Raw genomic sequence first — 115,343 nt, 5'->3', positions numbered from 1 at the left:
GTCCACTCAGTTTACTAGAGTCTACATCAGCACCTTTGATGCGGTAAAAAGATTGTCCGCCAATATATTTACTCACATAATAAATTTGTTGAAAATAATTGCCCAACACTGTACTAAAGCGTTCGCTGACATCGCTGTAGCTTTCCCCAGCCGTCGGATAACCCCGGTTGAGACGTTCCCACATCACCCGCGAATTGTCTAACTGCCATTGGGCATAAACCATCACATTGTTACTATTGTCCCAAGCATCGGCTGTGGGGTCGAGGTCATAAACATCTTCGTCTGTGGAATAACTCAACTCTGGTTGAGAGGATTGGTTGGCAATTTCCTGCAACAATGGTTTTTCGGCAATGGGATTACTCGCCCTAGTGGAGATATAACCATATTTAATTGCCCATTCATCATAAACCCCCACCGCACTGGGAAAATAATCGCCCTGCTTTGTGCCTTGGGGTGCAATATTCGGGGGAATGTAATCCATTACCGAAGATGTTAAACCTTTACGGTGGGTGACATCTTTATTGTTCATCTCCTGGGGTGGTAGCAGGGTACTACCGCGAAAGTTATGGCGCAAACCCAGTGTATGACCAACTTCGTGGGCAATAATTAACCGTAAATATTGATTGATATATTCTTTTTGTTGCTCTTGGCTGGGTGTACCATCTTTTAACAGTGTCATTGCCAAAGAACCAAAGGCAAATTGATTCGCAGCTTCCATGCCATAACACAAATCATATTCCCCAGCGAGTTTTGATAAATTGCGAAGTAAGCCATTTCCTGTGGGCTGGGAATTGTCGCCACCGCAAAGAAAGCGATTTTGCATCCAAGCTGATAAAGATGTGCGATTTTGATTTTGGTTCGGTTGGACAATTTTGCGATATTCACTTTTTAATGCCCGCACAAAACTCGCATCAACTAAAATATCTGCATCTAAAATTTCTCCGGTGAGGGGGTTAACGCGGGATGGCCCCATTGCAAAATAACCATCGACGGTGTTTATCCAGCGAATAGTGTTGTAGCGAATATCTGCCGGGTCCCAATTGGCGTTATCTGGCATTTGTTTGGCTTCAATGGCATCTTTAAATCCGGCTTTGAGGAAGGCTTTATTCCACATTAAGATGCCTTCTTTAATGGCCTCACGGTATTCTAAAGGAACTGCATTATCAATCCAGAAAACAATCGGTTTTTTGGGACGGGAAATCGCGGCTGTGGGGTCGGCTTTTTCTAAATTCCAGCGATTAATATAACGTACAAAGGGATCACCACTATCTTTAGTTAAATCTTGGTAAGCGGTGATGAAATAACCAACTCGTTCATCTGCTAGACGGGGGCGGTAATTATTATTAGGTAATTGTGAGAGGCTGTAGTGGACACGCAAGGTAAAGCCACGGTCATCAGCCAGGGAAGCGAAATTCAGCTTTTGATTATCTCGGCTGCTAGTCGCACCACTAGAAAAATTTAATACCGACTCAATTTCGATGTTGTTGGGAAAGGCTTTGGCATTACCGAAGTAAGATTGGTCTGTGGTGACGGTTATACCCAAACTGGCAGATAATCCCGCTAAGTCGGAAAGTAGCAAATCACTGAGGTCAACAAGGATAGTTTTGCGTTGGGGATGAATGCTTTTGATGGGTAGCATGTAAAGAGTCGAATCGCTAAACGAACGGGCAAGCGATCGCGCTTGGGGATCTCCTTCCCGCGTGCGAAAATTAACATTACGCACCACAAAGTGTAATTTTTCATCCACCCTCTGCCAATAAAACAAAAAATCTTGCAAAGGTATACCACTGTAAATACCACGTTCCCCAATTCCCGACTCAAGTGTGGCTGTGGCTAAGAAATTATTATTTAACTGTTCTGGTTTAATTTCCAGATAGATTTTATTCTTTTTGGCACTACGATAGATGGTGAAAAGTCCCTCTTTTTTTTCTGCATCTTTAACTACTTCGTCAAAGGCTTCTAAATCATCCTTTGTTGCTGGTTTTGCTGGAGCAGTCGGCTTTTTTTCTGGCTGACTGCTGGGTTTCCCAACTTCTAAAAATGGCTGTTTGTCTGCTTGTTTAAGATTGTTAACTACCCAAGTAAATGGCTGACTTTCGACTTTTTTATCTTGATTAATCACCCAAACTTGTGGTGACGGTAGTTTTTTCCAGGTAGGATTTGTACTATTTTTGGTAGGCGTAACTTCTGCAATCTGGTTAACAGGTACGGCTTTTGTGTCTTTGTGACTACGGGTCGATTCGGCATTGGCAGTTGCTATCCCGAACAAGAATCCGTGCAGCAAAATTACATAAAAAGTTACTTTATTCATTTAGCTCCGCCCTGATAAGATTTACGAGTTAATTTTTAATTTTTACAAATGAAATTTTTGGCTGCCATCAGTAAAAGCAACCTAAAAAGACCTACAGTTGTCTGAAATTTACAAACAGACTTTTGGCTTCAGTTTTTTTGGGATTATTATCTAGTTGTAGAGTATTGTTCCTAACAATTCCTTAGCAAATCAATAGTAAGTATGATTGTGTCATCAGCAAATTCAAGATACTGGTAGAAATTACACAATTTTGGCGAATAATTTTCAAAAATATAAATTTCCTGATAAATAATAATTGTTAAACCTAAAAATAAATTCTTACTGCCTGAAATTTAGCTTTAACTCAGTACTTTCGTCAATAAGCTATACACACTACTTTATACTTGTATCTTGAGACTCTGGAAATTAAACTCAATAATCAAAAATTAATCAATTTTTAAGATGTAGGTTGGTAAATATAGCAGGGTACAGGTGACAGAGTTAAAAGCTTTAGTTTGATTATTTATCTATGTCCTAACCAATTTGGCTACTGTTATATTTAGGACTTACGCAAGAACCCTCTCGAATCCTCTTAACTTCGTGTCCTTTGCGCCCTTTGCGGTTCGTTTTTTCATGATTCTGCGTAAGTCCTGATATTAAAAATGAATGTAAATTGTTGTGCTTTATCAAAAAACCCCTGTAAAAAAAACAGGGGGAACAGAAAGATAAACTGTTAACGTTACTTAGCTAATCTACTGATTTGCTAAGAAGTTAGGTGTACCATTGCCACCAAATTTACCAACAGCCGGAATTTCTAGGAAGCTATCTGTAGCTTTACCTGTACCATCGTTGGTGACAGCGATTGAATCACCCGGATGACCATTAGGAACGAACAATTGTGGGTGGTCGAAGGGAGCTTGATCATAGCGAACTCGCTCATCAGTCAGGGCTTGGAGAAATGCCACTAAATCGGCTTTTTCTGCGTCTGTGAGATTTAACTGAGCGAGGGCGCTTTGCCGACGAAAGTCTCCGCCACGATTGTAAAATTCCACAAGTTGTTGCAGAGTCAAGTAACCACCATTGTGGAAGTAAGGCGCGGTAAGTTCAATGTTGCGGAGTCCTGGTGTCTTAAAACTACCATCTGCAAGTATTAAATCACTGCTAGTCACAGTAATATTCGCTTCCGAACCCAACAATTGTGTAAAAGTCCCTAACAAAGATAATCGTGATTCTGAGAGTGGATTACCAAAGGGATCTTTACTACCAACACCAACATCTTCGAGTGTTGGTCTTACACCAATGTTGAAGAAACCATTGTCAAAGATAATTCGGGGAAAGTTGGGAATGGTTAGTATCCCAATACGTTGTTGCTCTACAGCACTAACGGAAGCCCTGGTAAGTTCTGCCCCATTATGACAAATAGTGCATTGAGCTTTACCTTCAAACAGGAGTTTTCCGCTTTGCTGCTGGGCGCTTAACGCACTGGTATTTCCTTCTAAAAAGCGGTCAAGTGGTGTATCGTCAGCAATGAGTGTAGATTCGTACAGTTGGATCGCCAGTCCAAAAAACAATGGGAAGTTGTACTCCATGAGTGTGTACTCATTAGTTTGTAAGGAACGGTCTGGCTTATTGACAAAAGTTCGGCTACCGTCAGAATTGACTTGGATCATCCGATTAGATGCCCACCATTCAGGTTTAAATGCTTGAGCAATTAGTTGTTGATAGCTAAAAGCTTGCAGTCCAGTTCGGGGTGAGCGACTATCTTGGCCTAAGACACTATCTTGGGGATGGACTATCTGTTTACCTAACGGTCTTAAGGGAAGCAACTTTTTCCCTAATTTTCTGGGTAGTTTCTTACCTCTACGAAAACGGTGAGTTTTTTGATTAACTGACCCAAACTTATCACCAATTTCTTCAAAGGTGCGGCCATTAGCTGACATTTCAAAAGAACTGATTGGTGGGCCGACGGCTTGGGAAGCTAAAGAGGCATGGTTAAGGCTAACTTTCACAAATTCTAGATGACTGGGAGTAGTGGCTTTCACTACATAAGCGTTGGGGTCTCTCAAGCCAAATTGGTTAACTCCGTTGAAAATTTCCTGCGCTCTACCGTCCCAGAAGTTGCGGAAGTTAAATACGGAATCAATTACAGTGGGTGTGTTACGCGGTTCAACGCGGCGCACATTTGTACCTCCGACGTTAAATATGGGATCTGGTACGAGGTTTACTTGATCTTGGGCATTACCAGGTATCACATCAACAAACTCGCTATTGAAGACACCTTGAGAAGAAACGATATCATTCGTCTGGAACGGAAAATCTTCTGGCTGGAGTTGATAGTTGGGTGCGCCACCAACATCAAATACTGGATCTGGATTTTCTGTTTGATCGATGTTAAGTCGTAATAGTCCAGGCGCAATCTGATTTTTGGATCTATTGTCAGCACCTGCATGGAAGTGACAACTTGCACATGCAGTCACGCCGTCACTACCTACTTGCATATCCCAAAACAGTGCTTTACCTAACTTGATGGCGGCGACTTTATTTTTCACAAAGTCTTTGAGGTTGTCAGGTTCTGGAACTTGGACTGTTTTGAGGGAAGCTAGGGGTCGTGCAACTTGTGCTGAGACGGTGTTTCCGGCGATAATGGCGAACATAGCGATCGCCGCAATGATCATCCCTTTATAAAATCTCGATCTCACTCGTGGAGATGGCAAAAGTTCAATTTTCTTTTTATTTTGCCATCTACTCTGAAAAGTAAGTAAGAAGTACAGAATTAAGCTGGTAATGAATATTACCGAAATGAGCAAAGGAATAATTTCCATGTTTTTTGTTGCCACAAAATATCCATATTTTCCACAAAAGCTACTAGCTTGATTTTAAATGTATAGGATTTTACCAACTTTTCCAAGCTAAAAATATTACAGAAAATTAATAGGATTTACTATACTGATGTATAAAAATACTTCTGCTGGTATGTCACCACTTAATCTGCATGAACAGGTGAAGATTTGATACCATAACTGCATGTCATTACATCAAAACTCTGGTCGCTGGCGTTTAGGGCTGGCATTATCTCTACTTACTGTTTTTCTCTGGGGAATTTTACCAATTGCCCTGGCGGTGACACTGCAAGCACTGGATGTCTATACGGTGATTTGGTTCCGGTTTTTAGTGTCGTTTATACTACTCAGTGCATATTTGGGAATGCGTGGCGAGTTACCAAAATTACGTCAATGGCGTTCTCAGACTTGGAAGTTATTAGCGATCGCTACAATTATGTTAGGGGCTAATTACTTCTTTTTTATGCAGGGTTTGGCACTGACATCCCCAGCCAACGCCGAAGTATTAATTCAATTAGCGACTTTGTTATTAGGCTTTGGTGGGTTAGTGATTTTTCACGAACGTTATACACTCAGCCAATGGCTTGGAGTTGGGGTATTAATTTGTGGTTATCTAATATTTTTCCGCGACCAAATCACGAATTTAATTACTGCACACAGTACATATATTTTTGGTAGTGGTTTGGTAATTGTAGGTGCAGCAGTTTGGGCTATTTATGCCTTAGCACAAAAGCAGTTATTACAATCATTATCTTCACCCAATATCATGATGATGATTTATGGCGGTGCGGCTTTATTATTTACACCTTTGGCAAAACAAGAAACTATTTTAAAATTAAATAATTTACAGTTGGGAATGTTAATTTTTTGTGCTTTAAATACTTTAATTGCTTATGGTGCCTTTGCCGAATCATTAGAACATTGGGAAGCATCCCGCGTTAGTGCTGTCTTGACTTTAGCGCCAATAGTGACTTTAATTGCTGTTGAGTTAGTAGTAATATTCACACCTGGTTTAATTCCCGCAGAAAATATCACCATGACAGGTATGATTGGTGCAGTGTTGGTAGTCGCTGGTTCAATGGCGATCGCTTTAGGGAAAAAAGCTCAGTAGGTCATACAAATTCTATAAAAATCTGCATATAAACCCCTCAGCTTTCCAGTCTATAACTATAAAAATAAAGCCTGCTTGTGCAGGCTAAATATATGCTTCTTTATTAATTTTTCCTCCGGCTTTCTTCAATCACGAGTCAATAGTTCTAGGTTATGTCCATTTGGGTCGTAGAAATAAAAACCGCGTCCACCTTGGCGATGATTAATTTCGCCTTTGTGTTGGTGCATAGGGTCACTACTATACTCCAAATTAGCTTGTTGGACTCTAGCAAAGATAGTGTCAAATTCCTCATCACTAACGTGAAAAGCATAATGATGAGATTCAAAAGAGTTTCTGTCATCAAAATCGAGTGTTAGTGTGTCATTAACTCGCACCGCCGCAAAATGACCAGTAGGTTCAACTTTTAAACCAAAAATATCAGCAAAGAACTGGGCAGATGCTTGTTTATCATGAGCAGGAACTATAGTGTGATTCAAAGAGATAGTCATAATCTTTTACCTCTGGTGTTGTTTCTAGGTTTATTTCTAGAATGACTGATGAAACTTGATTCTGACTACCTTCTTTCGGTAGTATTTATGTAGTTTAATGACTTTTCAAGAAACACAGGGATGCCAGGGTTTTGATCCATATCAACTTAACCCATAACTCAAGTTTCTTGCTCATAGCAATCTGAGAATGACTAAATATACCCAAAGTGTTTAAGTTCACTTGAGTTAATCAGTTGTAGTAAGTACTGTGCTTAAAACGCATTTTTACATTTTTATATAATTATAGATATCTGTTATGTGGTATAAAGTGTAACAGCATTATAATTAACCAGACGATGATGAACCAAAAAAGCTTTGTTAAGAAGGATAAATTAAAGATTTCCGGACTTACGCAAAATCATGAAAAACGAACCGCAAAGTTAAGAAGATTAGAGAGGGTTCTTGCGTAAGTCCTATATTTACTAAATAGTTTCCAGAAATTATGCAGAAATTAAATTTACCAAATAATTTAGAAATTTACTATCTTGGTAAGGAGGAAACAGAATATATATATCAAGAAATATTTATTCAACAGCAATATTTACAGCATGGAATTACTATTAATGATGGTGACTGCATTTTTGATATTGGTGCCAATATAGGATTATTTTCTATATTTTTGAGTAAATTGCATAAATCATTAAAGATATTCGCCTTTGAACCTATTCGTCCAATATTTGAAGTTTTACGGGCAAATGTCAATTTACATTCTCTGGAAAATATATCTCTACAAAATTATGGATTAGGTTCAGAAAATATTTCAGAAACAGCTTTTACTTTTTATCCCAATATGTCTAGTAATTCGACAACTAGACCTTGGGAAAAATTAGAGCAAAGAGAATTCATGAATCTGGCTTTGAATCAAGATATAGTAGAATATCTTTTTACAAGCCAAGAAGTTACAGGTGAGATCAAAACATTATCTTCTGTAATCAATTCATTAGCCATTGAATCTATAGATTTATTAAAAATTGATGTGGAAGGTGACGAATATGAGGTTTTGCAAGGCATCAATCAAGATGATTGGACTAAAATTAAACAAATAGTGCTGGAGGTTCATGACGTAGAAGACAGAATATCTCAAATTAAAACTCTTCTAGAAAGTCAAAATTTTCAGATTATTGTTGAACATAATAATTTAATTCCGTCTACACTCAAGATATTTAATTTATATGCTGTCAAAAAATAAGTTAGAGCATTTCTTACTCTAGTGAGTACCATAAAGCAGGGAATCTCCGCAACGTACTGCTTTCCTTACTCCCTCAACGTTGATTTTTCGGATCACTGCGCCAGTACTATTGAAGTGAACCAAGGGTTATGCAAAAATTGGGGTCTTTCGCATCTGAGGAATTGAGACATGGCGCGTCTAGCACTGCTGAGTGTATCTAACAAAACTGGTTTGATTGACCTAGCCCGTAGTTTGGTAGAAGAATTTGCATTTGATATTATCAGCAGTGGGGGAACAGCTAAAGCCCTCAAGGATGCGGGAATACCAGTAACTAAGGTTTCTGATTACACTGGTTCGCCGGAAATTTTGGGTGGACGGGTAAAGACGTTACATCCGCGCATTCATGGCGGAATTTTGGCAAGGCGGGATGAACCCCAAGATATTACAGATTTAGAAAATAACCAAATTCGCCCAATTGATTTGGTGGTGGTAAATCTTTATCCCTTTGAGGAGACTATTGCTAAACCAGGGGTGACATTAGCGGAAGCTGTGGAACAAATTGATATTGGTGGCCCGGCGATGTTGCGGGCTTCATCTAAGAATTTTGCTCATTTGACGGTATTATGTGATCCGGCGCAGTATGATGAATATCTGCAAGAGTTACGGCAAAATAACGGGGAAGCTTCCTTAGAATTTCGCCAAAAAGCAGCCTTAAAAGGATTTTTACATACAGCGAGTTATGATCAGGCGATCGCATCTTATCTTGCAGGTACACCACAGCACACCCTCAGTGGTACAGAATTACAATCTCTGCGTTACGGCGAGAACCCCCATCAAAGTGCGGCTTGGTATCAAACTGGAACTATACCCACAGGATGGGCAGCAGCCAAAAAACTCCAAGGTAAGGAACTCAGCTACAATAACTTAGTTGATTTAGAAGCAGCGCGGCGAATTATTGCTGAGTTTACCGACACACCAGCCGCAACCATTATTAAACATACCAATCCTTGCGGTACGGCTTTGGGCGATACCATTGTTGAAGCTTATCAAAAAGCTTTTAATGCTGATTCGACTTCCGCCTTTGGGGGAATTGTGGCTTTAAACCGTCCCATTGATGCAGCAACAGCCAGCGAATTAACTAAAACATTTTTAGAATGTGTGGTTGCGCCTGACTGTGACGCAGAAGCACAAAAAATTCTCTCCAAAAAAACCAATGTGCGGGTTTTGACATTAGCAGATTTGAGTAGTGGCCCGAAAACTTTAGTTAAACAAATTGCTGGCGGTTTCTTAGTACAAGCAGCCGATGATATTGTGGCTGACACAAGTAAATGGCAAGTGGTGACGGAACTGCAACCCACCGCCGACCAGTTAGGCGAATTGCTGTTTGCATGGAAAGTCTGCAAGCATGTTAAATCTAATGCCATTGTACTCACAAGCGATCGCACTACTCTTGGTGTTGGTGCAGGGCAAATGAACCGCGTTGGTTCTGCTAAAATCGCCCTCGAACAAGCCGGTGATAAAGCTAAAGGCGCAATTCTCGCCAGTGACGGATTTTTCCCCTTTGATGATACTATCAGAGCCGCCGCCGCAGCAGGCATTACTGCCATTGTTCAACCAGGAGGTAGTCTGCGCGACCAAGATTCCATCAAAGCCGCTAATGAACTGGGTTTAGTAATGGTTTTGACAGGAGTACGGCACTTTTTACATTAATTGGGACTGACGCAAAAAAACGAAAAAATAAGGTTTTAGAACAGGGTACAGGGGTATGAGGGTGTAAGGGTGTAAGTATTCAAAACCATTACACCCCATACCCTTTCACCCCTACACCCAATCCCCACAGACAATCTTGGTGCGTAAGTCCTAATTAATTGGGACTGACGCATAAAAACAAAAAATCAAGGGTTGGGGAGAAGGTGAAGGGGTGTATGTATCTAAAAACCTTACACCCCCACACCCAAACACAACTAAAAATCTTGGGTGCTAACTCAATCCAGATAGTGCAGTTATAAAAGTGTCACTCATAACACTTGCCCTTATTTAACGGTAGTGTTATTCTCTAGTTGTGTGAGGAGCAAGTTGAAATTAAAGAGCGTCTGGGGTGGAAACACGGCAACACTCCCAGACGCTTTTTAGTTAGTATTTATATCTCAGCAGATGTTAAGACTATATAGCAGGGGGCAGAAGGCAGAAGGAAAAGTCTTATGATTCCTGGCATTCAAGCTTTCAAGTTATCCTAATATATCTGACTGCCGCTATATTGATGCTTGAAACATCTGAGAATACTGGATTCCTACTCAGCACTCAGCACTCAGCACTCAGCACTTTACTAGAACTTGCTTGTGGAAATGCAGAAAGTCGTAGCTGTAAATAGTCCGGCTTGCTACTTCCCCCTGATGAATGGACGCTATGAAGTCAAGCCAGGAATGATGTTGCTTGGTTCCTGTTTTGGTAATGGTCAAGCTGATAAGCAAGTATTTCAAATTGATAAGAATTTTACTGATTACCGTCAGGCTAAACTGTTAGCCCGTGGAGAACGGTTGAGTAAATATTACCAGACTCATAATTATTCTAAGGCTGTGGCAGGTGCGATCGCTCGTTTAATCATTGACCGCCTCACCCAAGAACATCCCCAATACTTTAGCTACGAACAATTAACCGCCAATACCTGGAAATTTTATAGCCAACTCACCCAAGAAATACTTTATTTAGATGCAGACTGGCAGTTACAAAAAGTTGAAGGTAGTTCACAGGTTCCAGCTTACGCTTCTAGCCTGGATGCTTTAGCCGCCCAAGTACAAGAAGATTTTACAGTTATTTGCTGTGGTCATGATGGTGGTAATTGGCTGAGTGCAGTTCACTTGTGTTACCCCAACCATTGGTCAGCAGAAGAAAAAATTGGTCAAGATTTTGCCACCATACATTTACCTGTGGCGGGGATGGAAAAAATTAATCGCCGTGCAGATGCGATCGTGCATACTATGATTAACCGTCAACCAATGGTGCGCTTTGCTTGGGGTTTGAGTACCGATATGCGCCTAAATCATCATCCTGAACCACCACCTAGTGTATTAGTTAATCAGTGGCAAGGTAGAAACTTTGATCCTCAGCATCCCAGGCTGTATTTGCGAATTGAACGACAAGTTATTTGGGGACTACCACAGTATCAAACAGCATTATTTACTATTCGTACTTATTTTAGAGATTGCACTGTGCTGAAACAAGATTTGCCGTTACGGGGTAAGTTATGTGCTGCAATTGAATCTATGTCATCAGACTCACTTGTTTACAAAGATTTAGTAGATAGTAAGGCTAGTATTTTACGTTGGCTCAATCAAGATTGAATCAAGTAGTGATATCAATTAGAACTCGTGCATAAATATTTTTTGATAGAATACAGGGTTGTATATTTCTCTCCCAGAGTAAAAACAATTGAGATAGTTAATTGATTCAGCAATTAGGTGTAGGTTGGGTGGAGGAACGGAAACCAACATTCACGCATACTTTGTTGGGTGACGCTATCGTTACACCCAACCTACTATTCTCTTAACTAGACAGAATTAATTACACAGTGTCGTTTTTCTGTTCCCTGTTACCTATCTCCACCGTTGAATTTAATTTTGTCCAACTATTTACAACGTCTCGAAAACAACCGATTAATTGCATCATTTTTTAACTAAAAAATAGGCTGTAACATACTCAGGTAATTGCCGAATATACTGGTTAAATTCTTGGCGATTTTGAAAAATTCCTGCTAAAAAATCGAGTTGGTAAAGATTAGGTAAAAAGGCTCCACCTGTATCAGCAATTACTCCCATTCTCAGATTTTTACGCCCACCTTGGTTATGTTCTATGACTACTATTTTACCTAAGCCGACATTGAGGACATCACCAGCAAAAGTCACGCCTGGTTTAATTGAAATTTTGGCATCTATTTTGTGACCATAACCTTTAATGGCATCGACTTTTTTAAAATACCAATAACGCTTTTGGGCTGTTCCTTTTAAACCCCGGACGTAAGACATCCCATTATTTCTATCGACATTAAAAAATGCTTGGGAACCATCGGTGAATTTAATCAAGATAGTACCTTGCAACAAAGCTTCTTCTAAGCCGTCACGGGTGAGATAAGCTAATGGTTGAACTTTGCCAAATTCTTTACCACCAGGTTCATAAATTCCGGATAGAACATCTTGTTTGGTGTAGCGTGTATAGAATTTATCTGTAATTGCGTTATCTTTTAAACTATAAATTGCTGTATTAAATTTCGGTGTTTTAGTCCGCGAACCTGTATGGGTAAATACTGCATACTTAGTGATGCGTAGCTGTTTTTGACGAGTATTTTGCTTGTTATAAGCATTCCACCTAATCACCCGAAAATTTTGATTGATGAAATTCGGGTCTTGGAGACGTGTCGGGCGATTATTAGCAATGTCTTCTTTTAAGACAACAATCATGAAATCTAATGTCTTGAGGACATCTTCGACACTGACTCCTTGAGTTCCTAATACACCCTTACGTTGAATATCTGGGTCATCTTTGGCGTGGTCTTTGAAATATTGTCGGGTATTAACCAGGGTACTTAATAAATCTGTTTGGTTAAAATTAACTTTGCTGGTTGGTAATTTAGTTGTCGATAAAATTTGATTACCATTAATACTAAATTTATAATTCTTCCACTCGTCAATTACAGGATAGCCTATAGATACACCAGCCGCGTATTTTTCAGGCGCATTCAGACTCAGTGTTTGCATTGCAGCCAAGGAAATTTGTGGTTGAGATGAGTCAGAATTATCTTGACTGTTTTCTGATGATGGGAGTTGTAGGTTTTTTAACTGAGCAGGAAAATAGCTATGAGCAAAGGTAGCAGTTAATAAGGAAGCAATACCCAAAGATAGGCTGATTGTGTGACGCAAAAAGTTACTCATAGGCTCGAAAAAATTGCTATTAATCAATAATAATTACACTTGCTTAATATCTGGGCGATATTAATTTGACAATCCAGTAACCGTGATTACAATAGTGGCATTATAACTAAGTTCATCTTGCTAGAATCAAGCTCATAAAATTCAGTACTTCCCATCATCAGCTAATAATAGATACTCAGTAAGAGAAGAGCCATGAAACTCTGGCGCTAAATTGTGCGGAGGATTCATGAAAAATTTACGTTATTTATCCAGAAGAAAATAACTCATATTACCGTTTCTCTGTCAATACGTAACATTTGTACAAATAGCAGCAAATGATACTGTCAAAAATCTTACATGACAGTTTAATCATCAATAATCTAAAAAAAATCTAAAAAATGTTAAGTATCTCTATTAATCAACCTTTACCCACTGTGCCGCGTTTGGTGACAGCTTTACCAGGAACTCGTGCTAAAGCAATTGTAGAACGCGATCGCGCCGTAACTTCCCCATCTTATACCCGCGACTATCCCTTAGTGGTGGCTCGCGGTCAAGGCTGTATGGTAGAAGACGTGGACGGCAATGTATTTTTAGATATGACGGCTGGTATTGCTGTTACTGCTACCGGACACGCCCACCCAGAAGTTGTGCAAGCTATTCAAGAACAGTCGGCTTGTTTGCTGCACATGTCAGGGACGGATTTTTATTACGAACCAATGGTGGAATTGGCGGAAAAATTAGCTTTTCGCGCCCCCTTTCCAGAAGGTGCAAAGGTATTTTTTACCAATTCTGGGGCGGAGTCAAATGAAGGCGCAATTAAACTAGCTCGATATTACACCAAGCGATCGCTCATCGTTGCCTTTTTGGGTGCATTTCATGGACGTACCTACGGCGCAATGTCCCTGACTGGTTCTAAAACAGTGCAACGGGCTAACTTTGGGGCGTTAGTTCCGGGGGTAACTCACATTCCTTACGGCACACACGCCAGTTTAGATTATTTAGAAACCCAGTTATTTAATACCATGTTGCCGCCCCAGGAAGTCGCAGCGATTTTTGTTGAGCCAATTCAAGGCGAAGGCGGTTATATTGTCCCTGAAGATGGATTTTTGCAAAGAATCCGAGATATCTGCGATCGCTACGGCATATTAATGGTAGTAGATGAAGTGCAATCAGGGATGGGGCGTACAGGCCGCTTGTTTGCTATTGAACATTGGGGTGTAATGCCCGATATTATCACCACCGCTAAAGGTCTTGCCAGTGGTTTACCCCTCGGCGCAATTCTCGCTAGACCAGAATTAATGACATGGCCGCCTGGTTCCCACGCTACCACATTCGGCGGCAACCCTGTAGCTTGTGCGGCGGCTTTAGCAACATTGCGACTGTTAGAAAGTGGCTTAATCAGCAACGCTACCCAAATGGGAGAACTATTACAAGCTGGCTTAACCCAGTTACATCAAAGATTTTCCAAAATGTCCTTACCCAGAGGCAAAGGTTTGATGGTAGCAGTGGATTTAGTTGATGAAGCTGGTAACTATGATAGTAAACTACGCGATCGCATCATCCAAGAAGCCTTTTTACGCGGTTTATTATTACTTGGTTGTGGTAAAGCCGCCATTCGTTTTTGTCCACCCTTAATTATTGACAGCCACCAAATCCAAACAGCCCTCGATATTCTCTCAGATATTCTTAAGAGTGCTGAGTGCTGAGTGCTGAGTGCTGAGTGCTGAGTAGACAAGGTAGAGGGGGTAGACAAGGTAGAAAGATCGCTCCCGTGTCCCCCGTGTCCCCTGTGTCTCCCTTGTCTCCCGTGTCCCCCGTGTCCCCCTTGTCTCCCTACCCCTCTGCGTGAGAAATTATGAACCCCGAACTCGCATCTTACCTCTGGGAAGCACTTTGGCAAGAATACAAAGCCAGAGTCAATTATGCCCAAATCTACCAAAATATGATTACAAACGCGGGGGGAACCGTCGCTAACGACCATATTGCTTTTCGGTCTTTGCGGTTGCTAGTCGATACTCCCCAAGGAAAGATTAACTTAGGTATCAACCACTTAGGACAAATAGCCACAGCATTGGGTTACGAAGTTGCAGGTGAATATACATTTACCGCCACCCATCTTTATGCGCGTCACTATCAGCATCCCCAAGCAGCAGAATTTGACTTACCCAAACTTTTTATTAGTGAATTAATTGTTGATGAATTACCAGAAAATATTGCCCAACTGATTTATCAAACAGTCTCAAAAATTCCTCATCCAACACTTTCTTCCTTGACACCAAGTTTCTCAGATGAAAAACAATTAAAACAAATCTTTTCTCGTCCTTGGCAAATTCCCCGACGTTCTGTTGTGGAGGAAGTGAATAAAATCACTCAATATGGCGCTTGGGTATTGTTGCATGGTTACGCCGTTAACCACTTTACAGGATATATTAACCGCCAAAATACCCCTGCATATCCTGATATAGATACTACTGCTGACGCTTTGGTGAAATTAGGTGTCCCGATGAAAGCCGAAATTGAAGGTGATGTAACTTGTGGTTTGCGCCAAACTGCAACTCACGCCGTCTCAGAAATGGTGACAGTCTTAGATGACAACAGTCAAGCAGAAATCCAAATACCTTGGACTTACGCTTATTATGAACTTGCCCAGCGTTACATAGTAGAGTCAGAACCGGGAAAGCCAAAACTGTTTCAGGCTTTTTTAGGCAAAAACGCTCAACATTTGTTTGAAATGACTAGTACAACAAGGCAAAAGTAAGCTGAATTGTGGGTGGTCTTTTAACTCAGCACTCTTTATTCAGTCGTTGGAGTTGGTCTTCTATAGCTGCTAAAAGTTGAGATTGTTGCCAATTTTGGTAGAGATAAGCTGCTATGCAGGCTGCTCCAGCGCCTACGCCTTCTTTAACAAAACCCTGCTCATAAGCTTGGAGTTGTGGATAACGAGAATTGGCAAAACTTAGCTGTGTTGATATTAGTGGCGGGACTATACCTGGGTGTTTGCGGCTTTTATCCAAGCTGAGGGCTAAATCCACAGTTTTGCCGGTGGGGTCTTCGGCTACCCAGCGAGTTGTACCGACAATTACTTGTGCAGGTTGCCAAAATAAGTTATGTGCTTGGGAAATTGCTGTAGTTAAAGCGTAAACTGCCAACATTTGTGTCCCGCCTGCTAGGATAACTCCACAACGACGACTAGCGGCGATCGCCATTCCTGCCAACACCACTTGCATTGGATCACCCACGGCTGCGACAATTTGTAGCGGATTAGCATCATCAGGAATGTGTTGTAAGCCAGATTGAACAACTTGCCATTTTTGTTGATGGTTACAAATGGGGTGACTACTGTTAACTTTACCCGTTGCATCTATACCTAAAGCCGTGAGTACAGCTAAAGCAGTTGTCGTTCCGCCAACCACACATTCACTCAAAATGACGTAACTTTGCGGAGCTTCAGCCGCCAAGCGATCGCCCCAAATCAGCCCTTGTTCTAGCAAGTGTTTGACTGTGGCTAATTCCATCGCCTTACCTGTACTTAAACACCTCGCAGGCGCACCACCCAAATCAATTGCTGGTACAGCCGGAAACAAAGGTAATCCCCCATTAAATAAACGCACAGGTATTTTGAGTCCTTCCACCACAGCACGCGAAATTAACACAGGCGATGCGCCCGCCGTCAGTGGTGGTAAAGGATACTGCGGTTGATATTCAGCACCATAATATAAAAATTCCGCATCTGCACAAGCCGTATACTTGCGGTCTGCTGGTGTGCGTCCAGCCGCCGAAATTCCCGGAATTAAAGCAGTTTCTGTAAAACCTAAAACACAGGCAAACACAGGTAAACAACCACCATATTTAGCAATCCAGGCTTTACCTTGTTCTATTTGAGTATAAATACGAATCATAAATAGGACTTACGCACAAAGATTGTCTGTGGAAACTGGGTGAAAGGGTGAAAGGGTGTGGGGTGTAAGGGTTTTGGATACATACACACCTATATCCCTATACCACTTCACCCTTCCCAAACCCTTGATTTTTTGTCTCATTGCGTAATTCCTAATCAATTGAAGAGTCAAGTGTCAAAAGTCAAGAGTTAATAGTGAAAAAACTCCTGCCTCCTGCCTCCGGTTGGTGAGCGAAGCCGAACCACTGCCTTCTCTACCCTTCATAATCCATCATGACTTGTACCCAGCGTGGCGGACGGGGAATAGGATTGCCTAAACGATCTAGTAGTAGCCATGCCGCTAGATGTACAACAAATAAATAAATAAAGTTATTAATAACCACCAAAGCCAAAGCCCCGACTTGAATCAAAAATACGCTGGGAGTGTTTAACAATCCGAGTTTGAGAAATATCCACTCAGAGATTTCTGTAACTTGATTAATTAAATAAATCCATAAATCTTCCCCGGACAAGATAGACAGCAACCACATCCGAAAAAAGAAGCCCAAAGTACCTAATAACGTAGCTAAAGTAATCGATACAATCCAAGGAACTCGACGATGCCAAGTTGCGCCTAAGAGTACACCCATAAGAGCAAAAGGCATCACAAATAATAGACTGCGAACAGGCCCCATCAGTACCGATAACAACAAGCCAGAGGTAACAGCAGCCATCCATGCTGCTCTGTGTCCCCAACGTAGGTAAACTAGAGCGATCGGCACAGGAAAGAAAATCCGTAATACTGGCCCCAAAGGAAAATAAAAATTAATAAACCAAATTAAACTGGCAGTACTGGCTAAAAATGCCGTTTCTACCATCCGTAAAGGTGCTGCGGCTTTGAGTTGGGGAGGTTGTAACTGACTTTGGTTTTGGGGTAACTCCTCTTGAGTAGGTGGTAAAGACGCAGAAGATAGGCTTTCCTCTGGCTCATCGGGCAGAGAATCTACAATACTCATTTTGAAATTTTTTTATACAATCAATCTTTCCAGGGCTGACACATCAGGAATACAAATAGTTTCTTGATCCCGTTGAATTAGCCCTTTCTTTTCTAACCTAGTTAAGACTCTTGTCACTGTTTCTCTTGCCAACCCACTTAAACTACTTAATTCTCGATGAGGCAGATTTGGAATTTCTGTTCCTGTTTGCGCTCGTTTTCCCTGACCTTCAGCTAAGAATAACAAAGTATCAGCCACCCGCGATTGACTGTCAGATTCTCTCAGCCGCAAACGACGGTTGACTTGGCGTAAACGCCTAGCCATCAACTTGGATAATCTTACACCTGCCAAGGGTTCAATTTGGAGTAACTTGACAAAATCTTGAGCAGGCAAACTACCAATGACTGTGGCGGTGAGGGTAATGACATCGGTCGAACGAGGTACTTCATCTAAAGCCGCCATTTCACCAAATAATTCGCCCTTACCTAAAATATTGAGGGTTACTTCTTTACCTTCCAAATTATAGGTACGAATTTTTACCCAACCTTCAAAGATAAAATATACAGAACCACCCCAGTCATTTTCCAACAAAATCACTTGATTTGCTGGGTGTGTCCGCGTCACAAGATGGATAAGGGCTGGTTCGACAACAGATTCGGGCAACCCTTGAAAAAAGGGAGCCGTTCTGATCCACGGGTGAAAAGGTTCTTCTTGCAAGCTATATCTGTCTCCCATTACGGCATCTTCATTAAAAGGTGTTACACACAAAAAGAAAAAAAAAGTTAATTGCAGCCTAAGCTATAAATGCCAATACTTTTTAAAATACAGAGTTCAGCTAGGTAAACAAAATCACAATAAAAGCATTTTCAGAACAGTCTTACTGACGCAGTTTAAATAAAGCAAAACTTTTGCAAGTAATGTCTAAGTGCCTCTGGGACAATTTTGAAAACTCTAGCTGCATTGCAAAAATATTTACTTAAAAATATAGGCAAACCACATTCATGATACTCAAACTAGTTAATTTTTGCTAACGCCAAATTTGCGGATAAGGGTTTAAGGGTTTGAGGGTTTAAGGGTGTACTTCGACAGGCTCAGGGCGGAGCTGCGCTCAGTAACCAGGGTTTAAAGACTTCACCGTGAGCGTCAGCTGAACGGTGTATTATCCAAAACCCTAACACCCTCATCCCCTTTCACCCCTACACCCAGTTTTCACAGACTCTCTTGGGGAATAAGTTTATTTGTGTTCTAGTTAACTTGCCATTCCTAGACTCCTTAGCTAGATTAATGGCGCGTGTGGATGTAAAGTGGAGGCAATTTGCTAATTGGGTTCGGACTTCTGGCTGATTTGTTGCATTTTTTTATGTTTTTAATTGTGAAGTCCCAGAGGCTGTAACATCGCCTGTATGGTAAAAGGTCAAACAAAGTACTTAATCAACTTATTTGGCTGACAATTGGTAAATATTTTTGTATCCTGGTACTTCAATTAGCATTCCAGCTAATTACCGTGATGCCTGATGAAAATGAGGCTAGGGTTAGGGGCTAGAGGCTAGGGGCTAGAAATGCTTTTTGGATGAGTAAAAATTACTCAGCACTCAGCACTCAGTACTCAGCACTCTCAAAGCAGTTGCTACCGTTATTAACTTTGATAAGCGTCAATTTCTCACCCAAGTTAAAAATCCAGTTCTAGCTAAGGTAATTCTAAAGTGACTTCCCGCGCTGATGAAATTCAAAAACTGATCGCAGATATTGATAACTTACTCACTAACAATGGTAAGCGACTGCCGAAGTTGCTGTCTGGTCAAGCGCCAGAAGCCAGAGAGGTTTTAGAGAGGGTTCGTAATTTTCTGGTGAATTTGCCAGCAACGGAGGCTTTGTATGGTAATATACCTCAGCCTACGGGACAGCTACAACAGTCACCTTTGTTGACGAGATTTGCTGAACAAGTTAATTACCAGTCATCTGGAGAGTTATATCCATCTGAGTCAGCAGAAAATAGTGGACTGAGTAGCCAGCTAAAAAGTGACTTGGCGACATTAATTCAACCACTACAAGCAGAATTAACGGCGCTGTTGCAAGAACGCTCGACTTTGATGCAGGAAATTCGGCAATTAGAGCAGAAACGACTGCAAAATTATTCTTTAAGTCAGCAGTTAGCCAATCAAGAGCAAATTATTGGGGAATTTTTACAGGTGTTGATGAGTCGCCTTGTCCCCACGATCGCACCACATATTAACTCAACACCAGCCCATGATTTTCGTGCTGCTAGTCCTAGTCAGTACAACAGTATAGAACTATCCCCGGCTGCAAGTACGCCTACATTAGATTCATCGGCGCAGTTAGAACAGTTAAATCAGTTTGCCACGAAATTAGACCAACGTTTATTGTCGCTGGATGGTACGGTAAATGTCGTATTTGATGCACTCCAGCGCAATATTACTACTTACCAAGAGTCTTTATCGCAAGCACTGGCGAGAATGCACAGTACAGGCTTGCAAAGTGAACAATTGCTAGTGAGTTTCCTGAATAATTGGACTCAGCAATTGCAGCAACAGATTAATAATCTACCAGCAACGACAGTAGTTAAAGAAACATCAGCAGCAGCGCGATCGCCATTTCCCACTGCCATAGAAACTGCTAGTGTAGAAAATGCTCAATCAGTGGTAATTACTAATACAGAAGCATCTAGTCCATCACTCGAATTACCCCAGCCAGAAGTAGAGTTTACAGACGATGTGGCGGCTAATGATTTGGATGCAATGCTACTGGAATTGACTGGTAGCATTGCGTCAGCGAACGATGCGGCTGTTCCCCTAGAACTGGAGGGGTTGGAAGATTTAGAAACATTGGCGGATGATTCCCCACCACCACTAACTGCGCCGACACTTTTACCCACACCAGAAGCCACCACACCACCACCAGAAATCTCTGGAATGTTTAGTGATTTATCGCCACCAACTTTAGAGTTGAATGATGAGGTAGATCAACTTTACGCCAGTTTATTTCACGTCAGTCAATCACCAGAAAATTCCACAACCCAATATGAAATAGCGACTGGAACTTCCACTCAGCAATTTCAAGCTAGTTCTGTAACTTTACCGACTTCTACAGAACCAACACCAGATACTTCTGCCAACATTCCGCCCGCAGAACCAGAAACATCGTTTACGACTGTCACAGAAGATGCTGTTAACTCAACAACCGCACCGTTATTTGAGGAAAATGTCGCCTTACCAGAGTCGATATTCACTCAGTCCGATGCAGGCTTGTTAGAAGCAAATCATTTACCACCGCAAAACACAGCCACTAATTCGCCGCCATTTATTGATTTATCTTCAGATTTTCAACAAAAGTTATTTTTTGAAGAACCTGAGTTTTCCCATACAACACTCAGCTATTCGCCGGCGATGCGGGAAAATATTCCTGTGCAGCCAGAACATACTGATACAATTACTTCTTTAACTGAACTGTTTGCCGATGCTAGTAGTGCGGAGAATTTATGGCCGGGTTTGTCGCCGGCGGAAATTGCATCAACTTTAGATGAACCTGAAACTACTCCTGATGTGGGAGTGACATCTGAGGCGGAAGTGCTGGAGAATACTTCCGATAGATATATTGCGGCTTCTCCCCAAGAGAATTTGCTTGCGCCAGAGGTGATGCAGTCGGGAAGCATACCGGATATTTCTTTAAATGAAGAACAGTTACGGCAATTAAATCAAGATTTAGCCAATTTTGACGAGATACTCAACTATCAGTTAACAGATGTCTACACTTTGGCAGATATAGAAGAACCGCCAAATGTCGCCTTACCCAATGCACAAACCCTAGACCATACGCCAAATGTGGCTTTTTCTCGTCCGGCTGTAGCGCCAGTTGCACCCATATCGTCGCCACAAACCGAAGTTGATTTAAACTTCTCTCCCGCCAACGAAAAAAAAAAGCAAGAGAAATCGGGTTCCGGTTCCCCAACTCAGGTAGAAATTCCGGTCGATGTGCATAATTCGGTTTGGTATTTAGGTATTGATTTAGGCACAACTGGGATTTCGGCGGCGTTGTTAAATCGCACTCAGTCGGTGGTATACCCAATATATTGGTCAGCAGAGAATATTCCTGGTGCGACGGCTTTTCAACATTCGTTTCGTTTACCTGCGGAAGTGTATCTGCCGAATGCTTCCGTGGCGCAAGGTGACAGTAATGTTAAGAGTAGCCAGTGTTCTGCACAGTTAAAGCCTTATTTACAAATAGCTGTACCTTACAAAAGTGAACAGCAAAAATGGGAACCTGTGCTGCAATTCAATGAATTTTCCGCAGGGCCGTTGATTTGGGTGGTACGATCGCTTTCTAAATTACTATTAACCCTCAAATCCGATCGCCAGAGTACCACACAAGGTCTAATTGCTATGGCGGTGGGAATTAATCAGCCGACTTTCCACACCATTATGAGTAAAATCGCTGGGGTGATTTGTACTTGTCCCGCGAGTTGGTCAGAACAATATAGATTTAATGTGCGGGAAGCTTTATTAACTAGCAAAATTATCCAACATCCCCAGCAAGTCTTTTTTGTGGAAGAAGCGATCGCTAGTTTAATTAGTGTATTTGATAAAAGTGACAGCCAACTCATTCAAGTGAGCGATCGCACTGGTTTACGTCCCGTCGAAACCACAGAACCGTTAATCGGCAATACTTTGGTAATTAATATTGGCGCAACCGCCAGCGAAATGGCTTTGGTTGATATCCCCGGAAATCTGCTGCAACTAGCGCACACAGATTTTATGCTGCACAGTTTTCCCTACGCCAGCAAGGGGATAGAACAGGATATTATTTGTCAGCTACTCATCCCACCGAAATACCGAGAACCACGGAAGAATAACCAAAGCAATGGTCAAAAAAATACTAGTAGTTCTGGGTATTGGCAACCAGCCTTTGCCAATGTTGACAGAATGCAGTGGCAAAGTTTGGGGTTAGATAAATTTGATTTACCAAGGGCTGGAGAACCTGATATTGGTGTGCGGATTCGGTTACAGCAACGGTTGGAAAGTTCAGTTTTAGGACAAGCCGCCCTGGAAGCTGCCTTGGCTTTGAAGTTAATTTTGCAACATCAAGAAAACTTCATCCTAGAATTGGCAGATCAACAGTGGACATTGCAACGGCGAGACTTAGAAAGTCAAGTGTTTGTCCCCTTTGTGCGCCGCCTGAACCGGGAATTGAATAAATTACTCGTGGCGCGGGGTATTCCCACAGAAGACATTAATCAAGCCGTGTTGACTGGTGGAGTCGCATCTTTAGGAGTTGTTTATCATTGGTTACGACAAAAACTCCCCAACGCCAAAATTATTCAGGACTCATATTTAGGGGAGAATGGCGCACCAAATTGCAGCCGAGTTGCATTGGGTTTGGCAATGTTACCCTTGCATTCCCAGATTTTAGAAGAACCAAGACAACAATACACCGACTATTTTCTGTTTACCGAATTGCTACGCCTACTACCAGAGCGGAGTTTATCATTTAACGAAGTGCTTCAGTTGTTTGAGGGCAGAGGAATTAATACAAGTATTTGTCAGCAGAGATTATTGGCATTTTTAGAAGGAGAATTACCAGCCGGGTTGATTCCTACACCACCGGAGTCAGCATGGCTAACCCAGCATTCATCTCAGAATTTAGATTATCAGGCGATCGCAACTGCACCTTTATTTGAAAAACAAGGTAATCTCAGCTATCGTCCCAACTCCCAGCAATTGTCCGCCTTGCGTCGCTATTTAGCCGCCGTCAAAGCCAGCACCCAGCAATCTTTGGAGGAACCATACACGGTTAACTTTGTTCAGGGAGTGGTGAGTAGATGACAGGTGTAGGTTTCAAAAACATTGATTTAGGGTGTAGGGGTGTAAGGGGGATGGAACTCTGATTAAATCGTCAGTAAGGAGTTTTTTTGCTATAAATTAACCAAAACTTGCCCGATCGCACCTATTAATTGTTTTTGTTCGACAGGTTTAACTAAATGGATGTGAAAACCTGCGGCTAGTGCTTGTTTTTGGTTGATTTCTCCAGCATAAGCTGTCAGAGCGATCGCCGGTATTTTCCCGCCTTGTTCTGGTGGTAAGGCGCGAATCAAACGGATGAGGGTATAACCGTCAATTCCCGGCATTCCGATATCACTTAACAGTAAGTCTGCCGTGTTATTGGCTAAAAATTCTAAGGCTTGGCTACCAGATGCGATCGCTGTGACTTTAGCACCAAATTGTTCTAATATCACAGTCAAAAACTTGCCTGTATCTAAATCATCGTCGACTACCAAAATATGTAAACCGGCTAAATTTACTGCCTCATCTATTGTTGAAACAGGTTTATTTTTTGGCATAAAATCCAGCATTAATGGCAATCTCACCGTGAATGTTGCCCCCATTCCTTCCCCTGGACTTTCTACTTTTACCGTACCCCCATGCAGTTCTGTGAGATGGCGCACAATTGCCAATCCTAATCCTAAGCCACCAAATTGACGAGTAATTGTGCCATCAGCTTGCCGAAAATAATCAAATACGAATGGCAGAAACTCTGGACTAATACCTTTACCATTATCTTGAATTTGAATTTGGGCAAAGGTATCAACTCTTTCTAAAATAATTTCCACTTTAGCCCCAGTCATGGGAGTAAATTTAATCGCATTGGAAAGCAAATTACAAACTATTTGTTGCAGGCGTTCAGCATCTCCTTTTACCCATGCTGTATCCACACAAATCATTTTCTGAATTTGCATCCCTTTAGCTTCCACAGCCAGATATACAGTATCGATAGATGCGTGCAGAATATCAATTAAATTGATAGGCTGAAGATTTAAAATTATTTTTCTCTGTTGAATCCGTGAAACATCTAATAAATCTTCAATGAGTTGGATTTGTAATTTAGCATTTCGCTCAATGGTTTCTAAGCCATGTGTGAGTTTCTCATCATCATATTTGCGTCTTCTGAGCAGTGTTACCCAACCCAAAATCGGATTCAAGGGAGTTCTTAATTCATGGGAAAGTACAGCAATAAACTCATCCTTAATTTTATTCGCCTTTTCCGCTTCACTCCGCGCCGATTGTTCACTATATAAGAGATTTTCTCGCTCAACTTCTGCCTGTTTCCGCGCAGTAATATCCCGAAAAAATATCCCTAAGCCGTCTTCAAAAGGATAAGCATGAATTTCTAGCCACATATTTTGCGGCGGATATAATGCTTCAAAATGTACAGGAATTAATTGTGCGATCGCCCGCAAATATTTTTGCTCAAATTCTGTACCTTGCATTCCTGGCCATTGCTGCCAATAATTTTGTGCCAGCATGGTTTCTGGGGTTGTACCTTTGATTTTAGCTGCTTGTTGGTTAGCATAAGTTATTTGCCAATCTTGATTAACGGCAATAAAAGCATCTGTCATGCTTTCTAAAATATTACTCAAGCGATTTCGCAAATCTTTTTCGGCTTTTAACAATTTATCTTTCTCTCGGTTTGAATCTTCTAAACAAATATTTGTTTCTCTTAATGAATCATTTAATTTAATTAATTTATCCGACAGTTCAGCCCGTTCTTGATATTCGCCAATTCTAAATTTTTCAATAGCTAGTTCTACTTGTATTTTAGCTCTTTCGGTAATTGCCACCCCAACCAATAAAGTCACAATTGACTGCACTAATAAACTTAATTTATGCACATGCAAAACTTCTGGCTGTACAGGAAAACTCGGCAATAAAATAGCGTTAGGATAGATTACCAAATAAGAGAAAAGTGTGATTAAAATAGAAAATGTTGAAACCAGCATCCCTGTAGAAACTCCAAAGCGTGTAGCCGCCCACATTACAGGAATAAAGCTCAAAAAAGATAACTGTTGAAATCTAAACTCGGTGTTAGTATTTGTAGAAACTTCTGATACAGTTACCGAAGCAATACTAATACACAAAAATAAAATAGTAGTAACTTCTAATAATAAAGGGCGACAAGTTCGCATTCTAAAAGTTGGGCAGATAGCATTTGATTGCGGATCATGAGATAACCAACCCTTAGATTGCAGATAAGGCGTTAATACTAACAAGATTGTAGGGGTAAAACACATAATACCGATCGCATTGCCTAACCACCAGTGAGTAATACTGTTAGTGAGTTGAGCAGCCGACATTTTGCCTATAGCCACCCAACCTAAACTACCAAACACAGCTAAACTACTGCTGGCAAACAAAGGTACAGTTAAGGTAAAAATAGCAGCATCTTTGAGGTTATGAAACGTCAGAGAACCCTGCCAAAAACGACGGTAGAGTAACCAAGCAACCAGGGGTTCAACAATATCGATAACGCCAATAAATCGCTCCCAACCATACAATCCCCAAACAGGAGCCATGAGAAAAGATGCAATACCTGTGAGGATAATACCATCAAGACCAAACCAAAAACTTAGTGCGATCGCTACCCCAGATGGCGGAAACCACAAAGAAACCCCTGGCTGAATACGGTAAATCTGCGCCATGCCATGAGCCGCAACCAAAGCTAATAATCCCAGTGATAAAATCAAAAGCCGTCGATGTTTGGCACTCACCCTAACAAATTGCGACAAACGCTGCATAATTGCCCAGAGAAATTTAGATTGTCCGCCTACCTATATTAGTGCCAATTAACAGTCATAGCACCAGACGCTACTTTTTGCGGCGATGATTGCAAAGGTAAATATTTCTGGTGTATCAAAATATTGTTTGAATAATGTGATACCAATTCTCTGTAAGCTTGCACGAAATAATTATTTTTGTCTTCCTTGGCGCTCTTGGCGTTCTTGGCGGTTCGTAAAAAAATTAACTGCATCTTCATAGAGAATTGGTATGAGTTGAAGAGCAGTTCATCAAGGTCGGTTAATAACTATATCTCAGCGTGATACCATTTCACTTTAAAAATGATACGGATATGCAAGTAGCGCCTCGACTTCTCCTGACGGAGACGCTGCGCGAACGCTCGGCGACCAGAAGCAGAGTTGCAGAGGAAGCGATTTCTATCAGTAATTTCGTGAAATGGTATGAGTTAGATGAAGCGATCACTGGTTGTAAATATAAATAAATTTAACTTAATGTTTTGTGAATTAAGCAAAAGAATCATATCATTTACGACAACAAAAAATAGAGCCTGCCAAAACAGACTCTACCAATTAATTAGAAAAACTAGTTTTTCTATAGCAATCCTATCTGAGGGGTTTTATATGCTCTCTCCCTTGTCTCCCCCATCTCCCTTGTCTATTTGATATAGAGATCCTATTACTACCGTCCACTACCAAAGCGACGAGTCCAATCACCCCAAATTGCAAATGTCAAACCAGGAGTTTGAATATTTACAAACAAAGTTCTTCCCGCAGGATCAAAGCAAGCACCAGCAAATTCATTATCGGCGAAGCGATCTCTAATTGCAGAATCAGGGTTATTGGCAAACAGAATATTTTTCGCAAATTGATACAGTTCACCTTTTTGGCTCACACCGACAACATATTGTTCTCCGCCACCATCTTCGCAAAGGAAGAGGTCTCCAAAAGGCGCAACAGTAATGTTATCTGGCTCATCAAGAAGTTCACCAGTAGGAGCTGCTTCAACTAAGAGAGTGATTTCTTGTCGAGCAATGTCATATACCCAAACTTGGCCGTTACCTCTGGTGGAGTCAAAAGCGGGAGGGCCGCCTTGAGTAGCAGTAAAGTAAATTAATCCCTTAGCATACCAAGCACCTTCACCCCGGAAGAAAATAGCTGCTCCCTTGTCTTGTGCTTGAAAGCGGACTCCACGACGATTACTTTCTGAACTGGGGTTAGGATTATCCACCTTCACCCATTCCACTGGAAAGGCTTGACCAACGGGAATGCGACCTATTTGACCACCCAAATTCGGATTATTGCTGGTATTCACCGCAAAGTTATTCACACCTGGTTGGTTTTTGATTTTCAAAGCGTAAAGAGTACCACCTTTAGCTAAGTCACCAGGTCTTCTGGGTCTGACATTCGGTACAAACCGATAAAAGCAGCTATCACCTTGGTCTTCTGTTTCGTAAACATCACCAGTTCTGGGGTCTACAGCTATAGCTTCATGGCTAAAGCGTCCCATTTCGATTAAGGGAACAGGATTGACCAAACCGCTATTTTCGTCAGCTACAACTTCAAAGTTGTAACCGTGGTTTCTGACTTCTACCGCACCGGAACTGGTGATGTTAGTACTGGTAGAGAAGGTTTCTTCACAACTAATCCAACTACGCCAAGGTGTGGGGCCACCAGCACAGTTACGAATAGTTCCAGCCAGAGAAGCAAAATCTTTGATCAGTTCACGGTTAGGGCCAACTATTAATGTAGTGGTTCCACCTTGTGCGCCTGTGGAATATCTGGTTCCACCAACAACCGGATTTGGGGAAGAAGTACCTAATTCATGGTTCCGCACCAGAATTGTGGTGTTGCGAGGCCCAGGAAATGCAGCCATACCATCATGACCAGCAGGTACTATGGAGCGATCGCTCATTGTCTGACCAGTAACTGATAGAACACGATAGTTGAATCCTGGGGGAAGTGCAAGGATCGTCTCTCCTCTTAAATCACCCGCAACTGTATTGGCCAAATCTGATGAGTTCAGGGGTAATCTCGGTTCTAACGGGCCATAGCCGATTCCCCTGACCATTTGCCCCATAGCAGCCTTAGCATAAAACGCTTCTAAAGGAGAAAGCACAGTAGCACCTGCGGCGCTTGCACCAGCTAAAGTTAAAAACTTACGTCTTGAAAATGCCATTATATTTAATTTCTTTTTCCTGATAGCAGAGCAATCAGGAGAAAAGTTATTTGGCTGAGATTAAGACGAGATGATGAAGAGTTTAACTATTACTTAGTTAAATTTACTTATCTGTTTTGGAAATCATGAATGAGGAGTCAGAAACCACAATTTAGGATGACCGTTGATTTTCCAGCCATTGCAAAATTCGATTCCAAGCCCACCAAGGATCAGGGTCTTGCGCTTGGAACTGACACTCTTTGCTACTTAAATAGCCGACATGACCCCCATAACGGGTGAGTAGCAAATCTAGGGCGGAATTTTGGCCACAGGCGGCTGCTAATTCAGGGACGATATCTGGATGAAATAAAGGATCATCCGCAGCGTAGATGATTAAAGTTGGTTTCTGGAGTTCTGGTAACAATTGGAGGGCGCTGCTGGCTTTGTAGTATGCCTCTACACTGGGAAAGCCCAGCCTTTCAATTACTAGTTCGTGGTCAAAATCCCAAATGGTGTTTGTTCTTTCTATGGCTTGAGGGTCAATAGTTCCAGGATGAGCATCATGAATTCGCCAAGCGAGTTTTTTTAATTCACGCACAATACTAGCTTCTATGAGTCTACCAAAGCGGTCTTTGGTGAGGTAGGTGAGCGATCGCAACGAATCCAAACTCGGACAAATTACTGCGCCACCACCAATATCGCTATATTCGATACCCAAATTTTCATTACCCTGGGTTAATTCCCCAGCTGCTTTAATTCCCCACAGGGCTAATTGTCCCCCCAAAGAAAACCCCATAAACCAAAATTTGCTGGGACATCCCATCGCCGCCGCCGCCGCCGCCAAGCGCACAAAATCTTCACCCTCATACAATCCGTCAGATGTTAAAGTCGGTGACAAATCTGCCGTTCTACCGTGCGCTCGCCAATCAAATAACACCACAGCATAGCCTTGAGAGTATGCTTTGCGTCCTAACAACCGCAAAGACCATTCTTGGTCTAACTCGCCCGTAATTCCATAGGTGGCAATGATTGTACTATGGGCATTGTCGGGAATTGCTACCCAAGTAAAAATCGGCACACCTTGTCCACCCATCAATATTGTTTTATGATAGGGCGGCTCTGGTTGAGCAACTGTACTTTCCCAGTAACGTTTTCCCCAAAAAGCGGTGTAAACAGTCATTGCTAGACCATTTTGTAAAAATTTAGCTGGATTGTAGGGCGGGTAACACATCATTTTGCAAATTTCGTGTATCTTAAGTTTTGTTTTTCATGAATTAGTTTTAATATTTATGTTAGATTTAAAATCTTTTTTATAATCAAGACAGAAATCTTTGTATTCACCAAAGATTCTTATTTTTCCTTAAAAAGTAGCAATAATTTTTTTAATAATGCCGAGGATTCTAGTCATAGACGATGACCCAGCAATTTCCGAGCTTGTTGCCGTCAATTTAGAAATGGCTGGCTATGATGTCAGTCAAGCTGAAGACGGTATCAAAGGTCAAGCTTTAGCTCTCCAGCTACAACCAGACTTGATTATGCTCGATCTCATGCTGCCCAGAGTAGATGGATTTACAGTTTGTCAACGCCTCCGTCGAGATGAACGGACTGCGGAAATTCCCGTGTTGATGCTGACCGCCTTAAGTCAGACTCAAGACAAAGTAGAAGGTTTCAACGCCGGCGCAGACGACTATCTCACCAAACCATTTGAAGTTGAAGAAATGCTGGCGCGGGTAAGAGCTTTATTGCGCCGTACTGACCGCATTCCCCAAGCCGCCAAGCACAGCGAAATTCTCAACTACGGCCCCTTAACCTTGGTTCCTGAAAGGTTTGAGGCGATATGGTTCACTGAGACAGTGAAACTGACCCATTTGGAATTTGAGTTACTCCACTGTTTACTGCAACGCCACGGACAGACAGTTTCTCCTAGCGAAATTCTGCGCGAAGTTTGGGGTTACGATCCTGATGATGACATTGAGACGATTCGAGTTCATATTCGTCATTTAAGAACTAAACTCGAACCCGATCCCCGCCATCCTCGCTACATCAAAACCGTATATGGTGCAGGATATTGTCTAGAATTGCCCAGTCTGCCTGCATCAGCTGAAGGCGCTTCTGCATAAGTGGTTGACTAACGCAATCTATTCCTTGACCTCAGCCCTAAATTTGCCGAATTCATCATGTTGTGTGTCATGCTGTGGGGAATGAGGTTTAGTGGTTTTACCAAGGAAAACTCTAATTTCGCCTGCTTGACTCTACAGAAAGCTACCTTCCAATAGACATCCTTTTGTGGGGGTTGGTGCTTAGTAGGCGAATGCTACTCTATTAGTACTACAGTGCTAATTAATCGCCACGAGTCCAATAGCACTGCAATCAGTCAAAAATTGGCATTCTCTTGAAACAATTTTGAGGGAATGCCAATCAATTTAATGTAGCAAAATATATGCTTCACGCCGTGTGCAACTTTCCCTCAAACCTAACCCCCAACCCCTTCCCTACAAGGGAAGGGGAGCAAGATTCAAAGCCTCTACGCCACTTGCTTCAAGTCGGGAAACCCGCCCAACGCAGTGGCTCCTCCTTTCAGGGGAGAGGTTTGGAGAGGGGTTTCAAAAATAAGTCGCATATCGCGTTACGTTACTATTCACAATTCACATTGACTTCTGACTTCTGACTTCTAGCTTCTGCGTTTTTAATAACCAAAAATTACAGAGGAGCCGAGGTACAAATTAATTCACAATGGACTAATTGCCATTGGAATTATTTGCACTTCTTCTCCTCTGTTATGTTTTTCACCTTGTTCCGATTGTGATACCAAATGGTTAATTTAAAATCCAAAATGGTATTAGGGAGCAAGGGCGTTACCGCGAATTAAGCTACCAAGGGTTTTGGCAGTAATTTTCAGTTGGGTAATGGGGTTAGCGGGGACAACTGTTTTGTATAGATAGCTGTCGAAGGTGAGGCGCTGTACATCCATGTCAGCACACATTTCGACGAATGCTTCACGGGTTGCATCAGAACGATAGAACACGCTCTGCAAAATGTCTAACACTTTGTAGGTGAGTCCGTATTTCTTATCCCAACGCTTGATATAGATTTTGAGGTCGTTTTCTGTGGGGATGCGGCTACCGTTGTTGGAAGTTTCCACAATGGTTTCAGCACACATTCTTCCAGATTTAGCGGCAAAGTAAATTCCTTCCCCAGAAGACTTAGTAACGTAGCCAGCAGCATCTCCAACTAAGGCGATGCGACCAACGACGCGACGAGGACGGGGATGTTCAGGAATGGGATGCGCTTCGACTTTGATGATTTTACCGCCTTCGAGTTTTTTGGCAGCACGAGCGCGGATACCTGCTTGCAATTGTTTAATACTGGCTTTATTGACGTGCATTGTGCCAGTACCAACAGCTACGTGATCATATTTGGGGAATACCCAAGCGTAGAAGTCGGTGGAAACGTCATCGCCGACATACATTTCGGCTAAGTCGTTGTAGTACACCATTTTGTCTTGGGGTAAGCGAATTCGCTCTTGGAAGGCGATCGCATAATTATAATCCCCAGCATCCATTTCTTTGGCAATGCGGGAATTTGCCCCATCCGCCCCAATGATTAAATCTACTTTCAGGGTTTTTGTAATACCCTGCACGCCGCCTTCAGTATGGTCGACGTAATGAATTGTATAGGGGTCGGTATTATTTGTGGGTATATCGACTTTATGAACAGTGGCGTTAATTAAAGTTGCACCTAATTTTGCCGCGCGATTCCGCAAAAAGCCATCGAGGACTTCGCGGCGACACATTCCTATATATTCTTCTTGATTTACCAGGTTAATATCAACCTCACGATTGGAAGGCGAAATCATTTTCATCTTCCGCACCCGGCGATCGATAATCTCTGGTGGTAGGTCAAATTCACCCACCATACAAAGGGGAATAGCGCCCCCGCAGGGCTTGGCATTGTCCAGCTTGCGCTCAAACAGGTAGGTTTCAATCCCAGCTTTTGCCAATGTTTCGGCGGCAGATGAACCAGCAGGGCCTGACCCCACAACAGCAACCCGTAGTGTCAAAGGTCTTCTCCCAATCTTGACATTTACCGAAAGCATCCTACCACGGTCTTTTGGCTGATTTGGCGCTCACCCTCTCAGTTTTGACAGAAATGCAATATTCCTTAATGTTTCGATACAAAACTAGGGAGTAGGGAGTGGTGAGTGGTGAGTAGGAAGTCTATGGTAACGATTGTATGGAATTTAGGAATAGTGATTCACTGTGAAGAATTGGGAATACTCTTTTTTACTCCCTATTCCCTACTCCCTATTCTCTACTCCCTATTCCCTACTCCCTACTCCCTATTCCCTACTCCCTATTCCCTACTCCCTATTCCCTACTCCCTATTCCCTACTCCCTACTCCCTACTCCCTACTCCCTACTCCCTACCTATGCAGATTTCTTTACTAGACTCTTTCACCCGCCGAGTTAGCGTTAGTGTGATTACTGGATACCAAAAGCATATTTCTCCCCACAAAGGCTTTGCTTGCGCCCATAGGATTTTATATGGGGGCGAATCTTGTTCCCAGTACATCAAGCGCGTAATTGCCCAAGACGGTTTGAGGGTGGCGTTAATCAAGTCCCGTACCAGATTTCAAGCTTGCAAACAAGCTAATTTAATTTTGCGTTCCCAATTGGATGATTCTGAAGATGCAGAATTAAAAGATGAAGCAAATACACAGCCAGCAAAAAAAGACAATGGCAGTAATAATTCTCAATCTTCCAATACAAGCTGTAGCAGTAATGATAGTGCTTACTGTGTAGATTGTGCTGATTTAAGTTGCAATTGTGCTGATATGGCTAATATCTTGAGTGATTGTGATTTCTTTCATTGTCACGCTGTAGATTGTAGTGGCGCTGATTGTGGCTTTCTTGATTGTGGTAGTTGTGGTAATTAAATAATCTTCAGAATTCAGAAGCCAGAAGTCACAATACTATGAGACACTTTCTGAAGAAATTAATGGTTTGTAGTCGGGAATATCTAGTTGATAAGAATTTTGACATATATGGAAAGCTTGACCTGCTAAATAAGGATAAATTAAAGGAATCTGTTGATGATGAATCCGAATTTTTAGGCGAGATTGAGCAGTGAGTTCAAGCAAATTGTTCCTGTCCGAAATTCCTGCGATCGGATGAATCCCAATGTTGTCTAGTTCGTGAAGGATAGGACAAATCCTGGACAATGCGCTATATCCTTCCATTTTGGACTAGCGGCAAAGTTATGGTTCCAGGCTGTCAATTTCATCCAGTATTAGCTGACGCAGGAATGAGGTTTATAGTGTTGTTGACGGCAAAGTTATGCTTCCAGTTGCGGCAAAGTTATGGGTAAAGTCACACTTCACTCTTCACCAAACCTTTGATTTTTCGTCTTATTGCATAAGTCCTAAAATAAAAAAAATCTTGAGCGATCGCAAATCAACACCACATCACGCTATCATCGAGTATTGTGGCTTTTGCGTGTGTGAATCCTGGCATCTATCTATGACCGCTTCTGACTCTGATAACCAGTCAAAGGAATCTCTTCAACCCCCTGCGCCTCACGCGGACACGCGACTGGTAGACCGCAGTAAGCTGAGTAAAATGTATCAGCATTATGTGGAAATCAAAGATAAACATCCCCATGCTTTGTTGTTATATCGGGTAGGCGATTTCTTTGAAACTTTTTTCCAAGATGCTGTTACTGTGTCGCGGGAACTGGAATTAGTTCTCACCAGCAAGCATGGCGGCGAAGTAGGACGGGTGGCGATGACTGGTGTACCGCACCACGCTTGGGAACGCTACAGCACCCAATTGGTCGAAAAAGGCTATGCAGTGGTGATTTGTGACCAAGTAGAAGATGCTTCCGAAGCTGTGGGTTTGGTAAGGCGGGAAGTCACACGCATCCTCACCCCTGGCACTTTGTTAGAAGAGGGAATGTTAAAATCTAGCCGCAATAATTATTTAGCGGCGGTGGTAATTGCGGGGAATCATTGGGGTTTAGCTTACGCAGATATCTCCACGGGGGAATTTCTCACAACCCAAGGTAGCGATTTAGAACACTTGACGCAAGAATTAATGCGCTTGCAACCTTCCGAGGTGTTAGTTCCCACCAATGCACCTGATTTGGGTGTGTTGCTGCGTCCGGGGGAAACCTCGCCCCATCTTCCCCAATGTTTACCGCCATCATTTTGTTATAGTTTGCGATCGCAAGTACCCTTTTCTCAAGGGGAAGCTAGAAGTAAATTATTGCAGAAATTTAAGGTGCGATCGCTCGAAGGTTTAGGTTGTGATCATCTTCCCTTGGCTGTGCGGGCGGCTGGCGGTCTTTTAGAATATGTGGAAGATACCCAAAAGGAAAATAGAATTTCCCTGCAAAGACTCCGCACCTATACACTCACAGACTACTTAATTATTGACCATCAAACCCGCCGGAATTTAGAAATTACCCAAACCGTTCGGGATGGTACTTTTCACGGTTCTCTACTGTGGGCGTTAGATAGAACTAGCACCGCAATGGGAAGTCGGGCTTTACGACGTTGGTTATTACAACCCCTACTGGATATTAAAGGTATTTGGGCGCGGCAAGAAACAATTCAAGAATTAAAAGAAAATACACCACTGCGTCAAGATTTGCGCTATTTATTACGGCAAATCTACGATTTAGAACGGCTGACAGGTAGGGCGAGTTCGGGAACTGCTAACGCGCGAGATTTAATCGCTTTAGCGGATTCTCTCTCGCGTTTGCCAGAATTAGCCTGTTTAGTTGCTGATGCTAGTTCTCCCTTCTTGAAAGCTTTGCAAAAAGTCCCGCCAGTCTTGGAAGAATTAGCCCGAAAAATTCAAGCCCACCTCGTCGAAGCACCGCCCATTCATTTAAAAGAAGGGGGCTTAATTCGTCCTGGTATCAATGTATTATTAGATGAAAGAAAAGCGACTGTTGAAGCAGATCATCAATGGATTGCCAATTTAGAAGTTGATGAAAGGTCAAGAACAGGTATTCCGACGCTGAAGGTGGGATTTAACGAAACCTTTGGTTACTACATTAGTATTTCTCGCACCAAAGCCGACCAAGTACCCGCCAACTATATCCGCAAGCAAACCCTCAAGAACGAAGAACGCTACATCACCCCAGAACTCAAAGAAAGGGAAGCGCGGATTCTCAGTGCGCGGGATGATTTATATAAGTTGGAATATGAGATTTTTGTGGCGTTGCGGGAAGAAGTCGGCGAACAAGCCGAGGCTATTCGTCAACTGTCTCGCGCAGTGGCGGCGGCGGATGTATTATGTGGTTTAGCCGAGTTAGCTGTGCAGCAAGGTTACTGTCGTCCCGAAATGATATCAGGGCGAGGACTAGAAATTGTAGATGGTCGTCACCCAGTGGTAGAACAGTCCTTACCTGCGGGTTTCTTCGTCCCTAATTCCACATATTTAGGGAGTGGGGAGTCGGGAATTGGGAGTAGTGAAAAAGCCCCACTCCCCACTCCCCACTCCCCACTTCCTGACTTAATTATTCTGACTGGGCCGAATGCTAGTGGTAAAAGTTGTTACTTGCGTCAGGTAGGGTTAATTCAATTGATGGCGCAAATTGGGAGTTTCGTCCCGGCTAAATCTGCCAAACTGGGAGTATGCGATCGCATTTTTACCCGTGTTGGTGCTGTAGATGATTTGGCAACTGGTCAATCTACCTTTATGGTGGAAATGAATGAAACCGCCAATATTCTCAACCACGCCACATCAAAATCTTTAGTATTATTAGATGAAATTGGACGCGGAACAGCCACCTTTGATGGTCTTTCCATTGCTTGGGCGGTTGCAGAATATATCGCTACCGATATTCGTTCCCGGACAATTTTTGCTACTCACTATCATGAATTAAATGAGTTAGCAGCGATGTTACCTAATGTGGCTAATTATCAAGTCACCGTCAAAGAATTACCAGACCAAATTATCTTTTTACATCAAGTCCAACCAGGAGGGGCTGATAAATCTTACGGTATCGAAGCGGGAAGGTTAGCTGGTTTGCCTGCGGTGGTAATACAAAGAGCAAAACAAGTTATGGGCGAAATTGAGAAACACAGTAAGATTGCGATCGGGCTGAAAAATTTAACTTGAGTGTGGCGAGTAATGAGTAAGAGGAACGGAACCCAACATTCATGCCTACTTTGTTGGGTTACGCTATCGCTCCACCCAACCTTGTATATTGAGGGAAGTAGTAGACCGTCCCAACCTTTGTCACAATAGACCGCTATGTAGCACGGGTCACTACAAAAATCTAATACCAAATTAAAAAATGATTGCGACAAATGGATGGCTCAAAAGCTTACCAATTAACCCTTACCCAATCCAAAATCTAAAATCTAAAATCCAAAATGGTATAAGTTGTTGCCTTAACTGAACTGTATTGACCTATAGGACTCATATTTGATTTATGAAAAAAATCAGTACACCCAGATCAGCCGTCTTTCCTACTCCCTATTCCCTACTCCCCATTCCCTATTCTCTGCTTACACAACTAGATTCAGGAATCAAACCGTATTCCTATATAACCCATAACCTATTTCAAGCCGCCAGCAAGCTTTCCTGACTAATTGGAAGTATAATTACAAATTCTGTACCTTTACCGACAGTAGAATGACATTCCAATTTCCCCTGATGTTTTTCAGTCACAATCTGATAACTAATAGATAAAGCCAAACCTGTACCTTTGCCAACAGGTTTAGTAGTAAAAAAGGGATTAAATAGTTGCTTTTGTGAACTTTCAGAAATCCCAATTCCATTATCAATAATGCGAATAATGACTTGTTGATTAGCAGTAAGTTCAGTTTTAATGTAAATTTTGCCTGTACGTCTGTCTTGAGTTGGCGACAAATTAACAAAAGACTCTTGTATAGCATCAATCGCATTTGTCAGCAAACTAATAAACACCTGATTCAGTTCTCCTGCATAGCATTCTACCAGTGGTAAATCAGTATATTCCTTGATAACTACAATTTCTGGATGGTTTGGTGTCGCTTTGAGTTGGCTTTGTAAAAACATGAGTGTACTATCAATACCTTCATGGATATTAACCAGTTTCATTTCTGCCTCATCTAAGCGAGAAAAATTCCGCAGAGACAGCACAATTTGTTTAATTCTTTCAGCCCCAACTTTCATCGAATTGAGTAAATTTGGCAAGTCTTCTTTCAAGAAATCCAATTCAATGGTTTCTGCTTCATCTTGAATTTCTGCTACTGGTTCGGGATAGTGATGTTGATAAAGTTCTAAAAATCTGAGTAAGTCTGCAATATATTCTTGGGCGGGTTCAATATTACTATAAATAAAACTGATTGGGTTGTTAATTTCGTGGGCTACTCCGGCAACTAATTGACTTAAACTAGACATTTTTTCAGCTTGAATCAACTGAGCTTGAGTTTGTTTTAATTCTTGTAAGGCTTGCTCTAAATCTTGTGCTTGTTGTTGTAATGTTTTTTGTTGTTGACTGAGCATCACAACTTGAATTTTCGCTTTTTGAGATAGTTGTATTTGTCGCCAAGCGATAATTGTTCCTATCGCCAGCAGTCCACCTAATATTGAAGTTAGTAAATTTAGTGCTTGGAGTTGAGATTCGATATTTTCTCGCGGGATAACTAAAGCAATTGACCAATTGGCTTGTTTGAGATGAACATAAGCAACATATTGGTAAGTCCCGTCAATAGACATCAATTCAATTCTTTCCTCTTTGTTTACCATCCGCCGAGCTAGTTCCGCCAAGCTAGAGTCGGTTGATTTGAGAAAACTGGGAGCAGGTTTTTCTTTGGTTGACATCACTTGCGGATGAATAATTGGTTCTCCCTGAGAGTTAAGTGCAAAGGCATAACTCAAATTACCGTAACGCAGTTTGTTGACTACTTGAGTAATTCTGTGTACTTTTAAGCTACCGTTAATCACGGCAATGGGAGGACTTTTAAAATCGTAACTTTGACGGATAGGCGCAGCAATTGCAACAGAAGGAATACCTGTAGTCCTACTGACAAAGGGATCTGATATATTTGTTTCTCCTGCTAATGCTTTTTGAATAAAATCGCGATCGCTATTTGTGGTGTTGCTTTTACCTACCTCAGTGTTGTAATAATAACCGTCAGGTAGTGAGAGTGAAATTTTAAAGAAATCATCAGTGCGCTTCACTTCTGACTCTAACAATGGTTCAATCAATTTCCAATTTAAGGAACGGGCGGCATCTGTATTCGCAATAGTTTGAATTGTGGTAGAGCAAATCGCTAACCACTGATCAATTTCATCAGTTCCTTGGCGGACTTGTAATAATGCTTTTTCTTGAAGTTGTTGAATAATTAGCTTTCTAACCACCAAGTAGCTAGTCAGACCGACAATACCTATTGCTAATGTACAAGCAATCAAAATTAGTGGGGTTCTAATATTAGGTAGTTGTGTGCTGGGTGTGGGTTTGGATTGGCTAATTTTGAGGGCTTTGGGGAATAAAGAGGACATATAGGTATGACTGTAAAGCTTTAGTGAGACTCATTACCTATAGTTCCCAGAGCATTCAGCTGATAAACATCAATTGATGAACTTAGAATTATTCCATATCTCGTCCTTGCAACATTCCCATCAGTTTGCGCTTGCGTCCGTGGATTTCCATTAACTTGGCGCGATAATTTGACCAGTCGGTTTGTTTGTTTGACGCAATGTAAGCAGCACGAGCTTTTTTGAGCCATTCAACTGCGGCATCATAATATTCAGCTTTCCCGGCATTCATAATTGCTTCCGCAAGGCGACAAGCATGAGTAATTACCCATTCAGGACGATGGGGAATGGCAGCATCCATCACCCGATGAATAATGTCAGCATAATAGACATTGAGATCATTAGCGATCGCGATCGCATCATCAATCAGTCCTTCATGTAAGAAAATATCGACTTTGATGGGGGCAGTTTCCCAACCACTATAAAGCCGGAGAATTTTCAACAAATCAGGTTTAACTCTCAGCCATTCTTCCCCAGCCAAATCTTGAATATCTTGGTATTCTTCTAAAGAAGGATGTGCCTGAAAAGCTAGTTTTTTGGCTTGCAAAGCTGTGGTTTGATCACCTAACTTCTGGGCTAAATCACTTGTCCATAAACCCAAGTCATATTGACAATTTCCCTTTAATTGCAAACCAATTTGAGCAATATGCAAAGCTTGTTGTAATGCCCCTTGTTCTTGCAGAGTTTTACCCAAAGCAAAGGCTTCTTCCATTGAATTCATCTCTGTTTGGGCAGCTTCTAAGGCTTCTTCTACCCTGCCAAGTCTCCCCAACATGGTTAAATATTGCCGTGTTTGTCCTTCTGCTTCCGCTAAATATAAATATTCTTGATAACGTTCTTGGCGTTCCAGGATTTTCAACCGAATTAAAGCTAAATCATCGGCATAATCGGGAATGGTTGTTTCCCAAACTCCCCGTTCACTAATTTTGCCTTGCAGAACTTCTGTGAGTTGTGGGTAATCCCAACCTTGGCGCAAAGCTTCTAAACTTAAGCCAAAATCCACATCCCATTCATCTTGCCAAACTTCCAAATTGACTTGGATATCTACTTTTTCTTCGGGAGTCAAGTCAGCAGTCAGAATAGCTTCACACCAAGCATTATTTAATTCCCAGGCGATTTCATCATAGTCTGCACCATACTCGGCGACTTCATACCAATTTTCGATACAGGTAGAAGTAATCGCCTCTAAAATTGCGATCGCTTTATTTCCTTCTCCCCGTTCAATCAAGTCTACCGCCGACTGTACTAAACCCAGCAATTCCTCGGCGATGGGATCTTCTTCACAGCCATCCTCCAGATAGCGCACACCATCGTGAATAATCTGCCGTACTTGTCGCCGAAAAGCACTGGTGTCAATCGCATTTTGCCGCAAAGCTTTGAGCTTTTTTGTCTGGGGTAATGGATTTGTCATCCAAGTAACATGACGATCAATCGTCTCGATCAATTGGGGATGTTCGGCGACCAATTCTTGCACTAGTCTTTGCGTCTGCACATGATCCAATCGATCAAGCAATTGCTCTAAGGTCGGACGATGTTCAATAATCTCAGGTTGGCGCACACAGACAAGCAACGTTGCCACAATGTGTTTACACCATCCGTCAAAATTGTAGGCACAAGTGCAATTAGCTGAGGTTAAACTATGGCCATCAAAACTGAGGCTGACACGATAAGGTCTAGCTTCACTGCCATCAACTTCTGCGTGTAATAGATTACCACGGCGAGTGATGGTATCTACAGCACCAGATTCAAAATAAGCCTCACCCCGTTGGTAAGACTTGGCGTTGGCATAACGACGGATGGTAAATTCACTGATTTTGGGAATAGACATCGGGCAGACGAAGTGCGAAAATCCTATGGGTAAATGAATTTTAGATCCAGGTTGGCTTTTCGGCTCATACTGATTTTGAATTTCCAGCCATAACCATTAGGCTCTTACTGAAATTTCAAACATTAGGATACTAGTACAATAAAGCTGCTGATAAAATCTTTACCTCAAAAGTAGTTTATTTACACAATTGAGTACTAGTATTTTCTAATACTTATTATCTAAGTTTAATTGTCCAAGTTATTGCTAAATCAAAGCACAAGCAGCTTACCAAGGTAAAAATAATCAGTTTTGATCAACCTGAATCGGCTATTATAGCTTTCCAAAAAAATTAGCCATATCAGTATAAAATTCAATAAGTGAATAATGTTTACTAAAATTGTCAATAAAGTTATCTCTTCGCTTGCTAGGGTGAACGATAATAGTTGATTTAGCCATTCCCAACTCTTTGGGGTTGTCAGAATAGCTAGTCGAATTGAGAATAAATAGGCGAAGCACACGGGGAAACTAACGTGAGTCAAGGATTTGATTACGATTTAGTAATTATTGGCGCTGGTGTAGGCGGACATGGCGCAGCCCTACACGCGGTAAGCTGCGGTCTGAAAACAGCAATTATTGAAGCAGCTGACATGGGCGGAACCTGTGTTAACAGGGGCTGTATTCCCTCTAAAGCATTGCTGGCAGCAGCAGGACGTGTGCGGGAGTTACGTAATGCCCACCACCTCAAGTCACTGGGCATTCAAATTGGTCATGTGGAGTTCGATCGCCAAGCGATCGCGGATCATGCAGGCAATTTAGTCTCGAAAATTCAAGGCGATTTAACCAACAGCCTCAAGCGTCTAGGCGTAGATATCATCCGGGGTTGGGGAAAAATTGCGGGTACTCAAAAAATCACTGTCAGTGGCGATGGCAGTGAAAAAACAATCACCGCTAAAGATATTATTCTTTCTCCTGGTTCAGTTCCTTTTGTTCCCCCAGGCATTGAAGTTGATGGCAAAACTGTATTTACCAGCGACCAAGGCGTAAAATTAGAATCTCTCCCGCCTTGGGTAGCAATTATTGGTAGCGGTTACATCGGCTTGGAATTTTCTGATGTCTACTCGGCTTTGGGCAGTGAAATCACTATGATTGAAGCCCTAGATCAGTTAATGCCAGGATTTGACCGCGATATCGCCAAACTCGCAGAACGGGTATTAATTACGCCGCGTGATATTGAAACCAAAGTCGGTATCTACGCCAAAAGAGTCATCCCTGGTTCACCAGTGGTAATTGAGTTAGCTGATTTTAAAACAAAAGAAGATTTAGAGGTGATTGAGGTTGATGCTTGCCTAGTAGCGACAGGACGCATCCCCGCCACCCAAAACCTTGGTTTAGAATCTGTGGGTGTGGAATTAGACAGGCGGAATTTTATCCCCGTCGATGATCGCATGGCAGTATTGAGTGCGGGTGAAGTTGTACCCCATCTGTGGGCAATTGGTGATGCCAATGGCAAAATGATGCTGGCTCACGCTGCCTCGGCTCAAGGTATTGTAGCGGTAGAAAATATCGTCGGGCGATCGCGCACTGTAGACTATCGCAGCATCCCCGCCGCCGCCTTCACTCACCCAGAAGTTAGCTATGTCGGTTTAACCGAAACTGCTGCTAAGGAATTAGGACAAGCAGAAGGTTTTGAAGTCGGCACAAGTAAGAGTTACTTTAAAGGCAACTCCAAAGCTTTGGCAGAAAACGAAGCCGATGGTATCGCTAAGGTAATTTATCGCAAAGACACAGGCGAAGTTTTAGGTGTTCACATCTTTGGAATGCACGCCTCTGACTTAATTCACGAAGCCTCAGCCGCCGTGGCGAAGCGTGAATCTGTCCACACCCTCGCCCATCTAGTCCACGCCCACCCCACCCTCTCGGAAGTTCTAGATGAAGCCTATAAACGGGCTGTAGCCTAATAAAGGCAAAAGTAAAAAGTGAGCCAGCGAGGTCTTGGGGGTTTCCCCCATGAGCGACTGGCGAACTCCGAAGGAGGCAAAAGGTAAAAAGTAACAATCTTTACTTTTTTACTTTTTACTTTTTACTTTTTACTTACTACTCAGCACTCAGCACTCAGCACTCAGCACTCAAATATGCAAATCCGTCGTCGTCAACCAAGTCCAGCTATTGATGTATCTATATTGCGCTATCAAGTTGCTTTACCAGATGCCAAACCTAACAACATTTTGGAAGAAATTGTCTGGCAAAAAGAAACTGAAGTTGACCAACTGCGGGAAAAAAAGCCTTTAATAGAACTGCAAAAGCAAGCACTTTCCGCACCGCCAACTCTGGATTTTGTCGCCGCCCTCAAACAAGGTAAGACAAAACCAGCGTTGATTGCAGAAGTGAAAAAGGCTTCACCGAGTAAAGGTGTATTACGCGAAGATTTCGACCCGGTGGCGATCGCTTTATCCTACCAACAAGGTGGCGCTAGTTGTATTTCTGTGTTGACAGATGTGAAATTTTTTCAAGGCAGTTTTGACAACTTAGCGAAAGTCCGAGCCGCAGTTGATTTACCATTATTGTGTAAGGATTTTATTATCTATCCTTACCAGATGTACTTAGCTCGTCTCCAGGGTGCCGATGCCGTTTTATTAATTGCGGCAATTTTAACTGACCAAGATTTACAGTACTTTATCAAAATTGCCAAAGCCTTAAACATGGCAGCATTGATTGAAGTCCACAGTCTAGAAGAACTCGACCGGGTATTGGCTTTAGATGGTGTCTCTTTAGTGGGCATTAACAATCGCAATCTGGAAGATTTCACCGTAGATTTACAGACAACTTGTCAACTTTTACAAGCTAGGGTTGAACAATTACGCGATCGCAATATCGTGGTTGTTAGTGAATCTGGTTTACACACACCTGATGATTTGACTGTAGTTGAACAAGCAGGTGCAACGGCTGTGTTAATTGGCGAATCTCTAGTCAAACAACCAGACCCAGAATTAGCGATCGCGCAAATTCTACCCAATCATTAATCTAGGTGAAGCTATCGTTGCTCTATTGAAACAGAGCAACGATAGCATGTTATATAAACAACATACTATTTACCGTACTTTCCCCAGGGTTTGCAAAAAATTTATCGTTAAAAACACCCATGCCTTAACCAAAGGTTCATTTTTTATGTAACAATTCATGGCAAGAGACAAACTCTAACTAACACAAATTATACATTTATAATATTAAAACCACATGGAGCAAATTCCTCTACCGTCACCCATCCACTACGAATTAATACTCCAACTTTTAGAAAGACAAACCTTGTTAGCCGTTAATCAAAATCCCGATTTGCGACATCAGGTAAATCAACTCATCATCACCCTTCGCAAAGCAGCAGTCCAGCAAAAACGGCTAGAAGAAATTTGTGAGGTGACATCTGTACCTGTTGATCACCGTTGGTCACTCAACCATCATATTGCGGAGAAAGTGGTTGTACCTGACTGACGCGGATTTTCAGCGATTATTATTTGATTCATAAAATATGAGGTTCATATCCCCGACTTCTTGCAGCAGTCGGGGATATTGTTTTTAAATTGAAAAACTAGATTTTATCCAATACGGTTCGGTTAAGATCCCCCCGCCTACGGCGACCCCCTTAAAAAGGGGGTAAAAGATAATTTTCAGCCCCCCTTTTTAAGGGGGGTTGGGGGGATCTCAAAATACTAAAACGTTAACCGAACCGTATTGAGATTTTATCAATAAAAAATATAGTTTTTGTCAATAAAAATACAGGTTTAAAAATCTTTTTTTTGCTGTAGATAATATAACAAAATAGCTCAAAATTAGGTTAACAAATTCCCGGAAATAGTCAAATATTATTAATTTTTTTATTCTTAAATTGCCTATCATGGAGATCAGTAAATCAGGCTGTGGAAAAAATTATGCCAAAGCGTGTAATTAAAGAAGTGAATAGCTGGTTTGAGCGAGAGCGAATTGTCAGTAACCTAGAAAGATTTCAAGACTTTATTATTGTTTCACTCTGCCTTGGCTTGTTCTGCGTGATGCTGATCCGGCTAGGAGATATGTTCTTTTCCTTTTTACACCCCTTAGATTTACGAGAAATCACATCTGATATTCTGTTTATTTTGATTCTAGTTGAGTTATTTCGTCTACTGATTGATTACTTACAAAATCAACAAATATCAGTAGGTGCAGCCGTTGAAATTACCATAGTTTCGGCATTACGAGAAGTAATTTTACGTGGAGTATTAGAAATACCACAGAATCAGCTTTTTGGTATTTCGACATTTTTATTAGTTTTAGCTGTAATTTTCATTACCATACCTTTAATTTCTCGCTTGTTTGGCCATGTTACCAACCACAACCATGAAACCTTATCAGATACAGAAATAGTTGCAAATAGAACTGTAGCTGCTGATGAAATATGATGAGCATTGCAGTCTATAAATACCCCTTACCCGGATTTCTCACTACACCTTTCAAAGCCTGTGCAGGGGAGCAGGGGAGCAGGGGAGAATGAAGGTACTCTCTCCCCTGCCCCTCCGCACCTCTGCCCCTCTGCCCCATCAAACGCCTGAAGCTTGTGAGAAATGCGGGCTTAGTCAGTAGGAATTAGAGGATATCTGCTGTTATTTCAGCAAAATAAGTATTTAATTTATACTTATTTTGCAGTTATTTTTATCGAATTTTGATTATATTTAGGACTTACGCACCAAGATTGTCTGTGGAGGTGGGGTTTAGGGGTGAAAGGGTATGGGGTGTAAGGGTTTGGAATACTTACACCCTTAAACCCTCATACCCCTGCACCCTGTTCTAAAACCTTATTTTTTCGTTTTTTTGCGTAAGCCCTAATATTGACTCAAGCTGGGGCTAAAAAGATAAATCTCTTTTTTTGGAGAAATTTCACAAATGAATCAGGTTGTCATCAATGACACAACATTACGTGATGGCGAACAAGCAGCAGGTGTCGCTTTTAACTTAGAAGAAAAAATTGCGATCGCCAAATTTCTCGATGCAATTGGTGTACCAGAAATTGAAATTGGGATTGCGGCGATGGGTGAAGCCGAACAACAAGCGATCGCCACAATTGTTGATTTAAATTTACAAGCTCATCTGTTAGGCTGGAACCGCGCCGTGATTTCTGATATACAAGCTTCCATCGCTTGTGGTTTAAAGCGTGTACATATATCTATTCCCGTCTCTGCAATTCAAATTGGTGCAAAATTTCAGGGAAACTGGCAATTAGTCTTACAAAAACTCCAAGATAGTCTGAACTTTGCTTTAGACCAAGGACTGTTTGTTTCCGTAGGTGGAGAAGATTCCTCCAGAGCCGATGAGCAATTTTTGTTAGATACAGTACTTGCAGCGCAAGAATGGGGTGCATCACGGTTTCGCTTTTGTGACACCGTAGGTATTCTCGACCCATTCACCACTTATGACAAGGTAAAAAAATTAGTCACATCCTTGTCTATACCCGTGGAAATGCACACTCACAATGATTTTGGGTTAGCTACAGCCAACGCCTTAGCTGGTATCAAAGCTGGTGCATTATCTATCAATACTACAGTTAATGGTTTAGGAGAAAGAGCCGGAAACGCAGCTTTAGAAGAAGTTGTTATGGCGCTCAAACATCTATCTAAGATTGATTTAGGCATAGACACCCGACGTTTATTAGAAATATCGCAACTAGTAGCTACAGCCTCCGGTTATGGTTTACCCCCGTGGAAAGCAATAGTCGGCGAAAACACCTTTGCTCATGAGTCAGGTATTCATGCTCATGGAGTCATACAAAATCCCCATACCTACGAGCCATTCGCACCCGAAGAAATTGGACAAGAACGGCGTTTAGTTGTAGGTAAGCATTCTGGCCGCCATTTATTATCAAATGTGCTGCAACAACATGGGATTATTCTCAATAGTGAAGAAACACAATCTGTTTTAAATGCAGTGCGACAAGAATCAACCCAGAAAAAGCGCAGCCTGACAACACAAGAGTTGTTATCTTTAGTCGGAGTGAAACAGTAATCAGCTTTTGTTGGGTTTCGCTATTGCTCCACCCAACTTACTATTGTCTTATCCAAAATATCTTGGGTTAGTGTTAACTATCGCTATAGGTGTTGAGTCAATTTGACCAACAGGCGCAGGCTTCATGTCTCGATAATCAAGAAATTGGACAAGAATTAGATAAGCAATAGCCAGCAATACAGAAATTGCACCTGTAATAATGGCAACTATTTTAGAACGATTCATCAGTAATCCTATGATGTAGACTTTTTGCTGTTCTCAATATCCACATTGCCACAAGATACGCAAATATTGGTACAAGTTGATAGGGGCTAGAGGCTAGAGGTTAGTACAAAAAGGCAAAAGTAAAAAGGCAAAAGTAAAAAGGCAAAAGTAAAAAGTAAGAATATTCATAACACAAGCTTTTTAGCAATCTCTTATGGTCTGTTTATCTACGCCAACCTGTACTAGATAAATGTAACTTATTGGGATGAAAAACGCTGTAGGTGTAATTTAACCCTTCTATTTATATGCAAATACGGTTCAGATAAGAAAACGAAATTACAACAAAACCAGCCAACGATAACTCAACAAAAAACGACAAAATGATTTTGGAGGGGGTTTGGGGGACGCAACCGTCCCCCAATCGGGGGCTTGGGGGAGAATCCCCCAAATCTTGCTCATTGTCTCATAAAACATTAGAGACGCGGAAGTTCGCGTCTCTAAGAATGTAGTATTAACATAGGATATAAATTAAATAAGTAAAATAACTAAAAGAAAAGTTAAATGGTGCGTTTGTAACTTCTCCGCCACTTTTCTAGCTGATCAATTGCAATAGCCTTAGTAACTACATTCATCCCGTTGCCGCGCCATTCTACTTCGGAATCTGTTGTAAAAACACCACATTCTAACTGATTCAGTTGAATATCCCAATATTCACTAAATCTATTTTTTAAAGTAATGACTTGTTCAAATACTTTGTTTCTGTGTTTGTTGCGTCTTTTTCTTTCGGTTGCGCCTGTTGCTTCTGTATCAATAAATTTCGTTTCGATGAGAAAGAGATTACCTTGTAACGTCAGATAAACAAAATCACATTTTCCTAAATCAGTGTAATCTGCTATTGGTGATTTTTCAAATAACAACAATTCACAGCATTCAGGAAACAAATTTTTGATATTTAAAAATAAATAAGCTTGCAAAAGTAGTTCCTTATCATAAGGAAAAACGATTACCCCTTCAAAAAACTGTTTTATATCTTCTTGGGTTTGTGGTTGAATTTTTTTACAATAAGAAACAAATCGATGTAAATCATTGGCAATCATCAAGCTCTAACTCCTTCACTTAGCAAATCTCCAACTCTCCCTAGCATCAAAAAATACCACTACAACCAAGAAATCATCATCCGCGTAAGTCACTAAAAAAACTAACTTATTACAGTATTACTACGGTGTTTTACTGTTGACGAAGGCATATTTAACATATCAAGTAGTTTCAGTTTTAAAAAACAAGTAATTTTTCTTACCCAAGTTTCATATATTTCTGATCAACTACTAGTTAATTGTTTTACATGAGCGAGAAATCTGGCATTTTGTAGTGCGAGAACAGTCGAGCGAGAATCTTGCACCCAAAATTGTCTGCCAAACCGGACAAGTTGCCGAGAACTACCAGCTTGTACAATGCCAATGACAGGGACTTTGGCTTTTTCTCTGTCACCTGATATTTCTTTTAAAATTGTACGTAGGCGATCGCGTTCTTCAATTGTGATCGCTTGTTGGGGAGTAAGTTCTACCATCACCAGTTGCACTGTTTCCACTGGTTCGACATCTTCCACAATTAATTGTACTTGTTCATCACGTCTATCGACTTTACCCCAAATAATTAATCGGGCATCAACTTCTAGGGCAAGGCTCACCCGTTCATAAGTTTTAGGAAAGACAACAGCTTCTAATTGAGCAGTTAAATCTTCTATCTGCAAAATTGCCATCGGGTCGCCTTTTTTGGTCATGACTTTTTTGACATTATTTAACATCACAACTGCACAAAGTAATGTGTCTTCTTTCTGCTCACCGAGTTGTGATAAATTAATTGGCGCTAAAATCGATGATGAATGTTTAATTGATTTGAGTGGATGATCTGAGACATAAAATCCCAACAATTCTTTTTCCATCTGCAACTTTTTCTGCGGCGGAAAATCTGGGACAGGTTGGGCTTTGGGTACAGAATCAAAGACATTATTGGTAGTTTTGGTAGTAGATGCAGAAGCAAATCCACCGCCTAATAAGTCAAATAAGTTACCTTGACCAGTTGCTCTATCTTTAGCGCGAGATTGCGCCCAATCATAAACAAGTTCGAGGTCTTTGATTAATTGGTGGCGATTTGGTTCAATTTTGTCAAAAGCACCGCAATAAATCAGTGATTCTAAAGTACGGCGGTTAACTGCACGCAAGTCAACGCGATCGCAAAAGTCAGATAATGATTTAAACGCCCCTTGGTCTTCCCGCGCTTCTAAAATACAAGCGATCGCATTCTGTCCCACATTCCGAACAGCAGAAAAACCAAATAAAATCTTGTCGCCCACTGGTGTAAAATCTATACCAGAACGGTTAATATCCGGCGGTTCGATTTGAATATTCATACTCAAACAAGTCGAAATATATTTCTGTACCTTGTCTGTGTCACCACTGTTAGCCGTTAACAGTGCTGCCATATATTCTAATGGATAATTCGCTTTTAAATATGCTGTTTGATAAGTGACATATCCATAAGCAGTAGAGTGGGATTTATTAAAGCAATTAGAAGCGATGAAATTATTTTTAATGACAAAATTATGGTCTTGTTCTACCCCAATGTCATAGACATTTGACAGACCAACCGATTTACGAGTAATTATTTTAACCATCTTTCTTTTCCCCGCCGCCAACTTAATAAAAGCGAATATTATTACTTTAATGAGTCATCAACAGACTTAAAAGTTTACTTCCCTAACTGCTACTCATCTCCTCTTACACGACAATAACTGAAATTTATAGCTAAGTTAATAGTCTAAGTTTTATAATTTGCAAACATCCAGTTATCAAGTATATAGTTGCTGTTTTGGGGAAGGATGACATACTTACCCGCAATATGTACTAAAATCAATGATTTGAGTTACCAAGAGAGCAGTCATGGCATCCATACGCGAGTTGCACGAACAGCTAGTTAAAAAAGAACGTTCCGCCGTTGAAATTACCCAAGAAGCTTTGGACAAAATTCAAGCTTTAGAGCCGAAATTACACAGTTTCTTGCATGTAACAGCACAACAGGCGTTAGAGCAAGCTCGTGCTGTAGATGCCAAAATTGCTGCGGGTGAAGAAATTGGCTTGTTAGCAGGGATTCCCATTGGCATCAAAGATAATATGTGTACCAAAGGAATCCCCACTACCTGCGGTTCCCGGATATTGGAAAATTTTGTGCCACCCTATGAGTCTACAGTGACACAAAAATTGCTAGATGCTGGGGCTGTCACGGTGGGCAAAACCAATTTAGATGAATTTGCAATGGGTAGTTCGACAGAAAATTCTGCCTACCAAGTTACAGCTAACCCGTGGGATGTAACGCGGGTTCCTGGTGGTTCATCTGGGGGTTCAGCCGCCGCCGTTGCTGGGGATGAATGTGTGGTTTCCCTGGGTTCTGATACTGGTGGTTCAATTCGCCAACCCGCTTCTTTTTGTGGTGTCGTCGGTTTGAAACCAACCTACGGACTTGTTTCACGCTACGGTTTGGTGGCTTACGCTTCATCTTTGGATCAAATAGGCCCTTTTGGACGCTCTGTAGAAGATACCGCAATTTTGCTGCGAGCGATCGCAGGCTACGACCCCAAAGATTCCACCAGCCTGAAAGTAGACATTCCCGACTACGCAGCTTCCCTCAAACCAGACCTCAGAGCTAGAAAAAAGCTGCGAATTGGGATAATTACAGAAACCTTTGGTGAAGGCTTAGACTCGGTGGTGGAGACGGCTGTTACCAAAGCCATCGACCAATTACAAATGTTAGGCGCTGAAATTCATACAATTTCTTGTCCTCGTTTCCGCTACGGTTTACCGAGTTATTACATCATCGCCCCATCGGAAGCATCAGCCAACCTCGCCCGTTACGACGGCGTGAAATACGGCTTACGCACACCCGATGCAGATAATTTACTGTCAATGTACAAGAGTACCCGTGCTAGTGGCTTTGGCACCGAAGTTAAACGCCGAATTATGATTGGCACTTACGCCCTATCGGCTGGGTATTATGATGCTTACTATCTCAAAGCCCAAAAAGTCCGCACCCTGATTAAACAAGACTTTGAAAACGCCTTTAAGCAAGTTGATGTGTTAGTTACTCCCACTGCTCCCACCACAGCATTTAAAGCCGGCGAAAAAACCACAGATCCTTTGAGTATGTACTTAAATGACCTGATGACCATTCCCGTCAATCTCGCTGGCTTACCAGGGATTAGCGTACCTTGTGGTTTTGATGACCAAGGTTTACCCATCGGCTTGCAAATCATTGGCAATGTCTTAAGAGAAGACCAAATTCTGCAAATAGCTTACGCTTATGAGCAAGCAACTAATTGGCATCTACGCAAGCCAGTATTGTAGTGCTAACTAAGGCTGTATGTGAAGAAGGGGTGTGAGGGTTTTGAACACCTAAAACTCTAGGGGAAATTCAAAAGTCATAGGACTTACGCAGTAAGACGAAATGTCAAGGGTGTATGGGTATAGGGGTGTATGTATCTAAAACTCTTACACCCCATACCCTTTCACCCCTAAACCCAACCTCCACAGACAATCTTGGTGCGTAAGTCCTGAGTAAAATAATTTTTGACTTTTAACTTTTGACTTTTGACTTAATTTTGCCCTTACACCCTCTCCCAAACCCTTAAAACTATTGAGCGTTGACTTTGGGCTGTTGACTGTTGACTTGGGGAGTGAATGTGACTTCCTTGATTTTCCCGGAAGTTCCCAAGGGTTTTGCTGGTTGATTGTTGACAGAAACCAAGACAACACCTGCATTTCCAGAACGTACAGTCAACTGTTTTTTAGCTGTCCAGGTTTTGCGTTGTCCTTTGTTTAAGTTACCGACAAATTCAGTTTTACCGTCTACGTTCACTTGTAACCAAGATTTACCTTGAAGTTCTAAGGTAACGGCGACAGCCTGACTCAAATTATCTTTGGAGGGTGCAATCACCGCTAGGGGAGTTGGGGGATTTTCGGCTGGTGCTTGATTAGTTGACGGTAAAGATTCTGTTTTAGGTAAGGGTGCAGATTGAGATAAGGCTGCTGTTGTTTTTTTAGATGTTCCTAAGTTAAGTTTTTTAACGAAAGATTCGGCAGAAAATTGGGGATTAAGTACATACATAAGCCCACCAGCCGCCACTAATAATAAAACGGTGTAAGGAATGAATAGTGGTAAAGAAAATTTACGTTTCGAGGCTGCTTTGTGACCAGAGTTTTTCTCAACTACGGAAGGATGAACTTCAGTGGAAAAAGTTTTAGCTAAGGAAGCACCATCTAAGCCGATCACATCTGCATAACGACGGATAAAGCCTTGAATATATACAGGTTCGGGTAGTTCATCGAATTTGCCTGTATCTAAAGCCTTTAAGCAAGCAAGGCGAATATTGGTTTTAATTGCTACCTGCTCTAGTTGAATAGATTTTTCCTGTCTGACTTGTTTTAAAGTTTTACTTATTTCTTGCAACTGTTCTTTTTGAACGTCTTCTAAGAGGCTCACGACCTTCTCCTACAATTAACTTATGTTTACTATTTAACGGAAGAATTACTAAATTTCCGGCTCCTGAATTCTGACTGCTGAATTCTTCTTCAAGAATCCCAAATTGTTTTTGACTCTATACTCTATACGAAAACAACGAAAACTGCTATACAAGTAATTTTTAAAGCATAAAATTACCCGTATGAAAATACGCAAGCAGCAATTGTTATTTTTATTTAAGTTTAAGTCGTTACTTGCTTTTGGAATCGTGACTGCGATCGCCTACTGTAGCATCAGTCTATTTCTGTTTTTCCAGCAACCCAGGTTCATCTTTTTTCCCTCCACTGTGATTGAAAAGACACCAGACTTGTTCAATTTGCCTTATCAAGAAGTCTGGATACCTGTAAAAACTAGCTTGGGAAAGGTCGAAAAAATCCATGCTTGGTGGATTCCAGCCAAGCAGCCCAATGCCAAGGTGTTGTTATATCTGCACGGGAATGGCCTGAATATTGGCGCAAATATAGCGCATAGCCAGCGATTTCATCAACTGGGATTTTCCGTGTTGCTGATTGATTATCGGGGATATGGTCGCAGTCAAGGCGAGTTTCCCAATGAAATGAGAGTCTATCAAGATGCTGCTACCGCGTGGCAATATCTGACGCAGCAACAGCAAATTCCCCCCCAGCAAATTTTTATTTATGGTCATTCTTTGGGTGGTGCGATCGCTATTGATTTGGCAGTGAAACACCCCGAAGCGGCTGGATTAATTGTAGAAAGCTCTTTTTCATCCATGCGCGAAATCATCTCTACTCGCAAATGGTTTTCCGTCTTTCCCATCGATTTAATTTTGACACAGCGTTTTGACTCAATCAAAAAAGTGCCACAGTTGCAAATGCCAGTTTTATTTATTCACGGCACTGCTGATTCCACTGTACCTGCTTACATGAGCCAAAAACTTTATGATGCTGCCCCTGAACCCAAACAGCTAATTTTGGTTCCCAATGCTGACCATAACAATACAGCTGTAGTTTCTGGTGGTAAATATCTGCAATGGGTAGAGTCATTTGTTCAAAAGGTGCGGAATTAGTCAAGACTTACGTACAAAGATTGTCTGTGGAGATTGGGTGTATGGGTGAAAGGGTTTTGAGTACTTACACCCTAATCTAAAACCTTAATTTTTCGTTTTTTACGTAAGTTCTATTAACTTGATAAATATCTCTCACCGTAATATTACTTGGTTCTTAATCTTGCCTTTAGCCCCTTTGCTTAACATACCTAAAATAACCAAAAATATACGGTTTTATAGATAAATATCCTGATGTCATATTTAAACCGCCGGAGAATTTATACAAATAGACTTCTTGCGGTATGGGGAGTAATTTGTATTATGACTATGGCACCTGCATATTTATTTAAAATTCTGGGAAATCCTACCATTGAGATTTCGCAAGCAGAACTGCGATCGCTACTAGGTGAAATTGAGACTCAACTTCATCGCAGTCAAGTTTATCGTCAAGCCTTGGCTAAACTACAAACATTACTTGGTTCTTCCGAAGAAGCCAAAAATTTATTTAAAGCTATCGGTAGGGAAGCTATCGGTTTGGCATTCCAGAACTTTGCCCATCACGCAAAAGTCGCAGATAGCAATCAACAAACAAACACAGAACCAGAAAAATCTAGTAATGTTGCTAATAGTATTCCTAGCAATCATCTAAATCAGCAACCAACAAATACAGATGTATTATCAACATCTTTAGTAACAGAAGATACCAGTAAAGCCGTTACCCAAAATCCTGAAAATTCAGCTAAAAAACATCCCATACCAAAACTCATGAACTGGCTGCAACCGAATCAAAAAAAAGCAAATGTTGAACTAGCCCAGCAACAATTAGCCGCCCAACGTTTAGCAATCATGAGTCAAATTGGTCAACAATTACGCCAAGCCCGTGAAGCTAGAGGTTTTTGTTTGAGAGATTTGAGTATCTTCACTCACTTACCAACTCATCAAATGGAAGCAGTCGAAAACGGCGACTTAGAATCATTACCAGAGGATATTTTAGTTAGAGGATTTATCCGGGTGATGGGTAATGCTTTGGGACTCAACGGTACAAGTTTGGCTAACTCTTTACCAATGGTTAATACTGTTCCATCCGTTCTACCTTCTTGGTCTCAGTCTAAACATAATTCCCCTAGTATGGGGTTAGAACTAAGACCGATACATTTATATTTAGGCTATACAGCCCTGGTAGCTGGGACAGTGGGAGGTTTATCTGTCATGTCTCAACCGGGAAAAATTGACACCACTGTTAATCCTGATGCTAGTTCGTCTTCGCCTGTTTCTCAGACAAATAAAAATCCTGAACCCAATGCGAAACCAGGTATTAAGTCAAGTGCTGCGGGAATTAGTGTCGGTTCAGATATTGCCCCACCGGAAGCATTGTAATTAAGCGTGCTGAGTGCTGAGAGGGGGGAGACAAGGTAGAGGGGGTAGACAAGGTAGAAAGATTGCTTCCTTGTCTCCCGTGTCCCCCGTGTCTCTCTTGTCCCCTCGCCCCCCACCTACACAGTGATAATATATCTTTGTAATTAAAATTCCCTTATGACACCAGACCCTTATGCTTGGATAGAAGAATCGTTAGCAACAATCCATCGGGCGGACTGGTATCGTGCAGTACAAGCTTTAAGCGATCGCCCTGGTGCAACGGTGGTGTTGGCGGGGCGAGAGGTAATTAATTTTGCCAGTAATGATTATTTGGGTTTGGCTGGGGATGAAAGGTTAATTGCTGCTGCTACAGCCGCCACCAGAGAATTTGGGACTGGTAGTACAGGTTCTCGATTACTCAGTGGGCATCGGCAATTACACCGAGATTTAGAAAAAGCGATCGCATCTCTCAAACAAACTGAAGATGCAATTGTCTTTAGTTCAGGATATCTGGCAAACTTGGGAGCGATCGCAGCTGTTGTTGGGAAACGCGATTTAATTCTTTCTGACCAGTACAATCATTCCAGCCTGAAAAATGGTGCCATTCTCAGTGGGGCAACCATCACAGAATATCCCCATTGTGATGTTGTGGCTTTAAAAACTCAACTCAGCCAACAACGGCAAAACTACCGTCGTTGTTTAATTATTACCGATAGCGTCTTTAGTATGGATGGGGATTTATGTCCCTTGCCAACATTGTTAGCGATCGCGGAAGAATTTAACTGTATGCTGCTAGTTGATGAAGCCCACGCGACTGGGGTAATAGGTCAAACTGGCGCGGGGTGTGTGGAATTTTTTGGCTGTACTGGTAAGCAGTTAATTCAAATTGGCACTTTAAGCAAAGCTTTAGGTAGTTTAGGTGGTTATGTTGCTGGCAATGCTCACTTAATTGATTTTTTACGCAATCGCGCCCCGACTTGGATTTACACCACAGGACTTTCCCCCGCCGATACCGCCGCAGCCTTAGCCGCAATTCATATTATCCAACAAGAACCCCAACCGCGAATGCAATTGTGGCGTAATGTCGATTACCTCAAAAATCTAATGCAGCAGCAATTACCCCAACTGAAGTTATTACCAACAGAATCACCTATACTTTGTTTTCAATTACCCAGCCCCACTGATGCACTCCGGGTTGGTAAGCACCTCAAAGATGCAGGTATTTTTGCCCCCGCAATTCGTCCACCCACAGTCCCAACCAGTCGCATTAGAATTTCTGTTATGGCTACCCATCAAACACAGCATATAGAAGCATTAGTCGCAGGCTTGAAAAATAGGGATTTGGTTTGATGTTTGAATGGGTGCATCCCAGTTTTTATTTAGCAACTAAAGAATAAAAGTCATTGCGAGGAGGGACGACGAAGCAATCGCATGGTTTTGTTCTTAGTGCGAGACTTTGCGATTGCTTCACTTCACTTCGTTACGTTCGCAATGACATACAAAAAAGTGGGATGCTCCCTGTTTAAATTTAGTCATCAGCAATGGGAACAAATATCTCACAATAGGAATCATCTGGAATTAGCTAATCAAAAATTAGTGACAATTTGACTTTTGCTCAAGCAAGATTTTACATTTTATAGCAAGCCTACTGTTTATCAATAATTTAAGACCGCTATCCTTTAAGATAAATTGAGAATAATGAATTTGTTTAAATTTACTAAATCAATGTAAAGAAAGTATTATCCTATTAAATTTTATTGAAAAATACATACAATATTTTGGGAAAATTGACTACTATCGAAAGACATTTTTTTGCTAAAAAAATGATCTATCTCCAGATAAATGTCGAAAAATTGCAAACTAGCTTAGGGTATGTATAGCCCCCCGCCACAAGTTTTGGTTGTTTGCAATTGTTTTCATGCCCTACATTCATTATTCGCATTTACTACGTTATGGCTTTGTGGTGGTAGTTGTCGCCACAGCACTAGTAATTATGCTCTTGCTTGACCCCATATTAGACATGAAGGGAACACCATTCCTACTATTTTTTAGTGCTGTAATGGTGAGTGCTTGGTATGGTGGTTTGAAATCAGGACTGTTAGCAACCTTCTTGTCAGCAATATTAAGCGATTACTTTTTTCTTTCCCAACATTACACAGTCGGGTTAAGTTTACCTAATGGTGTAAAAATACTGTTATTTGCGTTACAAGGATTACTATTTAGTTTTCTGTCTGAAGAATTAAGGCACGCGAAACGTAAAGCAGAAATTAATCTCCAGAAACTAAAAATTAGTGAAGAACGATTTCGCGTCGCCTTGAGTAATTCAGATATTGTCGTGTTTCAGCAAGACCGCGATTTTCGTTATCAATGGGTTCATAATCTACAGGGTATAGATACAGTTGCAGCCGTGTTAGGCAGAACTGATTATGAACTTTTCCCCACGGCAATAGCACAACAATTGATGAAAATTAAACGTCAGGCGGTAGAACAAGGTATTTCCACCCGTGAGGAAGTTTGTCTGAGTCTTGGGGAAGAAGTGATTTATTATGACTTGCTAGTGGAACCCCTCACCGGTGGCGAAGGTGGTGTGACTTGTGTGGGCGTAAATATTACAGAACGCAAGCAAACAGAACTAGAAAAAGCCAAGTTACAAAGCACACTCCAGCAAGCCCTCCAACAAAAAGAAGAATCTTTAGCTTTACTGAATACTTGGTTAACTAGTTCCCCCGTAGCATTGGCATTTCTTGATACTGAATTACGCTATGTGTATGCTAATGAAGCTTTAGCAGCTATCAACGGTATACCTCTAAGTCAACATATTGGTCGTACTCTACAAGAAATCTTACCGGAATGGGCGGGGCGATTAGAACCAGTGTTTCAGCAAGTAATTCAAACGCGCCAACCATTACTGAACCAAGAAGTTAGCGGCGAAACTCATCCGCCTGGGGTATATCGCCAAAGTTTAGTTAGCTACTATCCTGTTAGCTTACCCGATGGAAAGTTGCTGGGTGTGGGAGTTACTGGTGTTGAAATTACACCAATCAAACAAGCTGAACAAGCATTGCGAGACAGCGAAGCTAAGTTTCGCAGTGTGGTTGAGTCTAATATGATTGGAATTGGCTTTTGGGAACAAGATGGCAAAATTACAGATGCTAATGATGCCTTGCTGAAGATGTTGGGTTACAGCCGCGAAGATTTATTTAGTGGAGAATTGGACTGGCGAAATTTGACACCTGCTGAGTATCTTTATCTTGATGAACAAGCACTCATACAACTTCAAAACAGTTCCTTTTCCACTCCTTATGAAAAAGAATATATCCGCAAAGATGGGACTCGCTTACCAGTGTTAATTGGTAGCAGTCATTTTGAGGGAACTTCAGACAGAGGCGCTTTTTTTGTTATTGATATTACAGAACGTAAGCAGGCGGAAGAGCAACTACGCTACATTGCGGAAATCAGTAGTTTACTGTCTACTTCTTTAGATTATGAGGAAACTTTACAGCAAATTGCCAAAATCTCTGTGCCACAATTAGCTGACTGGTGTAGTGTAGAGATTTTGACGGATGATGGTTCACTGCGGCGTTTACCTGTGGCTTATGCCGATCCTGCTCAGGCGGAGTTAGCGCAACAACTCCAAGAATATGTGCCGAATTTGTCAGGTATACATCCGATCGCTAGAGTACTGCAAACAGGCAAACCAGAATTAATCGCTCAAGTCACTGATGCAATGTTAGTTGCCTCAACGCAAAACGCCGAACATTTAGAAATTATCCGTCAGCTAGGGGCGAAGTCGGCAATGGTGGTGCCATTAATCGCCCACAAGCGAGTTTTGGGTTGTATTACCTTTGCGATCGCGCAATCAAATCGTTGTTACGATGAAACTGATTTAAATTTAGCCACAGATGTAGCTTATCGCGCTGCCTTAGCAGTGGAAAATGCCCAACTTTATCGAGATAATCATCAAGCGTTAATTAATTATGCCGAATCTCTAGCACTGTTAGATGCACTGTTAGCAGGCGCACCTGTGGCAGTTTGCTTTTTAGATCAAGAACTACGCTATATCAGAATTAATCAAGTTTTAGCTGACATTAACGGTTTCCCTGTAGAAGCCCATCTGGGGCGGAAATTTAGCGAGATGTTCCCCAGGATGGCAACGCAATTTGAAGCGCAATTACAACAGGTGTTAGAAACTGGCGAACCCCTGCTGAATGTGGAAATTAGCGGGGAAGTACCAGGCAAACCAGGAATATACAGCTATTGGTTGGGTAATTATTATCCAGTCCGCAATGCTTTAAATGAAACTGTGGGGATTGGAATTATTTTCTCGGATGTCACAGCCACCAAAGTTGCGGAAATTGCTTTGCGTGAAAGTGAATCGAGATTCCGCGCTATGTTCAACCAAGCCGCAGTCGGTATTGCTTTGGTAGGGTTGAATGGTCAATTTTTGCAAGTAAATCCGGCATTGTGTGAGATTACTGGCTATAGCCAAGCCGAATTAATGCAGATGAACTTTCAAAATATCACCCACCCTGACGACTTAGCCGATGATTTAGCCCAGGCTGGGAGAGTTTTAGCAAAGGAAATTAATGGTTACTCTTTAGAAAAACGCTACATTCGCAAAGATGGTTCCCCGGTTTGGGTAAATCTGACTTCTTCGGCTGTTTGGGATATTCATGGACAAGCCAAGTATGCAGTCGGCATTATCGAAGATATCAGCGAACGCAAACAAGCCGAACTCGCGCAAAACTTTTTAGTCGAAGCCAGTAGCTTACTAGCCGCCTCCCTAGATTATCAAGTCACTCTCCATAATGTGGCTAATTTGGTAGTGCCTACCTTAGCTGATTGGTGTGTTGTCCATGTGCTGGGGGAAGATTATACGATTCAACAAATCGCAATGGTGGCGACGCTTCCGGCTAAACAAGAAATCCTCTCAGAACTGCGCCGACGTTATCCCCCCAAATACGAAGACAACAGTCCGTTTCGAGAAACCTTATTACGCGGCGCATCAGTCTTTTATCCCGAATTTCCATCCCAAATTCTTCCCCAACTTGCTGAAGACGCAGAACATCTACAGTTACTCCAAAGCCTGGGTACAAGTTCTTTAATCATTATTCCCCTACATTTGCGCGGGGAAATATTGGGCATAATTTCTTTAGCAAGAGGTAAATCTAGTTGTGCTTATAATTCCGCAGATTTGGCATTAGCAGAAGATTTAGCCCATCGTGCGGCGACGGCGATTGATAACGCCAGACTTTACCAAAAAACCCAGCAGGCAAAACAAGCAGCCGAATTAGCCGTTAGTCGCACTGTGCGTTTACAAAGAATTACCGCCGCCCTTTCCGAAGCTATCACCCCGCAACAAGTGGCTGATGTGCTGGTGAATCAGGGAATTGCGGCGTTAGGTGCGAGTGCGGGTTCTGTGAGTTTGTTAGTAGAACATGGCAGTTATTTGAAAGTTGTGCAAGCCACTGGCTATCCAGAATCAGTACTGGATGCTTGGAAAACTTTTCCGGTAACAGCAGCTGTCCCTTTAGCGGAAACCGTGCGAACAGGCAAAGCAATTTTTCTCGAAAGTCCAGCCGCCTTAGCCGCTAATTATCCCCACTTAGCCGATTTACCATCGGTGACAGGAAATTCTGCCTTTGCTTGTGTTCCCTTAATTGTAGAAAAACAAGTAATTGGGGCATTAGGATGGAGTTTTGCCACTACCCAAATTTTTTCCGAAGCTGATCAAGGATTTATGTTGACATTGGGGCAGCAATGTGGTCAAGCGATCGCCCGCGCCCAACTCTACGAAGCCGAACGCCTTGCCCGTTCCGAAGCCGAAACCGCCAACCGCATCAAAGATGAATTTCTGGCGGTGCTTTCCCATGAACTGCGAACTCCCCTCAACCCGATTTTAGGCTGGGCAAAATTACTCCGCACCCGCAAAAACGACGAAACCACAATATTGAGGGCTTTGGAAACCATTGAACGCAACGCCAAGTTACAAGCCCAACTGATTGAAGATTTATTAGATGTGTCGCGGATTTTGCGCGGTAAGTTAAGTCTGCATATCCGCACTGTAGATTTAAACAGCACCATTACCGCCGCCCTAGAAACAGTGCGTTTAGCCGCCGAAGCCAAATCAATTCAACTGCAAACCTCTCTGCCCCAGCAGAACGTTGAAGTGATGGGTGATGGCGATCGCTTGCAACAAATTGTCTGGAATTTGGTATCCAATGCCGTAAAATTTACACCATCAGCCGGACAGGTAGAAGTGCGCTTAGAACAAGTCGGGATGGAGGCGCAAATTCAAGTCGTTGATAACGGTAAGGGCATCACTCCAGAATTTTTACCCTACGTCTTTGAATACTTCCGCCAAGCCGATGGCAAAACCACCAGAGTCTTTGGTGGATTGGGATTAGGACTGGCAATTGTCCGCCATTTAGTAGAACTCCACGGTGGTATAGTCTGGGCAGAAAGTCCCGGTGAAGGACAAGGGGCAACTTTTACCGTGCGACTACCTCTGCATAAAAGTGCTGATGCCACCGAATTGAATCCTGAAACTGCACAGATGGACTTGGCAACCCAAGATTCATTATTGGCGGGAGTGCGAATTTTGTTTGTTGATGATCAATCTGATGTCTTGGAGTTTTTCAGCTTTGCCTTAGAACAGTATGGGGCAGAAGTGACAGCAGTTGCATCCGCCGCCGCCGCATTAGAAGCCCTAGTGCAGTTAGAGCCAGATATTTTACTTAGCGATATTGGAATGCCGATTATGGACGGGTATATGTTGCTACGGCAAGTTAGGCAATTACCCCAAGATAAATGCGGGCAAATTCCCGCGATCGCCCTCACAGCCTATGCTGGTGAAATCGACTATAAACAAGCAATAGCCGCAGGTTTTCAACGACATATCCCCAAACCCGTTGATCCCCTTGACTTAGCAATTGCGATCGCTAAACTGATTCGGCGGAAGTAAGGAGGGTAGTGGTTCGACTTCGCTCACCAACCGGGGCAGGGGGACAAGGGGGACAAGGGTGACAAGGGTGACAAGGGGGACAAGGAAGCAATATTTCTACCCCCTCTCCCTTGTCTACCCCCTCTCTCTTGTCTACTCCCTCACCCTTGTCTCCCCCCTCTCCCCTGTCTCCCCCCTCTCCCTTGTCTACTCCCTCTCAGCACGGGCTGAACGCCCCGCTACCGCTACAGCACTTCCTAAGCACTCCGCAATGCCACAATCGGGTCGAGTTTAGCTGCACGGCGGGCGGGAACGACACCAAAGAATAAACCGATCGCACCAGAAACACCGACGGCGGTAGCAATAGCTACAGGAGAAATCCCCGCTTCTAGGGGTGTCAGGCTGGCAACAATCATAATTCCACTGACACCAACGCCAGTTCCCAATAAACCACCAATTGCTGACACAATCACAGCTTCAATCATGAACTGGAGTAATATATCTTGTTCGGTTGCGCCAATGGCTTTTCTGAGTCCGATTTCTTGGGTGCGTTCGGTGACGGAAACCAGCATGATATTCATGATACCGATACCGCCGACGAATAGGGAGATACCCGCGATCGCCGCCAGCATAATTGTTAATGCACCTGTGATTTGTCCGACAGTTTGCAAAGCATCTTTTTGGGTACGGATAGTAAAGTCATCTTCACCGATGATTTTGTGGCGTTGGCGCAGCAAATTGGTAATTTGAAAAACGGCTGCATCTACGCTATCGGCGTTCTTAGCTGAGGCGACAATGTAACTTAACTCTAATCCATAGGGAGAAGTACGCCCGACAATGCGGTTTGCCATTGTAATTACCGGGATTAACGCCGCATCATCATAATCCACACCCAAATTTGAACCTTTGGCAACTAATACCCCAATCACCCGAAAACTCGTATTGTTGATGCGTAACTGCTGTCCCACAGGATTACTAGTGGCGAAAAGTCTTTGGGCTAATTTTGCCCCCAGCACCGCCACTTGGTTACTGCGTTTCATATCCACTTCTGAAAAGAACCGCCCTTTGTCGGTGGTAAAGTCGCGCACCGTCAAAAAGCTGGGAGTTGTACCAATAATATTGACATCGGTGTTTTTATTCCCTACCGTCACCACCTGCCGACTATTTAACTCCGCCGTCACATCTGCTATGGTTGGCACTTGAGTAGCGATCGCTCTGGCATCTTCTAAAACTAAAGTTTTTGGGGTATCACGGGAAATCCGCTCGGTTTCTTGATTACCAGGAATGACAAATAACACATTCGGCCCCAAAGATTCTAATTGTTTGGCAATGTATCTCTGTCCGCCTTCCCCAATACCAATCATGGCAATTACCGAAGCGTTACCAATCACTATCCCCAACATGGTGAGGGCGCTACGCAACTTATTCGACAGCAGGGTTTTGCCTGCCATTTGTACGCTTTCTAAGAAGTTCATAAGTAAGTAGAAAGTGCTTAGTTATATTAAAGTGCTGTTAGCGGTAGCGGGGCGTTCAGCCCGTGCTGAGTGTGGGGAGACAAGGTAGAGGGGGGAGACAAGGTAGAAAGATTGCTTCCTTGTCCCCCTTGTCCCCCTTGTCCCCCTTGTCCCCCATCTCAATTCTGCTGCTCTTGCGCCTTCTTGATTTTATAGTCCTGGGGTAAATCCACAAACACGCGATCGCCTGCTTCTACTCCTGATAAAACTTGAGTTTGGTCTTGAATTTGCGCTCCTGTTGTTACTTCCCGAAACTGGGGTTGATTTTTGGCATCGGGAATCAAGACACCAGTTTTACCTTTTTCGGTGACAATGGCTACTGTGGGTAATACTAAGGTGTTGCTGACGCGATCGCCTAAAAAAGTCAAATCGACATTTAAGCCAGAACGCAGTTTATCTATGCCTGTCTCTAAAGCTACGCGCACCTGAAACGATGTTACACCTTGTTCTACAACTGCTTCTGGTGCAATCAAGCGGACACGACCTTTAAAAACTTGATCAGGATAAGCATCAGCCACAATTTCGACTTCTTGTCCTACTTTCACTCGCCCAATATCAGCTTCGGGGATTTGGGCTAAAACTTCCAAGCCTTTAGCAACCGCCACAATCGAACTAGAAGTTGCTGATGCGCTGCTAGAAGCAGAGGTGGTTGGTGTCACAAATGCACCGATATTCGCATACTTTTGCGTCACAATCCCTGCAAAGGGGGCGCGAATCACAGTTTCTTCAATTTTGACATTAGCTGCTGCTAACTGTGCTTGGGCAGCTTTAACGGCGGCTTGGCGTTGGGCAATTTCTTCTTTACGTGTACCATTTTCTAATAAAACTAAAGCGGCTCTGGCTTCGGTGACGGCAGCTTCTTTCATGTCAATTTCTTCGCTGCGGGAGCCACTTTCCATCAATGATAACCGCCGACGCGCTTCTTCTAAATTAGCTTTAGCAGATTTATCATCACTCACTGCTTGGTCTAGTGACTGCTTTTTTTCTGCGCCTTGTTGGTAAAGATATTGGTAACGTTTAACTTGTTCGGAGGTGTAATTTACCCTGGCTTGGGCTGCATCTACTTGGGCTTGCACTTGAGAAATTTCTTGGGGACGATTCCCGGCACGCGCTTGGGCTAACTGGGCTTCGGCTTGTCGCAACCGCGCCCTCGCTTGAGTGATTTCTTGGGGACGGTTCCCGGCTAAGGCTTGATCTAACTGCGCTTGGGCTTGGGCTAAGTTGGCGCGATATTGCAGAATTTGGGCTTGTAAATCGCCTACATCCATTCTGGCGATCACTTGATTTTGTTCTACGCGATCGCCTTGTTCCACATATAATTCTGCCAGCACCCCAGGATTTTTCGGACTAATATTTACACTCTGCACAGGTACAACCTTACCACTGGCAGTAATTTTTAAAGTTACATTTTTTGCTTCTACAGGTACAGTTAGTTGTGTAATATCTTGCTCACTTGTTCCACGATTCACCACATTGACTGTACTCGTAACACCCGCCACAACAGCACCCGTGGCTATCAACCCAATTAGCCAGCGATATGGGTGATAAACTTTGCCAATCACGGGAACTTCTATGTAAGTGTTCATAATTACGGTCTAATCTATACTTTGAGGCTAGGTGAATCGCTATTGAGAACGCTGTCAGAAATTAATTAACGTTCCTTAATACTAGTCTCTAGTAATTTTAACCGCCTTCACCTAAATGGGTGAAATGGGAGGCTGTTAAGCATTTACTTTACCTCACTGGAATGAGAACCCGCTATATTCCAATACGGTTCAGTTAGTGAAATTTAAAAATTACAGATCCCCCTAAATCCCCCTTTTTAAGGGGGACTTTTATTCTTGTTCCCCCCTTTTTCAAGGCAGGACTGTTTCATTTTCGAGAGTAAAATCTCCAACCCTATTTTTTCGTTCGTTGATAACGAATATCGAAGCAAAAGAGAACGAGATTACAAAGCTTACACTTTTTTCCTTTTTAGAATGAAACAGTCCTGCCTTTTTCAAGGGGGGTTAGGGGGGATCAAAACCTTAACTGAACCGTATTGCGCTATATTCACAAAAAAAGCCGCTTGTAATGCGGCTAAATGACCAAAAATATTATTGTATAGATGATTCCTCTACTAAAAGATAGAAATGGTTTTTCAATCTTTTAGTAGTGGAAAAACTATACTTTTACCAAAGCTTTTTGTTTACGCTTCATCCACAATCCGAAACCAGAACCAATAACCACACCACCAAGGGTCAACGGTTCAGGTACAGGTGTAGCGTTGTTAGCCTGTAGACTGGTAGCTGTAATACCAGCAAAGGACGGGGCACGGCTACGACTATACTGTATGAAATTTGTGCTACCTATTCCAGTAAATCCACGCCCAAATCCTAACACCAACTGGCTAACGGTGGTAGAACTCTGTACAAACGCTAATGCCTCTGCAATTTGAGGCTGCACGCCAACCTGGAATTCTATAATCCCAGCTATGTTTGTGCTGTTGTTCAGTGGGCTAGAAGGATTGCCCAAGTTATTGAACAATCTGTCAATAACTGTTCCTGAAGTGTTTGTGAGCGTTATATCCCATTCAGATAAAATAACTTGACGTACGGATGAGTTTAATGGTAATTGATTCTGATCTACTATGTAGTAACCACTAGCACTACCGTTACTACCAAAATCTACGCTAAGTTCATATCTTTGCAAATTTATCGCACTAGCAGGAGAAATCCCCACAGTTGCCAGTATACCAACACCAATCGATGCTATCGCTGCCGATTGGAATATATTCTTGAGAGATTTGATCATCGTTATTCAATCCTGAAAACAAGATTTCAAGTAATGAGAATAAAATGTAAAAATGGCGTTTTTACCTGCATAAATTCCTAATTAGACAATTAACATAAAATCGCATTCATAATTTTTGTTTACGATAATTTGTTTATTGTTATTTTAATTATTTATGACAAGATAAATAATAGATAATGCCTTTTTTACATCTAAGAGGAATGGTGTCATTTCAGCCGATAAAAAGCAATAGGAAAAGTATATCTTTAATTAAAAATTAAAAATCCATAACAAGGTGATATGTGTGAAATTACTTTGTACAAGAGTATTGCAGTATTTTGAGTAATTATACTAGTAGTATTTTCTTCCAGGTTTTACTGCGATTACTTTATAAAAACTTTACATTTTTACTAAATGTAACCTCGATATATAAAAATTTGTGAAAAAATATAGGATTTACGCATAAAAACGAAAAATCAAGGGTTTGGGTAAGGGTGTAGGGGTACAGGGGAGGTGTATGTATCTAAAACCCTTATGCCACTACAGATAATTTCAAAAATCAAACCCGATGCCTGTAGTGAATGGCAAAATTGAGTAATTGCCCAGATAAGCAAATTAATAAAAAAACAACAGTCTTTTATGATACTATTAAGAATTATCAAAATGATTTAAGATCAAATCTAGAGTTCTGTAGGTACAGCATGGTCTTTTGGCGCTGCATAGCTGCCTCTGGCTTAATTGTTTGCTTGATATCTGGTTGCAATAGCAAAGCCCAGTCATCAATCAAAAATACTCAGCAAGTGGTACAAGAAATTAATGTTTCCCAGTTGCTGACAGAAGCAAAGACGAATCAAAAGGCAGAAGATTTATTTCATCAGGGCAATAAATTATTAGATGCACAAAAATACCAAGATGCCATAGCAGTTTATGATAAAGCGATCGCCCTCAATCCAGAAAGTGCAGATGCTTGGATTAACAGAGGTATAGCTTTAACAAAGTTGCAAAAACATACAGACGCACTAGCATCTTACGATCAGGCGATCGCCATCAAGTCTGATAAAGATGAAGCTTGGTACAATCGAGGCAATGCTTTAGCCTCCTTGCAAAGTTACCCAGCCGCAGTTGCAGCTTATGATCAAGCGATCGCCATTAAACCAGATAAACAAGAAGCCTGGATTAACCGAGGCATAGCCTTGACAAAATTACAGCGTTATCCAGAAGCACTAGCATCTTATGACAAGGCGATCGCCATTAACCCAAACAAGCCAGAAGCCTATTACAATCGAGCTTGTACTTATGCCTTACAAAATAAAGTAGACTTAGCCGTTGCAAACTTAAAAGTCGCCACTCGCCTCGTTCCCGAAAAATACCAACAATTAGCAAAAACCGACCCAGATTTTAAGAAAGTACGTAATGATCAAAGATTTCAAAAGTTAATTCAATAGCAGATTTTGTTAACCATTTTGTATAAGTTTTTATCTGTTTGCTGTTGCAAGTTACAGGGTATGATTTGGATTAACTAAATCTAATCTCTGCGTTGCTTTGCTGCTTGCAATCAAAAATCATATATGAAAAAACTATTGATTACCGGAGCCAGTGGCTTTTTAGGATGGCATCTTTGCCAACTAGCAAAACCAGAATGGGAAGTTTATGGGATTTATAACTCTCATTTGCTAGAGATTCCGGGAATCAAAATGGTGAAAGTTGATTTAACAGACTTTGAGGAATTAAAACAACTATTTATCACAATTCATCCAGACGCAGTTATTCACACAGCAGCCCACTCACAACCCAATTTTTGCCAAATTCATCCGCAAGAATCACACCTCATCAATGTCACCGCATCTTGCAACATTGCTGGACTTTGTGCAGATGACTCCATTGCTTGTGCATTTACATCTACAGATCAAGTCTTTAACGGCTTAAATGCTCCTTATCATGAAGCTTCACCCGTATGCCCCATCAATATTTATGGTGAGCAGAAAGTCATGGCTGAAATGGGTATGTTAGAGCGATATCCTATAACTGCAATTTGCCGAATGCCTTTACTGTTTGGCGGTGCGACACCCACAGCCCAGAGTTTTATTCAACCATTTATTAAAACTTTAAAGGAAGAAAAAGAATTAAATTTATTTATTGATGAATTTCGCACACCAGCCAGTGCAATAACAGCCGCTAAAGGACTATTGTTAGCTTTACAAAAAGTTAATGGCATCATTCATTTAGGAGGGAAAGAGCGAATTTCACGTTATGACTTTGGACAGTTATTAGTAGAAGTCTTTCAACTACCATCTACAAGTATAAAAGGCTGCCGACAACAAGATGTCAAAATGTCCGCACCCAGGCCAGCCGATGTTTCTTTAGATAGTTCTCAAGCCTTCAGTTTAGGATATCAACCTTTATCTATCAAAGAAGAATTACAGATCATTGCTCAGTATCAGAATTATCTTTGATATCTGATAAGTTGTTACAACTCCCTACTTCCAGGGTGAACAAATATAGCAGTCTTATTTGAGATAGAAACCGACAAGGAGGACAAGGCAGACAAGGGAGACAGATGTTTATAAATCATTGAGAATTGCTATGTTTGTGAGTTTATGTTGATTTATTAATCTGCCATCCCAGCAAAATCTTGATAAGCTGATGTCTAATGTCTACAACTCTAGGATTAAAAGCAGTACTTCAACAGATCCAGCAACGAGACAGATATTAATCAATCCAGTCAACAAGAAGGATTTATTGAATGTCGGTGGGAATACGCTACGATTGGCAGGAAGCAGAAATTCAGCAGATTTATGATATGCCATTGCTAGAGCTTGTTTATCAAGCTGCTAGTGTACATCGTCAATATCATGACCCGAAAAAAATACAGGTCTGTAAACTGATCTCCATTAAAACAGGAGGTTGCCCTGAAGATTGTGGCTACTGCGCTCAATCTTCTCGTTATCAAACAGAAGTAAAACCACAACCACTTCTGGATAAAGATACTGTAGTCAATATAGCCCAAACAGCCAAGCAAAAAGGTGTCAGTCGTGTTTGTATGGGTGCGGCTTGGCGAGAAGTGCGGGATAATTCTCAGTTTGAAAAAGTGCTGGAAATGGTCAAAGAAGTGACCGATATGGGCTTAGAAGTATGCTGCACCCTGGGAATGTTAACAGCAGACCAAGCCAAGCGATTAGAAACAGCCGGGTTGTATGCTTATAACCATAATTTAGATACTTCTGAGGACTATTACAGCACAATTATTACCACAAGGACTTATAGCGATCGCCTGAACACTATTGAGAATGTCCGGCAAACTAATGTCACTGTCTGCTCTGGTGGGATTTTGGGCTTGGGTGAAACTGCTAAAGACCGTGTATCAATGTTGCATACTCTGGCAAATCTCAACCCACATCCAGAGTCAGTCCCAATTAACATTCTTTCCCAAGTAGAAGGTACACCCTTAGAAAATCAACCAGATGTCCCAATTTGGGATGTAGTGCGGATGATTGCGACAGCACGTATTGTTATGCCAACTTCCGATGTGCGTTTGAGTGCAGGCCGCGCCCGACTTTCCCAAGTTGAGCAAGCTTTCTGTTTCATGGCTGGAGCTAATTCTATCTTTTCCAGCGACGATAACAAAATGCTAACTGTCACCACACCTTGTCCAGATTATGATGCTGACCAAGAAATGTTGAACTTGCTGGGCTTAGAAATGCGTCCACCTGTCCAAAGACCAGCACTAACTTTGGCTTAGGGGCTAGGGGCTAGGGAAGAGAGTTTTACTTGTTTGGTTGTTATGGCCAAATCCTGAGTCGAAAATACTAACCTCTAGCCTCTAACCTCTAACCTCTGAAATTAGAGGATTTTAGCAGCACGTAGACCGAACAACAAACCTGCTGCGATCGCAGTAAATAAACCTAAAAAACCGATGTAAGCAACTACGGCAAACATTTTGATGCTTCTCCACAATACTTTACTAAATCTATTGAACCATTAGTCAAGGGTCAATGGTCAAGGGTCATTTGTTCTTGGTTATTAGTTCACATCCCTGTACCCTTCCCCTCTTCTGCTTTCCTTGCTTCGGGTGAACGAAATTTTGTGTGGGATTTCTAGCTAAGTATCCAAAAAATTACCCTCCATACTCCCCACACTCCCCACACTCCCCACACTCCCCACACCTTTTTTCTCTCACCCCCCTGCCTCTCTTTTGTCCCCAGATTGCGCTAAAATACAAGCCCACGGCGCTTTTTAGGGTTGGGCAATGACTTCTACCATTAACGTTAATTTACCGCAGCAGTCTTATGAAATTGCGATCGCACCTGCAAGTTTAGATCAACTTGGTCAAAGTCTGGCCAATCTCAAGCTAGGGCAGAAAGTACTTGTGGTATCTAATCCCACTATTTTTAAACATTATGGCGAAAGAGCGATCGCATCACTCAAGTCCGCAGGATTTAACGTAGCGAGTTATTGTTTACCCGCCGGTGAACGCTACAAAACCCTCAATTCTATTCAAAAACTCTACGATGTCGCCTTAGAAAATCGCCTGGAACGTTCCTCGACAATGGTAGCCTTGGGGGGAGGCGTAATCGGTGACATGACTGGTTTTGCGGCTGCAACTTGGCTACGGGGAATTAACGTTGTCCAAGTGCCTACCACTTTGTTAGCAATGGTAGACTCTGCTATTGGCGGCAAAACAGGCGTAAATCATCCCAATGGCAAAAACTTAATTGGCGCATTTCATCAGCCGCGTTTAGTTTTAATTGACCCAGAAGTGTTAAAAACTTTACCTGTGCGTGAGTTTCGTGCAGGGATGGCAGAAGTGATTAAGTATGGTGTGATTTGGGATGGGGAATTGTTTACCCAAATGGAAGCCAGTAAACATCTCAACCAACTCCGCTACATGAAGCCGGAACTGTTGAATGAAATCTTAACTCGTTCTTGCCAAGCCAAAGCCGATGTTGTCGGCAAAGATGAGAAAGAAGGCGGGCTCAGGGCAATTCTCAATTATGGACACACCATTGGTCATGCTATTGAAAGCTTGACTGGTTATCGATTAGTTAATCATGGCGAAGCAGTTGCGATCGGTATGGTAGCGGCTGGACAAATTGCTGTCAATTTGGGTATGTGGCAACAAGCCGAAACTGACCGACAAAACGCCATCATTCAAAAAGCAGGTTTACCCACAAAATTACCTGCGGGTGTAGATATTGCCGCAATTATCGACGCACTGCAACTAGATAAAAAAGTCAAAGCAGGTAAAGTGCGGTTTGTGTTACCAACCCAAATTGGTGTAGTCACAGTTACCGACCAAGTACCAGCAGATGTCATCCAGCAGGTACTACAAGGAATGCAATAGATTAGCTAATTAACCTATACAAGATTTAGGTGCTTTACGCTATAGCAATAGTGAGGAACAACAAAAAGCTTACCGCGATCGCATACCACAGATACCCTTTGACTACCCTCCTCACCAATGACAACCCCACAAGTTTTTTAAGATCCCCGACTTCTTTGAGAAGTCGGGGATCTAATCATCTCGATTTTCACCAATCAAATACGATTGCTATAGCTGTAATTTAACAAGTTAATTATTTAGCAGAATCTTGCTTATACCAATTCTATGTGAGGGTGCATTTAATCTTTTATCTTTTCTTTCTTTGTGTCCTACCCTTCGGGAAGCCGCTATCGCGTCTATGCGCCCTTTGTGGTTCGTTTTTTAATTTAGTGCATCTTCATACAGAATTGGTATTAAATGCTATTTTTAGACGTTAATTTTGTATATCTTCATCCTTTGATGAATAAAGGTTAGACATGTTTGATTTTAAATATAGTACATTCATCCCTTGGATATTTCCTGGTTTGTTTTCAGATTTATCCAGAGGATTTGATTGATTTAAATTATGCGTTTTTCTTGGGATGTCAGTATTGTTACTTGAAGCACTAACATGATTATCTGAATTTAATTTTGCCGCCATATATTGATTCTGTTCTTTTATCAGACGGCTGTAAGTTCTTTGAGGCATAAAATGGAGTGGATTATAGCCGATAAAACGCAAAATCAATACACAACCCCAGGAATATCTACCATCACTAATAGCTTCAATTACTTGCTCTAACTGTTCAGGAGTAATCAAACTATGACAGTTGTTTTGAGAAGAAGGTACTTGGTAGTTCATGGCTAACTCTGTAGTGGTAATTAACGTATGAAAAATCTAGATTCAATATCAGATTTTTGCCTAATGAATAGTTACCTGCTACACAGAATACTATTTAAGTAACTGTAAATTTAGCCAAATTGGCACTTTTTTAGTGACGGCCCTCAATATTTAGGTTAACAGTACAGAGACTATTAGCTATAGCAGTCCTATTTGATATTTCAACAATAGAGACAAGGAAGTACTGATTTGAGAAACTTGCTTAATTAATTTCTCAATTGATTACATATATCTTTTGGATGAATTTTTGGAGATGTTAGGAGCGATCGCCAGCTTTTCTCCTAAGTTAATGGCTTAGAATTTTGGTTTGTATAATTCATACCAGGGCTAGAAGGCAGAAGTAAAGTGCTGATTTAGCATAAAAGAGAAAGAACGGTAATCTACCTCTAACGGCCTACGGAGAAAATTACTATTGTCGAGGAGAAAAAATGAGGTTGTGACCTATTAAAGTGGCGGAATTAGTTATGAATGAACTGCTACAAGCTGTGCTGAACAGCGATGAAAAATCTGTCTTACAAGAATTGATATTTTCATTAACTGCTTCAGGTAAACAATACTTCCTAAGAAATGAAATTCTGCAAGTATTTGCAGATTATTGCCATAACTCCCAAAAGCCTGCTTATTTTTACTACTCTTCTTCGATTGGGAAACTGATTCACTATACCCATGAAATAATTTTGTCAGAGGAAAATACTTGGGTTGTGATTCGTCCCAAAATTGCTAGTCAAGAAGTTTGGCGGTTGAATGCTGACTTGAGTGAGTGTGAATTGATGTCACCGCAGGCTTATTTAGATGTGTGCGATCGCTTAGTTAATCGCTATCAACCCCATATCCTGGAAATCGACCTCGGCCCATTTTACGAAGATTCTCCCTCCGTTGATGATCCCAGAAATATTGGTCAAGGTCTAGCCTTTCTCAACCATTACCTGTGCGATCAATTGGTAAATGATCCGCAACATTGGTTAGAGGTATTGTTTCAAGCATTGCGGCGAGTGCAATATGATGGGAGACGCTTGTTAATTGGCGATCGCATTTCTTCAGGTGTGCAATTCGCGCAACAAATCAAGGAAGCGATCAAGTTTCTCAGCGAAAGACCAGCTGATGAACCCTACGAAAAATTTCATTTTCACCTGCAAAACCTGGGTTTCGCACCTGGATGGGGAAATACAGCAGCGCGAATTAGTGAAACGTTATCATTACTTGATCGGCTAATTGATACCCCCCAACCTGCCATTTTAGAAGCATTTGTAGCGCGTGTTCCTGTGGTTTTTCGCGTCGTCTTGATTTCTATTCATGGTTGGGTAGGACAACAAGATGTCATGGGACGCGATGAAACATTAGGTCAAGTCGTCTATGTGCTGGAACAAGCACGCAGCTTAGAAAACAAACTCCGCCAAGAAATCACCCTTGCGGGACTTGATGTATTTGGTATTCAACCTCATGTGATCATTCTGACTCGACTGATTCCCAACTGTGAAGGTACATCCTGCGGACTCAGGCTAGAAAAAGTCGAAGATACAGAAAATGCGTGGATTCTACGGGTTCCTTTTGAGGAATTTAATCCAGAGATTACGAACAATTGGATTTCTAAATTTGAGATTTGGCCTTATTTAGAAAGTTTTACCAATGATGTAGAAAAAGAACTCTTCGCTGTATTTAAAGGTCGTCCCAATTTAATAATTGGCAATTATAGTGATGGGAATTTAGTCGCATCACTTTTATCTCACCGTCTCAAAGTTACTCAATGTAATATTGCTCATTCCTTAGAAAAGCCCAAATATCTCTTTAGTAACTTATATTGGCACAACCTAGAAGACCAATATCATTTTTCCGCACAATTCACGGCTGATTTAATTAGTATGAATGCTGCCGATTTTATTATTACTTCTTCTTATCAAGAAATTGTCGGTACACCCGACGGTATGGGGCAGTATGAATCTTATAAATGTTTTACGATGCCTGAGCTATATCATGTAGTCAATGGCATTGATTTATTCAGCCCTAAATTTAACTTAGTACCGCCTGGTGTCAATCAAAAAATCTTCTTTCCCTATACCCAAAAAGAAGATAGGGATTTTAATCAAAGCCAACAAATTGAAGACTTAATATTTAACCGCCAAGACCCGCAAATTTTCGGTAATTTGGCAGAACCCAACAAGCGGCCTATCTTTGCTGTCGCCACCCTATCATCGATTAAAAATCTGACTGGATTAGTTGACTGTTTCGCTCAAAGTGAAGAGTTACAAAAGCGATGTAATTTAATTATCTTAACCAGTAAACTGCATCCAGCAGAAGCAGCTAATCCAGAAGAAGCGGCAGAAATTCAACGGCTGCATGACATTATTAATCAGCATCATCTCCACAATCATCTTCGCTGGTTGGGAATGCGTCTGACTGGTGGGAATATTGGCGAAGCCTATCGGATAATAGCCGATCGCCAAGGAATTTATGTGCATTTTGCGCGGTTTGAGTCTTTTGGTAGAAGCATTTTAGAAGCGATGATTTCTGGTTTACCAACTTTTGCGACTCAGTTTGGTGGTGCGTTAGAAATTATTGAAAATCGAGAAGATGGATTTATTATTAACCCTACCGACTTAGAAGGAGCAGCCCAGAAAATTATCGCGTTCCTGGATGAATGTGAACATCATCCGCAACATTGGCAGGAAGTATCTGAGTGGATGATCCAGCGAATTACTAATAAATATAATTGGTCATCACACACCAGTCAATTATTATTACTGGCGAAAATGTTTAGCTTTTGGAACTTTGTCGCTCCTGAAAACAATGAAGCACGCGATCGCTACATGGAAAGCTTATTTCATCTCATCTTTAAACCGAGAGCCGAAAAAATATTAGAACAACATAGACACAAGCAAAAATAATAGTAATTCCCAATCACACGAGGTATACACTTCCTAGCCTCTAGTGTCTAGCTTCTAGCCTCTAACCTCGCATTTGGAATTGAATCTAAACAATGGATACCAAAACTATTACTGATAATTTTATCTATACAGACTGGACGTTAACTGAAACCCAGTTTGACCCCGAACAAATACATTCTAGAGAAACTATTTTTACCATTGGCAACGGCTATTTAGGCACACGCGGCAGTTTTGAAAGAGACTATCCGCGTGAATTGCCGGCTACTTTTATCCACGGTGTCTATGATGATGTCCCTGTAGTATATACAGAACTTGCCAACTGTCCTGATTGGCTACCAATGGTAGTAATTATTGATGGTAATCGCTTCCGCCTCAACGAAGGAGAAATTACTCATTACGAGCGAGTGCTGGATGTGCGTCACGGACTCCTCAGCCGTTCTTTACGTTGGCGCACTCCCACTGGCAAAACTATAAATATGGACTTTCAACGTTTCGCTAGTTTTGCAGATCAGCATATTTTGTGTCAACGCTGTCAGTTAACGCCGTTAGATTTTGACGGATTGATTGAAGTGCAAGGTAGCATCAATGGTTATCCTGAAAATCAAGGATTCAATCATTGGGTAGATTTAGACCAAGGTAAAACTGAACATGGTATTTGGTTGCATAGCCGGACTCGTGGCTCACGAATTACGATTGGTATGGCAGCCAAGATGACCGTATCAGGAACGGAAGCATCTATCCAAGTTAATACTGCGCCTGGTTATCCTTCCTTAAATGCGACCTTTCTCACCAAATCACAGCAAACTGTGACAGTGGAAAAAATCGTCACAGTCTTTACCTCACGGGAAATTGAGACACCAGTCAAAGCAGCGCAAGAAAAACTAGCTCAAATTTCCAACTACGAAACCCTCCGCAATGCACATACTCAAGCCTGGGATGCAGTTTGGCAGCAGAGTGATATTTTGCTAGAAGGTGATAATACTGCGGCTTTTGCAATTCGTTACAATATTTTTCAACTGTTAATTGCTGCGCCTCGCCATGACGATAAAGTGAGTATTCCCGCCAAAACTCTTTCTGGGTTTGGCTATCGGGGTCATGTTTTTTGGGATACAGAAATTTTTATCCTGCCATTTTTTACATTTACCCAGCCTGCGATCGCACGTAACTTACTAACTTACCGCTACCACACTTTAGCAGGTGCTAGACGTAAAGCCTTGCATTCTGGCTACAAAGGCGCGATGTACGCTTGGGAAAGTGCCGACACTGGCGATGAAGTTACACCTAGATGGTCACTTCCCAACGATTTTTATGGTGAAGATATCAGAATTTGGTGCCGCGATCGCGAAATTCATATTAGTGCAGATATTACCTATGCTGTTTGGTATTATTGGTTAGCCACGGGTGATGATGAGTGGCTGCGTGATTGCGGTGCAGAAATTGTTTTAGATACAGCTATCTTTTGGGCGAGTCGAGTTGAGTATAATTCAGAACAAGATTATTACGAAATTCGCGCAGTCATTGGAGCCGATGAGTATCACGAATTGGTTCACAACAACACCTTTACTAACCGGATGGTGCAATGGCATTTAGAAAAAGCACTATTTATTGATGATTGGCTACGGCAAAACTTCCCCGAACGAGCGACGGAATTAGCCAAGCAACTGCAAATTACATCCGAAGTGCGATCGCATTGGCAAGATATAATTGCTAAAATCTGGATTCCCTACGACCCAGAAACTGGACTAATTGAGCAGTTTGAGGGATTTTTTCAACTCCAAGATATTAACTTAGACGAATACGAACCCCGTCAGCGTTCCATCCAAGCAATTTTAGGCATTGAAGAAGGCAACAAGCGGCAAGTCCTGAAACAGCCAGATGTGTTGATGCTGCTGTATTTAATGCGGGAATCAGCAGATTTTCCCTACAACCCCCAATCCTTACAAGCAAATTGGGACTACTACGCACCCCGCACCGATATTACCTACGGTTCATCCCTCGGCCCGGCAATTCACGCCATCATCGCCTCTGATGTCGGTGAATCGACAACAGCTTACAAACAATTTATGCAAGCCGCAATGGTGGATTTAGAAGACAGTCGCGGGAACACCAACGACGGTATTCACGGTGCAAGTGCTGGCGGTGTATGGCAAGCCGTAGTTTTTGGCTTTGGTGGCATTCAGTTAACAGAAAATAGCCCCGTAGCCAACCCCCATTTACCTTCTCACTGGACGCGACTGAAATTTAAACTTCATTGGCGTGGGGAGTGGCATGAGTTTGATTTGCATCAGGGAGAAGGGGGACAAGGAAGAATGGTGGATATTCGGGGTGTAATTTTTGACCTGGATGGTGTGTTAACTGATACGGCGGAGTATCACTATCAAGCTTGGCAAAGGTTAGCTGATGAAGAGGGTATTCCCTTTAATCGCCAAGCAAATGAAGCTTTGCGGGGTGTGTCACGGCGTGAATCTTTGATGTTGATTATTGGCGATCGCAAGTATTCCGAAGCACAAATTCAAGAAATGATGGAGCGTAAAAATAACTACTATGTAGAACTGATTCACCATGTCACATCTAAAGATTTATTGCCAGGTGCGATCGCACTTTTGGACGAGTTACGGCAAGCTGGAATTAAAACCGCCATTGGTTCAGCCAGTAAAAATGCCCGTACTGTAGTTGAGTTATTGGGCATTGCTGATAAAGTAGATGCGATCGCAGATGGTTACAGTGTCGAAAAACCCAAACCCGCACCGGATTTATTTCTATACGCCGCCAAAGAACTCGGACTACAACCACAACAATGTGTAGTCGTCGAAGATGCTGCCGCCGGCATAGAAGCCGCCTTAGCCGGGGGTATGTGGACAGTAGGACTAGGCCCTGTTGAACGTGTCGGTGCAGCTCATCTAGTATTACCAAGCCTCGCAGGTGTGAAGTGGGCGGATATTCAAATGAGTAGTGAGTTGTGAGTATTTACTGGTACTTATGCAAGAACTCTCTCAAACTCTTATATAGGAATCCGGTTTGATTTCTGAATTTATTTGTGTAGGTAGGGAATAGGGAATGGGGAGTCGGGATTAGGAAAGAAGCCTGATCTGAGTTTACTGATTTTTTTCCCAAATCAAATATGATACCAAATTAAAAAATGATTGCGACAGATGGATGACTCAAAAGCTTACCAATCAACCCTTACCCAATCCAAAATCTGTCTTGAAAAGTTTGCTCAAGTCGGGGAACCCGCCCACGCAACTTTTCGCAAAATCTAAAATCCAAAATGGTATGAGTTTTATAGCAATCCTAAATGATATATCGCTCTTTAAGCACTCTAAGCAGAGGAAAATAAGAAATCCTCAGAAATGGATGTGTATGGAATAGCACGCATTCAATTCATCAATGCAACTAAGGAGAGAAATCCAATAGATAAATGTAACATTTGCCATAACTATACTTTTGGATGAGTCAAGTCATCATAATGTGATGACTTTTTTGATTTTTTGAGACCCTTACTCCCCAATGTTGGCAAGGTTTATTTATAATGTCAGACGTTTGGCTATTCAAAAAACTGTTAAAGCTATCTTTTGTTAGTTTGTCGATCGCGGCGAAGTTTGGTAAATAAAAGAAATAGACTGCGTTGTTTGCTATTTTATCTAAAGCATTGTGAGTGCAAAACGTTTGCCAGAAACTACTGCCCATGTTAAAATCACACGCCAATCCTGGCAACATGGGTTTCTTGAGGGCGAAGTCAGCGCCGGAGATTTTGAATGGCATTTCCAATGGCATTTCCGCCGTGGAGAACTGTCGGTGAAACCCTCCCAAGGTCGCGCTTTAATTAAAGAACCTCTTGGTCGCTTTTTAGAAAAACAAGATTATCAGCTAGAACCAGGAGGAGATTATGCTTTTACTATCCGAGCAGAACTGTAAAGAAATCAGGGATAAGGGAGAGATTCACTATTGCCTATTAACAGTTGATTCTGTCAGACGATTTAAATATCTTTCAATTAATAAGATAGCCACAATGTCATCTATCGGTCTTGGTGGTTGGCGCATTCCTTTTGGCAATAGTTTTGTTAGTCCTTGGGGTGGATACATCTGCCAATAGCGATCGCGTGCTTCTAAAGTAGAATATCGCTCATCTACTAACATGATATTTAATGTTTGTAATAATTCTTGTTGTAATTTTTGTTTCCACTGCTTGGCTGTGGTTTGATTACCCATGACAAGTAAAGAAACAGGGTATTGTTGTCTGAGTGTTTCTATACTAGCGATTGCTGCTGATGCAGGTACAACTTGATGATAATGTAGCTGTCTGTCTAATCCCATCACAGCTAAACCACACTTATCTTTACCAGGGTCGAAGCCAAGAATTACTGGTTGATTGGGTGAGAATTCATTTAAATCCATAAGTAGTTGCACAAAATTAAATTCATTCGTGGAGGTAGGGAACAGGGAACAGGAAAATATGGAAATATACGTCTTATAGCGTTTCTTGGTTGAGTACAGTACAAGTAGATAAAGAAAAGAGACTAGAGGCTAGGAAAATGTACCTCACTGGAATGAGAACCGCTATAATAAAAAACCAAAGTCATGAGGAATGGAAAGTCAAAAATCAAGCTGAAGTTGGGAAAAACCTCCTGCCTTATGCCTTCTGCTATAAATTAAATTACTTCAGTAGGAAAGCAAACCTCAATTGCTTTTTCGATTAAATCAATACCTCTGCAAACTACAGTATTCCGCCAATTTATATCTGCGGGTGCAAACATTTCTTCTAGTCGTTGGCGTGTCCATATTCTGGATGAGTGTTCTGGCGGCGAATAAAAATAAGCCCGATTTTCTGCCCGTAATGCTTCAACAACTTGGATAACTGGGTAAGTGCCGAATTCCGCCGTGAGAAACTTGTAATTACACTGAGGAAACATCGCCTGACACCAAGTTCCTAAACCCCCACGAATTTTATAAATCTTCCCGTCTGGTTGATAGGGTTCAACGACATCAGCACCAAACTTTTCAATTAACCACTCGGCTGATGTGGAATTAGGAGGGTCATCAATAAACAGTTTATAAGTCCCTTTTTTCCCAAAACCAGTGTGTAAATCAATATGCAGAACATTTTTTGCATCACCAATCCATCGGGGAAGATTGTCCGCTAAGATTTGATATGTTTTAGCTGGCCTTTGTCCACCAAAAAATAGCCCTTGGGGAAAATCGTATTGTCCTACAGGTAAGGTATTGATCAAAGAATTAATGCCGTGATGGAAAATAGTAGCGATCGCTTTGATCAAAAACGGTTCAAAGGGCGATGGTGGTGAAGTTGGGTTAAAGAAGCTATTCAATTCCCCGTACTTTTCTGGACTACCTGTATATTCCTCATTTGGTAGCAGGAAATTACGGTTAAGGTCGATATTTTCCTCATTCCCACGCCTTCCCCAAGCAAAACCATAGGGATTTAAAGCATGTAACAGCACCAAAGCAGTTTTTGGACTGGGACACCAACCAATCAGACGTTCTTCTAACAAAGCACATTGAACAGCCGAACCAAAAAAACCCTCAACCCCATGCAAGCCACTAGAAACAACCAAAATTTGCTCAGGTTGAACGTCTCCTAAGATTGCCACATCAATAGTTAAGTCCTCCTCATCGGGGCCTATTTGGTCAATGGAATATGTTTCTAATTGACAACCCAAAGCCTGCGCCGCCGCACAAAATCGATATCGTGCAGCAGCGTAGTTGGGACTAAAGGCGGAAGCGTAGGACATGGGAAGTGGGGAAGGGGGACAAGGGAGACAAGGGAGACAAGGGAGATAAACAAATGATTACTAGTACAGGTCGGCGTAAATAAACAGACTACACTTCGGCTACTTCGGCTGCGCTCAGTACAAGTAGGCTCAGTGACCATAAGAAATTGCTAAAAGGCTTGTGGTATCACTTTTCTTTCTTTTTCCTTTTGAATTTTTACTTTTGCCTTGTTGTACTAGTTAAAACTGATCTTTCATTCCGCGAATACGGGCGAATGTTTGCACTGCATCGTTACTTTTGGCGGCTGTTTGTAGGGATGGTTGTTCCCAACGCAAAAAAGGATTGGTACGCTTTTCTACTCCCAGCAGGGAGGGGACGGTGGCTTTACCTTGATTGCGAAAGGTTTTAACTTCTGCGTAGCGTTGTTGTAAGTCAGTGTTATCACTATCTACAGTCAGGGCAAATTGTAAATTTTTTAAGGTATACTCATGGGCGCACCAAACATGGGTATTATCTGGGAGGGAACGGAGTTTTTCTAAGGATGCGACCATTTGTGTGGGTGTGCCTTCAAATAAGCGACCACAACCACCAGCAAATAAAGTATCCCCACAAAATAATTCTCCCGGTTCGTCTGCTGTTTGAGGTGGAAAATAATAAGCAATATGGGCGCGGGTGTGGCCGGGAACAAAGATGACTTCTGCGGTGCGATCGCCAAACAAAACGCGATCGCCTTGTTGCAGAAATATCTGCTGTCCGGGAATCCTGCCTTTATCCTCAGCCCCACCATACACGGTGAGTTTCGGGAAGCGTTGCATTAACTGTTGATTGCCACCAACATGATCATGATGATGGTGAGTATTAAAAATAGCAACTAACTCAGCATTTAGTTCTGCCAGTTTGTGTAGCACTGGTTCAGCCTCGGCTGGATCAACAACTGCGGCAATATTTTCTTGACTATTGTGCAGTAAGAATATGTAGTTATCTGAGAGTGCCTCCAGACGGAATACCCGCATTTCCTCTTAACTCCCTGAAATAATTAATTCCTAGTACTTTTTGAGATACTGTAAACTTTTGGTTTTATTTATTCTAGCGGGTAAACTGCACGAGCTATATTCAGCTACAACCGTGTTTATACTGATAACATCGTAAAAACTCCTAAAAAACTGTGATTTTTATCAGTAAAAATCCTCTGGGAGTATCAGTAAGTCCGAAGTTAGATTGATTGTATTCTTTTTAGTTCTAGAAATCGCTAAAAAGACTGTTATCAACGGGTGTACATATTTGCTATTGACTACCGAAATTAATCTTGATCTGGGGTGCATTTACCTATACTTCAGTGAACAAAGATACCCGTGATTTTTTGGATTTTTGAGGAGAAATAATGAGCGATCGCCCGTCTATCTACATTAGTGTTGATAGTCAATCAGAAATTGCTATTAAAAAAATCGTAGATAAAATCATTTCATCCGGAAAGCTGAGTCGTCAAGACCATACCTTGCTGCTTTCTCAAGTATTTGCTAATGGTCAAATTAACGATAGAGTCCGCCGCCAGATTAACCGCATCTTAGATCAGATTCAAACAGGACAGTTAAAACTGATCGATTGGTAGCCTATAATTTTAGTAGTAAACTTATCATTAAATAATTTTTTGCCAAGATTATAAATATAAAATATTGTGCATCAAAAACAAAGCAAACATCAATTAAAAGTCTCAATTCTGGTTAGCGACCTCTCAAGTGCTGGAGCAGGAAGATGGGGAGGCGGAGGTGTTCGCTCTTTTTTAATAGCGCAAGCCCTCCAAAAACTTGATTATCAAGTAGAAATCCTTGGCTTTAATTTTGGTGATGAGCCAGCAGTAATCCCTCAATCTGAAGTTTTAGTTAGCCATATTACAGGCTATAACTATCCCCAATTTCTTCAATCAGCATCTCAACTTCTGAAAAAGTTAGATGGTGATATCATTTATGCTATGCGACCGAAGCCCACCACTTTCGGTTTAGCTTTGCTGCAAAAATTAAAAACTCATCGACCAGTAATTTTAGATATAGATGATTGGGAATTAAGTTGGTATGGCGGTGAAAAATGGCAATATCGCCCTTCAGCCAAGCAATTTTTGCGAGACATTTTCAAAAAAGATGGAGCTTTAAGATATCCAGATCATCCACTCTATTTAAAAACAGTGGAAGGTATGGCAAATAAAGCTAATGTGATTACAGTTCACACTCAATTTTTAAAAGAGCGGTTTGGTGGGGTTTACTTGCCCAATGGAAAAGATACCAATCTGTTTAATCCCAGTCTTTATAATCCTGAAGAAAGTAGGGCGCGTTATGGACTCTCTGAGTATCGAGTGTTAATGTTTCCTGGTGCGCCAAGACCATACAAAGGTGTGGAAGATGTATTGATAGCATTAGACAAACTTAATGAGCCGGATTTAAAGCTAGTAATTGTGGGTGGCAGTCCCTATGACGATTATGATGCCCAACTTATGGAAAAATGGGGACGTTGGATTATTAAGTTACCAAAGTATCCCTCCCAAGAAATGCCCCAAATTGTCGCCGCAGCCCACGTCATTGTCGTCCCGCAGAGAAATACACCAGCTGCTTTAGCTCAATTCCCTCTGAAACTCACAGATGGAATGGCAATGGCAAAACCTATATTGGCTACTAAAGTCGGAGATATTCCTGAAATTTTAGGAGGAAATGGTTATTTAGTTGAATCTAGTTGTCCTGAACAAATAGCTGAAAAAATTCAAGAAATATTTCAGAATTTGGATAATGCTTATGAAAAAGGAAAAATGGCTAGAGAAAGATGTATTGAGTACTATAGCATTGATACTATGAAATCAATTTTATCGCAACTTTTTTCTAGTTTACAGGCATAGGTTTTCACATGAAAATTCATGTATATATATTAATAAAAAGCTTGTCAAAAATAAATAATTTATGTCTACTATCAAACAATTAATAAAATTTATTAAGCCTTACCCCTACAGAATTATTATTACAGTAATTTTGGGATTTTCAGGAGCATTATTTAATGGGATTGGCACAGCCATGATCGTACCTATAGTTCTAAGAATTGTAGGTCAAGATATAGATTTAACTAATGCGCCGCCTATTATTAAAAGTATAATGTTGCCTTTTAGTAATGTCCCAGCTAATTATCGTACTTTCGTAATGGCAGGAGCAATTATATTTACAATTTTTTTAAAAAATGCGGCCGTATATGCTAGTAGTTTATCTTCTAGTTCTGTAGCTCGCACATTGACATCAGATATGCGAAAAGCAGCAATAAAAATATTATTGGATGTTGATATTAATTATTATGCCAAGACAAAAATTGGCGATTTAATGAATAGTATTAATGCCGAAATTCCCCGTGCGGCTGCCTCTATTAATAATTTGATTAAATTATTAATTTTGGCAATAACAATTTTAGTATTTATATTTTTCCTGTTATCTATTTCTTGGCAACTAACTATTTGTACAACAATTCTACTATCTTTTATTACTTTATTAAACCAATATGCTGTTTCGAGATCAAAACATTTTGGTGAAGTGCTTTCTAATATGTCTAAAAAGCTGACGAATACCTTAATAGAAACCTTAAGTGGTATTCGTTTAGTCAAGACAAAAGCTAATGAAGAAAGCACATATAAAAACATCACTGATCTAATTCATAGTCGTGAAATAGCAGAATTTAAGTCTCAGGCTAATTCTGAAATTATTGCCCCAACCAGTGAAGTTTCTGGAGTCATATCTTTAATCATCATTATCCTACTAGGAAGAATATTATTTGCAGATCAAATTGCTTCATTATCAGCAGTTTTGCTGACATATCTATTAATACTGCTGAGACTACTGCCAATTGTGTCACAATTAAATACTCTGCGTAGTAGTTTTGCCAATAATTCTGCCAGTGTGGATATTGCTGCTGATTTTTTACGCCGTGATAATAAGCCTTTCATGGTCAATGGTCAAAAGATATACACAAAGCTAGAGAAGGGCATCCATTTTAATCAGATATCTTTTGCCTATCCTAATCATGAAAAGTTGGTATTAAAAGATGTAGATGTATATTTACCAAGAGGTACTACTTTAGCTTTAGTAGGTACTTCTGGTGCTGGTAAATCAACTTTAGCTGATTTATTACCCAGATTTTATGACCCCATATCTGGCTGTATTACCATTGATGGGGTTGATTTACGTCAATTTGACATCACATCTATACGAAAAGCAATGGGTATTGTCAGTCAAGATACCTTTCTTTTTAATAACTCGATAAAAAATAATATTGCCTACGGACAACCAGATGCTAGTGATGAAGACATTGTGATAGCCAGTAAACGTGCCAACGCCTATGAATTTATTTGTAAACTACCCCAAGAATTTGACACTATGGTAGGCGATCGCGGCGTAATGTTATCTGGTGGACAGCGCCAACGCTTGGCTATAGCCCGTGCTTTGCTGCAAAATCCCGAAATTTTGATTTTAGATGAAGCTACTTCTGCATTAGACACTGTTTCTGAACGTTTGGTACAAGCAGCAATAGATGAACTCAGCCGCGATCGTACAACCTTAGTCATTGCACACCGTCTTTCTACGGTACAAAAAGCAGATCAAATTGCCGTATTTGATCAAGGGCGTGTAGTTGAATTAGGAACCCATGAAGAGCTTTTACAAAAAAATGGGTACTATTCACGTCTTTATTCAATGCAATTTGGGGAACAAGAAGAAAAATCGACAAAATCTCATCCAACCTTTACTCGTGTATCTTACGAAATTCGGACGCGGCTAAATTCAATGATTGGTTGTTTGGGATTGCTAATGGACGGACTAATAGATAATTCTAAAGAACGTCAAGAACTCTTAAATGAAGCTTATAAGTCTGCATTAAAAATTATTACATACATTGAAATTTTTGAAGAAACTATCAGACTCCAAATCAATTTACAATCATCATCATTGGCAGAGCCAAAAGACGAGCAAATCTTAGATGAATTCCCAAGACCAATCAATAATATATTGAGTGATTTAGGTTCACTTGCAGATGGGTTGGTAGATAATATTCAAGAACAAAATAAATTAATTACTGATGCTTATCACCTAGCTATTTGTTTATTAGATAAGGTAGAGCGAATGGAAAAATATAATTTAAAATAATAAGTATTCACCACATTGACGATATTTTTTATACCAGATAATATTAATTATCGCATATTCAGAGTATTAATTTATGAAAAAAATAGCTATATACTACCCATATTTTATGGGTGGTGGTGCTGAAGCAGTAGGACTATGGATTATCCAAGCATTAAAAGATAAATATGATTTAACCTTATTTACACTTGGAAAAGTTGAAATTGACAGATTAAATTTGATGTATGGAACTAGTATCTTAAATGAAGATATTAAAATTAAATATCTTCTGCCTGATCTGATCACCAATTTTTGCTACTTCATGATGGCTAACAGCAAAAATATCAGAATGGCATTTTTCCATCTTTTAATTCGATTTTTTAAACAGCATAGTCAAGAATATGACCTAGTATTATCGGGATATAATGCAGTAGATATGGGTCAAGTCGGCATCCAGTATATCCACTGGGTTAAAGTTCTAGAAGGAACACATTTTCATCGAAAAATATCCAATTTTTCAGAAGCACAAATTTCTCAAAATCTTTCTATAGCAAATTCTTATTGTGTGGCAGATGTCGTGAAAAAAACTTACGGCATTGATGCTAAGGTAGTTTACCCTCCTGTGGTAATTGATGTGCCTAATCTACCTTGGCATGAAAAAGAAGACGCATTTATTTGTAGCGGTAGAATTGTAAAAGCGAAAGAACCGCACAGAGTTATTAAAATCCTCAAATTAGTTCGTGAACAAGGCTTTGATATCAAACTTCACATCACGGGTGGAGGTGGCGGTATCTATGAATGGCAATACACTAATTTAATTAAAAATTTAGTATCGGAAAACTCTTCCTGGATAACAGTACACGAAAACTTACCATATAAAGAATATATTCAAGTTCTCGCCAGATGTAAATATGGAATTCACTTCAAGAAAGAACCGTTTGGGATATCTATTGCAGAAATGGTGAAAGCTGGTGCCATTCCTTTTGTGAGAGGTGATGGTGGACAAGTTGAAATTGTGGGACAGCACAATCAAGAGTTATTTTTCAATACAGAAGCAGAAGCTGTAGAAAAAATTATTGATGTTTTAAAAATTTCTGAGCAGCAAAATAAGCTCATTCAATCTTTAACTAACCAGAAAAACTTATTTTCCACCCATAGATTTATGTCAGAAATTAATGAAACTGTGACTGAGTATTTAGATCAAAAAATTGAGTTACCAATAATGATATGATGAGTATTTACATCTGTTAAATACCGAATTTCATGAAATCAATTATTAATTACCATGTCATTGATTCAACAAATATCGGAGACTTATCCTCGGCTCCTACTAAATATTTTGATTTTCCTGGATACACTGTTAAGCAAGCTGATATCAGAGAAATCGATCTCAATAAGGTAAGGGATAAATATATTATTGTCGGCGGAGGTGGACTTTTATTTTCTCCATTTTTAAAGTCATTTTCAAAGCTGATTAAAGCTAAAACTGCTATAAAATTAATTGCCTGGGGCATTGGTCAGCAAATTTACGGTCATTCTTTTTCGCATCAAGAATTACGAGATTTTAACTATTCTCAATATCTGGAATTTCCTACTCCCCACTCCCCACTCCCTATTCCCTGTCTACACAACTAGATTCAGAAATCAAACCGGATTCCTATAGCTTAGTATTTTTCAATTCAATCAATAGAAATAAATTGCTTACCGATAACTTTTCATTCAAATACTTACAATTACACGATTGATATCATCGCTCAACTAGAAAAACTTGAATACAAAATCTAACTGTTATGAAAAAGCATAATTTGCAAAAAAAATATAACTTCTTTTTTCTCGAAAAATTGCCTGAACCCACAGCTTCTAGTGTGCAGGCTGCTAACGCCGCCAATGGAGCAGCTAACTTGGGTTATCCGACAATTTTGATTTATCCTCAGCAAGGATGGCAAGCAATTAATCCGGTTAATTTGTTGCATCCTTTCCGACCACAAAAACCCCCAGAAAATCTTATTAGATATTACAATTTCCAAGATAAATTACAAGTAGCAAGGCTACCAATGCCTTGGCCTATTGATTACTTTAAAAGTAAATTCACTAACTCTAATACCATCGCCACCAAGTATTATTTTCCTTTTTATATCCGGGCAACTACAAAAATTGTCCATGCTTGGAATTGGAATTTTATCAAAGCTGCAATTAAACATAGGATTCCGGCAATTTATGAGCATCACCACCATGAAGATAAGCAATTTGAACCAGAAATAGTAAATCATCCTTTGTTTCAAGTTGCTGTGACAGTTGCAGATACAGTCCGCCAAAGCATGATTCAACATGGTATGCCACCGGAAAAATTGATTAAAATCCATAATGGATTTAATCGTTTATTTATGCAAAGACAGCCAGAAAAAGCGGCAGAATGGCGGCAAAAGCTGTTACAAAATCAGCGATCGCAATTAGTAGTTTATGCTGGAGCATTAAAGAAATTTAAAGGTGTTGATATCTTAATTGATGCTGCTCAACAAATGCCTAATGTTCAGTTTGTCTGTGCGGGTGGTGAACCAAAAGAAGTTGAGTATTATCGAAAATTAGCCCAATCTCAACAGGTAGATAATATCACTTTCTTAGGTTATGTTCTCCACCATGAACTAGCTTCTTTATTGCAAGCTGCTGATGTTTTAGCTCATCCCCACTGCTCTGGGACAGCATCTACTTTTACTTCTCCCTTAAAACTATTTGATTATTTAGCTTCAGGAAATCCTATTGTTGCGACAGAAATTATTTCATTAGAAGAGTTTAAGAATACGCCAGCGATCGCAGCTTGGTGTGAGCCAGATAATCCACATCAATTTGCCGCCGCCCTACAAAAAGTTTTAGAAACTTATCCCAAAAAAATCGAAGGATATCTACAAACTATCGAATTTGTCCAACAATTTTCTTGGGAAAATCGCGCTGCTAAAATTCTCAGTTATGTTGATGAACCTTTTCGTCAACAACTTAATTAATTCTCATAAATCCTAAGAGCTTTGGTGATATTTGATATGGATGGAATTTGTACTCTTGCTAATGATAAAGTTTATGACCAACTAGTTGCTTTAATCAATAGCATAGAAGCAATTTATGGGAAAGAAATGCCCGTTTGCGTATATCCTTATGATGACAATATAGAGCAAATTACTCAAGAAATTGCTTGTCGTCCTCATGTGCAGATTTACGACAATCAGGAATCTATTCATTGCTGGGATGAATTTGTGCGTAATGTTTGGGATACTCATCCCACTGCTCAACAAGAATGGCGAAAAGTTAGCCAAGAAAAATATCATCGATTTGGAACTCATCGACGTTACGGTGCTTTTGATGGGCCTTTTGACCGCTTCGTTTATATGGATGCTGATACCTTATTGATGAGTCCCCTGGATAAGATTTTTAATCAGCTAAATTACCATGATTGGGTAGTATATGATTTTCAATATACAGATTTATCTCATGTATATCAAGAAAAATCACCAAAATTAACAGAAGTATTTTCGGTTGAAAGGCTCAAAAAAGAAATATTTTGTTCTGGATTTTACGCTTCTAGAAAGAACATATTTCCTTTAGAACTTCGAGATTCACTGCTAGAAAGTCTTCGTCAAAGAGAAGCAGAAATTCTTTATCCTTTTGCTCCTGACCAAACTATTGTCAATTATATGGTTATGCGCTCAGGAATTTCTAGCTGTAACTTAGCCTTGCATCTACCTGCTGATGAAAAAACCGGATGTTGTGTCACTTCTAATCATTTTTTAGGAGAAGATAACATCCTTTATGATAAAGGCAATCGATTGACGTATATTCACTATATTGGCTTATCTTCTAAGTTATTTCATCAGGTTTGTAACGGAGAAAATATTGATTTTCCTTATAGAGATATTTTCTTACACTATCGTTATTTACACGAACCAGAAAAGCGGCCAAAATTTACCACTAAACCGAAAGCTTACAATGCGTCTCCGAGTTTAGGTACAAGAATTCTGAAAAAATTAGGATTAGCAGTGGGACATAAATAATCAGATGGAAATAAAAACTGTTGGGATGATTAGCAGCTATGGCGCTTTAAAAACTAGAGGCGATTGGCTGTGGCAACAAACACCTCATGCTTTCGGTGTTTGGCAAAATATTCAAATGCAGGCTTTAGCTAGTAAGCCTGATTTTTTATTAATGTATCAGTTTGATTTTCCTGAACCAACTAAACCGCCATCTTTGTTAGATCAACTGCGAAGGAAACCACAAAAAAAACAGGTAGATGTTTCTTCTTTGTTACGTGGAGTTAGTAAAGAAAGCATAATTTATCTCATGCGAGAACCGCCTTTAGATGAGGTAGTCGGAAAAAATATCAATAATTATAAAGTCGCACAACAATACTGCGGTTATGTTTCTGGCCCTGATGATTTTGCACCAATTCCTGAATATATGCCAGCGATTTGGTATCACAATAATTCATTTCGGGATTTAAATGAAATGCCACCACCAGCTAAAGTTAAACCTTGTAGTTGGATTACTTCGGGAATTAATCGTACAGCCAATCATCGCCAGCGTTTAGATTTTTTACAATCTTTGCAGTCTAGTCAAATCAAATTTGATTTATATGGACGTGATTTACCTGCCTGGTCAAATTCTCTAGGAGAATTGAGTAATAAATGGTATGGTATGTCTCCGTATTATTACAATTTAGCAGTTGAAAACTATGCAGATAATGATTGGTATGTGAGTGAAAAACTTTGGGATGCTTTATTAGCATGGTGTTTGCCAATTTATTATGGTGGCTCTGCGGCGGATAAATTATTACCGCCTGGTAGTTTTTTAAGATTACCTAGCTTGGATGAAAAAGGCATTGCTTACATTCAAGAAGTCACTGCTACGCCTGATGCTTGGTATGCGGCTAAAGATGCGATCGCCGAAGCTAGGCAAATCATTTTACACCAATTAAACTTGATGAATTGGTTAGCAAATTTTGTGAAAAATCACAGATAAAAAAGGTAGATAAGATGAGTCGCGGAATTTATATTATTGCTAATGATAAGGTGACAGATCATGCGATCGCACTCCTCAACAGTATCCGTGCTTATGATGCGGATACACCAATCGTCATGATTCCTTATGATGATCACTATCACAACATAGCCGCCACACTAAATCAATATTATGGTGTACAGCTATACGAAGATTTAGAATTTATCGACCGTCTTTCTAAAAGATTACACGAAACTTTCGGTGGTCAATTTTTCGCACGTCCTAATCAATTTCGGAAACAGGCTTGTTGGTTCGGACAGTTCGATGAATTTTTGTACATTGATACAGATATTGTGGTCTTTGAAAAGATTGTTGATAATCTCAATTACTTGGCAAATACAGATTTTATTTGTTGTGATTATCAACATTCAGGCGGGATTAAAAACGTCTTCAGCGAGAAAGTGTTAACAGATCAAGTATTTACTGAGGCTGAAGTCAAAGATATTTTCAATGGTGGTTTTTGGGCTTCCAAGAAAAACCTCATTTCTGAACAAGATTTGTACGAAATCTTTACTGAATGTGCCGCCCATCCAGATTATTTCGATTTTTCTGAAAAGACTTCTGACCAACCAATTATCAACTATATGTTGCTCAAACGGATTCCGCGCCGTTTTAATGTGGTGCGTCGCCCAGGAAAAGCACCAGGAAATTGGGCAGGTAGTCCACAATTTCAACGGCAGGGTAACATTTTGATTGATCCGGCTGTTAATCAACCCCTGCAATATCTCCACTGGGCGGGGATTCGCATTCAACCAGGTTGTCCTTATTGGGATATTTGGGAATATTACCGCAATTTAAATCCCGCCATACCACCTGCGGCAATTCCCGCCCCAGCCAAACCAAGCCAGTGGGAAACAACATTACGGACGATTAAAAAGCAAGTTCACAAAATCTTTAAGTAAGATTTAACATTGCTGTTGATGATTTTTGACTTTTGATCGGCGAAACAGTTGCGATCGCCCCCCGCCTTTCGCTAGGATCTGTAAGCTTTAGGGTATAGACAAAGCCCCTTGGGATACAGCTACACTCATGTAGGTTATCCGGCTGCAACCCAAGTTATTGAGATTTTACAGGAAAAACAACAAAACAATGGCGAAACGTGTCCAGTTAGTTTTAACTCAAGATGTCAGCAAGTTAGGCAAATTAGGTGACTTAGTAGAAGTTGCTCCTGGCTATGCTAGAAATTACCTTATTCCCAAGAGTTTGGCAACCCGCGCTACTCCTGGTATTCTCAAACAAGTAGAACGCCGTCGTGAACAAGAACGTCAACGGCAATTGGAACTCAAACAACAAGCCTTAGAACAAAAAGCAGCTTTAGAAAAAGTTGGCAGTTTGAAAATTGCCAAGCAAGTTGGTGAAAACGAAGCCATCTTCGGTACTGTCACCACTCAAGATGTTGCCGATGCAATTCAAGCAGCTGCTAACCTAGAAGTTGACCGTCGTGGTATTACCATCCCCGACATTGGCAAGTTGGGTACATACAAGGCTGAAATCAAGTTGCACTCAGAAGTAACAGCGCAAATCGATGTTGAAGTTGTTGCTAGTTAGTGTGTTTTGAGATTTTGACCTGAGTTATTGTAGGTTGGGTGCAGGCGCACAAGGGTATTTGTAGAGACACACTAAATCTATGTTGCGCCGTAACCCAACATCCTCAAGACTTTGTTGAGTTACGCCATCGCTCCACCCAACCTACTTTTTTGCTTAACTGAACCGCATCAAAATCTCTTTTATTCCTCTCTTTGCGTACTTTGCGGTTAGTTTCTTATTAAGCATTCATCAAACTTCCTCAGAAAGATTCTCCTCCTCATAACGCGGCTTTTTCCCATCCAGTACCGCACTCACCGTCATATCTCCCATAACATTAATCGCTGTGCGACAACGGTCTAAAAACCAGTCAACTGTCACCAACAACGCGATATACTCTGTCGGCAAGCGTACGGAAGTAAATACCAAAGTCATCGTTACTAACCCCGCATTGGGAATACCAGCCGCCCCCACCGATGCAAAAATCGATGTCAGCACTACAATTAACTGCTGTCCCAAATTTAAATGCTGTCCAATAACTTGGGAAATATATAATGCAGACATCGCTTCATAAAGGGCAGTCCCATCATTATTAAAGTTTGCCCCGACTAGCGCCCCCAAAGATGCAGAAGATTCTCTTAAACCAACTTTGGTTTGCAAAACTTCCCAAGTAATAGGCATTGTCACGGTAGAAGAAGAAGTTGAGAACGCCGTGATAAAAGCATCCGAACCACCAACCAAAAATCGCCACGGGTTTACCCAAGAACCGAACTTGACTCTGGTGAGATAGTAACAAGCTTGCAACACCAAGGCTACCAACACCGCCACAATAAAAGCCGCTAAAGAAACAAATGGGGCAAAACCTTTTTCTGCCACAGTTTTAGCCACAATACCAAACACCGCAAAGGGAACTAAGGCAATTACCCAGTTGAGAATGCGAATTACCGCCTCAAACAAAATTCCAATCACATCTTCAATGGGTTGAAATCCGGTTTTGTTTTGGGCGATTTGTTCTGATTTTAAACCCCGCAGCACAATCCCAAAACACAGGGCAACCACAATTAACTGAATCACATTATTACTCACCAACGGCGCAAGAATGGCTTCTGGTACAGCGTCTTTGATTAACCCCCAAGGATCAAGGTTGGCGCTATTTATTGCTGTTTGTGGTTTGGGTAAACTTCCCCAAGTTCCTGGACGCAGGACATTAGCCACAAACAACCCAACCAAAATCGCTACAGTGGTATTAGTAAAAAGTAATAACGCTAACCGTCGTCCGGCGGTACCGGGGATAGTCGCCGTCATAAAAGTATGCAGCACTGCTACCAAAATCAGTGGCGTAGCTAAAGCGCGGAGCGCCTTGAGTACCAGTTCTGCCGGAATTGCCAAATTAGTGATTAAAGCCGCATTGCTAGGGCTAGGGTTCCCCGCACCCAAAGCAATTCCCACAATCACAGCCAGCACTAAGGCTATTACAATTTGTAACGTCAGAGGAATACGCCGCCACCAAGGACGGGAAGCATTATCGGGCGGATGTTGACTCTCTGTTTGACTCATTGGTACAGCTAAATAACGGAACAAAGGTAACTATTACAACAACAACTGCGGAAGTGGAATTTACTTAAACAGGATAATCTAATCAATCTAGGGAGTAGAGAGTGGGGGACAAGGGAGACAAGGGAGACAAGGAGGTAGGGGAAATAGAATCTTTAACTCAGCACTCAGCACTTTTAATAATTGACTATTAAATAAATTATGTCTTTCGTACCTTTACATATTCATAGTGACTATAGTTTGCTGGATGGGGCGAGTCAGTTACCTGATTTGATTGACCGTGCCATAGAATTGGGGATAAAGGCGATCGCAGTTACAGATCATGGTGTGATGTATGGTGCTGTGGAACTGCTGAAAATTTGCCGTAGTAAAAATGTTAAGCCAATTATTGGCAACGAAATGTATATCATTAACGGCGATATTGAAAAACAAGAACGTCGTCCCAAATATCATCAAGTTGTTTTAGCCAAAAATAATCAAGGATATAAACATTTAGTTAAATTAACTACAATTTCTCACCTCAAAGGTGTACAAGGTAAAGGTATTTTTTCTCGCCCCTGTATTAATAAAGATTTACTCAAACAATATCACGAAGGTTTGATTGTCACTAGTGCATGTTTAGGTGGCGAAATTCCCCAAGCAATTCTCAGTAATAGACCAGATGCAGCCCGCAAAGTTGCTCAATGGTATAAAGATGTATTTGGTGATGATTTTTATTTAGAAATTCAAGACCACGGCTCCCAAGAAGACCGCATTGTTAACGTCGAAATTATCAAAATTGCGCGGGAATTAAATATTAAATTTGTCGCTACGAACGACTCCCATTTTATTTCCTGTTTTGATGTCGAAGCCCACGATGCTTTACTTTGCATTCAAACAGGTAAACTAATTATTGAAGATAACCGGATGCGCTATAGCGGTACAGAATATCTCAAATCTGCTGATGAAATGAGAATGCTATTCCGCGACCATTTACCCGATGATGTAATTGAGGAAGCGATCGCAACCACCGAAGAAGTTGCCGAGAAAGTCGAGCCTTACAATATTATGGGTGAGCCTCGCATCCCTAACTATCCAATTCCTTCTGGTCACACTGCTGATACTTATGTTGAAGAAGTTGCATGGAACGGACTTTTAGATAAATTAAACAGAAAATCTCGCACTGAAGTCGAGCCAGTCTATAAAGAAAGATTGGAATATGAACTCAAAATGCTCCAGCAAATGGGTTTTTCTACATACTTTTTAGTTGTGTGGGACTACATCAAATTCGCCAGAGATAATAATATTCCCGTTGGCCCAGGCCGCGGTTCGGCGGCAGGGTCTTTAGTAGCCTACACAATGGGAATTACTAACATTGACCCCGTACATCATGGCTTATTATTTGAGCGTTTCTTGAACCCAGAACGGAAATCAATGCCTGATATTGATACCGATTTTTGTATTGAAAAACGGGATCAAGTGATTAATTATGTCACAGAAAAATATGGTACAGATAGAGTTGCTCAAATTATTACCTTTAACCGTTTAACTTCTAAAGCTGTATTAAAAGATGTCGCCAGGGTGTTGAATATTCCCTATGGGGACGCTGACAAAATGGCGAAGTTAATTCCTGTGGTGCGGGGGAAACCAACTAAACTCAAGGTGATGATTTCTGATGACACTCCCGAACCAGAGTTTAAGGAAAAATATGATAATGACCCGACAGTCCGCCGTTGGATTGATATGGCGATGCGAATTGAAGGAACTAACAAAACCTTCGGTGTTCACGCGGCTGGGGTGGTAATTTCTGCTGACCCCCTTGATGAAATTGTGCCTTTACAAAAAAATAATGATGGGTCAGTAATTACCCAATATTTCATGGAAGATTTGGAATCAATGGGTCTATTAAAAATGGACTTTTTAGGTTTAAGAAACCTGACAATGATTCAAAAAACCATTGATTTAATTGAGCATAATAAAGGTTATAGAGTTGACCCTTATGAAATCACTAATCAAGAAAGAAAAGCCCAAAAGATTTTAGCTAAGGGTGAACATAAAACCCTACCTAAAGATGTCCAGAAAACTTATGAATTGCTAGAATCTGGAGAGTTAGAGGGGATATTCCAATTAGAATCATCAGGGATGAAACAAATTGTCCGTGATTTGAAGCCTTCTAATATTGAAGATATTTCTTCTATCTTGGCATTATACAGACCAGGCCCTTTAGATGCAGGGTTAATTCCTAAGTTTATTAACCGCAAACATGGACGCGAAAATATTGACTATGAAAGTCAGATTTTAGAACCAATTTTAAATGAAACCTACGGCATTATGGTTTATCAAGAGCAAATCATGAAAATTGCTCAAGATATGGCTGGATATTCTTTAGGACAAGCTGACTTGCTGCGTCGCGCAATGGGTAAGAAGAAAGTTTCCGAAATGCAGAAGCAGCAGGAAAAATTTATTGATGGTTCGACAAAAAATGGTGTGAAAAAGCAAGTAGCCGAAAAGCTATTTGATGATATGTTGAAGTTCGCTGAATATTGCCTCAGCTATGATACAGAAGTATTAACAGTAGAATATGGCTTTGTCCCTATCGGCGAAATTGTGGAAAAACAATTGGAATGTAGCGTGTTTAGCGTTGACAGTCATGGTCATGTCTATACGCAAGCGATCGCCCAATGGCATAATCGAGGACAACAAGAATTATTCGAGTATTGTTTAGAAGACGGTTCCGTAATTCGCGCTACCAAAGACCATAAATTTATGACTACCGATGGTCAGATGTTACCTATTGATGAAATTTTTGAGCGCGAGCTAGATTTACTACAAGTTAAAGCTTTACCAATTTGACATGCTCCCCACCCTTTAAGGGTGGGGATTTTAGGTTTAAATAGTAATAGCAAACCTAATGGCTGATGCCCCAACCATACTAATATTTTTAGCTATGTTACTTGAAGCGCCGTGCGCCGTTGCTACGATTTTGTTTGTGTCTTGCAACTGCTTTCCGCTTTTGTTTTTCTAGCGGTGTCTCAAAGTGACGCTTCTTTCTCATGTCTTGGAAAATTCCAGCTTTAGAAACTTCCCGTTTAAATCTTCGCAAAGCTGAATCAATACCCTCATTCTCCCCCAAGACTACTTGCGTCATTCTCAATCCTCCTTATTTGGATGAATAGCAAAATCTAGAGAAAAAATAAAATACCCCAGCAGAATTGAGCCTTTGGCTTTATCTGCTGGAGACTCTAGATGCTAAATTTTTATTTCAAAAGTTTAGTAGCGACCACCACGGCCGCCGCCACCGCCGCCGCCACGGTTGTTACCCCAGCCACCACCGCCACCACCACGGGAAGTACTTCTTTCTTCACGAGGTTTAGCTTTGTTAACTCTCAGGTCACGACCCATCCATTCAGCACCATCTAGTGCTTCAATGGCTGCGGTTTCTTGTGATTCATTTTCCATTTCCACAAAGGCAAAACCGCGAGGACGGCCAGTTTCGCGGTCAGTTGGTAACTGAACGCGACTTACTTTTCCGTATTCGCTAAATGCTAATCTCAAGTCTTCCTCAGTGACTTGATAGGAAAGGTTTCCGATGTAAATTGACATATAATGTCTCCGAATTCAGGGAGTGTAGAGAGTTAAATTCGGAGAGACGCTTTTTAAAAATCAAAACGAGTTACTCAACCGAAAATAATCCTTATATGCCAAAGTATAGCACAAGCTCCCAACAATCAAAGTTATCAACTATTCAAAAAACTTTGTATTCTGTAACTATTACAGAATAATTTTTGGGTATTTGTACCTAAAAAATGTCTGAAAATATGTTCATAGACATTAATTAGATTAACTATTAAATATAATTATAAATTATACTGTAAAGTTGGACAAACTAACTTTAGCTATATACATATATAGTTCTACACTTTCTTAATACCGTCGAACTCAGATAATATCCTTTGCGCTTCCTGACATAAAAGTTGATGAGAGTTACTATTACTGGCAAGTAAGCCTCCCCATTGATTAATATCTCCAGTGTGATATTGTAAAGGACTGCCATCAAAGCGAGTAAAGTTACCGCCTGCTTCGGTTAAAATTAGCTCTGGTGCGGCAATATCCCAATCTTTAGGCGCAGATTTACCAGAAAGAGAAATATAGATGTCTGCATTTTGCTCTAGAATGGTAGCAATTTTACAACCTACACTGCCGACAGCTTTTTGATTTTGACAAGGCAAATTTTGTAATAAATACTCTAGTCTTTCATTGCGATGAGAACGACTAACAACTAAGATTAAATCTTCCACGGGTTTTGTTGGTGAAAGTTTTATAGCGACAGTGGCGCTTGGAGTTTCTTTGAAGGTTCCACCTTCTTTAATAGCGTAGTAGATAGTTTCGGCTTCTGGTACAGCGACCACAGATAAAATCGGACGATGCTCTTGAATTAACGCAATATGAATGGCATAATCTCCAGTCTTATCAATAAAATCTCTGGTACCATCTAAAGGGTCAATTAGCCATACTAACTGAGAGTTTTCTAGCTGGAGTTGTGATTTATAGGTTTCTTCGCTAATGTAAGCAAAATCTTCATCACCAAAAGCAGCTTGTAGTCTCTGCACAATATATTGACTAACGGTAACATCTGCAATTGTTACAGGTTCGCTTTGTTTATACTGCACCTGTAAATCAGGGTCTTTAACTGTGCCGTGATAATAAGAGTGGAGAATATCTGCCGCTTTCCAGCCTACATCACGAGCGATCGCTAATATATCTTCTAAATCTTTCATTGTTTTACTTCCATCCAGCGACGTGTGCCAAAAAATTTACAGGAATTAGCGGCGATAGATGCGGCTTGTACTAAAGCATCGGGGAAATTTTCACTTAATATATAGTGGCAGAAAGCGCCGTGAACAATATCACCAGCCCCCAGGGTATCCACTGCGATAATTCGCGGTACGGTTATAGTAGCACTTTGATTCTGACTTAGATATGTAATTGGTTGATCACCGTGGGTAATGGCAATGTGGGGAATGTTAAAACTGCTGAGATAATCAAAAACCTGTTGTTCTGTCTCACAGCCAGGAGGATAGAAGTTTGCCGAACAAACGGCATAATCGACAAAGGGTAAGATTTCCTCAAAGCCGTGTTTCCAGCTACCACCATCAATGACTACTGGGATATGATGAGCTTTTGCAGTTTGCGCGATCGCTTTCCCTACTTCTATTTGGTGTCCATCAATCAATACAATATTAATATCTGACAAAATATTATCTGGGACAGATGCGTGGCTGGCTTGAGTCTTCACAGCGTTAATCGAAATAATCGCTCGTTCGCCGGTGGCTTGGGTAACAATAATTGAAGAAACAGGTGGTGGTGTAGGTTTGTTGGGGTCGAGGTCGGCGATCGCTACTCTATAATTTTCTAAGTCACTATAAATAAGTTGCGTCATAGGGTGAGAACCAACCACACCCAAGATATTTGCATAATTTCCTAAATGGGCAAAAGTTACCGCCGCATTTGTAGCCGGGCCGCCTGCTGCTACAGTATAGTCATTAGCCACCAACTTTTGATTATTTTGCGGAGCAGCATCAGCCAGATAAATCAAATCTAAGGTGACTAACCCGACAAATAATCCGCGATGTGATTTTAAATTTTGGATTTTGGATTTTAGATTAGTCACCATATTTGTTTAATAAAAATGACAAATAACAAATTACGACAGGACTTACGCAAAATCATGAAAAAACGAACCGCAAAGGGCGCAAAGGACACGAAGTTAAGAGGATTTGAGAGGGTTTTTGCGTAAGTCCTATACGAATAACGAATAACAAATGACAAATGACAAACCCCAACCAGGAACACTTTACGTTGTTGGCACACCCATTGGCAACTTAGAAGATATTACCTTTCGGGCGGTGCGAATTTTGCAAACAGTAGATTTAATTGCGGCGGAAGACACGCGCCACACAGGGAAATTACTCCAACATTTTCAAGTTAAAACACCCCAAATCAGTTATCACGAACATAATCGCAATAGCCGCATTCCAGAAATTTTAGAGCATTTAAATCATGGTAAAGCGATCGCGTTGGTTAGTGATGCAGGTATGCCAGGAATTTCTGATCCTGGCTATGAACTAATTAAAGCTTGTATTGACGCAGGGATCAAAGTAGTACCAATTCCTGGTGCGAGTGCAGCCATTACCGCTTTGAGTGCTGCGGGTTTACCGACAGATAAGTTTGCGTTTGAAGGTTTTTTACCACCAAAAGCACAACAACGACGGGAATATTTAGAAACCTTGCAGACAGAATCTCGCACCTTAATTTTCTACGAATCACCCCATCGTTTAACAGATACTTTGCAAGATTTAGCAGCAGCTTTTGGGGACGAACGCCAAATTGTGCTGGCGCGGGAACTAACTAAATTGTACGAAGAATTTTGGCGCGGCACAATTGCCGATGCGATCGCTCATTACCAACAACGAGAACCCCAAGGTGAATACACTTTACTTGTTGCAGGAACACCAGCCACCCAGCCTTTATTAACCGAAACACAACTCAAAGCAGAATTACAACAGTTAATTAGGCAAGGAATATCCCGTTCTCAAGCCAGCCGTCAACTAGCCAAATTTACCTCACTTTCCCGGCGCGAAGTTTATCAATTGGCTTTGTCTATTGAAGAAAGTAATAAGTAATAAGTAATAAGTAAATTTCTTACTCATTATTCATTACTCATTACTCATTATTCACGCTATGCCTCACTTACTTCAAAAGTGCTGTATGAGGGTTTTATGATCAAATCCAAGATGATAAGCTACGTATATTTGCTGGATTGTACATGAATTTTAGATAAATTTTTACATGAATCTATAGTTTTTTATTAATAGGTCAAATATAATAAACCCAAACTAACTTTAGATTTAGCTAAGGTGCATCTAATAATTATGGGTAGGCTTTTCATCAAACTAATAGGCTTGATTTTATTATTTGTAGGGTTATATTTTTTCGGTCAAAACATCATATTTGTTAGCGGATACTATTCATTTTTTTATCGGAGTGCGCCTGCTACTGGTTCAGTTCTAGCAATTATGGCTGGCATATTTTCGCTAGTTTTCTTTCCTAGACAAACTGGTAATTTTGGCTGGATATTACTGGGGCTGGGAATCATGCTAGTGTTTTTAAGTGGTGGAGTTATTTTAAGACCGACTAGTTTATGGAGTTTTTGTGTGGCGTTTACGGCATTAGCCACCGGATATAAATTATTAAATCAGGGCAGAATTAACTTTTAAGCAGTATTAATAATGACATTTGCGCTACAAAAACTCTATTTGGACTATACATCAATCACTAACTTTTGTTACTAAGTCATATAATACTAATTTGTGATTATAAATAGTATGTCTCCTACTGCACGCAGTACGCTTGCCAAAACTAGTATGTTTGAACGCAAGTTGGCGGCGTTTGGCTAAGTCGGAGGCTACTATTACAATGGGAATTATCCATAACGAGGAAACAGAATGACCCAAGTGGTTCTAGGCGAAAACGAAGGAATAGATTCAGCATTACGTCGATTTAAGCGTCAAGTATCCAAGGCTGGTATACTTGCCGACGTAAAATATCATCGGCACTTTGAAACACCATTAGAAAAGCGCAAACGTAAAGCTGTAGCAGCAAGACGCAAGCGCCGTTTTAAATAAATATGGATGGTTTGGTACTGGCTTTGCTTCAAGAAATCAATCTCAGTTAGCAACAGCACTTTGCCAGAGTACTCAGATGAGATTTAGCAAGATTTACCCATGCCTGACTAGGGCTTGGGTATATTGCTTTGTATGAGGGTGTGAGGGTGTGAGGGGACAAGGAAGGGAACGGAACGAATGACAAATGACAAATGACAAATAACTACTCATTATTCGCCACGTTACGACTGTTACAACGATTCATGGCTTTTTCGACCCCTTGTTTTAGGCTCATTTCTACGCACTCGACGACAAATTGAAGTACAGCAGACATCAATTTAGTTTCGGTAGCAGAAAATTTTCCGAGTACGTGAGAGACTGTTTCAGAGTTATCGCTATTATCTGCATCTTTTGGTTTGCCGATACCAATACGTAAACGTGGAAAGTTTTGGGTGCTAAGATGAGCGATCGCACTCTTCATTCCATTATGCCCACCCGCAGAACCGGAAAGACGCAAGCGGGTTTTTCCGAGGGGTAAATCCATATCATCATAAATGATTAATACAGACTCTGCTGGTAATTTATACCAACTTGTAACAGCTTGGATTGATTGTCCTGAGCGATTCATGTAAGTTAATGGCTTCAGCAAGCGGATTTTACTTCCAGCAAATGCTATACCTTCGCCATACTCCCCTTGAAACTTGCGATTTTCCGCCAAGGAAATTTGCCAAGCACGAGCAAGCGCATCAACAGCAGCAAAGCCAATATTATGGCGTGTTTGTTCATATTTAGGCTCTGGATTCCCCAACCCCACAATTAGTTGGGGAATTACCAAAGCTGGTGGTGTTACAGCTTCTGTCATTTCACTTACAATCAATCGATTCGCAGAACTATGTTAAGGGATTAGGGATTAGTACAAAAAAGCTGAAGTCTGAAGTCTGAAGTCTGAAATGAAAAACCCTTATAGTCAGATTTTCAGCAATTTATCATGCGTGTTTTATTTCCGCAGACTGTACTAGTTTTTTACTCAGCACTCAGCACTCAGCACTCTAATTAGCAGTATCATGCTGTGGTTGAGAGGGTTCTATTTGCTTGGGTTCGATTTCAGCAGTGGTTTTCACAGCTTGTTCGATTTGTTCGGCTTCGCGTTTAAATTCGTTTTGAAATTCATTAGAAGCATCTTGGAAACCGCGAATTGCTTTCCCGACACTGCGGCCGATTTCTGGGAGTTTTTTGGGGCCAAAGATTAACAGTGCCACTATCATAATTAAAGCCATTTCTGGCAGACCGATACCAAATATATTCACGCGATCGCTCCTACCTATAAGTATACAGACACACAAAATTAGGAGAGTGGGAAGTTAAAATCAAAACTTTCCCCATCAATTACTATGGTGACTTGTTTTAGACTCACCTTTCAAGTCTATAACTTACAAAAAAACCCGGACGAGCCGGGTGTAAGTTCGTTGAATACGCAAGCTTGATTGCGCTGTTAAACTAGCCGCCTAAGCTGCGCCAATCAACTAACACATCCTGAATTGCGATGGATCTATTGTAAAGTTGCAGAATTATCAGCAAAAACACGAAAAACAGCCCCATAAATATAGCCATTACGGGGGTAGTTCCCCAGCCGGGAGCCACTTTACCATACTCAGAATTTAAAGGTCTCAGGATATCTCCCAACCTAGTCCGTTGTGCCATAGTTCACCTAAGATTAGTTGCCAAAGCTTTTTTTAATCTTCTGTAATATTCTATAAGAATAGCACTCATAATCAATCTATATTTTATGGAACCCGCAATAGTTCTTAGCATTTCTGTAGGCGCGATACTTGTAGCCGTTACTGCGTATGGAATTTATACCTCGTTTGGCCCTCCAAGCAAGGAGTTAGCAGATCCCTTTGATGATCACGAAGATTAGAAGGCGGTGGTTCGGCTTCGCTCACCAAGCAGAGGCAGGAGGCAGTGGTTCGGCTACGCTCACCAACCGGGGCAGAAGGCTGTCTAGCTACCTGCTTCTGCTATCTAAAAAGTTACTCTGGCTGTTGTATCAGTTTGACAGTGGTAATTTTCCAAGGCTGTATTATAAAGAACTGCTGATTGCCATAAAATTCAGTGATATCTTGGGAGCGTTCTAATAAATCCACTGTCTCTCCCAAACTTAGCCCTAAATCACTCTGTAAATACAACTCAGCTATTTCTCCTTGGGATTCGTAACATCGCAAAATCAACTCCTGGGGATTGTCTTCTGTTGGTTTTAAGGCCATTAAGATTAAATTTTGAGAAGTTAGATTTAAGAAACTGATTCGGTCGGGAGTGGGGAGTTGGGAGTTGGGAGTTGGGAGTGGGTTAAGTATTACTTGTAAGGGAATGTTGAGTTCGTAGCCGCGTTGTACTGTCTGGGCTGATTCCCAAGTACCTGCGTGGGGATACAAGGCGTAGGTGAATTGGTGAAAGCCTCTATCGGCTTCTGGGTCTGGCCAGTTGGGGCTGCGTAATAATGATATGCGTAGTTGGTTTGCTTGGGTATCGTAGCCATATTTACAATCATTGAGCAAACTAACACCGTAAATACCGAGTTCTGATTCTCCGGTTAAATCAGCCCAACGCAAGGCGGGGACTTCCCATTTGGCTTTTTCTGCGGGGGTTTGGGGTTTGGTGGGGCGACGAATCACACCACAAGGTATTTCATAGGTGGCGAAGTCTGCTTCGACATTTAAGGGAAATGCAGCTTTAACGAAGACTTGATTTTCATGCCAATTAACTGTAGTGGCAATTTTTAAGATGGGTGAACCTGCTTGTAAAATGTAATCTTGACAAAATTCTGATTCGCCTAATTGACGCACTACGCGCAAGCGATGTTGTATCGGCCCTTGTTCTAATACTTGAATTGATTTGAGACTGGTGGCTGGTAAGGGATGTTCTGCATAATTGGGGTCGATATTCCAAGCATCCCAATATTGACCGCTATCTTTAAAAGCTTGTAATTGATTTCCCGCACCGCTTAAGACTTCGCGTTGATGAATTTTATCAAAAACACTGGATAAATCACCTGTGTCTGGGTCAATATATACCCGCAAAAATTGATTTTCGAGGACAAACTCAGGGATAAGAGATGCTGAGTTGCTAGGAATTTGGGATGTGGGAACTAGCCAAAATAGACGATAACCAACGGGTGGGATATCAGCTGCTAAAAATAGTAATGTTGCTGGTTGAGTAAATTGCGAGATAAGTTGATTTCCAGCGACATCGTAGATTTGCCATTCTGGGTGAGTTGGGGGTAAGCTAACTGCAACTACCTCAGAACGTTGCCAGTTGAGGGAATTAAATACAAAAATTGGTAGACTATTTGGTTCTGGTGGTTCTGGTAGGGTAAAGTGAGATGCGATCGCCTGCATCGACTCTGCTAATATTCTTGTCCCGACTTGTTCAACTTGCTGCCACTCTGGCAAAGCATCCGTATAAACTTGGGTAATGGAAGAACCAGGTAAAATATCGTGAAACTGGTTAAATAAAACTTGCTTCCAAGCGGTTTCTATCTCTGCTTTGGGATATGTCGCGCCACAGGTAATAGTTGCTAAAGTCGCAAACAGTTCAGCTTGATAAAGTAAATTTTCACTTTGACGATTCCACCGCTTTTGATCAGCGTGAGTAGTATAACAGCCGCGATGAAATTCTAGATAAAGTTCGTCATCCCAGGTGGGGAAGTCTGCTTGGCTAATTTCTTGTAAATACTTTTCGGCGGTTGTAAATTCTAATTCTGGAAATACAGGCGAATGTTGCCAACGGTGGGCAATTTCCAACATATCACGGGTAGGGCCGCCGCCGTGGTCGCCCACACCAGGAAGCCAAAGTGATTCTGTCAAATTGGTTTGGTCTTGCCATTCCAAGGTATAGGCTGCCATTTTAACCGGGTCAATACCTTCGCCGATAGGTGCAGACATCAAACTAAATACTTGACTACCGTCAGGCGATCGCCACCAAAAAGCGCCATAATCAAATTTAGTAGTATCATTCCACCGCAATTTTTGGGTGACAAAATATTCCACACCTGCATTAGCAAAAAACTGCGGTAAAGTTGCACAAAAACCAAAGCTATCAGGAACCCAAACTATCGGCGAAATCTTGCCAAATTTCTCTTGAAAATATCGCTGACCATACAATAACTGACGGACTATCGATTCACCACTAATCAAATTTAATTCGGGTTCCACCCAAGTCGCGCCAATAATTTCCCACTTCCCCGCCGCCACAGCTTCTTGAATAGCTATAAATAAATCTGGTCGATGTTCTTCCACCCAAGCATAAAGGGCGGGTGTGGAATGACAGAAGATTAATTCAGGAAAATCTTTTTGTAATTTCAGAACCGACTCAAAAGTATTTTGGGTAGCGTTCCAAGTTTCACTTACAGGCCATAGCCATGCTAAATCTAAATGAGCGTGACCAAGTAAATTGATTTTGAATTTTGAACCGCCGATGAACGCGGATGGACGCAGATGAAGAATTTGACTTACTCTCTCCGCGTCCTCTGCGCCTACCCTTCGGGAAGCCGCTTCGCGTCTAATGTGGTTCGTTTTTTCTATCTCCACCGCCAACCCATCCAACTTTTCCGGCGCAAATTTTTCCAAATACAACTGCGTCACCGCCAACTCATCAGCGACAAAACCGGGGTCAGGATCATGATAATCTGTAGACTCGTAGATTAGGTGCGATCGCATCAAAGCCCCTTGATCATGTCCAGGACTGACCAAGCGCAAAGCTACAATAAACTCATCCCCAGCAGACACACTTTGACTCAGCAAGACTCTGGGGTAAAAATCAAACAAATCTCCAGCTTGGACTAATTCTCCATTAACATAAACCTCCGCCGCATCAGCCCACCATACCAAAGCCAAGCGCAAAGATAACCCCGCTAAAGGATAACCCTGTAAATCTTGGGGAACCACGAGTTTCTGTACCAGCCATAAAACTTGTTTCCCACCTTTCCAAGCAATATGTCCTTTAGCATTTAACTCTACAGGTTGCCAATCAGACAAATTAGATGTAACAACATCCGTAATACTCCAGTCACATTCTTGGTATCGCCAAGTAGACTGAAGATTAACTTGACAAAAAGAGCGTAATTGCTCAATAGTCTTTGAGATTAAATTTGTCTGTGATTGAGATACAGGAGGGGTCATATTTTCGCTAAGATGATGGCACTTACAACGATTTACTGTTGGTCGTTATCTATTTTTGCGTGGGAGTCTCACAACTAAACAAAACTTGAACTCATAAATTATTACCATGTCATCTGGTTCTTCTGGGCGTTATCAAAGCAGACTCTTTAACTTTGTCCACCAGCAATCTCGGCGGTTGACACAACGATGGGAACAAACCTTTCGACAAGTGCAAGTAGCAACTAAGTGGGGTGTAGAAGCATTACTTTACCCGTTGTATCTAGTGTTACAGTCAGCCGAGTCAAAGGTGAAAACGCTGCATAGCAGAGAACCACAATCTAGGCTCAAGTTAGCACCAAATGATCGCGATCGCCACGAAACTCCCCCAACTGCGGATACGCCTATTCAGGTTGTCTTAGAAGCAGTCCAAAAGCTTCCATCTGAGGAAACATCTGTCAAAACATCACCAAGTTTTCACATCATAGGCGCTTGGTGGCGAAAACTGTTTTCACATAGTAAAACAAATAAACTTGCGCTGACCCAATCCTTAACGATTTCAGACAATTCCTCTAGCCATCTCACCCCATCTCAACAAAAAGATGTGCTTCGGCGTTATTTACCCAAAGTCCAAGGAATTGCCACAACACTGGAACAGCGTAAATTAGTGTTAGTGACCACAAATAATGAAATTCTCGATATTTTAACACCGCAACAACAAACAAAAATCTTAGACAAAATTATTAGTGAAGTTGCGCGTTACTGGCATAATCAACAATTAGTATTGCCTGAACAACAGACAGAGTTATTACCAGAAATTCATCGGATTTTAGCCAAGCTAACTGGCGAAACTCCCAGTAAAATTCCTGCATTGACAGCAGGCATATCGCCTGAACTAATAAATACTGGCAGAATCATCGATGTTCTGGATCAAGTCATAGCTAAGTTAGAAAAAAATACTGTATTACCAGTGCAGCAAAATAGCCAAGAAATTATCCAAGTTACTCGGCAAAAATTCCATATATTTCTTTATGGTCAAGATGAGTTTGCTGCACCAGGAAATGTTACCGTCTCATCTGATAGCTTGGAAACACAAACACTGAATTTTCAAGCTTTAATTGAAGCTGCAATCAATTATTTTTTTGGTGTTGGTAAAGAGAAAAAACTGAATTCTGCTAAATCCAATAGACAATCCTTACCTGGAAAAAAATATCAAATTCGGTCTAGAAAACGTAAGTTAACCAATCAAAACACAGCCGCAGAACCTTGGCTAAAGTGGGGCGATTTATTTGGTAATTCAGAATTAGTGCATGATAAAAGCAACACGCCGCCCCTGAATTCTAGCTTGTCAATTACAAAAACAAAACTTGACCACACTAATAAAAAAGTATCAGAAAAACTGGCTAATATCCCCACAAATGAAAGTGATGCAGGAGAAATAATCCCCAATCAAAACCACAATCATCAAGTCGAAATTCAGCCAGACTGGATAGAAGTTAAAGCTAATTCCATAGAGTATGAGCAGCACTTACTAGAGAAAATTTTAAAATGGCTCGATCGCACTATGCTGTGGTTAGAAGAAATATTAGTAAAAGGTGTTAATTTATTACAAAGGCTATGGCGAGGTAAATAACCAATCAGCAAGCAGGATAAAACGTCACCAATAACCCTTAACTATCGTGAAAGTTCTTGTTTACTGTAAATACTTTAATTTCAAAAATCCCCTAGAAAAACCAAAAATTGAAACCTTTGTCGTGAATTTGCCGCAAATTCCCAAAGTGGGCGAAACTATTGTGGTTGAGAGAATTTCAACGCAAAAACAATTTGTAATTATTTTTGAGTATATTGTGACAGCCGTACAGTTAAATGCTTCTCAAGAATCTACTGATACAGCAGATGCCCAGGTAAATGCTTGTTTAAATCATTGCTGGGAAGGAACATCAAATTTTAAAATCACCAACTTTTTAGAAAAATAAGTAGTTAAACATAATTAATTACACAAAGTCATTGCGAATGGAGCGAAGCGAAATGAAGCAATCGCAAGGGCTGGGATTGCTTCGCTTCGCTCGCAATGACTGTAATTAATTTTGCGTGTTTACTTAGCTAGGACTTACGCAGTGAGACGAAAAACCAAGGGTTTTGGGAAGGGTGTAAGGGTTTATGGGTATAGGGGTGTATGTGTCCAAAACTCTTACACCCCACACCCTTTAACCCTTACACCCAGTCTCCGCAGAAAATTTTTGTGCGTAAGTCCTGAATAGCTATTTACCACAAAATATGGTTAAGCAAGTAACGTAAAAGTTTGATTCCTGCTGGTTCTTGATAGTTAGTTAGTAACAAAGCTGTCATAGCTTTTTCCAAAGCTGCTAAAGCTGTTTCGACTTCCTGGCGAGTGGCTTTCGTATGGGGAGAAAAATGTAACGGTTCACCAAAGCGAATAGTTAACTGTTTGCGAAGATATAAGTCATTAGTACCAATTAATGCCACGGGAACTATTGGTACACCAGCACGTAAAGCATATATCACCGTTCCTCGCTTCAAAGGATGATGTAATTTACCCTCAGTGCTTCCCAGTCGTCCTTCAGGAAACAAAATCATTCCGTCCCCGTGGGCTAAAATTCCCAGTACAATGCGGTCTATTTGGCGTAAAGTCTGTATATCGCTGCCAGTAGGCACATTTTGGGCAATGGCGGCGGCGAGTTCGGCTAAATCTTGTCTTCCTGCTTTGGCTGCTTCTATGACAGCCACTTCTTCTTTCCACAACCGCGCCAAAGGAATGACACCGCCAGCAAAATTTAAAATAAAGCGTTTCCAAAACTTGTTATACAGAGTGCGAGCATCACCCAAAATATAGTAATAAGGCTGGCTGGGGAGTTCTGCCAATAACAACAAGGGGTCGATGTGATGGAGATGGTTAGCTGCGAGAATGGCTGGTGTCTGCGGTAAGTTTTCGAGGTTTTCTACCCGGACGCGGAATAAAGTATGAATGAGCGATCGCAAAACAAACCTGCGTACACTACCATTAATTTGATGTTCTGTCTGTCCTTGGTTAATGGCTTCCAGGCGATTTAGTGCCTGTTCGATTGTATAACGCACCGCGCGATCGCTTGCTGCTGCTACTCCTTCTCTTACTCGCTTAATACTAGCAGCATCTAAAGATGGCAAACTATCTTGTTGATGGTTGGCGGAATTATTAATCACACCCTCGCTGAGTTCATGTACTCATCATAGATAAATATTGGGCATTACTGAACCAGGATGGGAAAAATGACTAAAGAGGCTGAGAATATGTAGGAATAAAATTTATGGATGAACAGCTAATTAGTGCTATTGAATCGCGGGATATTGAACGTGTCAAAGCACTATTGACAGCAGGTGCAAATCCAAACGCTAAAAAAGGTGATGAAATTGCTTATGAACTGGCACGCTACGGCCCTGATGAAATTAAATGTGCATTAATTGAAGCCGGGGCTGATCACCCATCCCTGAGACATTCACTGGTTTGGGGAGTGATGACAAACCGAATCGAGACCGTGAAAGTTTTGCTTGATAAAGGTGCAGATATCAACGTAGCAACATACTGTGGTAGCCCGTTAGAACAAGCCGCCAGAATTGGCAATAGTGAAATAGTTGACCTGTTACTTGCTGCGGGTGCTGATGTGGATAATGGCAAGATGAGTTCAACGCCGTTACTCAAAGCTATTGAACATGGTAACTTTGATATTGCCTTAAAACTACTAACGGCAGGCGCTAACTCGACTCAAACACCAAAATTTGGCGGTGTACCACCAATTGCGATCGCCGCAGCCCAAGGTGCAGCAGAAGTAATTAGGGCATTAATAGCTGCTGGGGCGGATGTCAATACTTTAGTCAGCCGCATTACCATCAATCGCCGAACCATTCAAAAACAAGCTGGTTCAGCATTACAAGCCGCATTTACTAGCTTAGAAACTCTGGGGAAAACTTTAGAAGCACTCGACACAGACAATTCACCAACCTTGGCGGAAGTAGAGGAAACCATTGATATTGCTACAAAGCGGGCGAAGTTGGCAACCTCTAACATGAGTAAACCAGAAAATGCCGTTGATACTTTCCCGGCAATTCTCGCCGCATGTTGTGGTCATGGTGAAGCATTAGCAGTTTTGTTAGAGGCGGGTGCTGACCCCTACAGTAAAGATGGTGAAGGACTATCAGCTTATGAATGGGCAGTACACAACGAACATTCACAGGTGTTAGAAGTTCTGCGTCGGTTTGGAGTCGATGCACCAAGAGTCAGCCCCGACGAAAATTTACTCAAAGCTGCGGAACAAGGCGATGTTAATGCTGTGCGTTATTGGTTGGCGCAAGGTGCTAATATTAATGCCCGTGACCAACGCAGGAAAACAAAGTACCGCACGCCCTTAATGTTAGCAGCATCTAACGGACATTTAGATGTTGTCAACTTGCTGCTTGAGCAAAATGCTGATATTAACGTTACTGATATTGTTGATGCTAACCAAGGCAAATTTCCTAGCATTATCTCAGACAATTATGAATCGTTAATGGCAATGGGATTCTTTTTAGGGCTAACTCCTTTGATGTTAGCTGCCATGAAAGGTTATACCAATATTGTGCAGGTGTTAATAGCAAACCAAGCCAATCTGACAACCAGAGATTGTTTTTCTAAAGATGCGTTGTGTCTAGCTTGTGTTCAAGGAAATCTAGAGATTGTACAGATTTTAATGCAGGCAGGTGTCAATATTAATCAGCAAGATTCTGAAGGCGATACACCACTTTTGATAGCATTGAGAAATGCCCATACAGAACTAGCAAAATTTTTAATTAATTCCGGTGCAGATGTCAACACCAAAAATCATCAAGATGTCACTCCTTTGTTAGAAGCTGTACAAAAGCAACAGCATTTTGAGCTAGTGCAGATGTTAATAGAAAGAGGCGCGGATTTCAATGCTGTTTCTCAAGATGGGGACACAGCGATGACATTGGCAGATTTATTTGACAATCACCAAGTTATAGAACTGCTGGTGCAGTATGGTGTGGAAAAACGACGATGGGATGAAGAAGATGAAGGAGATGAAGATGACAACAGCGATGATCAACGCTGGGGTGAAGAACTAGAACGTCCAGATTTTGCTCAAGCTGCCCAGAATCCAGATTATCGACAAGCAGTAGCAGATTTAGGAGAAATTTGTGGTAGTAAACCAGTACCTATGTATGATGACATTCCTGGTTGGTTTCAAGTTCATGTCAATAGTAAACGCCGCAGCGAAATCCAAACCGAAGACTTACAACGGCAGTTTTTACAACGAAGTTGCTTTGTTTATCAACCAGATAATTACTTTGATGCCGAAGGGCCAAAACAACTGTGTATTTTGCCAACTACCAATAAATATGATGCAATTGCCGTACATCAAACAAATGGTTGTAATTATGGAGTCGGCCCTGGTTATGTAGTGGAATGGCTGCAAGAATTGGAAGCCACACAGCCTTTTATCTTAACTTTAATTGCTCACGATACATTAGACGGTCGCTTTCTTACGCCCATTCAAGATCCAGAAGGATTGGCGGCAAGTATGTATGAATTTTGTCCCGATATTATAGACCAGGGTTATCAATCGATGCAAAAATTAGTTGAGAGTCTTCGCTCTGGCGATCGCCTCTATTTTTGGTGGGATTAACACACATTACACCAAGTGACTGAAGTCGTGTGAAGTCGCGGCTACACAGACAAAACCCGCGTAAGCGGGTTCACAACTATTGATAGACAGTTTATAGATTTATTTATTATTTCTTTTATCTAAAACCTGAGTAGATTTCGCTTCCCCATATACCATTTCTCTAGCCCAATGTTCGCAGTTATAATTTAATAAGTTCCAAAGAGGATCTTGTGAATTAAGTATTTTTTCTCGTGATGCTTGAATACGCATTTCCGTTTGAAGGTCTGAAGAGTTGTGAGGATTTTCTTGTTCAGGACGTTCTTTAAATAGCCATTCTGGTGAGTAGTGGGCAAAATGAATATATCCAATTCCCACACTTACAATTTTCCCTTCTGGTTTTACTGTTTTACCAGTAAAAAAGTGTGCAACTCTGTAACCATTAGGAGTAGCTCTGACAATACCATAATGCTCATAATCCCTATCATTTTCATCTTTACAGGGATATATAACTAAATCATTAGGACGTATTAAACTACCTTGGTTATCACAAATATCAGGCTCTCTATCTAGAAGTATTATTAGCTGTGATAGTCTGGCTATTTGAGTATCTATGATTTCAAGCAAAGGGGCTGTCCATTTTGGATTATAATTATTTATATTATTTTTAATTTCTTGGTATTTACTAATTACATGATTCTGATGGTTATGTAATTGCTGAACCGCTTGGAAATGCACAGCAGTGTGAACATTATTAAAGTTAAAATTTAATTCTATATCTAGAATATCTGCAATAGTTTGGCAAGTTTTAATAATGTTCTGGTCTTTTGTATGGTTACATATTTGAGTAATTGCATTCTTGACTGTGTTATGTTCGTATAAACGATCCTGCAAGTCAGCAAACAAACGGAGAATTTTAGAAGGATTTGAACTTATTGGAATTGACATCAGATTTCGAGTTGGTCGCTTGTGTTTTATTTTCTGTTGTCTCATTGAGCTTTTTTTCTATATGACGTTCAAAGGCTTCCAAAGCTATCTTTGATGATGAAATGCCAGTTTGCGATGCAATAATTTCACTGGTATGCTTACTAGACATAGAAATTTTTCCCTATTGAAAATATTCTGAAGTTAGACGATTAATAATTCTGTCACTTTACAAAAAATAGTTTATTTTAAAACAAAAGCCAACCGTATTATTACTCACATGCTCTCCTACTGTGTACGCACAAGATAAAAATTTGTATCCCGCTTAGAGGATACTTGGAAAGTCATGAAAAATACTAAAAAACCCTCTCCAAACCTCTCCTCGAAGCGGAGAGAGGCTTTGAAAACCCCATTACCTAAGAGGGAATGGGAGGCTCAAGGGGTTAGGTTTTTCAGATTTTGATGTTAACAATAATACTTTTCAAACATCTTCTTAGAACTAAATTTTTATACTTGCTGTAACAGTTGCGTAAGTCCTGGCTATAATATTTTGCCTAGAGCGATCGCCTTTCCCAACCAATCCTAAAGTTGTTATTACATTTGCCCAAATTATCTATCTTACAAATTATCTTCAATCCACTTCCTAAAATTACGCATAGCTTGACTTCTGCCACTTGTCAAACACTGCTGAACATACTCATTAACTAATTCAATAATCGGTATATTAGGGAAGTTAGGACTAGATTGAGATTGAATATATTTACCATCTTGGAGGACAAAAATTTCTAACCCTTGTTTTGTATATCGCCAAAGTTCAGGAACTCCTAGAATTTCATAGTTATTAAATCTAGTCCGAGATGTGATATCAACTTCAATTGCTAAATCTGGTGGTGGGTCTATATTTAAGTCAATCCTATTTTTACCAATCACAGCAGCATGATTTTGAATGTAAAAAGAGGTATCTGGTTCTACTGCTTGCCGCATTCGCTCATTTTTAAGTGTTGTAGAACCAAATGGTTCAAAATCAACCTGGAGCTTGTCTAGTAAATTTCTGACTAACTCTCCAAAAATTTCTTTATCTTTTTCATGCTCAGGTAGAGGAACCATAATTTCTAACCAACCATTACTATAAGAGATACGTGCGGCACGTTTATCTCCCATTTCTTCTAAAATATTTTCTAACTGCTGCCAACTAATATCTTTCAGCAACATTTGGTGTCCCGGTTTGACGATAATCTGTTGCAGTTTTAAAAGCATATCGCCTCTGGTTTGGGTTTAGTTTTTATTATAAGGAATGAGAGTGCGATCGCACTTCAACCACATCATAATCAGGACTTACGCACAAAGATTATCTGTGGAGATTGGGTGTAAGGGTGAAAGGGTTTGGGGCTTCGCCGTGAGCGTCAACCGAACGGTGTAAGGATTTTGAATCAGTACACCCCTATAAGAATTTCTTGTCATCAATACTGAATAGGGATGGAATCAAGCCTTACTCCTGTACTCCTCATCAATATATATAAGCTGCACTTATAAAAGTGTTAAGTAAGCTTTTTGTTATACACCTTTACAAACCTTTACAAAGTCTCTAAGATAAAAACCATCACAGGTAAAAACACCTGAAACATACATAACAAAAGCAATCATAAAGACATGACAGCAACCTTACAACAGCGCAAAAGCGCCAACGTATGGGAGCAGTTCTGCAACTGGATCAC

Annotated in this window: 86 protein-coding genes (1 of these 86 running past the window's edge); 46 read left to right on the top strand and 40 right to left on the bottom strand. The window is 41.1% G+C overall.

The genetic code is table 11. From position 1 onward, the window contains the following. On the bottom strand, nucleotides 1-2,311 hold the 5' portion of the coding sequence (locus tag H6G28_RS16890) for a zinc-dependent metalloprotease (protein WP_190672470.1). Its footprint begins 608 nt before the window's first position; only the first 2,311 of its 2,919 coding nucleotides appear in the window; the start codon lies at nucleotides 2,309-2,311; its stop codon lies beyond the left edge, outside the window. A gap of 731 nt (nucleotides 2,312-3,042) precedes the next feature. Then, nucleotides 3,043-4,989: a cytochrome-c peroxidase gene (locus tag H6G28_RS16885; RefSeq protein WP_397329717.1), complete on the bottom strand. Its 1,947-nt coding sequence runs from the start codon at nucleotides 4,987-4,989 to the stop codon at nucleotides 3,043-3,045. A gap of 325 nt (nucleotides 4,990-5,314) precedes the next feature. Between H6G28_RS16885 and H6G28_RS16880 the strand changes: the two genes are divergently transcribed. Then, complete coding sequence (locus H6G28_RS16880; protein WP_190591508.1) at nucleotides 5,315-6,241, top strand: DMT family transporter; 927 nt, start codon at nucleotides 5,315-5,317, stop codon at nucleotides 6,239-6,241. Nucleotides 6,242-6,366: 125 nt separating this feature from the next. On the opposite strand, the gene H6G28_RS16875 is transcribed toward H6G28_RS16880, so the two are convergent. After that, the gene (locus H6G28_RS16875) at nucleotides 6,367-6,729 is read right to left on the bottom strand and encodes a VOC family protein (RefSeq protein WP_190672467.1); all 363 of its coding nucleotides are present in this window, start codon (nucleotides 6,727-6,729) and stop codon (nucleotides 6,367-6,369) included. A 481-nt stretch (nucleotides 6,730-7,210) separates the two neighbouring features. Between H6G28_RS16875 and H6G28_RS16870 the strand changes: the two genes are divergently transcribed. From H6G28_RS16870 to H6G28_RS16860, 3 genes are all read left to right on the top strand, one after another. Beyond that, a complete protein-coding gene (locus tag H6G28_RS16870) occupies nucleotides 7,211-7,957 on the top strand; it encodes an FkbM family methyltransferase (RefSeq protein WP_190672464.1) in 747 nt (248 codons plus the stop codon). A 168-nt stretch (nucleotides 7,958-8,125) separates the two neighbouring features. Continuing rightward, a complete protein-coding gene (purH, locus tag H6G28_RS16865; protein ID WP_190672461.1) occupies nucleotides 8,126-9,646 on the top strand; it encodes a bifunctional phosphoribosylaminoimidazolecarboxamide formyltransferase/IMP cyclohydrolase in 1,521 nt (506 codons plus the stop codon). Between the two features lie 635 nt (nucleotides 9,647-10,281). Further along, entirely contained in the window at nucleotides 10,282-11,277 is a 996-nt protein-coding gene (locus H6G28_RS16860; RefSeq protein WP_190672459.1) for a heme-dependent oxidative N-demethylase family protein, read from the top strand. 321 nt (nucleotides 11,278-11,598) lie between these two features. On the opposite strand, the gene H6G28_RS16855 is transcribed toward H6G28_RS16860, so the two are convergent. Continuing rightward, on the bottom strand, nucleotides 11,599-12,861 hold the full coding sequence (locus tag H6G28_RS16855) for a hypothetical protein (protein ID WP_190672457.1): 1,263 nt from the start codon (nucleotides 12,859-12,861) through the stop codon (nucleotides 11,599-11,601). 377 nt (nucleotides 12,862-13,238) lie between these two features. Here H6G28_RS16855 and H6G28_RS16850 point away from each other — a divergent pair, with 377 nt between their 5' ends. After that, nucleotides 13,239-14,546 (top strand): acetyl ornithine aminotransferase family protein, encoded by a 1,308-nt coding sequence (locus H6G28_RS16850; protein WP_190672453.1) that lies wholly within the window; start codon nucleotides 13,239-13,241, stop codon nucleotides 14,544-14,546. A gap of 149 nt (nucleotides 14,547-14,695) precedes the next feature. Next, nucleotides 14,696-15,598 carry a DUF1338 domain-containing protein gene (locus H6G28_RS16845; protein ID WP_190592204.1) on the top strand — a complete coding sequence of 301 codons (903 nt, stop codon included), beginning with the start codon at nucleotides 14,696-14,698 and terminating at the stop codon, nucleotides 15,596-15,598. A 25-nt stretch (nucleotides 15,599-15,623) separates the two neighbouring features. Here H6G28_RS16845 and cobT read toward each other — a convergent pair whose 3' ends face one another. The 3 genes from cobT to H6G28_RS16830 all read right to left on the bottom strand — a co-directional run bounded on the left by cobT (nucleotide 15,624) and on the right by H6G28_RS16830 (nucleotide 18,447). Continuing rightward, nucleotides 15,624-16,739, bottom strand: a complete 1,116-nt coding sequence (gene cobT, locus H6G28_RS16840) for a nicotinate mononucleotide-dependent phosphoribosyltransferase CobT (RefSeq protein ID WP_190672451.1) — start codon at nucleotides 16,737-16,739, stop codon at nucleotides 15,624-15,626. Between the two features lie 253 nt (nucleotides 16,740-16,992). Next, complete coding sequence (locus H6G28_RS16835) at nucleotides 16,993-17,733, bottom strand: DUF2232 domain-containing protein (RefSeq protein ID WP_190592206.1); 741 nt, start codon at nucleotides 17,731-17,733, stop codon at nucleotides 16,993-16,995. 12 nt (nucleotides 17,734-17,745) lie between these two features. Next, nucleotides 17,746-18,447: a Crp/Fnr family transcriptional regulator gene (locus H6G28_RS16830; RefSeq protein WP_190592207.1), complete on the bottom strand. Its 702-nt coding sequence runs from the start codon at nucleotides 18,445-18,447 to the stop codon at nucleotides 17,746-17,748. A 968-nt stretch (nucleotides 18,448-19,415) separates the two neighbouring features. On the opposite strand from H6G28_RS16830, the gene H6G28_RS16825 reads away from it, so the two are divergent. Next, nucleotides 19,416-23,549 carry a hypothetical protein gene (locus H6G28_RS16825; RefSeq protein ID WP_190672448.1) on the top strand — a complete coding sequence of 1,378 codons (4,134 nt, stop codon included), beginning with the start codon at nucleotides 19,416-19,418 and terminating at the stop codon, nucleotides 23,547-23,549. 89 nt (nucleotides 23,550-23,638) lie between these two features. Here the strand turns inward: H6G28_RS16825 and H6G28_RS16820 are convergent, their stop codons facing one another. Together H6G28_RS16820 and H6G28_RS36575 are read right to left on the bottom strand one after the other, a co-directional pair. Then, nucleotides 23,639-26,296, bottom strand: coding sequence for an MASE1 domain-containing protein (locus H6G28_RS16820; RefSeq protein ID WP_242054602.1), 2,658 nt, complete (start codon nucleotides 26,294-26,296; stop codon nucleotides 23,639-23,641). 38 nt (nucleotides 26,297-26,334) lie between these two features. Beyond that, the gene (locus H6G28_RS36575; RefSeq protein WP_191049368.1) at nucleotides 26,335-26,529 is read right to left on the bottom strand and encodes a hypothetical protein; all 195 of its coding nucleotides are present in this window, start codon (nucleotides 26,527-26,529) and stop codon (nucleotides 26,335-26,337) included. A 99-nt stretch (nucleotides 26,530-26,628) separates the two neighbouring features. Between H6G28_RS36575 and H6G28_RS16815 the strand changes: the two genes are divergently transcribed. Continuing rightward, complete coding sequence (locus H6G28_RS16815; protein ID WP_190672444.1) at nucleotides 26,629-26,778, top strand: hypothetical protein; 150 nt, start codon at nucleotides 26,629-26,631, stop codon at nucleotides 26,776-26,778. A 197-nt stretch (nucleotides 26,779-26,975) separates the two neighbouring features. On the opposite strand, the gene H6G28_RS16810 is transcribed toward H6G28_RS16815, so the two are convergent. Both H6G28_RS16810 and H6G28_RS16805 read right to left on the bottom strand, forming a co-directional pair. Continuing rightward, nucleotides 26,976-28,472, bottom strand: a complete 1,497-nt coding sequence (locus H6G28_RS16810; RefSeq protein ID WP_190592210.1) for an alkaline phosphatase PhoX — start codon at nucleotides 28,470-28,472, stop codon at nucleotides 26,976-26,978. Between the two features lie 151 nt (nucleotides 28,473-28,623). Next, entirely contained in the window at nucleotides 28,624-29,685 is a 1,062-nt protein-coding gene (locus H6G28_RS16805; protein WP_190672439.1) for a YheT family hydrolase, read from the bottom strand. Nucleotides 29,686-29,839: 154 nt separating this feature from the next. On the opposite strand from H6G28_RS16805, the gene rpaA reads away from it, so the two are divergent. After that, on the top strand, nucleotides 29,840-30,571 hold the full coding sequence (rpaA, locus tag H6G28_RS16800) for a two component system response regulator RpaA (protein ID WP_190592212.1): 732 nt from the start codon (nucleotides 29,840-29,842) through the stop codon (nucleotides 30,569-30,571). Nucleotides 30,572-31,290: 719 nt separating this feature from the next. Here rpaA and chlP read toward each other — a convergent pair. Then, nucleotides 31,291-32,547 carry a geranylgeranyl reductase gene (gene chlP / locus H6G28_RS16795; RefSeq protein ID WP_190592213.1) on the bottom strand — a complete coding sequence of 419 codons (1,257 nt, stop codon included), beginning with the start codon at nucleotides 32,545-32,547 and terminating at the stop codon, nucleotides 31,291-31,293. Nucleotides 32,548-32,880: 333 nt separating this feature from the next. Here chlP and yidD point away from each other — a divergent pair, with 333 nt between their 5' ends. Then, entirely contained in the window at nucleotides 32,881-33,387 is a 507-nt protein-coding gene (gene yidD / locus H6G28_RS16790) for a membrane protein insertion efficiency factor YidD (protein WP_190672436.1), read from the top strand. 36 nt (nucleotides 33,388-33,423) lie between these two features. Here yidD and H6G28_RS16785 read toward each other — a convergent pair whose 3' ends face one another. Next, on the bottom strand, nucleotides 33,424-33,690 hold the full coding sequence (locus tag H6G28_RS16785; protein ID WP_242054601.1) for a type I-MYXAN CRISPR-associated protein Cas6/Cmx6: 267 nt from the start codon (nucleotides 33,688-33,690) through the stop codon (nucleotides 33,424-33,426). Nucleotides 33,691-33,970: 280 nt separating this feature from the next. Here H6G28_RS16785 and mutS point away from each other — a divergent pair, with 280 nt between their 5' ends. Continuing rightward, nucleotides 33,971-36,580 carry a DNA mismatch repair protein MutS gene (gene mutS / locus H6G28_RS16780; protein WP_190672434.1) on the top strand — a complete coding sequence of 870 codons (2,610 nt, stop codon included), beginning with the start codon at nucleotides 33,971-33,973 and terminating at the stop codon, nucleotides 36,578-36,580. A gap of 447 nt (nucleotides 36,581-37,027) precedes the next feature. On the opposite strand, the gene H6G28_RS16775 is transcribed toward mutS, so the two are convergent. Together H6G28_RS16775 and H6G28_RS16770 are read right to left on the bottom strand one after the other, a co-directional pair. Next, nucleotides 37,028-38,953 (bottom strand): sensor histidine kinase, encoded by a 1,926-nt coding sequence (locus tag H6G28_RS16775; protein WP_190672432.1) that lies wholly within the window; start codon nucleotides 38,951-38,953, stop codon nucleotides 37,028-37,030. Nucleotides 38,954-39,041: 88 nt separating this feature from the next. Further along, entirely contained in the window at nucleotides 39,042-40,817 is a 1,776-nt protein-coding gene (locus tag H6G28_RS16770) for an SWIM zinc finger family protein (RefSeq protein ID WP_190672430.1), read from the bottom strand. Between the two features lie 509 nt (nucleotides 40,818-41,326). Here H6G28_RS16770 and lpdA point away from each other — a divergent pair. The 5 genes from lpdA to nifV all read left to right on the top strand — a co-directional run bounded on the left by lpdA (nucleotide 41,327) and on the right by nifV (nucleotide 46,823). Next, on the top strand, nucleotides 41,327-42,754 hold the full coding sequence (gene lpdA / locus H6G28_RS16765) for a dihydrolipoyl dehydrogenase (protein ID WP_190592218.1): 1,428 nt from the start codon (nucleotides 41,327-41,329) through the stop codon (nucleotides 42,752-42,754). A gap of 174 nt (nucleotides 42,755-42,928) precedes the next feature. Continuing rightward, nucleotides 42,929-43,816: an indole-3-glycerol phosphate synthase TrpC gene (trpC, locus tag H6G28_RS16760; RefSeq protein ID WP_190592219.1), complete on the top strand. Its 888-nt coding sequence runs from the start codon at nucleotides 42,929-42,931 to the stop codon at nucleotides 43,814-43,816. Nucleotides 43,817-44,030: 214 nt separating this feature from the next. Further along, nucleotides 44,031-44,282, top strand: a complete 252-nt coding sequence (locus tag H6G28_RS16755; RefSeq protein WP_190592220.1) for a DUF5340 domain-containing protein — start codon at nucleotides 44,031-44,033, stop codon at nucleotides 44,280-44,282. 437 nt (nucleotides 44,283-44,719) lie between these two features. After that, entirely contained in the window at nucleotides 44,720-45,226 is a 507-nt protein-coding gene (locus H6G28_RS16750; RefSeq protein WP_190592221.1) for a phosphate-starvation-inducible PsiE family protein, read from the top strand. Between the two features lie 481 nt (nucleotides 45,227-45,707). After that, nucleotides 45,708-46,823, top strand: coding sequence for a homocitrate synthase (gene nifV / locus H6G28_RS16745; protein WP_190672427.1), 1,116 nt, complete (start codon nucleotides 45,708-45,710; stop codon nucleotides 46,821-46,823). A 48-nt stretch (nucleotides 46,824-46,871) separates the two neighbouring features. Here nifV and H6G28_RS16740 read toward each other — a convergent pair whose 3' ends face one another. The 3 genes from H6G28_RS16740 to H6G28_RS16730 form a co-directional block, all read right to left on the bottom strand. After that, nucleotides 46,872-47,048, bottom strand: a complete 177-nt coding sequence (locus H6G28_RS16740) for a hypothetical protein (RefSeq protein WP_190592223.1) — start codon at nucleotides 47,046-47,048, stop codon at nucleotides 46,872-46,874. 536 nt (nucleotides 47,049-47,584) lie between these two features. Beyond that, nucleotides 47,585-48,124, bottom strand: coding sequence for a hypothetical protein (locus tag H6G28_RS16735; RefSeq protein WP_190592224.1), 540 nt, complete (start codon nucleotides 48,122-48,124; stop codon nucleotides 47,585-47,587). 221 nt (nucleotides 48,125-48,345) lie between these two features. Next, nucleotides 48,346-49,701: a helix-hairpin-helix domain-containing protein gene (locus tag H6G28_RS16730; RefSeq protein ID WP_190672424.1), complete on the bottom strand. Its 1,356-nt coding sequence runs from the start codon at nucleotides 49,699-49,701 to the stop codon at nucleotides 48,346-48,348. A gap of 265 nt (nucleotides 49,702-49,966) precedes the next feature. Between H6G28_RS16730 and gatA the strand changes: the two genes are divergently transcribed. After that, on the top strand, nucleotides 49,967-51,424 hold the full coding sequence (gene gatA, locus H6G28_RS16725) for an Asp-tRNA(Asn)/Glu-tRNA(Gln) amidotransferase subunit GatA (RefSeq protein WP_190592226.1): 1,458 nt from the start codon (nucleotides 49,967-49,969) through the stop codon (nucleotides 51,422-51,424). A gap of 286 nt (nucleotides 51,425-51,710) precedes the next feature. On the opposite strand, the gene H6G28_RS16720 is transcribed toward gatA, so the two are convergent. After that, complete coding sequence (locus tag H6G28_RS16720) at nucleotides 51,711-52,559, bottom strand: helix-turn-helix domain-containing protein (RefSeq protein ID WP_190672422.1); 849 nt, start codon at nucleotides 52,557-52,559, stop codon at nucleotides 51,711-51,713. Nucleotides 52,560-52,740: 181 nt separating this feature from the next. Here H6G28_RS16720 and H6G28_RS16715 point away from each other — a divergent pair, with 181 nt between their 5' ends. The 4 genes from H6G28_RS16715 (at nucleotide 52,741) to H6G28_RS16700 (ending at nucleotide 61,924) form a co-directional block, all read left to right on the top strand. Next, nucleotides 52,741-53,625 carry an alpha/beta hydrolase gene (locus H6G28_RS16715; protein ID WP_190672419.1) on the top strand — a complete coding sequence of 295 codons (885 nt, stop codon included), beginning with the start codon at nucleotides 52,741-52,743 and terminating at the stop codon, nucleotides 53,623-53,625. A gap of 300 nt (nucleotides 53,626-53,925) precedes the next feature. Then, entirely contained in the window at nucleotides 53,926-54,981 is a 1,056-nt protein-coding gene (locus tag H6G28_RS16710) for a helix-turn-helix domain-containing protein (protein WP_190672416.1), read from the top strand. Nucleotides 54,982-55,137: 156 nt separating this feature from the next. Next, nucleotides 55,138-56,310, top strand: a complete 1,173-nt coding sequence (bioF, locus tag H6G28_RS16705; protein ID WP_190672413.1) for an 8-amino-7-oxononanoate synthase — start codon at nucleotides 55,138-55,140, stop codon at nucleotides 56,308-56,310. Nucleotides 56,311-56,878: 568 nt separating this feature from the next. After that, nucleotides 56,879-61,924, top strand: coding sequence for a PAS domain S-box protein (locus H6G28_RS16700; protein ID WP_190672410.1), 5,046 nt, complete (start codon nucleotides 56,879-56,881; stop codon nucleotides 61,922-61,924). A 236-nt stretch (nucleotides 61,925-62,160) separates the two neighbouring features. On the opposite strand, the gene H6G28_RS16695 is transcribed toward H6G28_RS16700, so the two are convergent. From H6G28_RS16695 to H6G28_RS16685, 3 genes are all read right to left on the bottom strand, one after another. Beyond that, entirely contained in the window at nucleotides 62,161-63,378 is a 1,218-nt protein-coding gene (locus H6G28_RS16695) for an ABC transporter permease (RefSeq protein ID WP_190592232.1), read from the bottom strand. A gap of 158 nt (nucleotides 63,379-63,536) precedes the next feature. Continuing rightward, the gene (locus H6G28_RS16690) at nucleotides 63,537-65,003 is read right to left on the bottom strand and encodes an efflux RND transporter periplasmic adaptor subunit (protein WP_190672407.1); all 1,467 of its coding nucleotides are present in this window, start codon (nucleotides 65,001-65,003) and stop codon (nucleotides 63,537-63,539) included. Between the two features lie 577 nt (nucleotides 65,004-65,580). Then, entirely contained in the window at nucleotides 65,581-66,210 is a 630-nt protein-coding gene (locus tag H6G28_RS16685; protein WP_190592234.1) for a PEP-CTERM sorting domain-containing protein, read from the bottom strand. Nucleotides 66,211-66,890: 680 nt separating this feature from the next. Between H6G28_RS16685 and H6G28_RS16680 the strand changes: the two genes are divergently transcribed. The 3 genes from H6G28_RS16680 to bioB all read left to right on the top strand — a co-directional run bounded on the left by H6G28_RS16680 (nucleotide 66,891) and on the right by bioB (nucleotide 69,928). Beyond that, nucleotides 66,891-67,634, top strand: a complete 744-nt coding sequence (locus H6G28_RS16680; RefSeq protein WP_190672404.1) for a tetratricopeptide repeat protein — start codon at nucleotides 66,891-66,893, stop codon at nucleotides 67,632-67,634. Between the two features lie 123 nt (nucleotides 67,635-67,757). Beyond that, a complete protein-coding gene (locus tag H6G28_RS16675) occupies nucleotides 67,758-68,642 on the top strand; it encodes an SDR family oxidoreductase (RefSeq protein WP_190672401.1) in 885 nt (294 codons plus the stop codon). A 290-nt stretch (nucleotides 68,643-68,932) separates the two neighbouring features. Then, complete coding sequence (gene bioB, locus H6G28_RS16670; RefSeq protein WP_190672398.1) at nucleotides 68,933-69,928, top strand: biotin synthase BioB; 996 nt, start codon at nucleotides 68,933-68,935, stop codon at nucleotides 69,926-69,928. A 101-nt stretch (nucleotides 69,929-70,029) separates the two neighbouring features. On the opposite strand, the gene petL is transcribed toward bioB, so the two are convergent. Then, nucleotides 70,030-70,125: a cytochrome b6-f complex subunit PetL gene (gene petL / locus H6G28_RS16665; protein WP_190592238.1), complete on the bottom strand. Its 96-nt coding sequence runs from the start codon at nucleotides 70,123-70,125 to the stop codon at nucleotides 70,030-70,032. 310 nt (nucleotides 70,126-70,435) lie between these two features. On the opposite strand from petL, the gene aroB reads away from it, so the two are divergent. Next, complete coding sequence (aroB, locus tag H6G28_RS16660; RefSeq protein WP_190672393.1) at nucleotides 70,436-71,530, top strand: 3-dehydroquinate synthase; 1,095 nt, start codon at nucleotides 70,436-70,438, stop codon at nucleotides 71,528-71,530. Nucleotides 71,531-71,942: 412 nt separating this feature from the next. On the opposite strand, the gene H6G28_RS16655 is transcribed toward aroB, so the two are convergent. After that, nucleotides 71,943-72,350 (bottom strand): HetP family heterocyst commitment protein, encoded by a 408-nt coding sequence (locus H6G28_RS16655; protein ID WP_190672390.1) that lies wholly within the window; start codon nucleotides 72,348-72,350, stop codon nucleotides 71,943-71,945. Between the two features lie 503 nt (nucleotides 72,351-72,853). Here H6G28_RS16655 and H6G28_RS16650 point away from each other — a divergent pair. From H6G28_RS16650 to H6G28_RS16640, 3 genes are all read left to right on the top strand, one after another. Continuing rightward, nucleotides 72,854-75,271: a sucrose synthase gene (locus tag H6G28_RS16650; RefSeq protein WP_190672387.1), complete on the top strand. Its 2,418-nt coding sequence runs from the start codon at nucleotides 72,854-72,856 to the stop codon at nucleotides 75,269-75,271. Between the two features lie 92 nt (nucleotides 75,272-75,363). Then, a complete protein-coding gene (gene pgmB, locus H6G28_RS16645; RefSeq protein WP_190672384.1) occupies nucleotides 75,364-78,234 on the top strand; it encodes a beta-phosphoglucomutase in 2,871 nt (956 codons plus the stop codon). A 688-nt stretch (nucleotides 78,235-78,922) separates the two neighbouring features. Next, nucleotides 78,923-79,186 (top strand): DUF3146 family protein, encoded by a 264-nt coding sequence (locus H6G28_RS16640; RefSeq protein WP_190592243.1) that lies wholly within the window; start codon nucleotides 78,923-78,925, stop codon nucleotides 79,184-79,186. 27 nt (nucleotides 79,187-79,213) lie between these two features. Here the strand turns inward: H6G28_RS16640 and H6G28_RS16635 are convergent, their stop codons facing one another. The 3 genes from H6G28_RS16635 to gloB form a co-directional block, all read right to left on the bottom strand. After that, nucleotides 79,214-79,666: a pre-16S rRNA-processing nuclease YqgF gene (locus H6G28_RS16635; RefSeq protein WP_190592244.1), complete on the bottom strand. Its 453-nt coding sequence runs from the start codon at nucleotides 79,664-79,666 to the stop codon at nucleotides 79,214-79,216. Between the two features lie 254 nt (nucleotides 79,667-79,920). Continuing rightward, nucleotides 79,921-81,018, bottom strand: coding sequence for a DUF2817 domain-containing protein (locus tag H6G28_RS16630; RefSeq protein ID WP_190672381.1), 1,098 nt, complete (start codon nucleotides 81,016-81,018; stop codon nucleotides 79,921-79,923). Between the two features lie 219 nt (nucleotides 81,019-81,237). Then, nucleotides 81,238-82,011 (bottom strand): hydroxyacylglutathione hydrolase, encoded by a 774-nt coding sequence (gene gloB / locus H6G28_RS16625; RefSeq protein ID WP_190592246.1) that lies wholly within the window; start codon nucleotides 82,009-82,011, stop codon nucleotides 81,238-81,240. A 368-nt stretch (nucleotides 82,012-82,379) separates the two neighbouring features. Here gloB and H6G28_RS16620 point away from each other — a divergent pair, with 368 nt between their 5' ends. The 10 genes from H6G28_RS16620 to rplI all read left to right on the top strand — a co-directional run bounded on the left by H6G28_RS16620 (nucleotide 82,380) and on the right by rplI (nucleotide 92,727). Beyond that, nucleotides 82,380-82,607, top strand: a complete 228-nt coding sequence (locus H6G28_RS16620) for a hypothetical protein (protein ID WP_190592247.1) — start codon at nucleotides 82,380-82,382, stop codon at nucleotides 82,605-82,607. Nucleotides 82,608-82,673: 66 nt separating this feature from the next. Further along, on the top strand, nucleotides 82,674-83,879 hold the full coding sequence (locus tag H6G28_RS16615) for a glycosyltransferase family 4 protein (protein ID WP_190592248.1): 1,206 nt from the start codon (nucleotides 82,674-82,676) through the stop codon (nucleotides 83,877-83,879). Between the two features lie 61 nt (nucleotides 83,880-83,940). Beyond that, nucleotides 83,941-86,160, top strand: a complete 2,220-nt coding sequence (locus H6G28_RS16610) for an ABC transporter ATP-binding protein/permease (protein ID WP_190672379.1) — start codon at nucleotides 83,941-83,943, stop codon at nucleotides 86,158-86,160. A gap of 73 nt (nucleotides 86,161-86,233) precedes the next feature. Further along, a complete protein-coding gene (locus tag H6G28_RS16605; RefSeq protein ID WP_190672377.1) occupies nucleotides 86,234-87,367 on the top strand; it encodes a glycosyltransferase in 1,134 nt (377 codons plus the stop codon). Nucleotides 87,368-87,399: 32 nt separating this feature from the next. Further along, on the top strand, nucleotides 87,400-87,771 hold the full coding sequence (locus H6G28_RS16600) for a hypothetical protein (RefSeq protein WP_190672374.1): 372 nt from the start codon (nucleotides 87,400-87,402) through the stop codon (nucleotides 87,769-87,771). 155 nt (nucleotides 87,772-87,926) lie between these two features. Further along, entirely contained in the window at nucleotides 87,927-89,135 is a 1,209-nt protein-coding gene (locus tag H6G28_RS16595; RefSeq protein ID WP_190592252.1) for a glycosyltransferase family 4 protein, read from the top strand. Nucleotides 89,136-89,171: 36 nt separating this feature from the next. Then, nucleotides 89,172-90,176, top strand: a complete 1,005-nt coding sequence (locus H6G28_RS16590) for an Npun_R2821/Npun_R2822 family protein (RefSeq protein WP_190672371.1) — start codon at nucleotides 89,172-89,174, stop codon at nucleotides 90,174-90,176. Nucleotides 90,177-90,180: 4 nt separating this feature from the next. Next, the gene (locus H6G28_RS16585) at nucleotides 90,181-91,140 is read left to right on the top strand and encodes a glycosyltransferase family 10 domain-containing protein (RefSeq protein WP_190672368.1); all 960 of its coding nucleotides are present in this window, start codon (nucleotides 90,181-90,183) and stop codon (nucleotides 91,138-91,140) included. Between the two features lie 14 nt (nucleotides 91,141-91,154). Continuing rightward, nucleotides 91,155-92,081, top strand: coding sequence for an Npun_R2821/Npun_R2822 family protein (locus H6G28_RS16580; protein WP_190672366.1), 927 nt, complete (start codon nucleotides 91,155-91,157; stop codon nucleotides 92,079-92,081). A 187-nt stretch (nucleotides 92,082-92,268) separates the two neighbouring features. Further along, nucleotides 92,269-92,727 carry a 50S ribosomal protein L9 gene (gene rplI, locus H6G28_RS16575; RefSeq protein WP_190672363.1) on the top strand — a complete coding sequence of 153 codons (459 nt, stop codon included), beginning with the start codon at nucleotides 92,269-92,271 and terminating at the stop codon, nucleotides 92,725-92,727. A gap of 228 nt (nucleotides 92,728-92,955) precedes the next feature. Here the strand turns inward: rplI and H6G28_RS16570 are convergent, their stop codons facing one another. Further along, nucleotides 92,956-94,260 (bottom strand): dicarboxylate/amino acid:cation symporter, encoded by a 1,305-nt coding sequence (locus H6G28_RS16570; RefSeq protein WP_190672360.1) that lies wholly within the window; start codon nucleotides 94,258-94,260, stop codon nucleotides 92,956-92,958. 198 nt (nucleotides 94,261-94,458) lie between these two features. Here H6G28_RS16570 and H6G28_RS16565 point away from each other — a divergent pair, with 198 nt between their 5' ends. Then, a complete protein-coding gene (locus H6G28_RS16565; RefSeq protein ID WP_190672357.1) occupies nucleotides 94,459-97,089 on the top strand; it encodes a DNA polymerase III subunit alpha in 2,631 nt (876 codons plus the stop codon). 97 nt (nucleotides 97,090-97,186) lie between these two features. Here H6G28_RS16565 and rpsU (H6G28_RS16560) read toward each other — a convergent pair whose 3' ends face one another. The 4 genes from rpsU (H6G28_RS16560) to H6G28_RS16545 all read right to left on the bottom strand — a co-directional run bounded on the left by rpsU (H6G28_RS16560) (nucleotide 97,187) and on the right by H6G28_RS16545 (nucleotide 99,910). Further along, the gene (rpsU, locus tag H6G28_RS16560) at nucleotides 97,187-97,384 is read right to left on the bottom strand and encodes a 30S ribosomal protein S21 (protein WP_062292816.1); all 198 of its coding nucleotides are present in this window, start codon (nucleotides 97,382-97,384) and stop codon (nucleotides 97,187-97,189) included. A 122-nt stretch (nucleotides 97,385-97,506) separates the two neighbouring features. Next, on the bottom strand, nucleotides 97,507-97,839 hold the full coding sequence (gene rbp / locus H6G28_RS16555) for an RNA-binding regulator (RefSeq protein ID WP_190592259.1): 333 nt from the start codon (nucleotides 97,837-97,839) through the stop codon (nucleotides 97,507-97,509). 311 nt (nucleotides 97,840-98,150) lie between these two features. Next, nucleotides 98,151-99,014: a 3'(2'),5'-bisphosphate nucleotidase CysQ family protein gene (locus H6G28_RS16550; RefSeq protein WP_190672347.1), complete on the bottom strand. Its 864-nt coding sequence runs from the start codon at nucleotides 99,012-99,014 to the stop codon at nucleotides 98,151-98,153. After that, on the bottom strand, nucleotides 99,011-99,910 hold the full coding sequence (locus tag H6G28_RS16545; protein ID WP_190672345.1) for a sugar kinase: 900 nt from the start codon (nucleotides 99,908-99,910) through the stop codon (nucleotides 99,011-99,013). The genes H6G28_RS16550 and H6G28_RS16545 overlap by 4 nt, the downstream gene beginning before the upstream one ends. A 148-nt stretch (nucleotides 99,911-100,058) precedes the next feature. Between H6G28_RS16545 and rsmI the strand changes: the two genes are divergently transcribed. The 3 genes from rsmI to rpsU (H6G28_RS16530) all read left to right on the top strand — a co-directional run bounded on the left by rsmI (nucleotide 100,059) and on the right by rpsU (H6G28_RS16530) (nucleotide 101,921). Next, nucleotides 100,059-100,919, top strand: a complete 861-nt coding sequence (gene rsmI / locus H6G28_RS16540) for a 16S rRNA (cytidine(1402)-2'-O)-methyltransferase (RefSeq protein ID WP_190592262.1) — start codon at nucleotides 100,059-100,061, stop codon at nucleotides 100,917-100,919. Nucleotides 100,920-101,168: 249 nt separating this feature from the next. Continuing rightward, nucleotides 101,169-101,513, top strand: a complete 345-nt coding sequence (locus tag H6G28_RS16535) for a hypothetical protein (protein ID WP_190672342.1) — start codon at nucleotides 101,169-101,171, stop codon at nucleotides 101,511-101,513. 228 nt (nucleotides 101,514-101,741) lie between these two features. Then, nucleotides 101,742-101,921, top strand: a complete 180-nt coding sequence (gene rpsU / locus H6G28_RS16530) for a 30S ribosomal protein S21 (protein WP_008226419.1) — start codon at nucleotides 101,742-101,744, stop codon at nucleotides 101,919-101,921. Nucleotides 101,922-102,123: 202 nt separating this feature from the next. Here rpsU (H6G28_RS16530) and pth read toward each other — a convergent pair whose 3' ends face one another. The 3 genes from pth to psbH all read right to left on the bottom strand — a co-directional run bounded on the left by pth (nucleotide 102,124) and on the right by psbH (nucleotide 103,601). Continuing rightward, nucleotides 102,124-102,762 carry an aminoacyl-tRNA hydrolase gene (gene pth / locus H6G28_RS16525; protein ID WP_190672339.1) on the bottom strand — a complete coding sequence of 213 codons (639 nt, stop codon included), beginning with the start codon at nucleotides 102,760-102,762 and terminating at the stop codon, nucleotides 102,124-102,126. 187 nt (nucleotides 102,763-102,949) lie between these two features. Continuing rightward, nucleotides 102,950-103,207, bottom strand: coding sequence for a TatA/E family twin arginine-targeting protein translocase (locus tag H6G28_RS16520; RefSeq protein ID WP_190592265.1), 258 nt, complete (start codon nucleotides 103,205-103,207; stop codon nucleotides 102,950-102,952). 190 nt (nucleotides 103,208-103,397) lie between these two features. Further along, nucleotides 103,398-103,601, bottom strand: a complete 204-nt coding sequence (gene psbH, locus H6G28_RS16515; RefSeq protein WP_190592266.1) for a photosystem II reaction center phosphoprotein PsbH — start codon at nucleotides 103,599-103,601, stop codon at nucleotides 103,398-103,400. 85 nt (nucleotides 103,602-103,686) lie between these two features. Between psbH and psbN the strand changes: the two genes are divergently transcribed. Continuing rightward, nucleotides 103,687-103,818, top strand: coding sequence for a photosystem II reaction center protein PsbN (psbN, locus tag H6G28_RS16510; RefSeq protein ID WP_083468730.1), 132 nt, complete (start codon nucleotides 103,687-103,689; stop codon nucleotides 103,816-103,818). A gap of 112 nt (nucleotides 103,819-103,930) precedes the next feature. Here the strand turns inward: psbN and H6G28_RS16505 are convergent, their stop codons facing one another. After that, nucleotides 103,931-107,077, bottom strand: coding sequence for an alpha-mannosidase (locus tag H6G28_RS16505; protein WP_190672335.1), 3,147 nt, complete (start codon nucleotides 107,075-107,077; stop codon nucleotides 103,931-103,933). Nucleotides 107,078-107,183: 106 nt separating this feature from the next. Between H6G28_RS16505 and H6G28_RS16500 the strand changes: the two genes are divergently transcribed. Together H6G28_RS16500 and H6G28_RS16495 are read left to right on the top strand one after the other, a co-directional pair. Further along, nucleotides 107,184-108,686: a hypothetical protein gene (locus tag H6G28_RS16500; RefSeq protein WP_190672332.1), complete on the top strand. Its 1,503-nt coding sequence runs from the start codon at nucleotides 107,184-107,186 to the stop codon at nucleotides 108,684-108,686. A gap of 46 nt (nucleotides 108,687-108,732) precedes the next feature. Then, nucleotides 108,733-109,029 carry a hypothetical protein gene (locus H6G28_RS16495; RefSeq protein WP_190592269.1) on the top strand — a complete coding sequence of 99 codons (297 nt, stop codon included), beginning with the start codon at nucleotides 108,733-108,735 and terminating at the stop codon, nucleotides 109,027-109,029. Between the two features lie 289 nt (nucleotides 109,030-109,318). On the opposite strand, the gene H6G28_RS16490 is transcribed toward H6G28_RS16495, so the two are convergent. Continuing rightward, entirely contained in the window at nucleotides 109,319-110,254 is a 936-nt protein-coding gene (locus H6G28_RS16490; RefSeq protein ID WP_190672329.1) for a lysophospholipid acyltransferase family protein, read from the bottom strand. Nucleotides 110,255-110,358: 104 nt separating this feature from the next. Between H6G28_RS16490 and H6G28_RS16485 the strand changes: the two genes are divergently transcribed. Further along, a complete protein-coding gene (locus tag H6G28_RS16485; RefSeq protein WP_190672326.1) occupies nucleotides 110,359-112,728 on the top strand; it encodes an ankyrin repeat domain-containing protein in 2,370 nt (789 codons plus the stop codon). Between the two features lie 99 nt (nucleotides 112,729-112,827). Here the strand turns inward: H6G28_RS16485 and H6G28_RS16480 are convergent, their stop codons facing one another. From H6G28_RS16480 to H6G28_RS16470, 3 genes are all read right to left on the bottom strand, one after another. After that, on the bottom strand, nucleotides 112,828-113,652 hold the full coding sequence (locus H6G28_RS16480; RefSeq protein ID WP_190672323.1) for a hypothetical protein: 825 nt from the start codon (nucleotides 113,650-113,652) through the stop codon (nucleotides 112,828-112,830). Continuing rightward, on the bottom strand, nucleotides 113,621-113,800 hold the full coding sequence (locus tag H6G28_RS16475) for a hypothetical protein (protein WP_190672320.1): 180 nt from the start codon (nucleotides 113,798-113,800) through the stop codon (nucleotides 113,621-113,623). The genes H6G28_RS16480 and H6G28_RS16475 overlap by 32 nt, the downstream gene beginning before the upstream one ends. A gap of 446 nt (nucleotides 113,801-114,246) precedes the next feature. After that, complete coding sequence (locus H6G28_RS16470; RefSeq protein WP_190592272.1) at nucleotides 114,247-114,885, bottom strand: Uma2 family endonuclease; 639 nt, start codon at nucleotides 114,883-114,885, stop codon at nucleotides 114,247-114,249. Nucleotides 114,886-115,343: the final 458 nt, after the last annotated feature.

The sequence above is a fragment of the Nostoc sp. FACHB-190 genome (genome assembly GCF_014696905.1).
GTDB lineage: Bacteria > Cyanobacteriota > Cyanobacteriia > Cyanobacteriales > Nostocaceae > Nostoc_B.
The sequence above is the reverse complement of the archived record's forward strand: the minus strand, read 5'-3'. Positions and strand labels throughout refer to the sequence as shown.

Excerpts from the sequence above, each read along its gene's own strand:
- H6G28_RS16835 (WP_190592206.1), bottom strand. The coding sequence starts at position 17,733 with ATGAGTATTGTAGATTCTCTGCCCGATGAGCCAGAGGAAAGCCTATCT.
- H6G28_RS16730 (WP_190672424.1), bottom strand. The coding sequence starts at position 49,701 with ATGGTTAAAATAATTACTCGTAAATCGGTTGGTCTGTCAAATGTCTAT.
- H6G28_RS16635 (WP_190592244.1), bottom strand. The coding sequence starts at position 79,666 with ATGGATTTAAATGAATTCTCACCCAATCAACCAGTAATTCTTGGCTTC.
- H6G28_RS16470 (WP_190592272.1), bottom strand. The coding sequence starts at position 114,885 with ATGCTTTTAAAACTGCAACAGATTATCGTCAAACCGGGACACCAAATG.
- H6G28_RS16880 (WP_190591508.1), top strand. The coding sequence starts at position 5,315 with ATGTCATTACATCAAAACTCTGGTCGCTGGCGTTTAGGGCTGGCATTA.
- H6G28_RS16875 (WP_190672467.1), bottom strand. The coding sequence starts at position 6,729 with ATGACTATCTCTTTGAATCACACTATAGTTCCTGCTCATGATAAACAA.
- aroB (WP_190672393.1), top strand. The coding sequence starts at position 70,436 with ATGACTTCTACCATTAACGTTAATTTACCGCAGCAGTCTTATGAAATT.
- H6G28_RS16535 (WP_190672342.1), top strand. The coding sequence starts at position 101,169 with ATGGGTAGGCTTTTCATCAAACTAATAGGCTTGATTTTATTATTTGTA.
- H6G28_RS16775 (WP_190672432.1), bottom strand. The coding sequence starts at position 38,953 with ATGTCCTCTTTATTCCCCAAAGCCCTCAAAATTAGCCAATCCAAACCC.
- H6G28_RS16675 (WP_190672401.1), top strand. The coding sequence starts at position 67,758 with ATGAAAAAACTATTGATTACCGGAGCCAGTGGCTTTTTAGGATGGCAT.
- H6G28_RS16785 (WP_242054601.1), bottom strand. The coding sequence starts at position 33,690 with ATGGAAGGATATAGCGCATTGTCCAGGATTTGTCCTATCCTTCACGAA.
- H6G28_RS16605 (WP_190672377.1), top strand. The coding sequence starts at position 86,234 with ATGAAAAAAATAGCTATATACTACCCATATTTTATGGGTGGTGGTGCT.
- pth (WP_190672339.1), bottom strand. The coding sequence starts at position 102,762 with ATGACAGAAGCTGTAACACCACCAGCTTTGGTAATTCCCCAACTAATT.
- rbp (WP_190592259.1), bottom strand. The coding sequence starts at position 97,839 with ATGTCAATTTACATCGGAAACCTTTCCTATCAAGTCACTGAGGAAGAC.
- rpaA (WP_190592212.1), top strand. The coding sequence starts at position 29,840 with ATGCCGAGGATTCTAGTCATAGACGATGACCCAGCAATTTCCGAGCTT.
- H6G28_RS16475 (WP_190672320.1), bottom strand. The coding sequence starts at position 113,800 with ATGTCTAGTAAGCATACCAGTGAAATTATTGCATCGCAAACTGGCATT.
- H6G28_RS16845 (WP_190592204.1), top strand. The coding sequence starts at position 14,696 with ATGAACCCCGAACTCGCATCTTACCTCTGGGAAGCACTTTGGCAAGAA.
- H6G28_RS16810 (WP_190592210.1), bottom strand. The coding sequence starts at position 28,472 with ATGGCATTTTCAAGACGTAAGTTTTTAACTTTAGCTGGTGCAAGCGCC.
- H6G28_RS16740 (WP_190592223.1), bottom strand. The coding sequence starts at position 47,048 with ATGAATCGTTCTAAAATAGTTGCCATTATTACAGGTGCAATTTCTGTA.
- petL (WP_190592238.1), bottom strand. The coding sequence starts at position 70,125 with ATGTTTGCCGTAGTTGCTTACATCGGTTTTTTAGGTTTATTTACTGCG.
- rsmI (WP_190592262.1), top strand. The coding sequence starts at position 100,059 with ATGACAAATGACAAACCCCAACCAGGAACACTTTACGTTGTTGGCACA.
- H6G28_RS16590 (WP_190672371.1), top strand. The coding sequence starts at position 89,172 with ATGGATGGAATTTGTACTCTTGCTAATGATAAAGTTTATGACCAACTA.
- H6G28_RS16850 (WP_190672453.1), top strand. The coding sequence starts at position 13,239 with ATGTTAAGTATCTCTATTAATCAACCTTTACCCACTGTGCCGCGTTTG.
- rpsU (WP_008226419.1), top strand. The coding sequence starts at position 101,742 with ATGACCCAAGTGGTTCTAGGCGAAAACGAAGGAATAGATTCAGCATTA.
- H6G28_RS16735 (WP_190592224.1), bottom strand. The coding sequence starts at position 48,124 with ATGATTGCCAATGATTTACATCGATTTGTTTCTTATTGTAAAAAAATT.
- gloB (WP_190592246.1), bottom strand. The coding sequence starts at position 82,011 with ATGCGGGTATTCCGTCTGGAGGCACTCTCAGATAACTACATATTCTTA.
- psbN (WP_083468730.1), top strand. The coding sequence starts at position 103,687 with ATGGAACCCGCAATAGTTCTTAGCATTTCTGTAGGCGCGATACTTGTA.
- H6G28_RS16710 (WP_190672416.1), top strand. The coding sequence starts at position 53,926 with ATGACTATGGCACCTGCATATTTATTTAAAATTCTGGGAAATCCTACC.
- H6G28_RS16680 (WP_190672404.1), top strand. The coding sequence starts at position 66,891 with ATGGTCTTTTGGCGCTGCATAGCTGCCTCTGGCTTAATTGTTTGCTTG.
- H6G28_RS16570 (WP_190672360.1), bottom strand. The coding sequence starts at position 94,260 with ATGAGTCAAACAGAGAGTCAACATCCGCCCGATAATGCTTCCCGTCCT.
- bioF (WP_190672413.1), top strand. The coding sequence starts at position 55,138 with ATGACACCAGACCCTTATGCTTGGATAGAAGAATCGTTAGCAACAATC.
- yidD (WP_190672436.1), top strand. The coding sequence starts at position 32,881 with ATGCAGATTTCTTTACTAGACTCTTTCACCCGCCGAGTTAGCGTTAGT.
- H6G28_RS36575 (WP_191049368.1), bottom strand. The coding sequence starts at position 26,529 with ATGCAGTTAATTTTTTTACGAACCGCCAAGAACGCCAAGAGCGCCAAG.
- H6G28_RS16770 (WP_190672430.1), bottom strand. The coding sequence starts at position 40,817 with ATGTCTATTCCCAAAATCAGTGAATTTACCATCCGTCGTTATGCCAAC.
- H6G28_RS16655 (WP_190672390.1), bottom strand. The coding sequence starts at position 72,350 with ATGAACTACCAAGTACCTTCTTCTCAAAACAACTGTCATAGTTTGATT.
- chlP (WP_190592213.1), bottom strand. The coding sequence starts at position 32,547 with ATGCTTTCGGTAAATGTCAAGATTGGGAGAAGACCTTTGACACTACGG.
- H6G28_RS16480 (WP_190672323.1), bottom strand. The coding sequence starts at position 113,652 with ATGTCAATTCCAATAAGTTCAAATCCTTCTAAAATTCTCCGTTTGTTT.
- H6G28_RS16715 (WP_190672419.1), top strand. The coding sequence starts at position 52,741 with ATGAAAATACGCAAGCAGCAATTGTTATTTTTATTTAAGTTTAAGTCG.
- H6G28_RS16595 (WP_190592252.1), top strand. The coding sequence starts at position 87,927 with ATGAAAAAGCATAATTTGCAAAAAAAATATAACTTCTTTTTTCTCGAA.
- mutS (WP_190672434.1), top strand. The coding sequence starts at position 33,971 with ATGACCGCTTCTGACTCTGATAACCAGTCAAAGGAATCTCTTCAACCC.
- H6G28_RS16585 (WP_190672368.1), top strand. The coding sequence starts at position 90,181 with ATGGAAATAAAAACTGTTGGGATGATTAGCAGCTATGGCGCTTTAAAA.
- trpC (WP_190592219.1), top strand. The coding sequence starts at position 42,929 with ATGCAAATCCGTCGTCGTCAACCAAGTCCAGCTATTGATGTATCTATA.
- H6G28_RS16755 (WP_190592220.1), top strand. The coding sequence starts at position 44,031 with ATGGAGCAAATTCCTCTACCGTCACCCATCCACTACGAATTAATACTC.
- rpsU (WP_062292816.1), bottom strand. The coding sequence starts at position 97,384 with ATGACGCAAGTAGTCTTGGGGGAGAATGAGGGTATTGATTCAGCTTTG.
- H6G28_RS16820 (WP_242054602.1), bottom strand. The coding sequence starts at position 26,296 with ATGCAGCGTTTGTCGCAATTTGTTAGGGTGAGTGCCAAACATCGACGG.
- H6G28_RS16545 (WP_190672345.1), bottom strand. The coding sequence starts at position 99,910 with ATGGTGACTAATCTAAAATCCAAAATCCAAAATTTAAAATCACATCGC.
- H6G28_RS16855 (WP_190672457.1), bottom strand. The coding sequence starts at position 12,861 with ATGAGTAACTTTTTGCGTCACACAATCAGCCTATCTTTGGGTATTGCT.
- H6G28_RS16630 (WP_190672381.1), bottom strand. The coding sequence starts at position 81,018 with ATGTCCTACGCTTCCGCCTTTAGTCCCAACTACGCTGCTGCACGATAT.
- H6G28_RS16650 (WP_190672387.1), top strand. The coding sequence starts at position 72,854 with ATGAATGAACTGCTACAAGCTGTGCTGAACAGCGATGAAAAATCTGTC.
- gatA (WP_190592226.1), top strand. The coding sequence starts at position 49,967 with ATGGCATCCATACGCGAGTTGCACGAACAGCTAGTTAAAAAAGAACGT.
- H6G28_RS16860 (WP_190672459.1), top strand. The coding sequence starts at position 10,282 with ATGCAGAAAGTCGTAGCTGTAAATAGTCCGGCTTGCTACTTCCCCCTG.
- nifV (WP_190672427.1), top strand. The coding sequence starts at position 45,708 with ATGAATCAGGTTGTCATCAATGACACAACATTACGTGATGGCGAACAA.
- H6G28_RS16700 (WP_190672410.1), top strand. The coding sequence starts at position 56,879 with ATGCCCTACATTCATTATTCGCATTTACTACGTTATGGCTTTGTGGTG.
- H6G28_RS16815 (WP_190672444.1), top strand. The coding sequence starts at position 26,629 with ATGCAAGTAGCGCCTCGACTTCTCCTGACGGAGACGCTGCGCGAACGC.
- H6G28_RS16750 (WP_190592221.1), top strand. The coding sequence starts at position 44,720 with ATGCCAAAGCGTGTAATTAAAGAAGTGAATAGCTGGTTTGAGCGAGAG.
- H6G28_RS16805 (WP_190672439.1), bottom strand. The coding sequence starts at position 29,685 with ATGATGTGTTACCCGCCCTACAATCCAGCTAAATTTTTACAAAATGGT.
- H6G28_RS16610 (WP_190672379.1), top strand. The coding sequence starts at position 83,941 with ATGTCTACTATCAAACAATTAATAAAATTTATTAAGCCTTACCCCTAC.
- H6G28_RS16830 (WP_190592207.1), bottom strand. The coding sequence starts at position 18,447 with ATGGGAGACAGATATAGCTTGCAAGAAGAACCTTTTCACCCGTGGATC.
- H6G28_RS16580 (WP_190672366.1), top strand. The coding sequence starts at position 91,155 with ATGAGTCGCGGAATTTATATTATTGCTAATGATAAGGTGACAGATCAT.
- H6G28_RS16600 (WP_190672374.1), top strand. The coding sequence starts at position 87,400 with ATGAAATCAATTATTAATTACCATGTCATTGATTCAACAAATATCGGA.
- H6G28_RS16505 (WP_190672335.1), bottom strand. The coding sequence starts at position 107,077 with ATGACCCCTCCTGTATCTCAATCACAGACAAATTTAATCTCAAAGACT.
- H6G28_RS16685 (WP_190592234.1), bottom strand. The coding sequence starts at position 66,210 with ATGATCAAATCTCTCAAGAATATATTCCAATCGGCAGCGATAGCATCG.
- H6G28_RS16485 (WP_190672326.1), top strand. The coding sequence starts at position 110,359 with ATGGATGAACAGCTAATTAGTGCTATTGAATCGCGGGATATTGAACGT.
- bioB (WP_190672398.1), top strand. The coding sequence starts at position 68,933 with ATGTCGGTGGGAATACGCTACGATTGGCAGGAAGCAGAAATTCAGCAG.
- H6G28_RS16620 (WP_190592247.1), top strand. The coding sequence starts at position 82,380 with ATGAGCGATCGCCCGTCTATCTACATTAGTGTTGATAGTCAATCAGAA.
- rplI (WP_190672363.1), top strand. The coding sequence starts at position 92,269 with ATGGCGAAACGTGTCCAGTTAGTTTTAACTCAAGATGTCAGCAAGTTA.
- purH (WP_190672461.1), top strand. The coding sequence starts at position 8,126 with ATGGCGCGTCTAGCACTGCTGAGTGTATCTAACAAAACTGGTTTGATT.
- H6G28_RS16695 (WP_190592232.1), bottom strand. The coding sequence starts at position 63,378 with ATGAACTTCTTAGAAAGCGTACAAATGGCAGGCAAAACCCTGCTGTCG.
- psbH (WP_190592266.1), bottom strand. The coding sequence starts at position 103,601 with ATGGCACAACGGACTAGGTTGGGAGATATCCTGAGACCTTTAAATTCT.
- H6G28_RS16565 (WP_190672357.1), top strand. The coding sequence starts at position 94,459 with ATGTCTTTCGTACCTTTACATATTCATAGTGACTATAGTTTGCTGGAT.
- H6G28_RS16500 (WP_190672332.1), top strand. The coding sequence starts at position 107,184 with ATGTCATCTGGTTCTTCTGGGCGTTATCAAAGCAGACTCTTTAACTTT.
- cobT (WP_190672451.1), bottom strand. The coding sequence starts at position 16,739 with ATGATTCGTATTTATACTCAAATAGAACAAGGTAAAGCCTGGATTGCT.
- H6G28_RS16690 (WP_190672407.1), bottom strand. The coding sequence starts at position 65,003 with ATGAACACTTACATAGAAGTTCCCGTGATTGGCAAAGTTTATCACCCA.
- H6G28_RS16550 (WP_190672347.1), bottom strand. The coding sequence starts at position 99,014 with ATGAAAGATTTAGAAGATATATTAGCGATCGCTCGTGATGTAGGCTGG.
- H6G28_RS16870 (WP_190672464.1), top strand. The coding sequence starts at position 7,211 with ATGCAGAAATTAAATTTACCAAATAATTTAGAAATTTACTATCTTGGT.
- pgmB (WP_190672384.1), top strand. The coding sequence starts at position 75,364 with ATGGATACCAAAACTATTACTGATAATTTTATCTATACAGACTGGACG.